Source organism: Mesorhizobium sp. WSM4816, assembly GCF_055811535.1.
Window position 1 is genome coordinate 1 of record NZ_JBVVQR010000002.1, and the last position, 112,921, is coordinate 112,921.

A 112,921-nucleotide genomic window follows, 5' to 3' on the forward strand; every position below is an offset into this window, starting at 1 on the left:
TCAAGGTGGATGTTGAATCACCGGAGAAGCTCGTCGTCACATCACAATCGATTCATCGATCACGGGACGTGCTCTAGGCATTCGGCTGCCAGCCGGGGAAGGACTGGATATGATGCACCGACTATCTGAAGAACGCACACGGACGGGTTTACCCGCGCGTCAGCAGAATCTCCCTGAGCACGACGGCATCGTTGTGGGTCTCGTCATGGGCCGCGTAGACCAGGGTGAGAGGACCTTTTCGCGCCAGGTCGCGCAATCGGTTGAACTCCTTCGCGATTTCGCGGATCTCCTCCGAATAGCGTTGGCGGAATTCTTCCCAGCGGGCGGGATCGTGTGCGAACCATTTTCGCAAATCTGTGCTCGGCGCGAGTTCTTTTGCCCAATGATCGATCGCAGCATCGGTCTTATTGAGACCGCGGGGCCAAAGCCGATCAACAAGCACCCGCGTGCCGTCGTCGGCCGTCGGACTCTCATAAGCCCGTTTCCTTTCACTCGTTCCTCAGAGATCTTTTCGGCCATCGATTCCGCTCCGGCGCTTCACTGACGTCAACGACATAGAGCGCGCTGCCATGACCGCGACACCTAATCGTTTTTGGAACCAACCTGACGGAACGGCATCCGATCATCAATGGACGTGGTTCTTTCGAGGAGAAGACAAATGAAGTTGTTTGTCGATACAGCCGATCTTTTGGAAATCCGAGAGCTGGTTACGGCGGGCATCCTCGACGGGGTGACGACCAACCCGTCGCATATCGCAAAGACCGGCCGACCGATCCGTGACGTCATTGGAGAGATTGCCAGGCAGTCGAAGGGCCAGTGTCTGCCGAAGTCATGGCGACCAACTTTGACGACATGATTGCCGAGGGAGAGCGGCTGGCCGAGATTGCTGCTAACGTGGCTGTCAAGGTGCCGTCCACATGGGATGGATTCAGAGCCTGCGGGACGCTCAGTCAGCGTGGTCGCAATGTCAATGTCACGCTGTGCTTCTCGGCCAACCAGGCGTTGCTCGCCGCGAAGGCGGGCGCGACCTATATTTCTCCCTTCGTCGGGAGGCTCGACGATCTCGGTTTGGACGGCATCGAGGTCATCCGCGAAATCCGGACGATCTATGACAACGACAAATCGATAAAAACCGAAATCCTCGCGTCCTCGATGCGCACGCCTCTCCACGTCAAGCTAGCAGCGATCGCGGGCGCCGATGTGGCAACGGCGCCGCCGGCAGTACTGAGAACTCTTGCCAGGCATCCGCTCACAGCCATGGGGCTCGAAGCTTTTCTCGCTGACTGGAAGAAGACGGGACAAGTGATCCTGCAAGCGTAGCGGATATATTGAGCTATCATAAAAGTTGCATGTATTTGCCGATTAAATTCGTTTGCGTGATGCCCGAAACGGTCGGACACTCGCTTAAACGCAGCCCCACCCGGCTCGAAGGACATAGCTTGGTACGCGGCAGACAAAGCCAAGGTGCCGACAGAGAGAAACCGAAGCTCGCGCTTCCAGGCGCCAAGGCCGGTTCTCGACGAGATCACCAAGGGAGATGGAAAATGGCTGAAGGCCAGAACGAACCGGATCTCGTTAAGGGCATCGCTCTAGTCGATCTCCCCGATGGGGGCAAACTCGTCGGTCATTGCGGCGACGAGCAGGTGCTGCTGGTGCGCCGTGGGAACGAGGTGTTTGCAGTCAGCGCGATCTGCACGCATTACGGCGGGCCGCTGGCCGATGGTTTGGTGGTCGACGACACCGTTCGTTGTCCATGGCATCACGCTTGCTTCGATTTGCGCACAGGCGAAGCTTTGCGTCCCCCCGCTTTTAGTCCGCTCGCGTGCTGGTCCGTGGAACAGCGGGATGGCAAGATTTTCGTAGGCGAGAAACGCAAACGGGTGACACCGAAGCCGCATGATGAAGACCCCACCAGGGCTCCCGATAAAATCGTTATCGTCGGCGGCGGCGCGGCCGGTTTTGCCGCGGCCGAGAAATTGCGCCGCGAACGATATCAGGGCAGCATCGTCATGCTCAGCGACGACAAGGCGCCGCCCGTCGATAGGCCCAATCTGTCCAAGGACTACCTCGCCGGCAAGGCGCCGGAGGACTGGATTTCGCTGCGCGGGCAAAGCTTCTATTCGAAGAACGAGATCGACCTGCGTCTCGAGACGAATGCAGCCGGCATCGACGCCGGTTCCGGCGAGGTCGTGCTCGCGGACGGAAGCAGGATTCCCTACAACAGGCTGCTGCTCGCAACGGGAGCCGAGCCGGTTCGCCTGACCATCCCGGGCGCCGACCAGCCGCATGTTCATACGCTGCGTTCACTCACCGATTGCCGAGCGATCATCGCCAGCGCCAAGACCGCGCGCCGCGCGGTCGTGCTGGGCGCCAGCTTCATCGGCCTCGAGGTCGCAGCGGCGCTTCGCGCCCGGGACCTCGAAGTTCACGTCGTTGCGCCGGACAAGCGGCCCATGGAACGGATACTTGGCCCGCAGATGGGCGATTTCATCCGCACCCTGCATGAGGAAAACGGCGTCGTCTTTCACTTGGAGAACAAGGCGAGCAGCATCGACGGCGAAACGGTGAGACTCGACGACGGCGGCGCATTGACCGCGGATTTCGTCGTCGCCGGCATCGGTGTGCGCCCGCGGACGGCGCTTGCCGAAACGGCGGCGTTGAGCCTTGACCGCGGGGTGACCGTGAACGCCTTTCTCGAAACGAGCGTGCCGGGGATCTTCGCGGCTGGCGACATCGCCCGGTGGCCCGATCCGCACACCGGCGAGAACATCCGAGTTGAGCATTGGGTGGTTGCGGAACGGCAGGGGCAGACTGCGGCGCTCAACATGCTTGGCCGGCGCGAGAAATATGCCGACGTGCCATTCTTCTGGAGCCAGCATTACGATGTTTCGATCAACTATGTCGGCCATGCCGAGCATTGGGACAAGGTCGAGATCGACGGCGACATTGCGGCCAGAGATTGCCTTCTCCGGTTCAAGCGCAATGGGCGAACACTGGCAGTCGCATCAATCTTCCGGGATATCGAAAGCCTGGAGGCCCGAGGTGGCCATGGAACACCAGAGGGCGGCGCAGGGAAGCGCTCTGGACAAGCAACTCGCATAGAAAGCGGAATCACGAATGTCGCGGTGATGGATAGGAATAGCCTCATGGCCACTATGCAGCAGGAACCGAACACCACCGGCGGTCTGCGCCAAGTTACGCCCGTGCAACGCTATTCGGCGATCGTCAAGTTCATCGACAAGGTCATGGACAGAGAGTCGAGCCCGACATCCGTGGAAATCTATGCGGTCGGTAACAACTGGTATTGCAATGTTCGCTGCGGCGACAAAAGGACCCGCCCCATGGGGCCTTATAGCAAACAGCAGGCGGAGCGGATGCAGGATATCCGCCGGAGGCTGATTGCAAAGAGCGGTACCGCTCGTCTGATGTTCGAGTAGAGCGGAAGAGACCTACAAGCCTCGCAGCCCATTGCAGTTGACTGCGTCACCAGCGATTGCCTTGGGGGAGATTCCCCAGCTAGGGAGCCTAGGCGCTCGCGCCCGCAACGTGCCGGCTTGTCCGCTCGACACATAGAGCCGATGGAGTCACGGGCCAGCCGTAGCGACAATCTTCCAATTGGGATTGCTTGATGGAACGCGGCGGGCAAATGTCCACAAATCCGTCACGGCCACAATTCTGGTGGGGTCACCGGCGATAACTGTATTATTGGCCGCGTGCGTTGCCGTGACCAGTTCGCTGACGAAGCGAACGGTGATTTCCGCCAGATCCGCCTCGAGCCAGGCGTCGGCAATGTCCAGTCCCCGAATGGCGACAAAACTGAGCGTGAGAACTTCGCCTTTCTCCCTGCGCTCGCCTATGGCGTCATGGAAAGCGGCAGCAACATCGGAGTCGAGAAGACCATTCAACGTCGATATATCTCCATTGGCATAGGCGTTCACGACGACTTCGTAGGCTTGTGATGCCCCGACAAGAAAAGTGCTTTCGTCGAAACATTCGTCCGCCGCGCGGATCCGTTCAAGCGATTCGCCCGGCTGCACTGCTTTGGTCGACGGACTCTGCTGGCCATTGTCGTCGGGACGGGGCGGAGCTATCTGCCAGCCGGTCGCTCGGGATGACAGTCCATCCGGAGCTACGGCCTTGTCGTCGCCGGCCTCTTCGCGCCTCTCCGACGGCGGAGGCGGCAGCCATAGCCGAAGCATGATCACGTAGTATGCGGCAATCAGGACGTAGGACATGTAGGTGTTAAGATCGATCGTTTCGTTCATGTCTGTGAACTCCTGTTCAGGCGCCTTCCCAATTCGCGACGCCGGTTACTGGATGCGAGGCAACGATTCGAACTGATGGAAAGGCGGAGGCGATGACAGCATCCATTCGAGCGTGGTCGCCCCTTCGCCCCATGGGTTGGGGCCTGCGATGCGCTTGCGGCCGAAGGCCTCGGCGACGGTGATGAGGAAGACGATGAGCCCGGCAGCAGAGATGTAGGCCCCTAAGGACGAGACGAAATTCCAGCCTGCGAAAGCATCCGGATAGTCGGCGTAACGGCGCGGCATGCCGGCCATGCCGAGGAAATGCTGCGGGAAGAAGACGAGGTTCACGCCGACGAACATCAGCCAGAAATGGAGCTTGCCCAGCGTTTCGCTGTACATGTAGCCGGTCATCTTCGGGAACCAATAGTAGAAGCCGGCGAAGATCGCGAAGGCGGCCCCCAGTGACAGCACGTAGTGGAAACGCGCGACGACGTAGTAGGTGTCGTGCAGCATCCGGTCGACCCCGGATTGGCGAGGACCACGCCGGTGACCCCGCCTATGGTGAAGAGTAAGACGAAACCGATCGCCCACAACATCGGCGTCTTGAACTCAATCGACCCGCCCCACATGGTCGCCAACCAGGAAAAGACTTTTACCCCGGTCGGCACGGCGATGACCATCGAGGCGAAGGCAAAATAGCGCTGCGTGTCCACCGACAGGCCGGTCGTGTACATGTGATGAGCCCACACCACGAAGCCGATCGCGCCGATCGCCACCATCGCATAGGCCATGCCGAGATATCCGAAGATCGGCTTCTTCGCGAAGGTCGAGATGACATGGCTGATGATGCCGAAGCCAGGCAGGATCATGATGTACACCTCGGGATGGCCAAAGAACCAGAACAGATGCTGATAGAGGATTGGATCGCCTCCTCCGGCGGGATTGAAAAATGTCGTTCCGAAATTGCGGTCGGTGAGCAGCATCGTGATGGCGCCTGCGAGCACGGGTAGCGACAGAAGCAGCATGAACGCAGTGACCAGCATCGACCAGGCGAACAGCGGCATCTTGTGCAGCGTCATGCCTGGCGCGCGCATGTTGAAGATTGTGGTTATAAAGTTGATGGCGCCGAGAATGGACGAGGCACCCGACAGGTGGATCGACAAGATAACGAGATCAACGGCGGGGCCGGGTTGCCCATCCGTTGAATAGGGCGGGTAAAGCGTCCATCCGCCGCTGTGACCGAAGGAGCCGGATGCTCCCGGCATGAACACGGACAGGATGAACAGGACGAGTGAGGCGGCTAGGAGCCAGAACGAGATGTTGTTCATCCGGGGGAACGCCATGTCAGGCGCGCCGATCATGATCGGCACGAACCAGTTGCCGAAACCGCCGATCAAAGCCGGCATGATGACAAAGAAGATCATCACCAACCCGTGCGAGCTGACGACGACATTGAAGAGATTGGGATCGGCAAAGACCTGCAGGCCCGGCTCCTGCAGTTCGGCACGCAACAGGACCGACAGTGCGGTGCCCAGGATCCCGGACAGAATGGACAGGACCAGATAGAGCGTCCCGATATCCTTGTGGTTGGTCGAGAACAGCCAGCGCTTCACGAACGGTGGGTTGTAATCCGTCGCGGTGCTGGTTGTGTCCGACATTGTGTCCCGCCTTTCTGTCGCGGCAGGCCCGGTGGTTGGAACGGGATGGCGTCTCAGGTGCCGCGGTCGTGTTGTGCCAGGCCTTGCCCGCGTCCCCGTCAGTCCGTGACGATCACATCCATCGCGATGTCGTGAGGCTGAGGGTAAATGGTCGGTATCCTGCTTTGGCGTAGCCCACTCCGATGATCAACGGCTTGCGCTGCATGATGGCCAGCGTCCGGTCGAAGAAGCCGCCGCCGTAGCCCAGGCGATAGTGCGCCTCGTCGAAACCGACGACCGGCGCGATTACGATGTCGGGTTGCACGGAGGGGCCCTGCGCCGGAACGAGAATGTTCCAGACGCCGCGTTCAAGCGGATCACCCGGCATCCATATCCGGTATTCGAGCGGCCAGCCTTCCTTGATGACGACGGGCAGGGCGATGTGTCCGCCTCGCTCGATGATCCTGGTTCCCCAGTTGCGGAGATCGGGTTCGCCGCGGAATGGCCAATAGGTGCCGACGATTCGCCCGCTGAACTTGCCGATCGTCAGGTCGAGCACGCTGGCGATACGGCCGGAACGGGCCCGCCGATCGTCAGGCGCCAGTGCAAGGCGCTCGGCGAAAAGCCGTTTCCGCTCGGCTTTCCGCCATCTGAGGACATCACTCCATGCGTCCGAGCGCACGTCCTGGACGCGGTATTCCGGCGAGAGTTCATGCATGAAGCACGGTGGAGATGCGTATTCAGTGGCGTCTGCTGGGATGTCGTCTTGCATGGCTGAGATCCGTTCTTTGGCAGCCTGCGCGTCGCGAGACTCGAAGGCAAACGGAATTAAATGCTTAATAAGCGCAAAAATTTTGCACTAAGCGGGCTGCCGATGTTGAACAGACGAGCTCGTGCATTCGGGCACGCGCCGAGGCGCATTATTCCGGGCTTTGTGTCTTGGTGGAAACTTAGAGGCCGAGGCAAACTGGAGCGCACTGCGCGGCTCAGGGCAGCTGTCCGTTGACGGCCGGAACGATGTCAGTCCTGGTTGTCCCCGACCAGCCGAGCCGCTAGCAGAGTGTTGATGACCAGTTCGCGGCCGCGCCGGCTGATGCCGATCCCATCGGGCCTTATGACGGCAAGGCCGAGACTCACCAACCGTGCGCCCATTTCCTCCGTGAGCCCGGGATAAGGTCCGCGATTCATCCGTTTCAGAGCCGTCTGTTCGGCTTCGGTGAGCTCATTCCATTCGACAGTGGGGGTTGCGGCCACAATCGCGTCATGTTCGGCGGCAGGCCGCTTCCGCAAACGAAGCCCACGAGACTTTGTCAATGAAGATCACCCTCTGGCTCGGTCTCGTATGTGTTCGATCACGGTCGGTGTTGCCTCCATGTGTTTAGGCAGACAGGATCTGGGCAGGAACCTTTTCTTGCAAGCGCCATCTAACATCGATGTGGATGGACACGCAGGAGACCACCATGCAGCGAGCCGAAGCGAAAACAGCTATATTCGATGCGCGAAGCAGCGACATGCATCTAGTGTCCCTTGCCATCTCGAGGGACCGCCGCGCGTTCCGCACCATCATGCAGAGGAACAACCAACGGCTATACCGCATCGCACGCGGCGTTGTCCGCGACGACTTCGAGGCCGAAGACGTGGTGCAGGAGGCTTATGTGCAGGCGTTCTCGCATCTGGAGGCGTTCAGGGGCGACTCCAGCCTCTCGACATGGCTGTCTCGGATCACAATCAACGAGGCCCTGGGCAGGCTTCGCAAAAAACGGCGCGCACAGGAAGCTAGTCTTGTGCCAGGTGGCACGACGGAAGCCGAGATCATCCGATTCCCTGGCAGTCCAGACGTCGAGGATCCTGAGCGGACGATGGCGCAACGCCAGATCCTGCGGCTGGTCGAGCAGGCGACGGATCGTCTCCCTCAGGGCTTCCGTAGTGTCTTTGTCGCCCGGGTGATCGAAGGCATGAGTGTCGAGGAGACGGCGGAACTGCTCGGGCTGCGTCCGCAGACCGTGAAGACGCGCCTTCATCGGGCGCGGGCCCTAGTGCGCAAGGAACTCCACGCAAAGATTGGGCCGATCCTGCTGGATGCTTTCCCGTTCGCCGGACGGCGCTGCGATCGGCTCACCTCGGCCGTGATGACGCGCCTCGGGTTCGTCTCGTGATTTTGCCGGGAACCCTTTCGCGCCAGTGACGTCCAATGGGCGTCGACTGAAGAGGCACCCCGCGTCTTTCGTCGCCGGAAAAGGAGATTCACATGTTTGGAAGATCACTCGCGGCGTTGGCCGCGCTTTGCCTCATCGGGGCTGCGCCCATTGCCCACGCGCAGGACAAGCCCACGGACCCGCAAATTGCTCACATCGCCTACACGGCAGGGGTCATCGACATCGAGGCGGCAAAACTCGCCGTCGAGAAGTCGAAGACAAAGGACGTCGTCGATTTCGCCAACGGCATGATCCGAGACCATGAGGCCGTGAACGTGCAGGCGCTGGACCTGGTCAAGAAGCTTAACGTCACGCCCGAGGACAACGCTACTAGCAAGGCCCTGACCGAAGCCGCGGCCAAGAAGCGCGGCGAACTCGCCGGCCTCGACGGTGCCGCCTTTGACAAGGCCTATGTCGACAATGAGGTGGCCTACCACGCCCAGGTGAACGAGGCGCTTGAGAAGTTGCTGATCCCCTCCGCTCAGAACGCGGAGCTGAAGGACTTGCTTGAGACCGGACTAAAGCTGTTCCAAGGTCATCAGGCACATGCCGAGCATGTGGCTGCCGGGTTGAAGAAATAGGGTGGCTCCCATGTTCATCGCGCGCTCCGCATGGCGCCTTGCCATCGCGTTGGTTCTGCCCCTGGGCGTTGCCCAGGGAAAGGCCGAGACAATTCAGGTGGTCATCGACAAGCTGGTATTCGCGCCAGCGACCATCACCGCCAAAGTCGGCGATACGATCGAATGGGTGAACAAGGATGCGATCGTCCATACCTCGACGGTGAAGGGCGCATGGGAGGTGATGATCCCCGCCAAGAAGATGGTGAGTCAGCGCCTCGACAACCCCGAGGCAGTGGACTTCTACTGCCGTTTCCATCCCAACATGAAGGGCAGCCTAACGGTTGAAGAGTAGCGGCGTGGCTGTCCGGCTCATGCGGCCGAGGTCTGAGCAGGCGGGCGGACCGAGCACGTCGGGACCAGCGAGGCGGCACAGGGACGATACGACACCAAGCGGAGCGGACCGCGCAGTCTGGCGTCGCGTGGGTTGGTGCTCGGCGCGGAAGCCAGATTCAGAAAATTGGGTTGAGGAGGCCGTCGATCTGGTCACGGAATAATCTCGCGAATTTAGAGATGAGACTCGGCTGCACCGCCTGATGTACTCAAGCTAAACGAGTGCTTATCCCCTCACTATCTTGCTGTGACCGGAAGAGCTGCGTGGGGCGAGCCGCAACGCTTGGTCCTCCGATCAACTCTCAATTCAGCCATCGCTGATTGTGCTGGGATCTGCTAGTTCGTTTTCCGAGCCGAAACGCATTCCAACCTGCTCTTCTTAGTCTAGCGCGTCGCGATTCCGAATTCCATGCGGTACAGCTGACAATCGAGTCAGGCAGGGTTATCGGCGCCGAAAGCCGCTCGCTCCGCGAAAAAGTTCCAGGCCAAGATGGAGGACCGCGCGAACGAGCAAAACCCCCCGCAGCCTGGCAACAGGCCCACGGCACTGCGCGGCGGGAAAGAAGGCGGAGCAGCAGGCGGACCGTGTTGAGAGGCAAAACCGCCATACACAGGGCTCGTTTGGACAACGATTGGGAGCGTTGACTAAGGCAGGTGCGCGATGGCACGACGTAGTGGCGCTGAGCCAAAATGGTCAAATCGCACGCCTCGCAGTCACGCCGATCTGTCCCAATCCCTTCGCAAACGGTTAGGATATTTGCAGCCAACCCCCAGCGAATCCTGCTTTGCGCAGACCATCGACAATGAGCGGGCATTTCTTCATCAATTCCCAAAGGAACCCCGTGTGGTGGTTCTCGATCATCAACACGATCGGTCCTTGATCGAGTCCGTAATAACCTTTTGAGATCCAACCCGGCTCGCTTTGATGTCCTGATTCAAAGGTTGGATTAAAGCTGCACTTGAAGCCGTACTCACTGGTCACTTTGGGGTATACTTCATTAAAGTGCCGCAGCGCTGGCAAGACGATCTCAGGGGCGAAAGGTAGCGATGCAATCGCGGCCCAGGGCGCGATGGTGCCATCGTCCGGACCATATGGGATGCCGCGCGCCGTGTAGTCGAAAAAGTGACGCTCAACGCCCTCGATCTTCACACAGGTTGGACCAGGACCATCACTCGCGGTAATGCCCCAGCAATGCTCGTTGTACCCTTTGTAGTCCAATGGATTACGGATCGCGTATTGCTGTTGCGCGTAAGTTGCACGGCGGCTGTTCTCGAAATAATCAATGCCCTTCTCACGCATGAACTCGTCCTGAATGCCGCGAAAGTCGATCCACATGTGTGAGAGCTGATGAATGAATAATGGGCCGGCATAGAGAAACTCCAGGCCATAAAGATTCTTCCAGCAGTAAGTCCGCGTTTGCGCCTTGTAGCTTTCGGCTGGAATCGGATGGGCTGGCGAAGCCAGTGCCAACACGTAAAGAATCAGGGCTTCGTTGTAGCCCTCCCACCGATACGGCAGAAACCCGCACTCCGGCTTCCAACCCATCGATACAGTTTCTCCACCGTCAAGCGCCCACTGCCAATCGGCCCGCGCGTAAAGTTCTTCAGCCAGAGAACGCAATTCGCGCTCTTCGGGCGCATCTCCATTAAAGTACGCAGCGGCGGCCAACATGCCAGCGAGCAGAAATGTCGAATCAATCGTCGACAACTCCGACTCCCAAGCGCGACGGCCGGTGTCCATGTATAGAAAGTGGTAATAGAAGCCTTTGTAACCCGTCGCGTCCGCGTCCTCGCTCTGCTCACTGTCTCTAAAGAATCGAAGTGTCGTGAGTGTGCGCTCGATAGCTTCGGCGCGTGGGATAAAGCCGCGCTCGACGCCGATGGTGTAGGCCGTCAATGCAAAACCTATCGCGGTAATGCTCGCATGCGACCCCGTGCGCGTGTTGTCGGGGACCATCCCATTGGCGCGATTGCTCTCTTTCAGGAAATATTCGAACGTGTCACGCTGGAGTCTATCCAACGTTTCCTCACTCTGATTCATGCGGCCTCCTGGGTCGCGGAATTTCAGTCTCGATATGGGACTTAGCGATCACGCTTGGTGAGGGGAGAGTATCGTATTTTCCCTTGGGCTTCGCGACCGTCTTGCAACGGCTTCGAGCGTGCGATGAACCGGACAATTTTCGGCAATTTCGGCAATCCTTCGCCCTAATGGTCGCTACGATGGCTCCGATCGTCGGCGCTTCGCAAATCGCGCTTTCCGCGGGGGATCATTCAGGACCGAAATCCTCGCGTCCTCATTCGCACGCGTTCCACCTCAAAACAGGGGGCGATGACAAGCGCCGTTTCTGCGACCGTGCCGCCAAGGGTACTCAGAATCTCGCCAAACACCTGCTCAGCGACAGAGGTTCGCATCCTTTCTCTGATTTTCCCGACAATCCGGCGATCTGGGCATAATTCGAACTATCGGAAGAGCGATGGCCCATGCGGTATTGTAAGATCACCTAAACGAAGTATGCAACTTTCTAAATTGAGCTAAATATGCTGGCAGAATAAAGTCCGTTCTGTCGCAGCGCATTGAGCAAGGCGACAAAGGCGTCGGCGGAGGGAGGAACCTCCATCCAAAGTCATTCAGCGGTGCGGGAGCAGCCTTCCGGACTGTTGCGAAGCTTTGGTTCGTCACCGGTCTAGGCGTGAAGTCGCTGGAGATCTGGACGCAGCCCACAGAATTTCTCGTCCTCATGCAGGGAACCTGAGACAATGAACCTCTCCTCTCTCCTCGCTGCCCGCGCCGCCAAGGGCAAGCAAGTTCGCGTCGGCCTTATCGGGGCCGGCAAGTTCGGTTCGATGGTGCTCGCCCAAGCGCAGCGCATTGCCGGCTATCACATGGTCGCCGTAGCGGACCTGAATGTTGCAAAGGCGCGCACCGCCTTTGAGATGCATCTTGCCACGCCGCATGTGAAGCGTTTTCAGGCGTCCATGAAGACGCTCGACGTCGATGAGACCATCGTCCGCTTTTTGAGCCTGGTAAGCGAGTAGGACGCCCGAGTGTTGGGAGGCACAGGGATGGGTAAAGCTCTGACAAGGGTGTGGTGTCGACGATCGAACCACTCTGGAAACCTGGCGAGGGTCTGTTCCTGATGCCTGGCTTCATCGACCTTCACTGCCATGGCGTTGGCGGAGCCGACGCCATGGAAGGGGGAGAAGCGGCCCATCAAACCCTTGCGCCGGAAGCCGACGCCGATGACGAGGTGGCGGCCTAGCTTCGTGCCAGAGGCATCCGCGTCCAAATCGGCCATACCTCGGTCGATTTCGACACAGCGGCCGATTGGATTCGACACAGGGTCGACAGCGTCACGCATACATGGGCGGCTTCCATCATCGGCAATCCGGCTGCATCGGTGCAGCACTCGCCTTCGCATCCCATGCCGAATTGATCAGCGACTTACACCACACCGACAAGGGCGCGCTGCTTGCAGCGCTGCGCGCAATCCCCCCCGTAACCGACGCCACCGGGGCTTCGGGTATGCCGGACGGCGAATACCGGCTCGGCCAGCATGCCGTATTTCGCTGCGGCGACACGGTCGGGGTCGCAGCTGGCGGGCTTGCTGGCTCCTGCCTCACCATGGATCAGGCGTTTCGCAACCCCATATTGGTTGGGCTTCCGCTCGAGGAGGCAGCGAAACTTACCTCCACGATCGCGCGCCCCGAAGGGTGCCGCTTAATTGCTTGATTTTCTTGAGAAAACTGAGGCGATTCGAACGCTCGACCCCAACCTTGGCAAGGGTCGATTTCCATCTACTCGTTCCTATCGACAAATGGGAAAATTGACCAAACGTGCCGTGGACACCCACACGCCCCGGATAAAGGCCAGGCGTTCCTGTGGGATGGCGAAATAAGAGGCCTTCTCGTCCGCGTTGTGGCTTCTGGCTTGAAGACGTTCGTCGTTCAGTACCGCAACGTTGAGGGCCGCACCCGACGTATGACTATCGGCCGCTACGGAGTGATGACGGTCGAGCAAGCCCGCGATCAGGCCAAAGTCAAGCTGGGTGCTGTAGCCGGTGGCGTGGACCCGGCCACGGCAAAAGCTAGTTCGAGCGACGCGATCACGGTCACGGAGGTGTGCGACTGGTATCTGGCAGAAGCTGAGGCATTTCTGGGGCGCCGTCATCGTCCCATCAAAACGTCCACGTTAGCGATGGATCGGAGCCGTATTGAAACTCACATCAAGCCGCTCCTCGGCCGCCGGCAAGTGCGCGCGCTCAAGCTCGGTGACATTGAGGCCATGCAGTTGGACATTGCGAGTGGAAGGACTGCGAAACCGCGCGGCGGTGGCCGGGGCGGCGCCACCACCGGCGGCGCCGGTGTCGCGGCACGAACCGGCTCGACCCTCCAGAGCCTCTTTGCGCATGCAGTGCGGCTCGACGTTATTACCTCCAACCCGGCAGTGGGCGTGCGCAAGCGTGCCGGAAAGAAGAAGCAACGCCGCCTGAGCGTCGCTGAGATCAAAAGGCTGGGCGAGGTGATGCGCGTCGCCGAAAGGAATGACGAGCACCCAGTCGCGCTGGCCGGAGTGCGACTAATGCAGCTGACGGGTTTTTCGAATATCGGAAGTTCAAGGAATGAAGCGCGACTGGTTGCACGCCGATCAGGGTTATGTCCATTTCCCTGATACCAAGAGCGATGGTCAGGTGCGCGCGATCGGACGGAGAGCCGCTGATCTCGCAGCCAGCCAGCAGGCGCGCAAGAACTGCCCTTACGTTTTTCTATCAGATGTCGCTATTGAAATTATTGGCGCGCCCGAAGAGATTCGAACTCCTGACCCCCAGATTCGTAGTTATTTTCGGCGCTTCTCTATCGTATCCGTGTTTTCGCTACGACCGTGAATTAATGTTGTTTCTTAGTTATTTGCGCGGTGCATCGGGATTTGGCGTAGACACACCACCTAATCCCATGCGGGTCTGGAACCGGCTGAATTTTCGGCCCTAGACCTCCAGACTTTTAGGAAATACGCCGTGGCCGACATCCGTATCCTCCTTAACGACAGAGCGATCAATGACCTTCAGCCACCCGCTTCCGGTCAGTACCGCGCCCGTGACACGAAGCTCAAAGGCTTCCATGTCGTTGTCGGACGGCGGTCGAAAGTCTTCGCTGTCCAAGGGGACCTACGAAAATAGCGTGTCTCTTCGATTTCGGTGCGCATCGGCGACACCGAGACCATGTCCACACGCGAGGCCCGCGCCACCGCCAAGACGTACCTCGCGCAAATCTCTAAAGGTGAACATCCCAGCCCGAAGCCTGAGCCAATCGCTCCAGCAGCAACCGATGCTCCTCCACCAGGCACCGAGGGCGAGGTGCCATCCGAACCGTTGCAGAACCCTATTCCAATGGGTGTTACGCTGCGGGTCGCGTGGAAGCGCTATCGCGACGCACACCTGATCCGGAAGGGGCGTAGCGAAGGCACCGTCGAAGGATATCGCGACCACGTCGAGCGTCTTTTCAAGAATTGGCTCGACACGCCACTGCAGGACCTGGCCGAGGATCCCGGGAAGGTGATCGCCCGGCATGAGAAGATCACCAAGGAGCATGGCCCCTATATAGCCAATGGCAGCATGCAATCACGCACGCAAGGCCCACCGCTATCTTCCTCCAGATAACACCGCAAGCGTCGTCGATTGGAACCCGGAAGAACGGCGCAAAACCGGGATGGGCCTCGACGATCTACCTCCTTGGTTCCGCCAAGTCGCGGCGCTTCCCAACCCAATCCGGCGCGAGTTCCATCTCTTCTCCCTGCTTTCCGGATGCCGGCCAACGGCACTCATGGAAGCGAAGCCCCAACACCTCGACCTCCGTCGCCGCGTCCTGCACATCCCGCGCCCAAAGGGCGGTGCCGACCGGGCCTTCGACATTCCGCTATCGCGCCAGATGATCCTTTGCCTGGTGCGCGTGATGCGCTTTGCCCGCTACTTCTATCCCCTGGACGCTCGCGAGTGGCTGTTCACCGCAGATAGCGACAGCGGGCACATGACCGAGCAGAAGGAAGATCGAGAGGTCCTCGCCAAGTGGGCAAACGATCTGCGCCAGACATACAGGACGCTGGCAACACCTGCGGGAGTGTCGCCGCTCGACGCGCACCTGCTCATGAACCACGCGGTCCCTGGAACCAACGCCGGTTACATCTTGAGGCACAAGCTGCTCGAAGACCTCTTGCGCGCCCAGCAGCAGGCGATCGCCAACCTCATGTTTGGCGCCTTGGGCGACCAGATCACGGAGGACCCTCCAATTCGTCGATGGCTCGGTCCGCGAGCAACTCAACAGGCGATAGAGGACGCCAAGCGAGAAGTCGGGGATGTCTTGCGCAATGCCGCGTAAGCCGCACTGGACACGGGTAGCTCGCAGACTGCCCCCTACTCGTACAGCCCCAGTTCCGGATTGTTGCGGCGATTTTCTGCCTCCGGTGGACTGACCTCAGAATGCCGAGGGGTGCCGTCCGAACCCGTCCAGTCGAAGCGAACGCGCCACCCAGTGCTGCTCTTGCCACTACTGCTCTTGTATCGGTGACCTGCTTGCGCACGGAAATTGCAGCCGGCGCCTCGCCCGGCTTCTCTCCGCGCCGCATAGGAAGATCGCCCTTCCTGTACGCGGGACCTTCACCCCGCACGGGCGAACGTCAATGCCGAAGACCGCCGTAGCAGCAGCACGTTCATACCGCTGTAGGACAGACCGTTATGACGTAACGGCCGCGTAACGCGGCCGATGGCATTGGCAGAATGCCATGGCTGCATCCAGGGCCGGACACCCTTCGCGAGCTCCGCGACGACGCGGTCGGTGATCCGCGCGTAGATGTCGATGCGCGGTCCTTTCCTTCTTTCCTGCTCATTTTATGAACCTCCGGTTCTGGAGGCCGCGCCGATCGCGGCCCCGTCACGGGGTCCGCCGCGGCGGAGCAGGAAGGCTGGCTGCGCACCCGAAGGGCCGCAGCGGGAGTGGAGGACGGCAACGCCGTTGCGCCGACCGCCTAGCTGCGCCAGGACCACGGGCAGGACGGGCGGCGAGCGGGCGCCAGAAAGGAAAAAGACGGCGCGGGGGTGCCGCCTGAGGGCAGACGGGGGAGGGTCGGTTAGTGAACCGACCAGCCGCCGCTATAGGGATCGTACTCGAAGAGGATCTCGACGTCGGCATCGTCGAGCTCGTCGGCCGGCAGAACGCCGAATTCGTTGTCGACCTGGAAGAGAACCACGGGGGCCATGAGGGTGCGGGCGAGGTGCCAGGCGGTTTTCTGGGCGAGAGTGAGATCGTGCGACATCTGAGGACTCCATCTTGGAGCGGGCCAATTCCCGCTCGACGGCTCCGTCAGTGTGCGGCGGCGGGCGCGATCACCGCGAAGGCTTGAGCCAAGCGGCCGCAGCTTGCTAGCGACCCCTTGCGGGTTGATCGTGGAAGATCCGCCGCCGCACCAGGAAAGCCATCACGAGAGAGCGGGATTGGAGCGCTGGCGCAGGAGCCAGATGCCACGGTGTCTGGTCGCCGATGCTGGCGTCATCCCCGGGCGAGTGCTATATGTCTGACTAGCTGACTAGGTGTGAGACGATGGGCAAGCAGATACAAGTGACGAAGAAGGCGCGGACGGCAACCCGTCCGGCGACAGGACGGTGGAAGCTCGAGGACGCGAAGGCGCGATTCAGCGAGGTGGTGCGCCATGCCCGCGAAGAGGGGCCGCAGCGTGTGAGCGTTCGCGGCCATGACGCAGTCGTGGTGATGAGCGTCGAAGAGTTCGATCGTCTCGTGCCGGAGAAACCCCGTCTGCCCTTTTTGCAGTTCATGGAGAGCCTGCATCTCGACGGCCTCAACCTCGAACGCGAGATGGATCGCGGCCGGGATGTGGAACTGTGAGGGGATGGCTGCTCGACACCAATGTCGTGGCAGCTCTGATCAATCCGCAGGGTGCGCCGTCGGTGAAACGTTGGGCCGAGCGGCAGGACGAGACGAGTTTCCATATCAGCGTTCTGACGCTGGCCGAATACGACAAGGGCATTCACAACCTGCCCGACGATCATCCGGATCGACCGCGCCACATGGCGGCGCGGGATGCGCTGGCGGAGCGGTTCGGTCATCGCGTGCTGTCGCTTGAGGACGAGGTCGTTCGGCGCTGGTGCCGGATTTCCGGGGCAGGCAAGCGCGTCAGTGGCCATGCGCCGCCGGTGATCGACACGCTGCTCGCGTCGACGGCGATCGAGCACGATCTCTATCTGGTGACGCGGAACGTCAAGGACACCAGGCCGTCAGGTGCGGTCGTGTTCGATCCATGGAATGACGATGTCGAGAAGTTTCCATTGAGCCCGCGCCGTTGACGGGCGAAATAGCGGCATAAATGGAGCCGGCCCCGGTAGGGCCTGAATCGCTGAGGTAAAGACAGGCGGGGCCGGAGCCCCGCCGCAGTCAGCGGCTCATCGGAGCGCCGCCATCTGGAGTTCTGCCGCCTTGCGATCGACGCTCTGCCCGGGGTTCTCCACCGGCCGTTCGAAGGGCTTCCAGACCTCGCCGACGACCTGTTCATAGGCATTGACCGCGAAGACCGCGAGGAGGCCTTCGACCTGCGCCGTCTCGCCGCCCGCCATGATGGCAAGCGTGCCTTCCCGCGCGCCCTTCTCGCCGCCTGACACCGGGGCGTCGATATAGTTGAGGCCACCTACGGTCACGCCCGTTCCGACTGCCCCCTGGCCGTTTCGACCGGGATCGAACTCATCACGACAGGCGTCGAGCCGCGTCGCATCGCACCGACAATACCCCCCTCGGAGAGCAACACCTCATCGCAGACAGGACCCGAGCTTAGCATGCAGATGACGGCATCAGCGTCGATGGCGGCGTCAGCGGCGCTCGCGGCAATCTCGACGCCGTCAGCTGCCAGTGCCACGGCCTTATCGAGCGTTCGATTCCAGGCCTTCACCCGGAACCCGGCCTTTGCCAGGCAGCGGGCCATCTGCCCGCCCATAATGCCGGTTCCGAGGAAGCCGATACTCGCGCCATGCCACCCTGGCTGACGACCACCGCCCATCGATGTAGACGTTGCCGACCGTGTCGCCAGACCTGGCCATTTCGGATTTCAAGCCAACCTTGCGCCAGACTTGGGATCGAAGAGCATTGCCCGGTCGAGATCGAGATCGATCCCCACCTGGGTGCCCTGAGACGCCACTCCTGCCGGAGTCCGGATTACCGCCGGCTGGCTCATGATGTTCAGCGTGACAATGTCTTCAGGCCCCGTCGGCTCGACCAGATCCACGATCGCAGTCGCCACAGGCTCGGAGGCTTGCGCGATCCGGATATTCTCCGGCCGCAATCCCATGACCGTCTCACCCGCTTCGCTTGGCTTCCAAGAATGCTCGGGGAGAGCGAATTCGGCTCTAGATCCTGAGCCCGTGACAGTGAAGCTCAGTCCAGCCGAACCGAGCTGAGCGCGTCCTTGCAGCAAGGTAATCGGTGGCGAGCCGATGAAGCGGGCGACGAAGAGGTTCACAGGATTGTAGTAGATTTCGTAGGGCGTGCCGACCTGCTGGACGTCGCCCCGGTTCATGATCACGATCTTGGTCGCCAGCGTCATGGCCTCGATCTGGTCGTGGGTGACGTAGACCATCGTACACTTGATGCGTTGGTGAAGACGCTTGATTTCCGCCCGGAGGTCACCGCGTAGCGCTGCGTCCAGGTTGGAAAGCGGCTCGTCGAAAAGGAACAGCTTCGGGTTCCGCACAAGCGCCCGCCCGATAGCGACGCGCTGTCGCTGCCCACCTGAGAGTTCCCGCGGACGCCGCTCCAGAAGCGGCTCGATCTTCAGGACCGCTGCCACCTTGTTGACGTTTTCCGCAATGGCAGCCTTGTCGAGGCCTCTCATCTTCAGAGGGAACCCGATGTTCTCCCGGACCGACATCGTCGGGTAAAGCGCGTAGGATTGAAACACCATCGCCACGTCACGGTCCCGGGCGGGCAAGGCGCTCACATCCCTGTCGCCGATCCGGATCTCGCCGGAGTCGATTTCGTGGAGGCCGGCGATCGCGTGCAGCAGCGTGGACTTGCCGCACCCCGAGGGGCCGAGGAGAACAACGAACGCGCCTTCTTCGACCTCGACCGAGACATCATTGAGGACGTTGACCGCTCCGTAGGACTTCGCAACGTTGCGAACAGACAGCTGCGCCATGTGTTTCTCCTTAACCCTTGACGCTGCCGAGGGTCATGCCCCGCACGATTTGTCCCTGAACGATGATGCCGAGAATGACCATCGGAAGCATGATGAGCGTCGCGGCGGCCGTTAGCGCACCCCACTGGATGCCCTGGAAAGTCAGGAAGGATGTGATGCTGACGGGGAGTGTCTGCGTGTCGCGTCCGGACAGCACCAGGGCGACGAAGAACTCGTTCCAGGTGAACAGGACGCAAAGGATGAGCGTCGCGGCTATGCCTCCGCGTGCGGCCGGCAGGTAGATTCGGGAAAAGATCGCGAACTCCCGGGCGCCGTCGACCCGAGCCGCATCCCGCAGCTCGCGCGGTATGTCGTCGAAGAAGGTGATGAGCAGTGAAATGGCGAACGGGATGTTGATGAACGCGTAGACGGCAATCAGCAGCCAATGCTGGTTGAGCGCCCCGATGCGCACCGCGAGGTAATAGACGGGAATGACGAAAATCAGGGCAGGGGCAATGCGCAAGCTCAGGATGAACTTCTCCTGGCTGCGCCTTTTGGCGGCCTCCTGTTGCGTCATGCCGTAAGCTGCCACGGCGCCTATCGAGACGGCGATAATGCTGGACGTCATGGAGACGAAGAAGCTGTTGGCGAAGGCACGCAGGAAGGTCGGGTTTGCCAGCACTCTCTTGAAATTGTCGAGCGTCGGCTCGAAGAGCCAGACCGGCGGGATAGCGAAGGCGTCCCTGGTCGTCTTGAAGGACGTGACGACGACCCAGTAGAGCGGGAACAGCACTGTCAGCAGCATGACCAGCAGGCCGAGATAGAAAAAGGTTCGCCGGATCATGGCCGTTCTCCCTTTCGGGGAAAGAGCACGCCATACATCGCCAACAGCGCCACATTCGTGAAGATTGTCAGGATCACGGCGATGGCGATGGAATATGAGATATCGAAATTCGTGAAGGCGACGATGTAGCCGTAGAAATTCAGCGTTTCGGTCGACAGCGCCGGTCCGCCTCTGGTCATGATGTAGAAGAGGTCAAACGCCTTGATGCTGTCGATGGTGCGGATGAGCGCCACGATCGCGATGGCACGGCGCAGCATTGGCAGCAGCACGTACCAGTTGACCTGCCATTCGCGCGCGCCGTCGACACGGGCGGCGTCCAGCGGGTCGGTCGGCGCCGAATCGAGGGCAGCCATCGACAGGAGGATGACGAATGGCGTCCATTGCCAGATATCGGCGATGAGGACGGAGAAGAGTGCCACCTGCGTACTCCCGAGCCAGTCCACGGCTCCGATCCCCAGCAAAGACAACACGTGGTTCGCCATGCCGGATGCGGGGTCGAAGATGAAGCGCCAGGTCAAGCCGACCACGACAGGCGTCATGATGATCGGGACGAGAAGAAGGGCGCGCACAACCCGCTTGATCGCAAAATTGCGGTCCAGGAAAAGTACGACGGCCAGTCCGAGAACAACCTCTATCCCGGTGGCCAGGACTGTGAACAGGACTGTCCGCCAAAGCGCCGACAGCCCCCGGGGATCGGAGAAAAACCGTGCGTAATTGTCGAGGCCGACAAACACGTCGCGTCCGGCTCGCATCAGCGACACGTCGCGAAAGGACATCCAGAGCACGTAGACCGTCAGAACGGCGGAGACGATGCTCAAGACAGCCAGGATCGGCTGGAAGAACATCCGTGAGGGGTCGGCAAGCCTGGCCATTGAAGCAGAACACTCGCTTGAGAAAGGTGGCCGTGCCGCGGCCCGGGAGGGTCTTCGCGGCAGGGCGAGCCAGCTGTTGCGTCAGCGCGCCAGTGCGGCGTTGTTCGCCTCGTCGGCTTCCTTGAGCGCGTCGGCCGAGCTTGCGGCTCCGGCCAGCCCCTTGGACACGGCGATGCCTGTGTTGTTGATGACTTCATTCGCCTGTTCGACCGTCGGCAGGTAATCCGGATTGCCCTGGTTGATCGCGGCGATCATGGCATCCTTGAACGCGCCATAGCGTGTGTTGAAGCTTTCGCTGTTCAGCGCGGTCAGCGACGTCACGCCCGAGTTAGGGTCGCTCTGCATCGACTTCACCTGCTGCTCCTTGGCGGTGGCCCAGGCGGCAAACAGGGCGGCAGCTTCCTGGTTCTTGGAATCGACCGTCACATAGAGGCTATGCACCGCAAGCGAGGAAGACCCGCCCTTGGGATTGGCGGCAGTCTGGGGCACAGGCACATAGCCGACCTTGCCGACCACGGTCGAAACGGCGGCATCTTCGTTGTAGGCGCCGTTGACCGTCGCATCCAGCGTGATGGCAGCCTTGCCCTGCTGGAACAGCAGGCGGTTCTCTTCCCATCCGAAGTTGGCGACACCCACCGGACCGTAATCCTTCAGGACCTTGGTGAATGCGTCCAGCGCGGTAATGCCTTCGGGCGTTGCGAGCGCGGACTTGCCGTCGGCGAGGAAGGAGCCGCCCATCCCCCAGAGATAGGCAGCCCAGACATAGACGCCCTCGATGCCTTGCCGGCCGCGCATGGTGATGCCGGCGATCTGCTTGTTGGTCTTTTCGGAGATCGTCTTGGCCGCATTCTCGATGTCGTCGAACGTCTTCGGCTCGGCCAGTCCGTACTGCTCGAACAGATCCTTGCGGAACATCACGAACGTGCTTTCGCCATAGACCGGCAGACCGTAGGTCTTTCCCTCCAAGACGTTTGTGTTGAAGTATCCGGGGACGAAATCCGCCTTGTCGAAGTGCTGCGAATACTTTGCCAGGTGATCGTCCAGGGGAACGATATAGCCGGACTTCACAAAGCCGGGGACGTAGATGATGTTGTTCTCGACAACGTCGTAGCGGCCGGATCCGGAAGACATCTCCAGGAGCATCTTCGCGGTGATGTCCTGTTCCGGCACGACTTCAAGGGCCACGTCGATGCCGGAAATCTCCTTGAATTCGGGCAGCATTTTTTGGATCGCATCCGTCGTGGGATGACCCTCCATCAGTACCGACAGTTGCACCCCGTCGAAGGGCTTGTCTTGCGCGTAGGTTGATCCTGACAAGCTGTATATCGAGATTGCGGCCACGGTTGCGGCCAGAATTTTACGTCTGCTGAACATTGCATTCTCCCATTGTTGCGGCTTCAGCCGTCGTTCAAAGCATCAGGCGAGGTGCACGACCTCACCGGTTTGCGCGGAGCGGATCATCGCGAGCGTCAATTCTAGAGAGCGGAGCGCTTCTTCACCGGAAGCGATCGGGTGATCGACACCATTCAGCCATTCGAGGACCCCATGCAGTTGCTGGCGGAGATCGCCGCCCACGGTGCCGCCGAGCGCTGGCCAATGCTGCGTATCGATCTCCTGGGATCGGGAATTGTCGGCGAAATAGAGCCCGCTGTCGCCGCACTGGATTTCGAAGAAACCATCGGTTCCGATCATCTCCATTCTCGCATCGATCATGTGCCGCGCGCCGGATGGCAGCGACCAGGCGCTTTCGAAGTTGACGACCGTCCCTCCGGAAAAGCGCACGATGGCGGCGATGCTGTCCTGGGTGCCGATTGATCCGAGCAGCAGGTCCGTCTGTTGCGCATAGACGGAGACGGGACGCTGGCAGCCCAGCATCCAAAGCACCAGATCGACGTCGTGAACCGTGACGTGGAGCGGCAGGGGAAGCTTGCCGGCGTAGCGCTTCGGTCCCTCGGTTCTCGCGCTGTTGCGGCGTGCATAGACATGGATCGGGTGGCCGACCTTGCCCTCGTTGATCATCTCCTTGGCGCGGGCGTAGCGAGGATCGAAGCGCAACAGATATCCGACGCCAAGCTTCACGCCGGCCGAGCGGACGGCGGCAATGATCGCCTTCGCGTCGTCGACATCCGAGGCGATCGGCTTTTCGATGAAGAGGTTGACGCCCTTCCTGGCGACGGCTTCGGCCGGAACCCGATGCAGATTGTCGGGCGTGCAGATGCTCACGAGGTCGAGGATTTCGTGCGTCAGCAACTCCTCGTGGCCCGGATAGACCTTGACGTCTCCGAGCCTTGACGCCAGCGCTTTGGCAAGCTCGACGTTCGGATCGACGATCGCGACAAGTTCGCAGTTGGGCGCGCGCGCGAAAATGGACGCGTGCATGGACCCCATGAACCCGGCACCGACAACAGCAACGCGGCGCGTCATGACGAATCCTTTCTATGAACCTGCGAGGCACTCGAAGCAATTCGTTGGATGAAATGCCGGGTGATAACGGTTGGCCGGGTTATGGCGCTTCCGGCGACGATGAAGCGGGCTCCGAGTTGCAGGCAGCGCAGAGCGTCGTCGGGCGACCAGATGCGGCCTTCCGCCACGAATGGTATGCCCGCGCGATTGAGGGCGCCCATCAGCGCGAAGTCCGGCCCGTCCTTTCCGCGCGTGTAGTCGGTATATCCAGCCATCGTGGTGCTCACGACATCTGCGCCGGCGGCCATTGCGAGTTCGGCTTCCTCGGCCGTGCTGATATCGGCCATGACCAAGCATCCACGACCCTTTATGGCCTCGATCAGGGTCGGGACTTCGACCGGCCGCGGTCGGCGCGTCGCATCGAAAGCGATGATTTGCGCACCCGCACTGGCTATCGCCTGCACATCCTCGACGGCAGCCGTGATGTAGACGTCGGTGCTTGCGCGCTGGGTCTTGACGAGACCGATCACCGGAACAGCGACCCGAGCGCTCACGGTGGTGATGTTCTTGACACCCTCAATCCGGACTGCACTGGCGCCACCCGCCACAACCGATGCCGCCAGAGCGCCGATGTGCTCGGGCGCATCCAGGGGCGTTCCGGCGTCCGCCTGACAGGACACGACAAGCGTTCCGTCCAATGACTGGAGGAGGTGAGATCGCAATTTCGGCCCCATTCGCTCTTGGCTGCCCCAGTGGCAGTGTCAGGGTATCTAAGCGAAGATGAAGTTATTTGTCAATATTTATGTTGTGATGAAAATTTTCGCCATGCAGATCAGCCACCCCTACGAGCCCCGCGTCCGGCCCGGCGGCAGCCGGCTTTATCTGACGTTGGAAAACAGCGGGCAACTCCGACACGTGTCGGCGGACACGGTCGAGGAAACCCGGAGCTAGGCCAACGCCGCCGCCCAGGGCGACGGCATCGAGATCGACGGCCCCGACGATGTCTGCGAGTGTTTCGGCGAGCGCCTCCGCTGCCTGGTCGAGGATGCGTTCGGCCAATTCATCGCCATTGGAGGCGTTCTCGAATACCCCAGGTGCCCCAACATCCTGACCCGAGTATTCGCGAAAGCGTCTGGCAATGGCAGTGCCGGACGCCAGCGTCTCCAGGCAACCTTTCCGGCCGCAGCCGCATAGAGAGTCGCTGCCGGCGACCGTCATATGGCCGACATGGCCCGCGAGGCCGGCGCTGCCGATTTCGAGGCGGCCGTCGAGCACAAGTCCGCCGCCAACGCCCGTTGAAACGGTGACGAACATGAAGTTGCGGCATCCTTGCCCAGCGCCGAATCTGTATTCGCCCCAGCCGGCGGCCTGCGCGTCGTTGACGATCAATGGCGTCACGCCGGTCAATTCCCGGATCCGGGCCGTCAGCGGAAAGCCGTGTTCGATCGGCAGCGTGCGGGGGTTTAGCGCCGAGAGGCATCCGTCGGACACAATCCCGGTTGTAGCGACAGCAATTCTCGACGGACTGCGTCGGCTGACCTCTTCGACAATCGCGCCCACAAGGTCTTCGCCTCGTCCGGTTCGAGGTGTTCGTATCTGATGGCGATTGCGCGGCTTGTTGTCCTCGATGTCGGCGAAGGCGATCTTCGTGCCGCCGATGTCTATGGCCAGAACGGTCCTAGAAGGATCGGTCACTCACGCTCTCCGCTGTTCGTTGGATCATCGCCAGTCGTTGCGGATCCTGCCTGGTCATTTCGGCGACCAGAGCATCGACGATGAGAAGCTGGCTTATCTTGGATGGAAAGGCGCCGCCAGTCAGGGGCGTTTCGGGCCAGGACGCGATCAGCGTCAGGTCGCATGCAGCAGCCAGGGGGCTCTTGGATCGATTACTGATCCCGATGACAAAAGCCCCGCGCGATTTTGCCAATTCGGCGATCCTGACGGAATCGATGGTCGAGCCCGAACTGGAGATGATCACATGCACCGATCCCTTGCCGGCGGTGCCCGCCGCCATCGTGGCGAGGTGCGCATCGCCAAGCGCGCGCGATATCTTGCCGATCCGGGACATCTTGTAGGCGAGATACTGAGCCGTAACGGCCGAGGCCGCGACTCCAAAGCACTCGACGGCCCGCGCGGCCAGCAATTCCTCGGCGGCCTTGGTGACATGCTGCCGGACGATGAGCTGCTCGGTCTCGCGCAACGCGATGACAGCTGTCTCGACGAGGCGCTGGATGTCGTCGGCCGGCTCTGCGCTCTCCCTGCCTCTTTCATCGTTGGCAAGTTCCTTGGCGAGCGCCAGCTTAAAGTCCTGGAAGCCCGAGAAGCCCTGGTCGCGGCAGAACCGCATGACACTCGCCTCGGACGATCCGGAAGACTCCGCGAGTTCGGTTATGCTCTGGTAGAGGGTCGTATCGGGGTGGCCGAGAACAAACTCTGCGACTTTGGCCAAGGCGGGCGTCATGTTTCCCGCGGTCGATCGGAGGCTTGCGATCAGTGCTTTTGTCATTGGCTTTCCCCGCGTGTGGCAACTGAACTCAGAAATGCTCGGCAACCCAGGGCAAGGGGCCAGCGAACACCAGGTCGCATAGTTGCACAGCGTCGGCCTCCCCGAACAGGACGCCTTGGCGCGCGAGTTTCGAAGCCGAACGAAAACCTGTGAAAAGGCTCGCAAAGGAAGGCCCATCGACACTTACGGTCGGCTGATCGTTGTTGTTTCCCTGCGTCACCCGCGCTTTGCCTGACGCGATCTCCAGGCGCAGGTCGCAAGGTTCCGCGCCGGGGCCGTCAATGCGAATGCCGAGTGTGGCCGAGTCGATGCGATAGCCGCGCTGCTCGAGCGCGCGTTGGGGGTCGAGAATGCGCGCCATCCACTCTTCCTGGTGTGCAAGACGCCAGCCCTTGTCCGGCATGGCTGTAACAAGGTCGTCATGCGGCCCACCATGCCAGCGGACCTTCGGGTAGACCGATCGGAAACGGCCGACAAGGCAGAGCAGAGCCGCCGCCATTGCTCCGCTTTCCGCATGCCAGTCCCTGATCTCCAGGACGGCTGAATTGCCGGCGTCCAGAATGGCATAGGCTTCTAAGTGCTCGCCTCCCGCCGCAAAGGCTGCGAGGCCGTCAGTCGGCGCCCTCAGCAGCTCCGCCCAATGCACGTCGGAACGGCGAAGCAGACCGGCTTCGCTCTTCACCTTGTCTGCATAGGCCTGCCTGATCCTGGAGTCCCCTGGCTGCAGCTGGAAGAAGTCAACATCGGTCCTGGCGGGCAGCGCGGCCGTCTCCGCCTCGTAGACGATTTCGCTGCCGGCCAGTTCAAACCCACATTTGCGGTAGACCGGGCGCGCCGAGCCGAACAGCGAAACCATAAGTGCGCCGTCACGGCGCGCCTCTTCGCAGAGCGATTCGACCATGGGTCTGGCAAGGCCTCGCCCCCTCGCTTCCGGAGCGATGGCGACATGCGCGATGCTGGTCGCTAGCACGTCCAATCCGCCAAACCCATGCGCCGTTTTCAGGAGCACCGCCGTCGCCGCGGCCAAGCCGGTATCCGTACGCAGGATGCGAAACGAGGGGAGGCCGACATGCACGACGTACTCCCGGGCGCGGTCTCTGCTGAAGCCGAATGCAAGCGCCAGCAGCAGGCAGATTGTGTCCGTGTCATCCGAAACGGCCCGTTCGAGCGCATGGCTGGGTATGAAGAAATTTTTCATGGACTAGATTCCTATGGCGATATACTTCATAAACGATACGGTCTGAACGTTCAAGGGAGTTCACATGGCTCAGGGTCGTATCCTTCGGGAAATCGAGCAGATCCCGCATGTTCTCGAGGTTTCCGCAGATAGGCACAGGATCGCGAGCATGGAGATTCGCAAGCGGTTTGGCGCACGAATACCGCGTCTTGTTGCCAAGAGGTCGCCGATCTCGTCTCCGAGGTCATAAAGAAACGCCTTAGTGTCCGGGCTGTGCCGTGGCTGGTTTTCCGCGCGCTAGCGCGCCCGGTCAAGCTGTTTTCCGAGCTTGGCTATGACCTGATACAGATGTTCCTGTTCTTCAAGAAGGGCGTCTATATCTCGAATATTTCGAAACAGGAGCACTTTTTTGGACCCGCCCCTACATCCCGAGATGCGATCACGCGATGGGCGAAAAGTCACCAGCTGATTTCGTGATGCATCGCGATGGCGGATCGGCCTGACAGTCCCGTCGTCGATTGCACAGCAATCCAAACGCCGTCATCGCATTGAAAGGGCGGCAACGATCAGCGACGTGTCAAGACAATGCATCAGTAGCGGTCGCCATCCCGCATCGACCGCACCAGATCGGCAGAACGCTCGGCCTGAGGCGGCATGGTCGCGGTCAAGGACTGCAGGAGGGTCGCGTCGATCCGCTGCCGCGGTCTCGCCACGGCGGTAAGCCGTGCGACCGGTTTACCCCGCCGGGTGATGTCGATCGTATCTCCTGCCTCGACCCGATCCACCAACTCGCTCAAATGGGCTTTGGCATCTGCCAGGTTGATCACACTCATGTCACGCTCCTGACTATGGAAATAGCTCCGCGCAGAAACAAATCATTGCAGTCGGCTGTTGTGGCGCAGCACCAGGCCGACTGCGCCGAGCAATGCATCGTTCTGCGTGTGCTTGCCAACGATTATCCGCGTGCGCAGGGCGGGCGCGACATCGCGGGACTTGATGAGCGTGTGGCGTTCATATGACGCGATCAGCGGTGCCAGGAGAATGTCGCCTGCCAACGCCATGCGGCCACCGATGATGATGAGCGGCGGATTGATCACCGAGCCGATCAGACCAAGACCGCGGCCGGCGAAGTCCGCGGTGTCCTCGATCATCCGCAGCGCCCCGACGTCGCCCTGTTCGGCCATCATGATCACCTCGTCCATCGTCACCGGCCGCCGCGCGATGCGCGAAATCTGCTGCAGCGGCCGGGCAAAACTCGCATAAAGCTCCAGGCATCCGCGATTGCCGCACCGGCAAAGATCGCCGCCGGGATCGATGCTGATATGCCCGAATTCGCCGGCGCCGCCGGCGATGCCCGTCACCAGCCGGCCATGCTGGACTATGGCCCCGCCGATGCCGAGATCGATCTTGAACAGGACGAAATCGTCTTGGCCGACGGCCGCGCCCCACATCAGCTCGGCAATGGCCGAGCAGTTGCTCTCGTTGTCGGCGAAAATCGGCTGTTCGAGAACCGGCCCGAACACATCGCGGATGTTGACCCCGGCCCAGGTCGGAACAATACTCGCACGCTGCACCACGCCTTCGCGGCTGACAGGGCCCGAGACGGAAACCCCAACCCCCAGGAGTCCCGCCATCGGCAGACCGTTCTCTACGTAGCATTGGGCAATTGCTGACTTGGCGAGCTCGGCCGCCTGTTGTGGCTGGTAGTCCAGGCCCATGGGAAGAGTTTGTTCGGCAATGACAGAATGCGAGACGTCGGCGATGAGGCACCGCATCTCATCGAGGCCTAGGTGGATCCCGACGCAGGTGCCCGTAGCGGGATTGAGCGTCAAGGTCGCGGCAGGCCTGCCAATGCCCCTGGTCCCGTCGTGGTGGGCCGAGGATTCGATCACCATTCCGGATTTTTTCAAGCCGTTGAGCGCCGTTGAGACCGTCGATCGCGCCAAGCCGGTGATATGCGCGATTTGCGAGGCAGAAAGCACGCCGCGCTCACGCAGGCAGCGCACGATCAGGCTCTCCGGTGATGCGGAGGGCCTGTCGATCAGCCAGTTTCTAAGCGAAGGTTTGTTCATGATGAGCACAAAGGACGTTGACTGATAGATCAAATATGTCATCTTGGAAAGAACGGAGATACTGCATCCCCGTCTGCGACGACCTCAAATTGTCTGCGACGAGCTCAAAACTGCGTCCACAAGCGGTCGATACGAACCGTGCATCACCTATGGGAGTGAAACGATGGAATATCTGAGGACGGCCGTTGCGGCCGCTACGGCGTACACCCTTGTTGCGGGAGCCGCGTTCGCTGAGCCCAAGACCAACCTGTTGCATCAATGGGCGTCCGGATCGGACGCCCAGGCTATTGCCAAGCTCGGTGAGATGTTTACCGCCAAGGGTGGCGCCTGGCAGCAGACCTCCATCGCCGGCCACACGGCCAACACGCTGGCGAAACTGCGCGCCGACGTGATCGCCGGCAATGCACCCCCCGCGGTGCAGCTCAAGGGACCCGAGATCGCCGAATGGAACGAGACCGGCATGACCGCCAATCTCGACGAACTGGCGACGGCGGAAAACTGGGAAAAGGTCGTCGCTCCCGAATTGCTGCCGGTGATGAAGCCGACCGGCAGCTGGGTGGCGGCGCCGATGAATATCCATCGCATCAACTGGCTGTGGGCATCGCCGAAGGTAATGCAGGAAGCAGGCGTCGCCGAGGTGCCAAAGACATGGGCAGACTTCAACGCCGCCTGCGACAAGGTCGTGGCATCGGGCAAAATCTGCATCTCGCACTCGACCGCCGACTGGACCGATTCGACGGTGTTCGAGGTCGTCGTCTACGGAATGGATCTCGATCTCTTCAAGAAGGCCTTCGTCAAGGGTGACGTCGAGGCGATGCGCAGCGACGGCATGGTCAAGGCCTTCGAACAGTTCCGCACCATGACGACCAAATATATGGACCCCGGCATGAACGGGCGCGACTGGGATAGCATGTCGCATCTGGTCGGCCGCGGCGAGGCCGCCTTCCACATCATGGGCGACTGGACGCTCGGCCTGCTCACGGCCGGCGGCTTCAAGGAGGGCACCGACTATATCTGCGCCCAGGCGCCGACTGATTGGGGCAAGCCGGGCTTCATCCTGAATTCCGACTCGGTCGTGTTCTTCCAGCAGAAGGATCCGGAATACGTTGAGGGGCAGAAACTGCTCGCCAGCACCATCCTGTCGCCCGAGTTCCAGACGGTTTTCAATCAGACCAAGGGCTCGATCCCGGCCCGTCTCGACGTCGATCTTTCGAACGGCTTCAATCCCTGCCAGCAGCTCTCCCAGAAGGATCTGCAGGCGTCGATCGATGGCGGCACGCTTGTCCGCTCGATGGCGCATAACATGACCATCCCGCAGAAGGTGCGCGGCGCGATCATGGATACCGTCACCGAATTCGTGGCGACGCCGGACATGACCGCTCAGGACGCAGCCAGCGCGATGGCCGATGCGGCCGAAGCGCAGATGTGAAGACGCTGCCGATGATGGCTTGTCGCGCGTCGCCCGGCCCCGACTTCGCCGGAGCAGAAGATGTCAACGCGTGACCTGACCGTACCGGTTGCGGCTACCGCAACCCCGTGGCGACAGCGCCTGGGCACGATGGTGCCCATTCTGGTGCTGGCGCCGTCGCTTGCGGCGAGTTTCGTCTACGTCTTCGTCTTCACGCTCTGGACGCTCTATCTCTCGCTCTCCAGTTCGTCGCTGATGCCGACCTATGGGTTCGTCGGTCTGGACAACTACGCTTCGCTCTGGGCGAACCGGCGCTGGAACATCGCCTATACCAACCTTTTTCTGTTCAGCGGCTTCTATATCGTCGGCTCGATGGCCATCGGACTGCTTCTGGCGATCCTGATCGACCAGCGCGTTCGCGGCGAGGCGGTCTGGCGCACCATCTTCCTCTATCCGCTGGCAGTCTCCTTCATCGTCACCGGCACGGTGTGGAGTTGGCTCTATAATCCCGTCGACGGCATCCAGGCCTTCGTGCGGGGGCTCGGCTGGACCGACTTCAGCTTCGCCCTGACGGCCAACCGCAACACCGCAATCTATGCGGTGATCATAACCGGTATCTGGCAGTCGTCCGGCTTCGCAATGGCGCTTTTCCTGGCTGGCCTGCGATCGGTCGATCCGGATCTCATTAAGGCAGCGCAGATCGACGGTGCGTCGGTTTCCCGAACCTATCGGAAGGTCATCCTGCCGACGATCGCCCCGATTTTTCTGGCGGTGGCCGTCATCCAGATCCAGTTCGCCATCAAGACCTTCGACCTGGTGGCGGCGTTGACGCGGGGTGGGCCAGGTGTGTCGACTACCTTCCCGGCGATCTATGTCTACGACCTGATGTTCCAGCGTGGGCAGATCGGCGAGGGTGCCGCCGCGGCGATGATGATGCTCGCGGCCCTCGCGGTTGTGCTGGTGCCCTATTCCTTGTGGATCGTTTGGCGCAGGCGGGCGGAGGGCCGCAATGGCTGAAATTGTCACCAACGCCCGGCATGATCCCGAAGCGGCCGCGGCTACGCGGCGATATTTCTGGGGTCGCTTCCTTGTCTATGCAGTGCTGACGCTTTTCGCCGTCATCTACCTTGCACCGCTGCTGGTCGTCGTCTTCAACTCGTTGCGGGAGCAGTCCGACATTGCCCGTAACGGCCTCATCTCGCTGCCGCGCAGCTTCCGCCTCGACGCGTGGGCGCAGGCTTGGGGCACTTATTGCGTCAGCGGCACCTGCGAAGGCATGAAGCGCAATTTCTTCAACTCGCTCTGGATGACGATCCCCGCAACGCTCATCTCCACGCTGCTCGGCGCCATGAACGGCTACGTGCTGTCGAAATGGCGCTTCAAGGGCTCGGAAATTCTGTTCAACCTGATGCTGCTCGGCGTCTTCATGCCCGGCCAGATCTCGCTGATGCCGTGGGCGTTCCTGCTCGGCAAGCTCGGCCTGACCAATTCGACCTACGGGCTGGTCTTGATTCATGTCGTCCAGGGCATCTCGTTCACCACCCTGTTCTGTCGCAACTTCTACGTCAGCATACCCGACGATCTTATCAATGCGGCACGCATCGACGGCGCCGGCTTCTGGCGGATTTTTCGCAAGATCATCCTGCCTCTGTCGCCGCCGATTTTGATTGTCACCGTCATCTGGCAATTCACCGGTATCTGGAACGAGTATCTGTTCGGCGTCGTCTTCACCTCGGGCCAGCAGCAGCCGATTACGGCGGCATTGGTCGCGCTCACTGCCGGCGGCACGACTGCCCGTGCTTACGATGTGATGAGCGCAGCCGTGCTGATCGGCGCGCTGCCGCCGCTGCTGATCTACCTGTTCGGTGGAAAATACTTCGTGCGCGGCCTGACACAGGGCGCCATCAAATGAGGCATCGGCCATGTCCGCGCTGATGATCCGCGACCTTCACAAGAGCTATGGCGGGCTCGAGATTCTGGCCGGCATCAATCTCGAGGCGCGAACCGGGGAGTTTGTCGCCCTCGTCGGCCCGTCGGGATGCGGCAAGTCAACCTTGCTCGCCATGATCGCTGGCCTGGAAACCGTCACCTCGGGCGAGATCTGGATCGGCGACCGGCTGGTGAACTCCGTGCAGCCCAAGGACCGCGACATAGCGATGGTATTCCAGTCCTATGCCCTCTATCCGACCATGACGGTGCGCCAGAACATCACCTTCGGCATGGAGAGCCGAGGCGTGCCCAAAGCGGAGCAGGCGGAAGCCGTAAAGCGGGTTGCCGCACTGCTGCAGATTGAGCAGTTGCTCAACCGCAAGCCCGGACAATTGTCGGGTGGGCAGCGGCAGCGCGTTGCAATGGGGCGCGCCCTGGTACGCGACCCAAAATTGTTTTTGTTCGACGAGCCGCTGTCCAATCTCGACGCCAAGCTGCGCGTCGACATGCGCACGGAAATCAAGAAGCTGCACCATCGCGTCGGCAAGACGACGGTGTACGTCACCCACGATCAGGTCGAGGCGATGACGCTTGCGTCCCGCATTGCGGTGATGAACCAGGGCTCGGTGCAGCAGTTCGACACGCCGAAGCGGATCTATGACCGGCCGACCAACATGTTCGTGGCCGGTTTCATGGGATCGCCGGCGATGAATTTCATCCCCGCCCGGCTTGCGGGATCGACCAGCATCGCGGTACGCGCCGCTGACGGCAGCGACGCCACTCTTGCCCTTGCCATGCCGCTGTCCGCCGGTGCGCCAAAGGACGTGGTGCTCGGTGTTCGGCCCGAACACATCTACCGCTTCACGACGGACCTGAAGTCGCGCAAACCTGCTGTGCAGCCCTTGCAGGCGCCGGTAGAACTGGTCGAACCGACCGGCGCCGAGACGCTTGCCGTCCTCAGGCTAGGCGACCTGGAGATCACCGGCCGTTTCGAGCCGGATGACGCTCCCGTCATGGGCGAGACGATAACGCTCGGCATCGACATGTCGCGCGCCTGTCTGTTCGATCCAGCAACCAGGGCGCTGCTGTGATCTGATGTCCGTGCAATTCGCGACTTACCCGAGCTTGACCGATCGCGTCGTGCTGATCTCCGGCGGCGCCTCCGGGATCGGCGCCGATATGGTTCGCGCTTTCGTGGCGAATGGCGCCCGCGTATGCTTCCTCGATGTGCAGGATGGACCCGCGGAGGCGCTGGTGCGCGAGCTCGGTGGCGTCGCCAAACAGGCACCCCTGTACCTCCATTGCGATGTGACCGACGTTGATGCGCTGCAGGCTTCGGTAGAAGACGTGCGCGCTAAGCTCGGTCCGGTCGCCGTTCTGGTGAACAACGCTGCCGATGATCAGCGCCAACCCGTTGACGCGGTGACGTCAGAATATTGGGACCGCAGCTTCGACGTCAATCTCCGGCATCACTTCTTCGCTGCGCAGGCGGTGCATCCGCATATGAAGGAACTCGGCTTCGGCTCGATCATAAACTTCTCTTCCATCGCCTGGCGTTTCGGCGCGGACCAAATGGTGGCCTATGCCACCGCCAAGGGGGCTGTGGTGGCGCTGACGCGCGCATTGGCGCGGTCGTTCGGATCCGACAACATCCGCGTCAATGCAGTCGAACCCGGCGCCGTCATCACCGAGCGGCAGCGCCAGCTGTGGTTCAAGACCCAGGACGCAATCGACCAGACGGTGCAGCGGCAACTGATCCGCCGCGTCCTGCTGGGCGAGGAGATCGCGCGGACCGTGCTCTTCCTTGCCGCCGATGACAGCCGCATGATCACGAAGCAGTCCATCGCCGTCGATGCCGGTCTGCGCTGATGCGATCGCTTCCAAATCCTTCAACGGAACTGCCAAGCTGATGTTTCGTCTCGGCCTCAACCCATACGGACTGACCTACACTCTCGGCCTACAGGGACGCGGCACGCCGCGGCATAATCCGGACGGGACGGGGCTGGGAGGCTTCATAGCGCTTGCGCAGGAACTGGGCGCACGCACGCTCGAGATCTACGAACCGTGGTTGACCGACTTGCCAGACCCCGAAATCGTCGACCTGCGCAGGCGTCTGGCCGCGCTCGACATCGTCCCGGTGGTCAGTGGCGGACTTCTGGTGGCCGGTCCGTTGGACAGCGCGTTTCGGGCGGCGCGCCTGCTCGAGGCGACAACGATCCGTATCGCACTGACCCCCGTCCTGTGCGGCGACCGCAACCTGTGGGGCCCGAAATGGAGCGAGTTCGACGCGACGATCCGCGCTGCCTTGACGGAATGGGGGCCGCGTGCGGCGGCTGAGGGCCGGGTGCTCGGCATCGAAAACCATCAGGACTTCGGCAGCGACGAACTGGTCGCGTTCTGCGAACTCGGTGGGCCGGGCGTCGGCATCACCTACGACACCGGCAACACCTTCCCTGTCGGCGAGGCGCCGCTTGCCTTCACGCGGCGCATCGCACCGCACGTCCGCCATGTCCACCTCAAGGACTATCGCGTGCAGTTCACCGATAAGGGCTATCGTCTGGTCCGCTGCGCGATCGGCGACGGCGCCGTGCCCTTCGCCGGACTGGCAGCCATCCTCGCCGAGCATCACGACACGCTGACCGCCGTGCTCGAGCCGGGCGCGCTGGAAACCCGCCACGTTCGCTGTCTCAGCGACGATTGGTGGAACGGGTATGCGCCGAAGACTGCGCGCGAGTTCGCCGCCTGCCTGAGTGCTGCGCGCGTAAACCGCCTTGCTGACGACGCCGACTACCGGACGCCGTGGGAGCGCGACGATGACGGCGCGCTGGTTTCGTATGAGCTCGACATGATCCGGCGCAGCGCCGCCAACATGAAGAAGTTCGATTTCATTGCAATGGAGAAATCAGCATGACTGCCCGAGAACTCAGCGGCCTGACTGCCTTCGTGACCGGCTCGGGACGCGGCCTCGGCCGCGTCATGGCCGCCCGCCTGGCCGAACTCGGCGCAAACGTCGCCATCCACGATCTCGACTGGACCCGGCCGTCGCAATATGGCGAATTCGCAGACCTCGGCGAATCCGCCAGGGGTCTGGAAAAGCATGGGACACGGGTAACCGCGGTTACGGGCAACATCGGTGACAGGCAAGCCGTTGCCGAAATGAAGAGGAAGATCGAAGCGGAGCTCGGCGATGTGCACGTTCTGGTCAACTGCGCCGGCGGCGACATCGGCGCCAAGGGGGTAAAGCCCAGTCCCAACAACGCGCTCGACATCGACTATGAAGACATCAAGGTGCTGACCGAGAACAATCTCATCGGCACGATGCTGGTCTGCCAGGCGTTCATTCCGCCTATGGTCAAGCGCGGCTCAGGCTCGGTGATCAACATTGCCTCAGCGGCAGCGCATATCGGATGCTCGCCGGAGGTGGTCTACTCCACGCTCAAGGCGGCCGTCGTCCATTATACGCGCTGCCTCGCCAAGGAACTGATCGACGATGGCGTGCGCATCAATGCGGTGAGCCCCGGCGCCACCAAGACGGCACGGTTCCAGGCGAGCCGCGTCGTCGATCCGGAGCGCATGGATTCGAAATCGCTGAACCGCTATGCCGAGCCTGAAGAGATCGCTGAGGCGGTGGCCTTCCTCGCCGGTCCGCGTGCGCGCTTCATCAACGGGCAGGTCATTCGCGTCGATGGCGGTTTCACCATCTTCCCAGGTTGAATCGCGACCGTTCACATGGCGAATTGTTGGGCTGAGCGCACCCCAATGAGCAGGGCCACGACTGCCCATTGCCGACCTTACTTCGTTGATGGGTTGCGACGTGCTCGCAGAGCCAGGAATCGACGGTGAAGTTCGGCTACACGTCAATTCTCTTGGCGACACGCTGACGTTACAGCCCGCCTGTATGCACCCACGCAATGGCTCAGATTTGTCTGGGTCGGTCTACTCGGCGCCCTGAGAAGGCGAAGATTCCGGATCGAGGCGCTTGGGCCACCGTGCGCCTGGGAGAAGCGAAACGGTCCAGTCTATAAGCTCAGAGGCGCAACATTAGAGGTTGGGGGAACAGATGAGGGAAGAGAACGACATTCAGAAGTTGGTGCGCACGCTGCGTGCTCGAGCACCTGACGACGCGGCTGAATTGCTTGCCCGAGAGTCTCCTGAGTTAATCCGCGACGCACTAAAGTTGTTACCGGATAGGCACGCCCATAAGGTGGCGGAGTATTTGCCATCGCAAAGGAGGCCCATCAAATATCATACCGACGGCAAGGATCTCGCGATCCCCGAGGCCATCGTCGAGCTGATGGACCCGATCCCCGCCAGCGTTGCTGTCGGGACCACGGTAGCCGCCGCGGTCGAGGCCGTTAGGCGCGCGCAGGTGCCGACCGAGTTGACTTACCTCTATATCACGGACGAGGGCGATAGACTGGTTGGCCTAGTGGTCTTGCGCGATCTGATGCTGAGCGAGGCCGACGCGACGGTGGATCAAATTATGCTGGCAAGTCCGTTCGCCCTTCACGTCGATATGCCTTTGAGCGAAGCCTGCAAGGCGGCGGTACGCCGTCACTACCCTGTCTATCCCGTGGTGGACGCGGAGAACCGGCTGCTCGGGCAGGTTCGCGGCTGGCGGCTGTTCGAGCAGCAAATCATCGAGATTTCTGCCCAGCCTGGCCAGATGGTGGGTGTCCAGAAGGAGGAGCGTTCTTTCACTCCGCTGTTTTCAGCCTTCTTGAAACGTCATCCGTGGCTGCAGCTCAACCTGCTGACGGCCTTCATAGCCGCTTTCGTGGTCGGCTCGTTCACAGGCACGATCGAGAAGATCGTCGCGTTGGCGGCGTTCCTCCCGGTGTTGGCCGGACAGAGCGGAAACACCGGCTGTCAGGCGCTGGCTATTACGCTGCGTGGCCTCGCCTTAGGGGATGTGGACAAACGACCGAAGCTGCACTTGGTGCTGAGGGAGGGAGCGCTCGGGATCGCCAACGGCTTGCTCGTCGGTCTGGTGGCGGCTGCGGCCATGTGGTTCTACGCTTCACGGCAGCCGGAGTCGGCATCCCAGGCCCCCATGCTGGCGCTTGTGATCCTGCTTGCCATGTCCGGATCGTGCCTCATGTCCGGGATCTCCGGCGTGCTGATCCCGTTGGGCCTGCGGCGGGTCGGCGCCGATCCGGCCGTGGCTTCCGCGATCTTCCTCACGACGGTGACCGATATTGTAGGCATGGGCCTGATGCTGGGACTGGCCACCATGCTCGTGCTGTAGGCGCGCTCGACGGACGTGATCGCGGACGAGGACGTTGTTGCCTATGAAGTGACCTCGTCGGCGTTCAACAAGATAACAAAGGCTAAGCCGCACATCGCGCAGGCCGTCCTGAGAAGCATCGCCCGCCAGCTCTCCGAGCGCTTGCGCAACGCGGCGGAAGACCTTCGGATGAGCTCCATGTGACGCTGATGCGTCGTGCGGCGACCAGATACGTGGAGAATCGCGCAAACAATATTGATCTTGTCGGCTGCGCAATCCACCGCTGAGTATGATTTGGATTAGTTGCCGTTTGTAGAGAATACTTGCTGGAAGCCAAGCAACGCTGAGAAGATGTTTGACAGACCAGCGTAGGCGAAATGCGAATCAACGCGATAGTTTGTTGCGCCGCTGCAACAGCTGCTGAAGACTCGGAGGTTTCCTGACAGTTCTGTCGCTTTTTTTCGTGCAGGCGTGCTAGATCCGCTGCACTAGTCGGGTTGGGGTGGGTTCTCGGCATGCATTCCTCGTTTTCAATGATCCTCGGCTTCGCCGCGGCGCTGCTTTGTACCGGCATATTGCCGGCCGGCGCACAAGGTCTCTATCCGGCCTATGACGATGCGTTTTCGGCCCGCATTGCCAATCCGACCGACAACGGAGCGCTAGCTCAATTCGTCACAGTTGCCGTCAACGCAGGGCAGTACGATCAGGCGATCTCGTCGATCGAGCAGTATCTCATCAAACATCCTCGCGATGCGCGCGCCCGGCTCTCGGCCAGCCGGTTGTATTATCATGTCGGCTCCTATGAATTGGCCCGGCGGCAGGCGCAGTACGGCCTCGAGGTCGGGGACCTGTCCGCGGATGAGCAGCAGGAAGCCGTTCGCCTGCTCGCCCGCATCGAGCGCGCGTTACGTGGCGTCACCTGGGAAATCGCTCTGACTGGCGGCATGTTCAGCGCATCCACCGTTTTTGAGCCGGGCGGGGCCGAAGACGACCGCACCTTGGTCTCGCCCTATGGGCGGGCGGAAGGTTTTGTCCGATGGGACCTCGGCTCGCCAAGTTCTGACGCGCTTGTCCTCTCGGGCTCGCTGGCAGCGACAGAGCGCTTTTTCACAGAAGACCTCTCGGTTCCCGGAGATGAGGAGACTTTTATCCACGGGAACGCCGCCATTACCTTGGACAAGGGACTGCCCAACAGCGGGATCGATTCGCTACGGCTGCTGCTTTCCGCGTTCGCTGTTACAGATCGCTTCGACAGCGATATCCACGAGACCGGCGTCGGTCTAAGTGGGCGCTTCCTCGTGCGCCCCACCGTCGAGACGACGCTTTTTGCAGGTGCAGGCTACATCGATCTAAGCGGCTCGAAAGGCATCTTCGCCGATAGCAGGGTCTTCTATGAGGCAGGCGGCAGCTACCGCTTCCGCAATGGCCAGGCGCTCGGACTGCGCCTGGTCGGCTCGACTGACTTCGCCTCCGGAGCTGGCGAAATCGGCCGCAGCTATATGGGAGAGGTCCGCTACGGCGGCGTGCTGATGGAAGTTCCGGACCTGTTCGTATGGTCTCATCAGGTCGCCGTCTCAGCCGGCCACAGCGACACTCCCGACTTGTCCTTCGGCATCGGCACGAACATAGAGAGCGACTTCTGGCGCATTGCCTCGGAAAGCGATTTTCAGCTCACTGAATGGCAGAAGGTCAGTGTCGACCTCGCCTATCGCGAAACCGACTTCGAGATCGCCAGCGGCGACCGAAATTCATTCGAATTGCTCGTGAGCTACACGTTGACGCTCAACTGAAAGAGGCCGCGATGAGGACCCTGTATCGTCAGATAGCCACTTGTATCGCCTGCCTTGCCTTTGCGGCACCATCTGGCGCTGAAACGGTTGGGTCCATGACGGCCTACCAGACCAACATTATCCGCAATCACGGCGAGGCGATGAACGTCGGCGCTGGCGTCGAACTCGGCGACCAGCTGCGCAGCAATATCACCGGTCTCGGAATGCTCGTGTTCCGGGACGAGTCGAGCGCCAAGATTGGTCCGAACACCAGCCTGACGATCGATGAATTCGTCTACAATCCGGGGTCCCGATCAGGAAAGATCGACATCAGGATGAACAGCGGCCTGGCCCGTTTCTACGGGGGCCAGGTTTCGAAAGGCGGCGACATGCAAGTTGCGACGCCACACATGGTGCTCGGAGCCAGAGGTGGCATCATTGAGGTGCTTGTGATTGCTGGTCAGACCGTCGGCATACTGCGCGCCGGCCGCATGACCTGCATGATGAATGGTCGCAAGCTCGTGATCACAAACCCGGGCCACGCCTGCACGTCGGACAATGACAAACTGCTGACCGGCTACGGCGGTATCGACGCGTTCCCGATTTTGGACAGCATCGATCGAATAGCCGGCACCGGCCTGCCAGGCGAACCGGGTCCGGGGCTGAACGTAAGCGCGATTTGTGCGTCAGCACTCGGCAATTCGCTCAAAGCCTGCAAGTCCACCGACGGCGCATTGCCCGGCGTGGCGATGGAGTTCCCTGACAGCCCAACGCCCCCTGTAGGCAGCGGGGTGGATGATGAGGATGATGACTGCTTTCCCGACTGCCGGTAAGGCTGGCCGAGCGGCATGAGCCCCTCGCTTGATTGGCGGCGGGCTGCCAGGCGGAAAATACCTGGTCTTGCGGTCGTACTCTTGCTGCTCGCTTGCCATTTTGCTTTCGACGGGCCGCTGTCGCGCCTGCGCGAGCGCACGTACGACCTCTACCAGTCCCTCGCCCCGCGCCAGGCGACGAGCAATCCTGTTGTCATTGTCTCGATAGACGACGCGAGCCTTAAGGCATATGGGCGATGGCCTTGGAACCGTGGCCTTTTGGCCGATCTGGTCGATGGTGTCGCCGAGTCCGGTGCCGCGGTGATCGGGCTTGCGCTGGTGCTGCCCGAGGCTGATATCTCTCCTGATGGCATCGCCGGAGACAAGCGCCTCGCCAGCGCACTGGCGAAAAATCGAACGGCGCTCGCCGTCAGCCTGGGCAACGAGGTGACGGTTTCAGACGCAGAGCCCAAAGCCGGCTGGTCGATCGTCGGGCAGGTACCCGAGACGCTTCCTGGCTTCACCGGTCTGACAGGCTCCCTTCCTGATTTCTCGAGCGCCGCTGCAGGCCTCGGCGTAATTCGCACTTTGCCCGATCCCGACGGCGTACTACGCCATGTGCCGCTGCTCTGGCTCCGAAATACGGCTCAAGGCGTGCAGCTCTGGCCGTCGTTCGCGCTCGAACTCCTGCGCCTCTACGCCGGAGAGAACGGCTACGTAGCCCGGATGAATGTCGCCGGGTTTGACGCGCTCAGGATGGCCGGGACCATTGTGCCACTTGAGCCGCAGGGCAGCATCCGCCTCTGGGAAACCGACACCAATACGCCGCGCATATCTGCCAGTAATATCCTTTCGGGTCGCGGCGATCCGCTGCTGCGGAACGCGATCGCCATTGTTGATCTGTCAGCCGTGGGATTGACGCAGTATCTGCCCACCCCGGCGCGTCCGGCGCGACCAGGCGTGGACATCCACGCTGATGCAATCGGCCAGATCCTTGCCGGGCGCTATCTTGTAGAGCCAACGCAAGCGCGTACGCTGGAGCGGCTGTGGTTGGTCCTCAGTGGCATCGTTTTCATCGGGCTTTCCGGAGTGCTCGCCCAGCGTGTCATGCTTGGCGCCCTCGCTCTGGCGCTCCTGGCTGCCACGCCCTTCGCGTTCGGCGCTCTCGAATACAGCCTGCAGGGTAAGCTCTATGACCCACTGCAGCCGGCGCTTGCGACGATCCTCGTAGCTGGCTTCGAAGGCTATGCCCTCTACAGGCGCAGCGAGCAGCGCCGGTCCACCCTGGCACGGCAGTTTTCCCAATATCTGTCGCCCTCCGTGGTGCAGCGCCTCGCAAATTCGGACACCGAAGCGATCCTGTCCCGCGAGAAGCGCGAGATCACAATCCTGCTGAGTGACATACGCGGCTTCACGACGATGAGCGAACAACTCGGTGCCCAGGAAATCGGAAAGGTGGTCAATCACTTTCTCGGCCTTGCGACCGATGAGATACTCAAGCGCGACGGGACCATCGACAAGTTCATGGGCGATGCCGTGCTAGCCTTCTGGAACGCGCCGCTTGATCAGCCAGATCATCGCGAGCGCGCGCTCGAGGCGGGGCTTGCCCTGATCGAACGGGTGAAGCGCGAAAATGCCGCATTCACCGCGCGCGGGCACCCCCCTATCGAAATCGGCGTCGCCATCGAGACTGGCATCTGCTCCGTAGGGAATTTCGGCTCCGAACGGCGCTTCGATTACACCGCGATAGGCTCGCCGGTGAACCGCACGGCACGGCTCGAGTCAACGACCAAAAAGCTGAGCATCCCCCTGGTGCTTGGTCCCGGATTTGCGCAAGGAGCATCGATGCCGGTTGTCCAGGCGGGTGCCTTCGAACTCCAAGGCTTCAAGGGTGAGGTGCCGGTTTTCACCGTTCCGGAGATACAGCCCTCGTCGCAATCTGCCGAGGCAGTCGTGTGATATTTGGCACCGGTTCAACTCGCCATCTCATTGGCAGCCGGCGAGCTAAGCGATGCCGAGCGCGAAAAGATGCTCTCGGAACCTAGCGAATCGTCTTCAACGACGTCGCCCTGATTCCGATGCGAGGTCCTCATCGTGGCTGCCTGCCCGAAACGACCTTCCGGTTCACGACACGGGCCGACCAGTATACGCTGGCAATGAAATGCCAAGACTGTCTGAGGAGGTGTAGACTTGACGAACATCACCACGGGGTCCGTTGCGGATCGCGGCCGCGCTACATACGATCTTGGCGCGACCGCCATCTTTGCTTCCAAATCGGACCCACGCTTCCATTATTGTCTGTATGTGCCGCCTGCGGTGCGGGAAGGCGCCAAAGTCGATCTGCTGGTGGCCGTGCATGGCACCGGCCGCACCTCGTTCCTGGGTTTTCGCGACGCGTTCGCCGAGTTCGGGCGCTGGAACGACTGTGCCATCTTGTGCCCGCTGTTCCCAATCGGCGTTCTCGGCGACGATGCCCGCAGCGGGTACAAATACATGATCGAGGGCGACATCCGCTACGATCAGGTGCTGCTCGCCATAGTCGAGGAAGTCGTTGCAAAATATCGTCAGGACTGGAGCCGCTTCGCCATGTTCGGATTTTCCGGCGGCGGGCATTTCACCCATCGCTTCGCTATCCTCCATCCCGACAGGCTATGGGCGGCGTCGATCGGCGCGCCGGGCTCGGTGACCTTGCTCGATCCCACGCGGGACTGGTGGGTGGGCATTCGCGACCTGCCGGAGAAGTTCGGCATTACCTTCGACGCCGCAGCGCTGGGAAAAGTGCCTGTCCAGATGATCGTCGGCGATGCCGATCTGGAGACCTGGGAAATCACGCACGTCCAAGGCAGCAGCCATTGGATGCCGGGCGCCAACGATGCCGGGCGAACGCGGCCGGAACGCCTCAGGACGTTGTGTCGATCGTTCGAGGAAGCGGGCGTGCGCGTGCGCTTCGATTTGCTGCCAGGCATAGCCCACGAACGCGACGCGGTTCTCGATGCGGTCAAGGATTTCCTGGCCCAGGCGCTTAAGGAGCGACGGAACGCATCAAGATGAATGCAATGGCGGGCCTGCACCGACAGGCCTGCACAAAGACAGGCTGCCTCAATCGTATTTGGCGACAAAGCGTCCGACGGCGCCGAGGCAATCGTCCTTCTCCTCGACATGCGGCATGTGGCTGGAATTCGGAAAGACAATGCCTTTCACGTCCGGGATGCGATCGAGAAAGGGCTGGACGCAGGCTTCGGTCGCTTCGTCGTAAAATCCGCGGAACGCCAGCGTCGGCGCCTCGATCAGATGCAGGCGCTCGACGATGGTCCAGTTCCGCATCGTGCCGATGACGTGGAATTCATTGGGTCCGTTCATGGTGTGATAAACCGTCGGATCCGCGTCGATTGCCGCGAATGTCCGGGCGACCTCCCGCGGCGTTGGAAGGACACGGCAGACGTGGCGGTCATAGAAGGCTTTGGTTGCCGCAACAAAATCCGGGTGATCGGTGGTCCCGGCTGCCTCGTGCCGGTCAAGCGCGAGTTGCACATCGGCCGGCAGCCCGGCCCGCAATTGCAGCGCGCCTTCCACCCATAGCGCCATTGAGGCCAGCGAATTGGCCAGGATCAATGCCTTGAGCCCGGCAGGGCGTCGCACGGCATGTTCGGCCGAAAGTATGCCGCCCCAGGACTGGCCGAGCAGGGCGTAACGCTCGGCAATGCCAATGTGAGCGAGCAGTGCATCGAGTTCGCCCAAAAAGAAATCGACGGTCCAGAAGTCGCCGCCCTTGTCGGGCAGATGGGTCGACTTGCCGTTGCCGATCTGATCGTAGTGGATGACGGCCCGCCCGGTATCGGCAAGCTCCCTGAATGAATCGACATAGTCGTGTGTGCAGCCCGGCCCGCCGTGAGCGACGACCAATGGCAGCTTGCCCGAGTTGAGATCTCCGATCACGCGATACCAGGTGCGGTAGCCCCTGTAGTCGCTGAATCCTTGGGTGGTCGCATGTGCCGTCACAATTCCAAGCTCCGCGTCATGGCGCGGCAGGAACCGAGTGACGGACCCTCCCAAGCCTTGTTTGCGGCCGACGGTACTAAGCCGCCCGGCGCATTGACAGCTAGCACTATTAATAGGTTTGCCCTGTCAGGGGCGGTGGCCTCAGGTGGAGAGCCTCAATGCTCCGGCTCGAGACGGTCGCCTGGTTGCCTGCCATCATCCAGGGGGCGGATAAGGCGCGGGATTCTTGCTCGGAGAGGTGGTTGCGTGTGGCAGCGAAGTCGAAGCCCCAACGGTCAAGAGTGCTCCCGTCCGCTCAATCGGGCGCGGCTGTGCCGAGCGCGGCGGCCACGACATTGGCGAGGCCACGGCCGGCGCTGCCGTCCTCGTCGAGGCGCGGATTGTAGATGGTGACCTCGATCCCGACCGCCTTGCCGCTCGCCAGGATGATGCGGAGCGCCGCCGACAGTTCGTCCCAAGACAGCCCGCCCGGTATGCGGAAATCGACCGCCGGCATGATCGCATCGTCGAGACAATCGGCGTCGAGATGGATGAAGAAGCCGTCGAGTTCCGCCCGCGTCAGGCGGCCAACGGCGGCCTGGGCGGCGGCTTCGACCCCAAGGCGGCGGATAGCGTGCAGATCGTAGGTCATGAACTCGGCTGGCAAAGGCTGGCTGCCGTATTCGGCCTGGTCCACGTGGTCGCGAAACGCGAAGGCGACAGCGTCCCCCGCGCGAACCAAAGGGCGGCGGCCCTCCAGGTCGGTCAGCAGCGCCGGTCCGTAGCCGGTGACGAAGGCCAGCTCCATCGAGGCGCCTTCGCTGTTGGGCTCGGCCTCGGGTTGGAAGAAGTCGGCGTGGCCGTCGATGAAGAACAGGCCGTAGCGACCGCGCCGGCGCAGCGCCAGCATCGGACCCAGCAAGATCGTACAGTCGCCGCCCAGCACCACCGGGAATTCGCGGGCGTGCAGCACCTCCTCCACGGCGTCGGCGAGCTTGGGTGACCACGCCGCGATCGCCTTGGCATTCAGCGTCAGGGTGGCAGGGTCGGGCTTCGGGTCTTTCGGCGGGACGGCCAGCCGCCCGGCGCGGCGCGCATGGATGCGTTCGGCGAGGCCCAGTTCCAGCAGCCGACCGGGCAAGGCTTCAACGCCGTCGGTCGCCAGACCCAGCGAGGACGGCGCTTCAAGGATGGCATAGGGGCGGCTCGGCATCGGATGCTCCAGCTATCGCGGGTGAAAGCCGGCGTAACGCCAGCGTAGCTTCAGTACGTGGGCGAGACCGAGGAAATTTCAAGCCGCCGCCCAGCCGATGCCGTCGGGCGCGGCAACCGCAGCATCTCCGCATTGCTGCTGCGAAAATTGCTGCCCACGGCCACTCGTACCTCGCCGATTTTGCCGGCAAGGCCTATCTTCTGGTGAGCGACCCGAACCACGAAGGAGATCGACGATGAATGCAAAAGCTGCAGCGGCCGAAGCGTTCGTGCGCGAGCCGGCGGCCGGCTCGACGCTCAACGTTTTGGGTATCACCCATATCTACAAAGCCACCGGTGCCGAGACCGCCGGGTCCTTCTCGCTCTGGGAGTCCATGGTTCCGCCGGGCGCGGCAACGCCACCGCACATCCATGCCCGAGAGGATGAAGGCTTCTATGTGCTGAGCGGCGAACTCGTCATCGAATTCGAGGGCGAGTCCGCGCCCCGTCGCGTTGCACCCGGCGGTTTCTTCTTCGGCGCACGCGGCCGGCGCCACGCCATCCGCAATGACGCCGACAAGCCAGCTCGCGTGCTCGTCTTCTGCGCGCCGAGTTGCGGCCTTGATCAGATGTTCGCGGAAATGGACGCCGCGACCGCCGCCGGCACGCCAGAGATGGCAAAGGTCGTGGCCATCGCCGCCAAATACGGCGTCACCATCGAGGCGCCGGCTGATCCGCCGCGCTGAGGTCAAACGGTCGACTGTCAGGCGGGAAACAGAAATGCGGCGGCGGGATCGAAAAAAATCTGTCTGCTCGAGGCGATGCCTTCCTTTGGTTGCGCCATGTCGGATGTCGGCCTGACGTCGATCTCCTGGCCGGCGGCCGTGCGCGCGATGACGCGCCGCCGCTCGCCGAAGAAGGCGGTGTCGATGAATTCGACCGCAAGCCCGGCAGTGGCCGGGCCGGGTCTCAGCCGAAAAGCTTCCGGCCGCACCATCAGCCGGGTTTTCTGGCCTTGGCTGAACGCCTGATCGATCCTCACGCCGGAGACGACCGAGCCATCGGCGAGGCGGATCGTGGCGGCGCCGTCGACGGTTTCAAGATGCTCGGCCGGCAGGAAATTGGAATTTCCGATAAAACTGGCTACAAATTCGCTCGCAGGTCTCAGATAGAGGTCCTCACCGGTGCCGATCTGCTCGATGCGCCCGTCCCGAAACAGGGCGATGCGATCCGAAAGATGCAGGGCCTCGTCCTGATCGTGGGTGACGTAAAGGATCGTTACGCCGGTTTCGCGGTGGATGCGCCGGATCTCGGCCTGGATCTCCTCGCGCAGCTTCTTGTCGAGCGCCGAAAGCGGCTCGTCCATCAGGAGGATCGGCGGATCATAGGCCAGCGCCCTGGCAAGCGCCACGCGCTGCTGCTGTCCGCCGGAAAGCGCGCCAGGATATCGGCCGCCGAAACTCTCGAGCCGTACCAGCGACAGCATCTCGGCGACTTTTCGGTTCACCTCTGCGTCCGGACGGCGGCGCACGCGCAACGGAAAGGCAACGTTCTCGGCGACGGTGAGATGCTGGAACAGCGTGTAGCGCTGGAACACCATGCCGATATTGCGCTTGTGCGACGGCACCGACAGCAGCGACCTGCCTTCGAGAAGAACGTCGCCGGATGTCGGGTGCTGAAAGCCGGCGATCGCATAAAGCGTCGTCGATTTGCCAGAACCGGAAGGGCCGAGAAAGGTCAGGAACTCGCCCTTGGGTATGTCGATGGTGACATCGTGTACGGCGACGAAGCTGCCGAACGCCTTGCGCAGGTCGCGAATGGAGAGGAACGGTTCGGTCATTTCGACAATTTCCGCCGAATGAGTGCGGTTACGATCATCAGGCTCAGCGTCAGAAGAACGAGAAGGCTGGAGGCCGCAGCGATGACCGGGCTGAGATCCTGGCGCAGGCTGCCCCAGATCTTGACCGGCAAGGTCTGCAAGGTGGGGCTTGCCATGAAGATTGCGACCACCACCTCGTCCCATGAGGCGAGGAAGGCAAAGATCGCCGCCGAAAAAATCCCGATCTTGATCGCCGGCAAGGTGACCCGGAGTTTTGCCTCGAAGGGGCTCGCGCCGCAGACGATCGCCGCATCCTCGATGGATTTGTCGAAACCTTCGAGTGCCGCAGTGATCGGAATGATGGCGAAGGGCAGTGCCAGGACCGTATGGGCGATGACGAAGCCTACCGAGGTGCCGCCGAGCCCGATCCGCAGGAAGAATGCATAGATGGCGATGGCGAAGACGACAACCGGCAGCACCATTGGCGTCAGCAGCAGGCCGCGAAGCGTATTGCGCCCGCGAAACTGTCCCCTGACCAGCGCGAAAGAAGCCAGCAGCCCGATGAGAACGGCAAGAATCGCGGCCATTGTGGCAATGCGCGCGCTGGTCAGCGCCGCTTCGAGCCAGGCCGGATCGGCGAAGAGCTCCTCATACCATTTCAGCGTCCAGCTTGGTGGCGGAAAAGCCAGCCACCGCGACGACCCGAACGACAAAAGCACGATGAAAACCACCGGCAGCAGCAGAAACGCGGCAACCAGGCTGGTGAAACCCAGAAGTGCTGCGCGCAGCCAGCCCAGCCGGTCGTAGTCGAGCAGCATCTCAGATGCCTCCTGTCATGCGCTTGGCGCCGACGAGGCGCAGCTGCAGCGCGTAGAGCGCCATGGTCACCAAAAGCAGGATGAAAGCCGCCGCGCTTCCGAGCCCCCAGTTGAGCAAGGACTGGATCATCTGGGCAATCATTGCGGCGAGCATCATGTTGGAGGTGCCGCCGAGCAGCGTCGGTGTCACGAAATAGCCGAGCGACATGACGAAAACCATCAGGCCGCCTGCAGCGATTCCGGGAAGCGACAAGGGCAGCAGAATGCGGCGGAAGGCGTCGAAGGGGCTCGCACCGCACAGAGCGGCGGCGCGCAGCGTCATCGGATCGATGGCGCGCAGCGTTCCGACCAGTGGCAGTATCATGAAGGGCAGCATGATGTAGACCATGCCGATGGTGACGCCGGTCAGGTTGTTGATCAGCGGCAGCGGCTCGCTGATCAGGCCGATATCCATCAGCGTCCGATTGATGACGCCGGTGCGTTGGAGCAGCACCATCCAGGCATAGGTGCGGGTGAGCAGATTGGTCCACATCGACAGGATGATGATGCCGAAGACGATCGAGCCGAGGGCAGGCGGCATGATCGCCAGCATCCAGGCGACTGGAAACGCCACGATCACGGTTACGGCGGTGACGACGGTGGCGACCAGAAAGGTGTTGAAGAAGACCCGCGCATAGGTGCCGTCGCCAAACAGGGTGGCGTAGTTCTGCAGGCCCGGCACGGGTTCGGTCACGCTGCGCAACAGCAGCGCAACAACCGGCACCACGAAGAACAGGGTGATGAGGGTCAGCGCCGGCAAGGCGCCGCCGATACCGTCGGGCGTTCGGAGGATTGGCTGTCGATGAAGCAAATTGCCCGACATGGCGATGATCCCGGCAGCTCAGGCGGGACGCCTAGCGACGCCCCGCCGGTTCATGGGTGAGGTCGGCGGCTATTTGGCCTGCCAGGCGTACCAGCGCTCGGCGATCTTATCGCGGTTTTCAGCCCAGTAGTTCATGTCGAGGTTGATCTGCCCGTCGACATAGGCGTCCGGCAGCGACTTGACGACATCGGCCGGCATTTCGGCCTTGGCTGCCGTGTTGATGGGGGCGTAGCCGCTTGCTTCGGCAAACATGGCCTGGCTTTTCGCGCTTATCGCTGTGGCCAGGAACTTCATCGCGCTCGCCTTGTTCTTCGAACCCTTGGGGATGACCAGCACGTCGGCGGCAGTCATGTTCTGTTTCCAGGATGCGCCGACATCGGCGCCGTCCTGCTCGAGGGCGAAGACCCGTCCATTCCAGAGCTGCCCGAAGGCTGCTTCACCGGAGGCGATCAGCTGCTGCGACTGCGCGCCGCTGTCCCACCAGACGATTTCCGATTTGATCGCGTCGAGTTTTTTGAACGCCCTGTCGAGGTCGAGCGGATAGAGCTTGTCCGCCGGCACGCCGTCGGCCAACAGCGCAATCTCGATGACGCCCGGTGCCGACCATTTGTAAAACGTGCGTTTGCCGGGAAATTTCGTCAGGTCGAACATGTCGGCCCAGCCGGTTGGCTCGGCCGACACCGCCCCTTTGTTCCAGGCAAGAACGAAGGAGTAGTAGAAGCTGCCGACCGCATGCTCGGTGGTGAAGCGAGGATCGAGATCGGCTTTCGGCACGACGTTGAAATCGATCGGCTCGAGCAGGCCGTCCTTGGCCGCTTTGATGGCGAAATCCATCTCGACATCGACGACATCCCAGGCGACGCTGCCGCCTTCCACCATGGCCTTCAGCTTGCCGTAGTCGGTCGGGCCGTCCTGCAGAACCTTGATGCCGGAACTGGCTTCGAACGGAGCAGCCCAGGATTTGGTCTGCGCCTCCTGGGTGGTTCCGCCCCAGCTGGTGAACACCATTTCATCGGCGTGTGCGGCAGTGGCTGCCAGGAGTGCGGCCAAAATGCCGGTCAAAATCAGTTTCATGTCATTCTCCTCTGTTGGTTGTCTGGTTCTTGTTTTTATGAATTGCGCGATTGCCTCATCGCATGACGAACGGGTCCGGGACCGGCTCGTCGGATATCCGTATCCAGACGGATTTCGGGCGCGTGTAGTCGCGGATGGCGTCGAGCCCGCCCTCGCGGCCGAACCCCGACTGACCATAGCCGCCGAACGGCACGAGCGGCGAAACGGCGCGGTATGTGTTGACCCAGACGATGCCGGCATGGATGTCGCGCGCCATGCGGTGCGCCTTGGCGAGATTGGTGGTGAACACGCCCGAAGCGAGGCCGAACGGCGTATCGTTGGCAAGCGCCAGGGCTTCGGCTTCCGTGTCGAAGGTGAGAACGCTAAGCACCGGACCGAACAATTCCTCGCGCACGCAGGGCAGCGCTGAATCCTCGGCATCGATGATGGTCGGTGCGTAGTAGAAGCCGTGCGGATGAATGTCGGGCCTTTTTCCGCCGGTGACCAGCGTCCCGCCATTGGCGAGGCTCTCGGCAACGATCTTCTCGATCCATTCCCGCTGACGTGGCGTTGCCAGCGGTCCCATTTCGGTGGCTGGATCCTGCGGATCACCAATTTTGATGGCCTCGGCCTTGTGCTTCAGCCTGTCCAGGAACTCGGCCTTTATCGAACGCTCGACAAGCAGCCGGGAGCCGGCGACGCAGCTTTGTCCAGACGCTGCGAAAATCCCGGCCACCACCGTGTTGGCCGCGCTGTCCAAGTCGGCGTCGGCGAAAACGACAACCGGACTTTTCCCGCCCAGCTCCAGCGTCGTATAGGCGAGATTTTCCGCCGTGTTGCGGACGATAGCGCGAGCGGTCGAAGGTCCGCCGGTGAAGGCGACGCGTGAAACCAGCGGATGACTTGTCAGGCGCCGGCCGCAATCGTGTCCGAACCCGGTCAGTATGTTGACGCTTCCGGCGGGAAATCCGGCCTCATGAACGAGTTCGGCGAAGGCCAGCAGCGGCGCTGGACCATCCTCCGAGGCTTTCAGGACGACCGTGCAGCCGGCGGCCAGCGCCGGGCCGAGCTTGACGGCCGAAAGGAAGAGCTGCGAATTCCACGGCACGACGGCAGCGACGACGCCGATCGGCTCGCGTCGGATGGTGACGTCCATATCGGCCTTGTCGATCGGCACATGCGAGCCTTCATGCTTGTCGGCAAGCCCGCCATAGTAGCGATAATAGTCGCCGACATAGGCGATCTGGGCGCGGGTCTCGCGGATGATCTTGCCGGTGTCGCGCGTTTCCAGTTCGGCCAGGCGGCCGGCATTGGCGACGACCAGGTCGCCGAGGCGCACCAGCAGCTTGCCGCGCGCCGTCGCCGTCAGCGAGGCCCACGCGACCGAGTGCAGCGTCCGGTGCGCCGCCTCGACGGCGCGGTCGACATCGGCCTCGGTTGCGGCGGGCATCGTCGCCCAGGGCGCTCCGGTTGATGGATCGGTGCTTTCGAAGGTGGCTGTCGGCGTATCGAACGCCCCATCTATGAAGTTGCTGAAGGCCACAAGGGTCATTGCGGCCTCCCATGCCCGAAGGCCGGCATCACCTTGTCCACGAACAGCTGCAGCGACTTCTTCTTGCGTTCGTGCGGCAGACCGCTGTCGATCCAGATCGAGTACTGGTCATAGCCGAGCGCCTCATATGCCTTAAGCCGGGTGATCACCTCTTTGGCTTCGCCGATGACCAGGTTCTGTCGGATTTTGTCCGGCCCATATTGCGGCATGGCTGCGATCTCGTCGTCGGAGAGCGCTTCCAATATGCCTTGGCGAACCGGCTTCTTGTTCTGGAACCACGCGCCGAACTGGCAGTAGAACAGCGACAGGTCCCTCGTCAGTTGCTCCGCATCGGCGGCATCTTCGGCAACGAATGTGTGCATCAGCAGCATGATCTCGGGGCGGGCCATGTCGGGATGCGCCGCGCACGCCGCGTTGAAGCGCTCCATCAGGCTGGTTACTTCGTCGTCACCGGAGGCGAGCGGCGTCACCTGGACGTTGCAGCCGTTGGAGACGGCGAAGTCGTGCGAGTTCGGATCGCGCGCCGCCACCCAGATCGGCGGGTGCGGCTTTTGCACCGGCTTGGGCGACGAGGTGGTCGAGGGAAACGACCAGAATTCGCCGGACATCTCGAAATCGCCTTCCCAGAGGCCCTTGATGGCCGGGATGATCTCGCGCATGCGCTGGCCCGCGCCCCAGGCGTCGAGCCCAGGGAACAGGCGTTGGTACTCGTAGCTGTAGGCGCCGCGGGCGATGCCGATGTCGAGCCGGCCGCCGGTGACGACATCGGTCATGGCTGCCTCGCCGGCGAGCTTGATCGGATGCCAGAACGGCGCGATGACGGTTCCTGTGCCGAGCCGGATGCGCTTCGTCCTGGCGCCGAGATAGGCAATGTTGATGAACGGGTTTGGCGAGATGGTGAACTCCATGCCGTGGTGTTCGCCGATCCAGGCCGTCTCGAAGCCTGCCGCCTCGGCCATCACGACCAGTTCCTCAAGCTCATCAATGAGGTCGGCATGCGGCTTTGCCGGGTCCGAGCGTTCCATATGGACGAAGAGCGAGAACTTCATATCTGTTGACCCGGACTGGAAGTGTTGATTGCTACCGGCTTGGCGAGCGGACGGACTTCCCCTTCGACTGCGTTGCCGACATAGACTCCAAACGCATCCTCCCGACATTCGCGAACATAGCGGGCGAGCATCGAGCGCACGGCAGCGTCGGCGATGTTCAGTCCGGCAATCCTGTCGATGTCGACGAGCCGGACCTGGCGATCGCTGGAGTGGGGCGCGGCTAGCGTGCCGCGGTAGTAGACGTGCGTTCGCGATGGGCTTGCGGCGTCGTCCCAGACCGCAAACAGGAATCCGAGATGAGCCTCGATGGCTTTCGCAGCGAGGCGTCCCCTAAGGCTTCGCGTGTCGCCGGGTGCCCCGAGCCCTCGGCCCGCCGGCAGTTCGAAAAAGCCGTCGGCGGTTTCGAGGAACAGCACGCGGCCTTCATCTTCGAGGATGGCGCCGACCTCCATGTCGGGCGGCGCGGCCGCCAGTGCTTCCTGGCTGAGGCCGGGCGAGACGTAGGCGCCACGGCAATAGCCGAGGGGCTGCGATGAATTGTGGGAGAATTCGCGAACGCGGCCGATGAGGATCGAATGGTCGCCGGCGTCGACCAACTGCTCCATGTCACAGTCGAACGTAGCCACCGATCCAGCGAGCAGCGGGCTGCCGGTCGGGCCGAAGCGCCACTCGACAGCCGAGAACTTGTCCTGCGATTTCGAAGCGAAGACGCCGGATGCGGCTCGCTGTTCCTCCGAGAGCACGTTGACGGCAAAGCACTTCGAGGTCGAAAACACCGGATGACCCAGCGCTTTCTTGGCGATGCAGACCAGCACAAGCGGCGGATCGAGCGAGACGGATGTAAACGAATTGGCGGTGAAGCCTCGAGGCTCTCCTTCCGGCCCGATTGCGGTGACGATTGTAACGCCGGTCAGGAAGGAACCGAGCGCCCGCCTGAATTCGCCCGCGTCGAAGGCTGTGTCCATTGCCGGTCGCGCCGATGGGCTTGCGCCGTCGTTGCTCTCGAGAAAATCGACAATGCGCCGTGTGACCACGTCAGGCGAGGCTACGGCCATCATATGTCGTTCGCCCTCCAGAACGACGCAGCGACCGCGCGGCGCGAGGCGTGCCATCGCCGCCGACATCGCAGGCGAGGAATTCCTGTCCTGCGAACCGGTCATGAACAGGGCCGGCATTGCGAGACCGGAAAGACGATCGCCATGCGCCGCATCGGCATGGGCGAAAAGTCGATAGGTGCGCGCATAGCCCTCGGAGTTGACGCTTTGCAGTGCCACGCGCGTCATCATTGCCGCCTCGGCCAGGCTGTCGGGGACCGGGTTGCCGAACCAGCGCGCGATCGTTGCGTCCGTCCCCGACGGGTTTTCCGCGCCATTCAGTTCGGCGGCGCGCTCGCGCACTGCCTGCGCAAGCTCCGCCGGGCGGCGAAAAACCGCATTGAGCGAGACGAGGCTACGAACCCGTTCGGGTGCATTGAGAGCGATTTCCTGCCCGACCAGCGCCCCCATTGAATGGCCAACGATCGAGACGGCATCCAGGCCAAGGTGATCGAGAAGCCGAATTGCCTGTCCGGCATAATCGGCAAGGCTGGCGTCCTCGGGCGGCAACGGCGACTGGCCGTGTCCCAGGATGTCGATTGCGATCACATCCCATCTGTTTTTCATCAGCTCGATCTGGGGTGCCCAGATCGCCGCGTTCATGCCGACACCGTGGATGAGAAGGACCGGCGCGCCGGATCCGGCACGGATGAAACCGGTGCCGTCAGGCGCCGTTCCGCGATGCCAGTCACGGTCCGTCAGCTCAGCCATGCAGGTCGCCGACCTCCTTGAGATCCTGGTAGCGGTCGCCGATGCGATGATGCGGTCGTCCGCCGATCGAGGCGCCAAGCGCCACCACCAACTCGTCCGGCGCCGGCGCGTCGCCGATCTGGAAGTGCACCGTCAGGTAGTGCGAACGTCGGCCTTCATCGTTCTTGTCCATGAGCGGGATCATGATCGGCGTGTTCGGCCCGCCGCGCAGGTTGGTGAAGGCAAGATAGGTCTTGGCGCCGACGGCACGCCGATAGTGGTTGCCGAAATGCAGCGTGTGGATGAGCGCCGAGGCATGCTCGATCTCGCCTGATGTGCCGCAGATTGCGGCCTTGCCGTAGCCTTCGATCGCTTCGCCGGATCCGGCAACTGCGAGGATTTCATGGGTCAGCATCTCCCCCAGAACCGGCGCATAGGCGCGGATCTCAGGCGAAAGGTCCTCGGTGAAACCGCGCCTGGCCCAGGGGTTGTCGAGCACCGCCGCCACGCCGATCAGGCGCAGCGGCCGGGGGGCCGCCTTGCCGCCTTCGATTAGCGTGTTCTCGACATGGGTGACGATCTTTCGAATGGCCGGCTTCATCGAATCCTCGGTGTGGGTCGGCTGAGGCATCCGGAAAAGTTCCGCTTTTGCCTAGCCGTCTTATGGTATACCATACTATTGAAGACCAAATCCCTTGTCAACGGATCGTCGAATCTGTTTCTTGCGGATGCCGGGAGTATATGAATTGGCCGACGACACACTGAGGATCGAACGATCCGCCAAGACGCTAAGAACGCTGGCGCTGGAGCGCATGCGCGACGCGATCATGGGGTTTCACTTCCAGCCTGGCGAACGGTTGGTCGAGCGGCCGCTTTGCGACCAACTCGGCGTCAGTCGCTCGGTGGTGCGCGAGGTCCTGCGGCAGTTGGAGACCGAGGGCCTCGTCCAGATGATACCTGGCCATGGACCCGCGGTGGCCAGGCCGGATCTCAGCCGCACCGACGAGATTTATGAACTGCGCGCTCTGATGGAGGGCATCGCGGCGCGCGCCTGCGCGCTGACGGCGACTGAGGGCCAGATCGCCGCGCTTGAGCGCGCGTTCGATGTGCTGCTCAAGGCGTGGGCATCAGCCAATCCGATCGAGGTGATGCGGGCGACCACAAAATTCTACGAGGTGCTTTTCGATGCCGCCGACAAGCGCATCGCCTGGGAGATCGTCCAGGGTCTGAACGTCCGCATCAACCAGCTGCGTTCCATGACCATCGCTTCGGAGAATCGCCGCGATGCCGCAATTGCCGAAATGACCGACATTATGAACGCGATCAAGTCGCGCAACGGCGATGCCGCCGAAGCCGCGGCCCGGCGGCATGTGGAGCAGGCCTGGCGAATTGCGCAACAGACCCTTCGCAACAGCTGAAGCAGAAATTTCACATTACGGAATCGTCCGTCGCCCTCGCAGAGGGCAGTGCTTTCGTCACAATTTCAGGGGCAATATTGTACGGCTTGGTCGTTCTGGGCGCTGTCATGGCGCTGCGCGAACGGCGGCTGCAATGAGAAGGGATACACGATGAGCAAAGGGGCGCCGACATCGGCGGATGATTTTCTGACCGGGCTGAACGGGCAGCGCGTGCTGGTGACGGCAGGCGCCGGCGGCATCGGCCTGGCCATTGCCGACACGCTGTCGCGGCTCGGCGCGCGCATCGTCGTTTGCGACGTCTCCGACGAGGCGCTGGCAGCCGCTCCGGACAAGATCGCCCTGGTCGCCGCGGTCAAGGCCGATGTCTCGCGCGAAGACGACGTCGACCTTCTGTTCGAGACGGTGAAGGAAAAGCTCGGCGGCCTCGACGCGCTGATCAACAATGCCGGCATCGCCGGGCCGACCGGCGGCGTCGACGAAATCGATCCGGCGGAGTGGCGCCGCTGCATCGACATCTGCCTGACCGGCCAGTTCCTCTGCGCCAGGCGTGCCGTGCCACTGATCAAGGCGGCGGGCGGCGGCTCGATCGTCTCGATGTCGTCCGCCGCCGGCCGCCATGGCTACGCTTTCCGCACCCCCTATTCGGCGGCCAAGTTCGGCGTCATCGGTTTCACGCAAAGCCTTGCCAAGGAACTCGGGCCGCACGGCATAAGGGTCAACGCCATCCTGCCCGGCATCATCGAGGGACCACGCATCGACAAGGTTATCGCCGACCGGGCCAGGCAGCTCGGTGTGTCGAACGAGGAGATGACGGAGCGCTATCTCCACAACATCTCGCTGCGCCGCATGACCAGCCCCTATGACGTCGCCGCGATGGTCGCTTTCCTGTTGTCCGATGCGGCGATCAACATCTCCGGCCAGTCGCTCGGCGTCGACGGTAATGTCGAAACCCTTTGAGGAGCCCGACCATGATGAAGGTAGCGATTGTCGGCAGCGGGTTCATCGGGCGGGCCTGGGCGATCAGTTTTGCCCGCGCCGGCCACGATGTGCGGATGTGGGACCAGTCGCCGGCCGCGACCGAAGGTGCGCACGATTACATCGCCGGCGTGCTCGGTGACCTCGCTGCGAACGATCTGCTGCGGGGGCAGGCAATCGACGTCGTGCTTGGTCGCATTGCCGTCGTTGCGGAGCTCGAAGAAGCGCTGGCCGATGCGGTCCATATCCAGGAGAACACGCCGGAAAACCTCGACGTGAAGCGCGAGGTGTTCTCGCAGATCGATGCAATGGCCGGTCCGCAAGCGGTGATCGCCAGTTCCACCTCAGCGTTGCTGCCGTCGAAATTCACCGACCATCTGCAAGGGCGGCACCGCTGCCTGGTCGTGCATCCGATCAATCCGCCCTACCTCATTCCGGCCGCGGAAGTCGTGCCGGCGCCATGGACGTCTTCCGAAACGGTCGAAAGGACCCGCGCCTTCCTCGTCGATGCGGGCCACGCGCCGCTGGTGATGAAGCACGAGCTCGACGGCTTCATCATGAACCGCCTGCAGGGCGCGCTGCTGGAGGAGGCTTTTCGACTTGTCGCCGACGGCTATGCCAGCGTCGAGGATGTCGATATCGGCATTCGCGACGGGCTGGCGCTGCGCTGGTCGTTCATGGGTCCGTTCGAAACGATCGACCTTAATGCGCCGGGCGGTGTACGCGACTATGTCGAGCGCTATCAATCGATCTATGCCAACATTTTTCCGCAGATGCTGCGCCGCGTCGACTGGGCCGGCGAAGTCATCGAGACGGTGGAGGCCGACCGCCGCAAACGGCTGCCGCGGGAAGAACTCGGCGAACGGCAGGTTTGGCGCGACCGCCGGTTGATGGCGCTGGCCACGCACAAGAAAAAATCGGATCAGGAGTTTGGAAGATGACGGAAACAAGCCGCAAGCCCGGTGCTACGCAGACCAGGGGCAAAATTATCATCACCTGTGCGGTGACAGGGGCGATCCATACACCGACCATGTCGCCCTATCTGCCGATCACGCCGGACCAGATCGCGTCCGAGGCGATCGCGGCGGCGGAGGCAGGTGCGGCGATCCTGCACCTGCATGCCCGCGACCCCGAGACCGGCAAGCCCGACCAGACGCCGGCGGCCTTCGCCCGCTTCCTGCCGCGCATCAAGCAGGCCACCAATGCCGCCATCAACATCACCACCGGCGGCAGTCCCTACATGAAGGTCGAGGAACGCGTGCGCCCGGCCGCCGAGTTCAAGCCAGAGGTCGCCTCGCTCAACATGGGCTCGATCAATTTCGGGCTCTATCACCTCGTCGACAAATACGAGACTTTCAAGTTCGACTGGGAAAAGCCGCATCTGGAAGCGACGCGTGACCTGGTCTTCCGCAACTCGTTCAAGGACATCGAATACATCCTTGCGACCTGCTACGACAACGGCACGCGCTTCGAGTTCGAGTGCTACGACATCGCCCATCTCTACAATCTCTCGCACTTCGCCGATCGCGGGCTGGTCAAGCCGCCGTTCTTCGTGCAGTCGGTGTTCGGTCTGCTTGGCGGCATCGGCACCCATCCCGAAGATGTCGCCCATATGAAGCGCACCGCCGACCGGCTGTTCGGCGACCAGTTCCGCTGGTCGGTGCTCGGTGCCGGCGCCAACCAGTTGCGCATCGCGGCGCAGTCGGCAGCCCTTGGCGGCAACATCCGCGTCGGGCTCGAAGACAGTCTGTGGGCCGGCAAGGGCAAGCTTGCCAAATCGAACACCGAGCAGGTGGTGCTTGCCCGCAAGATCATCGAGGGGCTCGGCATGGAAGTGGCGACGCCCGACGAGGCGCGCGAGATCCTGTCACTGAAGGGCGGCGACAAGGTCGCGTTCTGAGGCGGCTCGCCTATCGCCGCACGGTGCCAACAGAGGAGGACGGCATGAAGAGTCGTGGGGGTCGTTGCCGCGCCTCCCCGGCGATGGCGTCCTGCGCGGCAGCCTGTTCGCGATAACCGGCCTTGGCATCAAGGGCGTGGCGGAACCACGCTTCGCCGGATGACGGCAGCTGCAAAAGAGGATAGAGGCGAATAAGGAAAACGAGCGCGCGCTCGATTTCAGATATGGACCCGATGCTTTTCGGCGATCTCGTCCATCGATGGTGGCCACCTCGTTTCATCGCTGGGAGTTGTCCATGAATTTCGACATTCCTGCCCGCACCGAAGATTACCGCGTCCGCATTGCCGACTTCGTCGAGCGTGAGATCCTGCCGCTCGAGGCCGACAAGACGTCCTATGACGCACATGGAAATATCGCCTTGCCGCTGCTGGAGACGCTTCGCGCCAAGGCGCGTATGGCGGGCCTGTGGTGCCTGCAGCTCAAGCTGGAAAGCGGCGGCGCCGGTCTCGGCAAGATGGATATTGCGGTTTGCTACGAGGAGATGAACCGGTCGATCTTCGGGCCCGTGGTGTTCAATTCGGCAGCGCCCGACGATGGCAACATGATGGTTCTGGAGGCGCTCGGCACGCTGGCGCAGAAGGAAAAATGGCTGAAGCCGATCGTCGAGGGCCAGGTACGCTCGGCCTTTGCCATGACCGAACCGCATCCCGGCGGCGGCTCGGACCCTTCGATGATCATGACGCGTGCGGAGCGGCGCGGCGACAAATACGTAGTGACCGGCCGCAAATGGTTCATCACCGGCGCGGAGGAGGCCAGCCATTTCATCCTGATCGCGCGAACCTCGGACGACCCGCGCCACGGTCTGTCGGCCCTGATGTTCCACAAGGACCAGCCGGGCTGGCATATCATTCGCCGCATCGAGATCATGGGCCCGGAGGAGCATGGCGGGCATTGCGAGCTCGAATTCGAGGGGCTCGAAATCCCTGTCGAAGACATGCTGGTTGGCGAGGGCAGGGGCATGAAGGTGACGCAGGTGCGGCTCGGCCCGGCGCGGCTTACCCACTGCATGCGCTGGCTTGGATTGTCCAAGCGCTGCGTTGAGATCGCGCGCGCCTACGCTGCCGAGCGCCATGGTTTCGGCCAGCGCCTCGCCGACCGCGAAAGCGTCCAGCTGAAGCTCGGCGACCTCGCCATGCGCATCGAGATCGGCCGCATCCTGGTGATGAAGGCTGCGTGGGAGCTGGACCGCGGCGGCTTTGCCCGCAAGGAAGTATCGATGGCCAAGGTCCAGGTCGCCAATGTGCTGCATGACGCGGCCGATGTGGCGATCCAGATCAATGGCGCGCGAGGCTATTCGAAGGACACGGTGCTCGAATGGATCTACCGCTATGCGCGCCAGGCGCGGTTGGTCGACGGCGCCGATGAGGTCCACAAGATGGTGCTGAACCGTTTCCTCAACGACGAGGAGAGGGGCTTCTGGCGCTGGACCGTCGAAGGCGAGGCATAGCGGACGCGGGGTGGCATCTCAGGAGGAAAAGATGCCGTTGAATGCGGATTTCGATCCTGCTGCATTGAAGGGCTTTCTCGCGAACCGCTTCGGCGATGCCGCAATGACGCTCGAGCGGATCGGCGGCGGGCAGTCCAACCCCACCTACTTCGTCGACTATGGTGCGCATCGCATGGTGCTGCGCAAGAAGCCGGCCGGGCCGATCCTGCGCGGGGCGCATGCCGTCGACCGCGAGTTCCGCGTGCTTGAAGCGCTCGCAGCGACCAACGTGCCGGTGCCGCGGCCGGTGCTCTATAACGCCGGCGCCGAGCCGCTCGGCACGCCGTTCTACCTGATGGAGCGGCTGGATGGTCGCGTCTTCCACGACTGTTCGCTGCCTGGCCTCGTCCCCGCGGAGCGACGCGCCATCTATTTCGGCATGGCCGAAGCGATGGCCAAGCTGCATGCTGTCCGTCCCGACGCGGTCGGTCTCGGCGATTACGGCCGGCCCGGCAACTATTTCGAGCGCCAGATCGGCCGCTGGACCCGGCAGCTCAGGGAATCGCCGAGTGACAGAATTCCGGCACTCGAAGCGGTCGCCGACTGGTTGCCGCAGCATCTGCCCACGGATGATGGGCGCGTGTCGATCGCCCATGGCGACTTCCGCCTCGGAAATCTGCTGTTCCATCCCGGCAAGCCGGAGGTGATCGGCATTCTCGATTGGGAGCTGTCGACGGTCGGCCATCCGCTCGCCGATCTCGGCTTTTGCTCGATGACCTGGCATTCGACCCCGAACGAATATGGCGGCATCCTCGGCCTCGATCATGCCGCCCTCGGCATTCCCAGCCAGCGCGAATTCCTCGATCATTATTTCGCCCGTGCCGTACCCACTGCGCCCTTGCAACGCTTCCACCTGGTTTTTTCACTGTTCCGTTTCGCTGTGATCTTCGTCGGCATCGCCGACCGGGCGCGGGCAGGCAGCGCGGCGTCGGCCGATGCCGCCAGCAAGTCGCCGCTCGCCGGTCGCTTTGCCGAACGTGCTCAAGAGATCATCCAAGGAGCGAGACCGTGGAGTGGCTCCTCCTGAGGGGGGCGTTCGCGCCTGGTCCTTTCCCTACCCGGCGACGTCAGCAATCCAGTCCGAGAGGCTTTGCGAAAAACTTCGCGGCACGATGAATTCGCACGCGGTCTCGCCGGTGCGCAGGAACAGCACGGGCACATGGTGCAAGGATGTCAGCACGGCGCGGCCCGGGGCGGCCGCCGGCGCGCACCAGTCGACGGCGATACATCTGGAGAGCACTCCTGCGATGTCCGCCCCAGCCATCCTGAAACGCACGCGACCCTCGCCGAGAGAAACCGAACAGCCGAGATCCGGGTCGACGGCAAGCGAAGATGCTTGCGCGCCGTCGTCGAGAGCCAGCCACAAGCGGCGAGGCGCGACGCGGATGACGAGAAAACCTTTATGACGGACCGTCTCTCCGACCGAGGCGGGAAGTTTCGTGCCGAGCGACGCAGAGAGGCTCGATTCGAATTGCCCCAGCGTGCCGTCCCAGCCCTCGATCTGGATGAGTGGGCAATCGACCACGGACAGGCTGAAATCCGGGCTAGCCATGCAGTCGTTCCCCCTGCGGATCGAGGAATACCGGCGAGACGATTCGGGCACGGACCGTTTCGGCCTTCATCGGATAGACGGCCACGACCTCGCTTGCTTCGCTGGCGACATCGCCGGAAAGCAAGGCCAGCCCGACATAGTGGCCGCGTTCGGGGCTGAAGGTGACGGAGGTGACGCGGCCGCGCCCGTGGCCGTAAGGTTTCTCGCCCGGCAGGAACAGGATGGCGCCACCGCGAAGGCGTTTTCCCTCTTCGATGCATTCCAGTCCGACCAGGCGCTGGCGGTCGGGCGCCTGGAAGGCGGGGCGCCGTCGCTGCACGTCGCCGACGAAGCCGGTACGCTTGCCCGCCAAGCGGCCGAGGCCAAGATCGTCGAGCGTCGTGCGCCCATCGATTTCAGGTCCGGCGACATGGCCCTTTTCGACGCGCAGCGCGCCGAGCGCCTCGACGCCGTAAGGTTTCAAGTCGAGCGGCCTGCCTGCTTCGAGCAGGCGGCTCCAAAGCTGTTCACCGGCAGTTGCGCCGACATAGATTTCGTAGGCGCGCTCGCCGGAATAACTGAGACGCAGGATGCGGAGCGCACGGCCCTGCCATTCGCTCTCGAGCAATCCCATATGCGCAAGTGCCGCGTCGGAAACATCGAGAGCGGGAAATGCCGCAGCAAGAATTGCACGGCTTTTCGGTCCGGCAACCGACATCGCCGCCCATTCATCGCTCACCGAGGTCACGGCGACGCGCAAATCCGGCCAGGCCGTATCGAGCAGGAATTCAAGACGCGACAGCACGTCGGCGGCCTTGGCGGTCGAGGTGGTCATGAAGAACCGGCTCTCGGCCAGCCGCGTCGTGGTGCCGTCGTCGAAGACGATGCCGTCGTCGCGCAGCATGACGCCGTAGCGCGCACGGCCGACCGGCAGTTTGGCAAAGCCGTTGGCGTAGATGCGATCGAGGAAAATCGCGGCATCCGGGCCCTGGACGTCGATCTTGCCGAGGGTGGAGATGTCCATCAGGCCAGCGGCCTGGCGCACACTCCGCATTTCGGCGACATACGCTCCGTTCACGTCGAGCCCGGATTGCCTGTAGAAATAGGGCCGCATCCAGAGCCCGACCTCCAGCATCTCGGCGCCGTTCGCCATGTGCCAGTCGTGCATCGGCGTGCGGCGGATCGGCTTGAAATGATGGCCGATGGCGCGTCCGGCAAGCGCACCGATGGCGACCGGCGTATAGGGCGGTCGAAAGGTTGTGGCGCCGGTCTCGGGAATGGTTGCATTGCGTAAGGCCGCCATCGAGGCAAGCGCTGCAAAATTGCTGGTCTTGCCCTGGTCGGTGCCCATGCCGAGCGTGGTGTAGCGCTTCAGGTGCTCGACCGATTCGTAGCCCTCGCGATAGGCGAGTTCGATATCCGCGGTCGTCACGTCCATCTGGAAATCGACGAAGGCCTTTCCACGGCCGAGAGAAGGGATTTCGCGAAACGGGGCCGTGGCGGTCTCGCCAAGATCAAGTTTTGACGGAGCGGGCACCGGCGCCGACTTGCCGCAGAACGATGCCGCCTCGGTGCCGGCGCGATGACCGTCCTCGATGACATCGGCGGTCGAAAAAATTCCCATCATCGAGCCGGCGCCGAACCGGTCCGCCGGAAACGCGCCCGGCACGAAGCCGCCAATGTCGTCGCGATATTGAGGTTTGACGCCCAGGTGCGAGGTGAGATGCACGGTTGGCGACCAGCCGCCGGACACGCAGACCAGGTCGCATGCGGCCTCGGACTGGCCGTCCGCTCCGCTCAGCGTTGCACGCCTGACGGCATGGCCGCCATGCAGGTCGACGATGCGCGTTGCGGCCCGCACCACCACGCCGAGCCGTCCGGCTTCTGCGGCAAGCGCTGTGGACGGCGCTGCGCGAACATCGGCAACCGTCACCTCTGCGCCGGCACCGGAAAGGTCGAAGGCGGCGCGCCAGGCGCTGTCATTACCGGTGGCGACGATGATTTTCTTGCCGGGCAGGACGGCGAAGCGGTTGAGATAGGTCCGGGCGGCCGACGCAAGCATCACGCCGGGCCGGTCGTTGTTGGAGAACACCATTGGCCGCTCGATGGCGCCGGTGGCGAAAACGATCGAGCGGGCGCGAAGCATGGTCAATGTCTGCAACACTTCGCCGGCCGGCTGTGGATTGGTTGGGTCGCGTTGCCCGACCAGTCCGATGACATTGCCGTCATAGATGCCGAAAGCGGTCGTCCGCTTCATCAGGGCGACGGTTTTGAAGCCGTCCAGCTCGGCCTCGGCCTGTCTGAGCCATGCGGCCGCAGCGCTGTCGGAAGCTTCCGCCAGAAGCTGGCCGCCGAGCAGGAAATCCTGTTCGATCAGCGCCACCCGCGCGCCGGCCGCTGCGGCAGCACGCGCCGCCGACAATCCTGCAGGGCCGCCGCCGATGATGGCGACATCGGCAAAGGCATGACTGATGTCGTAGCGGTCTGAGTCGGGATCGGTGCCGGCTCTGCCAAGCCCGGCCCCCTTGCGAATGAAGTGCTCGTAGAACATCCAGGCGCGGCGCGTCGGGCCCATGAAGGTCTTGTAGTAGAAGCCGGCCGACAGGAACGGCGCCAACAGGCCGTTGACGCTTTGCACGTCAAAGGCAAGCGAAGGCCAGCGGTTCTGGCTCTCCGCGACTAGGCCGTCTTGGAGTTCCAGCGTCGTCGCCGGCAGGTTCGACTGGCGCCTGCCTGCGGTTGCAAGCGTGACCAGTGCATTCGGCTCCTCGGCCCCGGCGGAAAAAATGCCGCGCGGACGGTGATACTTGAAGCTGCGCCCGACCAGCGTGACGCCGTTGGCGAGCAGCGCGGAGGCAAGCGTGTCGCCGCGATATCCGATCAGGCTCCGGCCGTCGAAGGTAAACTCGACCGGCTGCTCGCGGTCGATACGGCCGCCCATCGACAACCGCTTGTGGTTCGAACTCATGCCGGTGATTTCCTGGCGGGTGATTTCCTGGCCGACAATTGCCTGGCGAGATCGACGGATGCGATGGCGTGGTTGCGCGTGTCGCGTTCGATCACCAGCCATTGGCGGCAGCCGGTCACGTGCTGCCAGAACTCGCGGTGCAGGCCAGCCGGATTTGTCCTGACATAGACGTAACGGTACCAAGCCTCGGGATCGGGATCGTCGTGCGCCGGACGCGTGACGGAAGCGTCGCCGCCGTAGCGGAACTCGTCATGGTCGCGCAGACCGCAGCAGGGGCATTCGATGCGCAGCATTGTCTTGCGCCTCCTATTGCAGCCAGGCTGAGGGGCCGGCGCCAGCCTCGTCGAGCGTGTGGCCGGTGCGGAAACGATCGAGCCCGTAGGCTGCGATCAACGGGTGCGGCTTGCCGGTGGCGATCGTGTGGGCGAAGCACCAGCCGGAAGCCGGCGTCGCCTTGAAGCCGCCATAGCACCAGCCGCCGTTGAGATAGAGCCCCTCGATCGGCGTCGGGCAGATGATCGGGCTCGCATCGGGCGTCATGTCCATGACGCCGCCCCAATGGCGCAGCAGTCGGATGCGCGAAATGCACGGCATTAGAGCGATCGCCGCCTCCGCCACTTCGCGCACGACGCCCAGATTGCCGCGCTGGGCGTAGGAATTGTAGCCGTCGAGATTGCCGCCGAAGACCAGCCCGCCCTTGTCCGACTGGCTGACGTAGAAATGATCGGCGCCATAGGCGACAACATGGTCCACCAACGGCTTCAGCGGTTCGGTGACAAAGGCCTGCAAGACGTGGCTTTCGATCGGCAGTTCCAGGCCGGCCTTGGCGCCGAGCACGGATGTATGACCGGCAACAGCGAGGCCGACCTTGCCGGCGCCGATCCGGCCTTTCGTCGTTTCGACGCCGACGATCCTGTCGCCGTCGCGGAGGAAGCCTGTCACCTCGCAGTTCTGGATAATGTCGACGCCATGGCCGTCGGCGGCGCGCGCATAGCCCCAGGCGACCGCGTCGTGGCGCGCCGTGCCCGCCCGGCCCTGGAAGATGGCGCCATGGATCGGAAAGCGGGCGGTGTCGGAAAAATCGAGATAGGGCACGAGACGGCGCACCGCGTCGCGGTCGAGGATGTCGGCATCGATGCCGTTCAGCCGCATGATGTTGGCGCGGTGGCTGAAGCCGTCGAGCTGGTCGGCGGAATGCGCGGTGACGAGCTGGCCGCGCTGCGAGAACATGACGTTGAAATTCAGCGCCCGCGACATGTTCTCCCAGAGTTTCATCGAGAATTCGTAGAACTGGGTGTTGCCGTCGAGCAGGTAGTTGGAGCGGATGACGGTGGTGTTGCGGCCGACATTGCCGCCGCCGACATAGCCCTTTTCGAGCACCGCGACGTTGCGGATGCCGTGGTTCTCGGCGAGGTAGAAGGCGGTAGCGAGGCCGTGTCCACCGCCGCCGATGACGATCACGTCGTAGGACGGTTTTGGCTCCGCTGCCCGCCAGGCGCGCTGCCAGTTCTTCTGGCCAGACAGCGCGTTGCGGAAAATCGAAAATGCCGAGTAGCGCGCCATCCCTGCGGCCTATCGAACGATCGGGCCGGCCGGCGTGCGGGTAAGCACTTCGGCGCCCGCATCGGTCAGAAGCACGGTGTTGGAGACGAAGTCATCGCCGCGACCGGTGCCCATCAGCCACGACAGGATGTGGAAGCTCATCCCGGTCTCGATTTCGAGATCGGAATCGTGCCTCAAGCCGGTCACCGAATTGCCGCCAGTCCATGATGGCGGCTGTCCGGCGCCGACAAGGTAGCCGCAGTGATGGCGGCGATAATGGGAAAGACCGGCCTCGTCGGCGACGGTCTGCCAGGCGGCGTAGACGTCGCGCGCCCTGGCGCCGGGCCTGAGTGCCTCGACGACGGCATCGAACGCCCTGGCGGTCACCTCCGCCATCGCGGCGTCTTCGTCGCTGATATGGCCGATGCGAACGAGCCGGCCGAGCGGCGCGTGATAACGCGAGATGCAGCCGGACAGTTCGACGAAGACCGGCTCGCCCTTGCGGTAGATCCCGTCGCCCCAGGTCGTATGCTCTTCGCCCAGGCGCGCGGCCGGGCGGATGAACGGGCCGAAGCCCGGAGCATGACCGCCGGCGCGGATCATCGCCGCAACGCACTGGGCCGCGACCTCCTGTTCGGAGGCACCGTCCGAGATCGCGGCGATCGCGGCGCCGGCGGCGGCGTCGGTCACTTGTGCCGCCTGACGCATCAGTGCCTGTTCCTCGGCGCTCTTCACTCGCCGCATCCTGTCGACCAGCCCGGAAACATCGCTCCATCTGGCATCGGCCTGCGTCTGCAGTGCGACGGCAAGCCCATGGCTGAGGCCGGCCGTCCAGTATTCGAGGCCGATCCGCTTGCCGGACAGGCTGAGCTCCGCAAGCACCCGCGCGGCAAGGTCGGCCGCCGTTTCGCTGTCGGAATGGCCGCGGAATTCCGCTGCCGTCACCTGTTTCTCGATCGTCACCCTTTCCATCGAGCGGGTGACCAGGACAGGTTTCCCTTCGAGCGGGACGATCAGCAGGTGAGGGGCAAAATATCCCCAGTGATCGAGCCCGGTGAGGTAGAAGACGTTCTCCGGCGAAGCAAAGACCGTCGCGTCGAGCTCGCGCTCGGCCAGCGCCGTGCGGACCCTGACAAGGCGGCCGGCGATTTCGGCTTCGGAAAACGGATTACGGTCCATCAGGCGTCCTCGTGCTGGTTACCGGTTTCGTTGCCGGCATGATCTTTCGTCAGTGACCGGCTTCCAGTCCCCATGCTCAGTCGATGACGATGAGTTCGCGCGCCACGTCGCAGAGGCGTTCGCCGCCGCGATCCGTGACGACGAAGGATTCCGAGATGGCGATGCCGAAATCGTCGAGCCAAACGCCGGCCATGAAATGGAAGCACATCCCGGACTGCATCCTGGTGGTGTCGCCGGGACGAAGACTTGCGGTGCGTTCGCCCCAATCGGGCGGGTAGGCGAGCCCGACCGGATAGCCGACGCGGCTCTCCTTCTTCAACCCGTTCTTCCTCAACACTGCCTGCCAGGCGGCTTCCACCTCTTCGGCGGTGTAGCCGGGGCGGGCCTTCTCAAGGCCGGCATCGACGCCCTCGACGATCGCCTTGGCCATGTCGACGAGGACTTGCGGCGGCTTGCCGAAATGCACGGTCCGCGTCAGCGCCGCATGATAGCGCCGCCGCACCCCGGCGATCTCCAGAATGGCGAGGCCGCTGTCCGGCAGCGGCGCGTCGGACCAGGTCAGATGCGGCGTGCTGGTGCCCTCGCCGACGGGCATCAGCGGACAGATCGCGGCATAGTCGCCGCCCGCTCCGGGCACGCCCGTGATCTGTGCGTGATAGATTTCCGCAATGACATGGTTCTGCGGCACGCCGGGCCGCATTTTTTCTATGGCGCGTTTCATGGCGTGTGTGCAGATCGCACCGGCCTCGCGGATCAGCGCCAGCTCGGCTTCGGATTTGACCAGCCGCGCCCAGTTGACGAGATCGTGGTTGTCGGCGAAGTGCGCGTCAGGCAGCCCGCTGACGAGATGGGCATGGCAGCGCGCGGTGTAATAATGCGCGTCCATCTCGACGCCGATGCGGGCGTTTCCCCAGCCACGCGACCGGATCCGCTGGGCGAGTTCGTCATAGGGGTGTTCGACGGGCTGCTGCACCAGCCGTTCCGAGAACGGCACGATGTTCTTCTCCGGCAGGCCGGTGGTCAGGCGTGCGCTCCTGGCGTCCTGCGCCCTGCCGAACCAGATCGGCCGGTCTTCCCTGAGATGGACGAGCACGCATTGCGGAACATAGAACGACCATCCGTCATAGCCGGTCAGCCAGCACATATTAGCTGGGTCCTGACAGATGATGAGGTCGAAGCCGGCCTTCTCCATGCGTGACTTCACGCCGGCCAGGCGCTGCGCATACTCCGCTTGCGTGAAAGTCCCGAAACCGCTCGCGCTCGCCACCGAAATCCCACCTGCCAGTACGCTGGTTTTTCCTCAAATTGTGCACAACTGGTAATAATGTGTGATCTGATTACGAATTATTACCAGATTTCTGTAGTTTTTATATCTTAGCTTGCACAATGTCTAGGGCAGTTGTATACGTCTTGGCAAGCAGGTGTCGACCTCGAAGAAGGCCGCGCCCTGGGAATCATCAGTCAGTTGTTCAATGGGAGAAAAGCATGTTCAAATCATCGATATCGCGCCGGATGGTCGTGAAAGCCGCCTGCCTGGCGCTTGCCGCGACATCACTCACGGCGCTGCCCGCTTACGCGGAAACCACCCTCGAACAGGCCAAGAAGGACGGCTACATCCGCGTCGGCTTTGCCAACGAGGCGCCGTTCGGTTACGCCACGCCTGACGGCAAGCTGACCGGCGAAGCGCCGGAAGTTGCCAAGGCGGTGCTCGCCAAGATGGGTATCGCGCAGGTTGACGGCGTGCTGACCGAGTTCGGCTCGCTTATCCCAGGTCTCAAGGCCGGCCGCTTCGATATCATCGCCGCCGGCATGTTCATCAATCCGAAGCGCTGCGCCGAGATCAATTTCTCCGAGCCGTCCTACGGCATCGGTCAGGCCATGCTGGTGGCAAAAGGCAATCCGAAGGGCGTGAAGGACTTTTCCAGCATCAAGGAAAACCCTGATCTCAAGCTCGCCGTGATGGCCGGCGCCGTCGAGGGCGGCTATGCCAAGGACGCTGGTGTCGCCGCCGGGCAGATCGTTGCCTTGCCCGACCAGTCCAGTCTGGTCGCCGCCGTCCAGTCGGGCCGTGCCGACGCTGCCGCGCTAACCGCTCTTTCGATCGCCGACATGGCCAAGAAGGCCGACGGCGTCGAATCGACCAAGCCGTTCGGCGAGGTTGCCGGCAAGTCGGTGAAAGGCCATGGCGGCTTCGGCTTCCGCAAGGAAGATACCGACCTGCAGGAGGCGTTCAACGCCGAGCTGAAGACGTTCCTCGGTTCGCCGGAGCACATCGCGCTGGTCGAGCCGCTCGGCTTCGGCAAGGACTACCTGCCCAACAAGACCACCGCGGAGCTTTGCGCGGGCAAATAGGTTCCCAACTGCTGGCGGCGCGAAAGCGCCGCCCCTTTTTCCTGGGGGAATCCGCATGGGAATCCGTACGCTCGTTGCCATGCTGGTCGTCGCGCTTGTCGTGATCGGTGCCTTGGCAACGCAGGAATCTTACAAAGTGTTTATGCCGGGGCTGCTGCAAGGCGCGGTCCTGACGATCGAGATCGCTATCCTCGGCAGCCTGCTGGCAATCGTCATGGGCGTGCTGGCGGCGTTGGCAAGGATGTATGGCCCGGCGCCGCTCAAATGGCTGGCCACGGTCTATGTCGAGATCTTCCGCGGCACCTCGGCGCTGGTGCAATTGTTTTGGCTGTTTTTCGTGCTGCCGCAATTCGGTGTCACGCTCAACGCATTTCTGGTTGCTGTCCTGGCGCTCGGCCTGAACGTTGGTGCTTACGGATCGGAAGTCGTGCGCGGCGCGATCCAGTCCGTCGCCCGCGGACAGTGGGAGGCGTCTACCGCATTGAACATGAGCCGCCCCCAGATGCTGCGCCGGATCATCCTGCCGCAGGCTTTCGTCGCCATGATCCCGCCTTGGGGCAATCTGTTCATCGAGCTTTTGAAATCGACAGCGCTGGTCTCGCTGATCACGCTCTCGGACCTCGCCTTCAAGGCGCAGCAAATGAACCAGAACACGTTCAAGACCATTCCGATCTTCACCCTCGTCCTGCTGATGTACCTGGCAATGTCGCTGGTCGTGACCATCGGCATGCGGCTTCTCGAAAGGCGGGCTTCGCTCGGATTGGCGCGGGGGAAGGCAGCATGATCTGGGACTGGGCATTTGCTTTTGAAATCCTGCCGGTGCTCGCCAGCGCTGCCATCGTTTCCATCGAGGCGACGCTGATCGGGTTTGCGCTTGCCGCCTCGCTTGGCCTGGTGCTGGCGGTGGTCCGAATCGCCGTGCCGTGGACCAGCTGGACGATTTCGGTGCTGGTCGAACTGATCCGGTCGACCCCGTTGCTGATCCAGATATTCTTTCTCTATTTCGTCTTTCCGAAATTCGGTGTCGTGCTCGACGCCTTCACCGCCGGGGTGCTTGCCATCGGTATCCACTACGCTGCCTATTGTTCCGAGGTCTATCGCGCCGGTTTCGACAACATCCATCGCGGCCAGTGGGAAGCCTCGGTCGCCCTCAATCTGTCAGCCTGGACGACGTTCCGCGACATCATCATTCCGCAGGCGATCCCGCCGATCGTTCCGGCGCTCGGCAACTATCTGGTTGCCTTGTTCAAGGAGACGCCATTGCTTTCCGCAATCGCCGTGCTGGAGCTGATGCAGACGGCCAAGATCATCGGCTCCGAAACCTTCCGCTACACTGAGCCGATGACGCTGGTCGGCCTGTTCTTCCTTGCCATGAGCCTGGTTTCCGCCGCGCTCATTCGCTCCCTCGAAGGCTTGCTCAACCGGAGGACCATGCGATGATGGAACAACCGATGGTCCACTTCGACAATGTTTCGAAACGCTACGGCGCGCTGACCGTTCTCGACGGGCTCAATCTGGACATAGCACGCGGCGAGAAGGTTTCCATCATCGGGCCGTCCGGCTCCGGCAAGACCACGGTGCTGCGCATGCTGATGACGCTGGAGACGATCAATGACGGCGTCATCTGGGTCGAAGGCGAGCCGCTCACCCACATGGAGAGGAACGGCAAGCTTGTTCCCGCCGATCTCGCGCACATCCGCAAGATCCGCGCCAAGATCGGCATGGTGTTCCAGTCGTTCAACCTGTTCCCGCACATGACTGCGATGCAGAACTGCATCGAGGCGCCGATAACCGTGCTCGGCATGAAGCGGGCCGATGCCGAGGCGCGTGCGGCCGAGCTGCTCGACATGGTCGGCCTGTCGGAGAAGAAGGACCACTATCCCTCGCAGCTTTCCGGCGGCCAGCAGCAGCGTGTCGCCATCGCCCGCGCTTGCGCCATGCGGCCCAAGATCATGCTGTTCGACGAGGTGACCTCGGCACTCGACCCCGAACTCGTCGGCGAGGTGCTTGAAGTCATCCGAAAACTCGGCAGGGAACATGACCTCACCATGCTGATGGTCACCCACCAGATGGGATTTGCCAAGGAATTCTCCGATCGCGTCTGCTTTTTCCATGCCGGCAAGATTTGCGAGCAGGGGCCGCCAAACGAGTTGTTCGGCGCCCCCAAGAACGAGCGGACGCGGCAGTTCCTGCACGCTGTCCTGGAGGCTGGATGACGCTTGAGACGGATGCCGCGCCCCTGGCCGCGACCGCCGCACCGCCGCGCCCGCTCTCGGCGCGGGAGCGGTTCGAGCGTATCTACCGGATATTGCGCGACCGCATCTGCCTGCTCGACTATGCGCCCGGCAGCCATCTCTCCGAGGAAGAGCTTGCCCAGGAATTCCAGATCAGCCGCACGCCGGTTCGCCGTGTCCTGGCGCGCCTCGAATCCGAGGGTCTGGTTCAATCCGTCCATGGCGTCGGCACGATCGTCACCGACGTCGACATCGAGGAATTGCAGCAGGTCTATCACTTGCGCCTGGAGCTGGCGCTCCTCGTCGGCAAGCTTTCGCCGATCCCGCGCACGGCGGACGACCTCGACCGGATAAGGGCACTCATCGCGCGCTGCGATTCCGATGTGCTCAATCCCGACCAGCGCGCTTTCCTGCGCCTCAACATGGATTTTTTCTACGAGCTCACCGCGATGACCGGCAACCAGCCGCTGCGCGAGATCAGCGAGCGCCTGTATTTTCAGGTCGCGCGCGTCGTCCTGAAGATGATGCCGCAGTTGGGCCTGGTCGAGGAGTTCACTGCGTTCCGCCGCGAAATGGAAGAGGTGCTTGCCGCCGCCGAGATCGGCGACTGGGAGTCGATCGGGCACATCAGGCGAGCCCATATCTCGATGAGCTTTCGCCGCATGATGCGTCATGCAGGCGAGGTCCACATGTCCGGTGGAACGCTGTAATTTCGCAGTGCGGAGCGGTCGCGCGCTCTATCTCCACTTATGAAGTGGATCGCCATTCCCCTACGGCTAGGTAGCGACGCTGGTGAACTAAGACTAAGCGGATGACAGATCGACAATCTCGAAATTCCGCCCATTGATGTTGCGCACACGCCAAGCTTTCCCTTGACTCTCCAATTGTTCGTTTAGCCATGCGACAGGCGGCAGAGCGAAGCCTGCTATCATTTCTGGACTGATGCCGTCATGGGAAAGCGTATAGAGTCGGGTCAAGTCCTGCACGAAAGCCACCCGTTGGGCGGTGAGATTGTCGCGTGAAGGCTCGGCCGGCGCAGCCTGGGTCGAACGGTGGGCGGCGATTTCTTCGTCGCGTCTGGCGAGACGGCTTTCCAGATTGGCAACGCGCTCACTCAGCCAATAGCGGCCAATCAGAAAACCGCCACCACCGAACAGCGCCGCAAACGTGACAAACACCCACGGTGCTTGCATCACGACAGCCCAATTCGTTTGCAGGAAGGTGACCAGATCCACGCGCGGTTCATATCACTGCGCCATTGCGTCGTCACTGGGTTTGGCACTTGCAAAATCGGCTGCCACAGCCATGTCTGGCCTGTGCTAGGTCGCGCGCCCGTTACCGTTTGATCTGGCGAACGCCGGATCACCGGCGGGCAGCGCCTCGTCGGCGGCCAACCAGCTTCAGCCAAGGCGCCGAATGGAAGGCGCTCATCAGCAAGTACATCATGACCATTCCGCTCAGCGGCGACGCATGTGCCGCCGAGCAGATCATCTCCGCATCACCGGTGACGGCCGTCAGCAGCGCCATCATTGCGAAGGTTGGCGCGGCTGCCAGCGATAGCCAGTCGGCCGCGCCGCGGGCGGCGACATTGTCGCTTGGGAAATCGGCAGATCCGCTGCCTGCGGGCGGCGCCTTCTGCGTGTGGTGCAGTGTCATCGAACGTCAGCCCTGGCCGTACTCGTCGTGGCGGCGCCACCAGACGCCCGTCTCGTTACGCCCTCGGGGCGCGCGGTCGAGCCACTGATACATGCCCCAGAGGCCGTCCAGTCCGCGCGCATAGGTGGAATAGGCGTGGTAGACGAGGCCGTCCTCTAGCACGAATGCGCTCATGCCTGGCCTCTCGCGCGTGTACGTGGCCATGTCCGTTCCGCTCATTGCAGCGAAGGTCTCGGAGCCGTCGGCAGTCGTACGCGAGGGTATCTTGGCGAGAGGCGCCTCGCGCACATAGTTGTATTCGATGCCTTGCTCGCGCTGCTGCTCCTCGGTGAACGAAACGTCGAAGTCGAAATTGAAGTCGCTGCCGTGTGAGGAGGCCCAGGGGAACGTCCATCCCATCCGCCGCTTGCACGCCTGCAGCTTCCCGAGCGGTGCCCGCGATACCGCCGAAAGCGTGACGTCGTGGTTGGCCAGGTGGACGACGAAGCCGTCGAATCCATCCGCGATCGCTGAGCAGGCCGGACAGCCCGCCGTATAATTGGGCCCGAACATGAAGTGGTAGACGAGGAGTTGCGAGCGTCCCCTGAAAAGGTCTGCCAGTGAAGCGCTGCCTTCGTCTGTCTCGAATCGGTAATCCTTGTCGATCCGAACCCAAGGCAATTCTTGCCGCCGCCGCGCCACCTCGTCGCTTTGTCGCGTGAGCTCCTTCTCTGCCTTGAGCAGATCAAGCCGCGCTGCCAGCCACTCCTCACGTGTTCCGGTCCTGTGTGTCGGCATCGTTCTTCTCCTCTATGTTCTGTCCTCTATGTTTTGTCCTCTATGTCCTGCCTCGTTCGCACCGCTTTCTTACGGCGCGCTGGTTGTTGGTGCTGAGATAGATTAGGACCGGACATCGAAAGGTGAGAGTGACAAGTGTGACGGGATTCCGATGGACTCGCTGATCACCGCTGCAGCGCGCGCCCTTGCGACGGGTGATCCCCTTGGCGCTTTGAAGCGGGTCGCCCTGCGTGAGGATGCGCCTGCGCTTGCGCTGCGCGGCATTGCAATGGCGCAGCTCGGCGATCTCGTTCGCGCAAAGGCTCTCCTCAAAAGTGCTGCGCGCGCCTTCGGTCCGAAAGAGGCAGTGGCCCGCGCGAGGTGCGTCGTCGCCGAAGCCGAGATCGCGCTCGTCTCGCGCGACCTCGGCTGGCCGGCGAAGGCACTCGACGGCGCGCGGTCGACGCTTGAAAAGCACGGCGACCACGTCAATGCCGCGCATGCGCGCAATCTCGAAGCGCGGCGCCTGCTCCTGATCGGACGCCTCGATGAGGCCGAGAGCAGGCTCGCCGGCTTCGACCCGACGACGCTCCCACCCGCGTCGAGGGCCGCCCACGAGCTGGTGATTGCGGGGGTCGCGCTACGCCGCCTCCGGACCAAGGCGGCGCGCGCTGCGCTCGGGCGGGCCGCGCACGCGGCGGGCCAGGCGGACATTCCAGCGCTGACGGCCGAGGTTGAAGGCGCATCCCTGGTGATGAACACGCCCGCGGCGCGCCTGATCGCGCGCGGGGTTGAGCGCCCGCTCCTGCTCGAGGAGGTCGAAGCGCTGCTGGCGTCGGGGGCACTCGTCGTCGACGCCTGCCGCAATATCGTGCGGGACGCCGGCATGATCGTCTCGCTGGCGACGCGCCCGGTCCTGTTCGCGCTTGCGCGTGCGCTGGGCGAAGCCTGGCCCGCAGACGTGCCGCGGAGCACGCTCGTCGCACGCGCCTTCGGCGGCAAGCACGCCGATGAATCCCATCGCGCCCGGTTGCGGGTCGAAGTCGGTCGGCTTCGGGTGGAGTTGCGGTCACTGGCGGATGTGAGCGCGACCAAGCGAGGCTTTGCGCTTAAGCCGCGCCGCCCGCGCGATGTCGTGGTGCTGGCGCCGCCCGCCGACGAGCCGCATGCAGCGGTGCTCGCCTTCCTCGCCGACGGCGAGTCGTGGTCGAGCTCGGCGCTCGCAATTGCGCTCGGAGCCAGCTCGCGCACCGTGCAGCGCTCGCTCGAGCAGCTTGCGGCAGCAGGCAAGGTGCAGTCCTTCGGCCGCGGGCGAGCGCGCCGTTGGATGACCCCGCCGGTGCCGGGATTCCCGACAATCTTGTTACTCCCCGGCTCACTGTCGGGTTACTAGTGTCATGGACAATTCAACAGATCTGAGCCTGGAGCAGAAGCATGAAACGATCTGCAGCTGAAGTCCTCCGCGAATATGGACCCTTTCCGGGTGTCGACCAGGTGGCTGGGGTTACATTCGACGGTCAGCAGGTCTGGTTTGCGTCAGGAGACAGGCTGAACGCCCTGGATCCTGCGAGCGGCAATGTGGTGCGCGCGATCGATGTCGCCGCGCACGCAGGAACGGCCTTCGACGGCCAGCACCTGTTCCAGATCGCCGAAGATCGCATTCAGAAGATCGATCCCAACACTGGCCGCGTGCTCGCCACGATTCCGGCGCCAGGTGGCGGCGGCGACTCCGGACTCGCCTGGGCCGAAGGCTCACTTTGGGTGGGGCAGAATCGCGGTCGCAAAATCCATCAGATCGACCCCCAGACAGGGGCAGTTCTTCGCACAATCGATTCCAACCGTATCGTCACAGGGGTCACCTGGATCGACGGCGAACTCTGGCACGGCACCTGGGAAGGTGACGAGAGCGACGTCAGGCGGATAGATCCTGAAACCGGAAAGGTCCTGGAGAAGCTTGAGATGCCGCCTGGAACAGGCGTGTCGGGGCTCGAGTCCGATGGTGGCGATCAGTTCTTCTGCGGCGGTGGAAACAGCGGCAAGGTGAGAGCCATCCGCCGACCCAGGCGAGGCTCCAAAATCCCGGTCGACCCGACGAGCGAGTAACCGAAGCGGCCCTCGCGGGCGCGCTTTCCGCTTTGACGAACCGTCCGCCGGGAGCGGTCATCAATGCGGCGGACCGGATCGCTGGAGCCCTTAAGCGCTGTTGGGCTTGGCGCGTCGCTCGACGATGTAGATGTGGTCGGCCACCAGGACCACATCGCCGTGCTGGTTGATCACCTCGCAGCGCTCGATGACGCGACCCGACTCCGGCCGCTTTGGGTCGTCTTGCTTGGCCGAGATGGTGGTGCGAGTCTTGATCGTATCGCCGATGAACACCGGCTTGATGAAGCGCAACCTGTCATAGCCATAGGAGAACGCGACCGGGTTGATGACGCTTGCCGTCAGTCCGACGCCGACCGAGAAGACCAGCGTGCCATGGGCGATGCGTTGGCCGAACGGCGTCGTCTTCATGAACTCGGCGTCCATGTGGTGAGGGAAGAAATCGCCGGTATGGCCGGCATGCACGACGAAGTCGGTTTCGGTGATAGTGCGCCCGCTGGTCATGCGCGACGAGCCGATCTGGTAGTCCTCGAAATAGACAGTCTGCTCCATGTCAGGGCCTCGCCGCCATCGGTGTTGCCGGCGCCGCGCTCGATTGGTACGCGGCCTCGACCAGCGCCATGGTGCTCCAGGCGTCCTCGACGGAACTGACAAGCTCGGCGTCTTCGCCTGATGCGTAGCGTTGGACATTGGCCATGCGGCCGACAAAGGCGTCCGGAAACCATTCGCCGACGAGCGGCACCGTGACCCAGTCTGAGCCGCCCTTGGGACAAATTTCAAGGACATCGGGCTCGCCGCGCGGATAGTCGAGGTTGAGCCCGAGCTTGAGATAGGCGGCGCCCTCGGTTCCGCAGATGCGGAACTCGCAGGCCTGGTGTTTTCGGCCAAATTTATGATCATGATTGATCGACAGCGCACAGCGAACTGTGTCGCCATAGTCGAGGATCGCGCTGGTGCGCGTTTGAGCAACCTTATGGCCGGGATGACCGAGCGTCTTGGCGTGAATCCCCCTGGGATCGCCGAGCAATTGCCGGATCAGGTCGAGATAATGAATCGAATGCATGGCGATCTCGACGCGCGGCGCCTTCAGCAGAAATTCCCACAGCTGCCAGGGTGTCGCCAGCGCCAGCCAGGCGTCGAAGTCGACGACGTCGCCCAGCCAGCCCTTGGCGATCGCACCCTTCAGCGCCAGCATCATCGGCGCGAAGCGGAGCTGGAAATTCACCGCCGCCTTCAGCTTCTTGGCGCGGCAGATTTCGAGGATCTCGGTGGCCTCGGTGAGATCGCTGCCCATCGGCTTCTGGATCAGCGCTACGGCGCCGTCGGGCAACGCCCTGAGCACGCCGGCATGATGAGCCGGCGGCGTCGCCAGGTCGAAGATGACGCCGTCGATTGACGCAGCCTCCTCGATCGACCGGTAAGCGGTGACGCCCCAGTTGGCCGCGAGTTTTTCCGCCTTGGCGTGGTCTGGATCGAAAAGCCCGGCGACCGGAAAGCCGGCTTTCCGATAGGCCGGGAAATGCGCGTCGCCGACGATCGAGCCGGCGCCGAAAATCACGATCGGCCGCGGCTTCGATGGCTTCGCCCAGGACTGGGAGAGCGAGGCTGGGTCGAAAACGCCATCAGTCATGATGGAAGACTTCGTCCATCGATGCCCACCATTCGCCCTCCTTGCGGGTCGGCAGCGGTTCCTGGCAAGGCATGCACAGCGCCCACCATTCCTGCGTCTTGGGATCGGCGGCCATCTTCGCCATGTCGGCGGCATAGTCGGTGCCGTGGTACTCGAAAGTGCTGAACAAGAGGTGCTCCGGCTCCTTGAGATAGATCGAATAGTTCCTGATGTTGCAGGCGGAAATCATCGCCAGCACTTCGGGCCAGACGGCTGCGTGAAGCCGCACATATTCGGTGACCTTTTCCGGCTTGAGGCCGAGCACCATTGCCATCCGCTGCATGTCCGGCTCCTGTTTCACTATCGTCGTTATGAATGCCGCGATGCGTTGCGTTGCACCGGCGGTGATCTGCCCACTATTTACATACAAACAAATAATTTACACAATCACCAAGCCGATGGTCCTTCGGATGCTGACCACGGGGAGTGACTATGGCGGAGGACGAGTACGATGACCGCTATCGCGCGCCGGCGCTCGACAAGGGGCTCGACATCCTTGAGCTTCTGGCCGGCGTCGATGGCGGCCTGACCCAGGCGGAAATCGCCAAGAAGCTCGACCGCAGCCCCAACGAGTTCTACCGCATGTTGGACCGGCTGGTGCGGCGCGGCTACGTCACGCGGCCGGATGGCGACCGTTACTCGCTGACGCTCAAGCTGTTTGGCCTGGCGCATCTGCACGCGCCGGTGCGGCGGCTGGTTTCCTATGCGACGCCGCTGATGCGCGAACTTGCCGGGACCTCGCAGCAGTCAAACCAGCTTGTCGTCTTCGACCGCGGTTCTGCCGTGGTGATCGCCCAGCAGGAGGCGCCGGACTATTGGGGCATCTCGATTCGCGTCGGCGCGCATGTCAGCCTGTTCGACACCGGCTCCGGACATGTGCTGCTGGCGTTCCGCTCGCCGGTAGAGCGGCGGATGATGATCTCGGAACATCTGCGCAGCGCCCACAAGCCGCCTCAATCGCCGGACTTCTTTGCCCGTCTCGACCAGATCCGACAACGCGGCTATGAAATGATGGCATCGATGCAGACCGCCGGTGTGTTCAACCTGTCGGCACCCGTGCTTGGCTCGGACGGTAGGGCGATCGCCGCGCTGTCGATCCCCTACATAACCCTGATCAACGCACCCAGGGCGCCCGACATTACGAGGACCATAGAACTGTTGCTGGCAGCGGCCGAAAAGCTGTCGCAACTGGCGGGAGCCGCTGCCAAGCAGGCGACTGATTGAACAATTTCTGCGTGAGATGATTTTGAAACGGCGAAGGAGGAGCGCGCAATCATGATCTTCGATACCCATCTGCATCTGATCGACCAGTCGGCGTTGCGCTACCCTTGGCTCTCCAACGTGCCGGCGCTGAACCGCGATTTCCCCTACGACGAATATGCAGTCCAGGCTCGCCGCGCCGGCATAGAGGGCGCGTTGCACATGGAGGTCGATGTCGATCCAGCCGATGTCGAGGCTGAGACCAGTCACGTAAAGGCGCTGTCACACCAGAAGGACAGCTTGCTGCGCGGGGCAATAGCCTCCTGCCGTCCGGAAGAGCCGGGCTTTGCCGCCTATCTCGAGCGCCAGCGCGCCGATCCTTTCGTCAGGGGTTTTCGCCGTGTGCTCCACGTCGTGCCGGACGAGCTTTCGGAAGGCGTGCTGTTTCGCGAAAACATCAAGCGGCTTGCCGGCACCAAACTGACCTTCGACCTCGTCGTCCTGCCGCATCAGATCCGCAAGGCGATTGCGCTTGCCGATCTCGCGCCGGACGTGCAGTTCGTGCTCGACCATTGCGGCGTGCCCGACATCAAGGGCAGCAGTGAGCATCCCTGGCGCGAGTATATGGCGGAGATCGCGCGGCGCCCGAACGTCGTCGGCAAAATTTCCGGTGTGGTCGCCTATGCGGACGCTGGATCCTGGACGGTCGAAACGCTGCGTTCCTATGTCGAGCACACCATCCAATGCTTTGGCTGGGACCGGGTCGTGTGGGGCAGCGACTGGCCGGTCTGCACGCTTGGCGGCGGACTAGCCACCTGGATTGCGGCGACGCATGCGCTGCTTGCCGGAGCAAGCGTCGATGAACGGCAAAAGCTGCTCTCCGCCAATGCGAAGCGGCTCTGGAATTTGTAGAGAAGTTAGCGAACTCTGCCTCATCTCAGCGCCGGGTGCCGGAGACTCTTCACAAACAGGCGATTGAGATCGGCGACGACGCGGCCGGCATCGTGCCTTTCGGTCAGGCCGAGTTTGATACGATCGGAGGCCGCCTGCTGGAAGGCCATGTAGCCATCCTGGCGTGGCCTGACCCAGGCGCTCTCGAGCGTGGCGCGGGTGTCCTTGTAGAAATTGCCGGTGGCTGCGTTGACGGCGGCATCGTCCCAGGCTGCGGCATGGCCGGGCTGGCCGCCGGCCGACGCATAGGGGCCGCGCTGCACCTCGCCGCTGGCGATCCAATAGGCAAAGTCGATGGCCTCTTGCGTGGCCTTCGAAAAGGCCGACACGGCAATGCCGGTTCCGCCGAGCGCCGACCCGACTACACCAGCGTCGCCGGCAGGCGGAATGTCGGCGAAGGCAAGGCGGCTGCTGCGGAATCCGGCGATGGCATAGGAAACGTAGCCGTAGATCAGCGGCGCGCAGGCGATCCGCGTGCCGGAACTGGCCATCTCCTCCAGGACGCCGATCGGGTCCATGCCAAGGCAGGTCGGATCGACGAGAGCCGCGATCTCGCGCATCATCTCGAAAACGCGGCCGCCGATGTCAGGGTTAATGTGGTCGCCAGGCTCTTCGACGGCGGGCCTGCCGAGATTGCCGGCAAGCGTGTAGAACACCATCAGCGAATGCGGCGGCCTGAGCGGCAGCAGCACGCGGCCTTGCCGCGCCAGGTCGAGCACCTCGGACCAGTTCGCCGGCGCGGCGGAAAGCATGTCCGGCCGCCACGCCTGCACCTGGCTGGCCGTGTCGATCGGAAACGCCCACTGCCGGCCTTGCCAGTTGTAGCTAGGATAGGACTGGCCGACGCTGCCTGCCGCCAGTGCCGCGCGTTCCTCTTCACGCCCCACAACGTCTAGCGGCGCCAGACAAGTCTCGGCGGTGATCTGGCCGACATGCGGATGATCGATGACGATCAAATCGTAGGCACGGGCCAGGTCCTCGACCGGAAACGATTCGAAATCCTGCAGCGAGCGCTTGTCCCATTCGATGGTGACGCCGGTCTGCTGCTTCCACAGTCCCGAACAGGCGACCATCGGGTCGTAGCCGCGCGGATGGCTCCAGGTCATGCCTTTGAGCGTCACGTCGCTCACAGCCCGAATTCTTCGCGGATCTTTGCGCTGTGCTCGCCGATGCGCGGCGCCGCCCGCTCGACCTTGGCGCGGACGCCATCGACCCTGAGCGGCGAACGCGTGGTGAGGATCGAGACGTCATCCTCGCGCGTCACTGTCTGCAGCATGTCGAGCACCTGAAAACCTTCGCTGGCCATCATTTCCGGCCAGGTCAGCACCCTGGCGCACCAGATGTCGGCCGGCTCGAGGATGGCAAGCCATTCGTCGACCGTCTTCGTCGCGATTTTCTTCGCAATGATCGCCTTGATCTCGTCGCGGGCGGTGAACCAGGTCGACGGCTGATCGCGATAGGGCGCAAGCTGTTCGAGTGCCAAAAGGTCGGCCAGCTTCGGGATCGGCGTCATGGCGATCGCCAGATAGCCGTCCTTGGCCGGATAGACGCCGTAAGGCGCCGACAGATAGGCATGGGCGCTGCGGAACGCCGATCGCCGTGGCAGGCGGCGTCCGTCATTGAGATGCGTGGTCAGCACCTCGAACTGGAAGTCGACCAGCGCTTCGAGCAGGCTGGTCTCGACATGACTGCCGGTGCCGGTCAGGCCGCGCCGCACCAGTGCGGCAAGGATGCCTTGCGCGGCGGCGGCGCCTGCCAGCATGTCGGCAATCGCCAGGCCGAAGGGCACCGGGCCCTGGTCCTCGTCGCCGTTCAGCCACATCACGCCGGAACGCGCCTGCGCCAGCAGATCCTGCCCGGGGCGCTTGACCCAGGGGCCTTCTTCGCCATAGCCGCTGATCGAGGCATAGACCAGGCGTGGATTGATCTTGCGCACCGCCTCGTAGTCAAGGCCAAGGCGCTCGATGACGCCGGGCCGGAAATTCTGGATCAGCACGTCGGCCTTGGCCAGCAGGCCGCGCAGCGCCGCCAGATCGGCCGCTTCCTTGAGGTCGATGGCAAAGCTTTCCTTGGCCCGGTTGATGGCGTGGAAGATGGTGGAATCGCCGCCGATCTCGGTGTCGCTGAGATAGAGTCGGCGCGACAGGTCACCCCCATCCGGGCGCTCGATCTTGATGACGCGGGCGCCAAGGTCGAGCAGCCGCAGCGAGCAGTAGGGCCCGGACAGGAACTGGCTCATGTCGACGACGACGAGTCCGGTCAGCGGCAATTCGGCGATGGCAGCCATCGCCTATGTCTCCGTCTTGCCGGCGAAATCGGCCGGATTCCGGCACTTCACCGTCTGCAGGAGCTGGCAATAAAGCACGAGCTCTCCTTCACTCTTGGACTTCATAGCTGGCGCGGATCAGCCCCATCTCCTTGTATTGGGTTTCGTGTCGAGATTGGATTGTACGATCGGTCCCCTTACCAATCTCCTTTGGTGAATAGTATTTTCACATATGGGATTGTGTTTCAAGCGTGAACAGGCGAAATTTTGCCGCGATCCGCTGCGGCTGGGCGTCGGCGGAACAAGGGGGGATTTCGATGCAGAACGCCTGTCTGGTCTTCGTCGGCAGCCTCAACCGCGAGGCGCCTTATTTTCAGGGCGCGCGCGGCGTTGGGCTCAGCGTCTACAGTTTCGACGAAGAGACGCTGGAGACGAGGAAACTGGCCGAGACGGGAGACGTCGACAATCCGACCTTCCTGTCTGTGACGCCGGACGGGTCACATGTCTATGCCAACTCCGAAGTGTTCACCTGGCGCGAAGGGGTGGTCTCGGCCTACCATTTCGACAGGCAAACCGCCGCGCTCTCCTACATCAACAAGCAGCCGACGCTTGGCAGCATCACGGCGCACAACACCGTCACGCGCGACGGGACGAAGCTCCTGGTCGCCAATTACGGCATGGGCGAAGGCGGCCCCGATCGCTCGCTCGTCGTCTACGGATTGCGCGACGATGGCGGCTTGACCGCGCCGTTGTCGAGCGTCGCCCATAGCGGAACTGGTCCCGACGCAGTTCGTCAGGAACGTCCCCATGCCCACAGCGTCACCGAGACGATTGCCGGTGGCGTGGCGATCGTCGCCGATCTCGGCATCGATCGGCTTGTCTCGTACCGCATCAGGCCCGACGGCGGCCTGACCAGACTGGCGGAGTCGGCGCTTGCGCCCGGCGCCGGGCCACGTCACGTGGCGCTGCATCCTGGCGGGCGCTTCGTATTCGTCATGAACGAACTGGATTCGACGGTCGTCTCGCTTGCACTGGACGAAGCGTCAGGCAGGCTCACCGAGATCGACACGAAGCCGGCCGTACCGGCCGCGGCGCGCGACGGCAATCATTGCGCCGACATCCAGATATCGCCCGACGGCCGCTTCCTCTATGGCTCCAACCGCGGCCATGACAGTGTCGTGGTGTTTTCCGTCGACCAGCAGACGGGCACGCTTGCGCTGGTCGACCATGCGCCGTGCGGGGGCGCTACGCCGCGCAATCTGGCACTGACGCCCTCAGGTCGCCATCTCTTCTCGGCCAACCAGAACGCCGACCGCATCTCGATTCTTGCACGCGACGCGGCCACGGGCCGGCTGGCCGACACCGAGCGGTTTATCGAAATCGGCACGCCGATGTGCGTGAAGATCGTGCGTTGAAAGCCTTGGTCTCCTTCCAGCAGCGAGGGCGTGCACGGTCCTGTGATTTCGGCTGAGCCATCAGCGTGGTAGCTTGCAGTCGTTCCGCTGCGGAGTCGCCATGCGTACCAAGCTCCTAGAAATCACCCTTGCTATGCTGCTGCTGGTCGGCGGCCTTCCAGCCGGCCATGCGCAAGTGGCCGAGCGGCCGTCGCCTTCGGGCGGCGTTCTGTCGCTGCTCCCGCCGCCCCAGGTCTCAGATCATTCGATCGTGATCGCGGGACGCACGCTCAACTATCAGGCAAGGGCCGGCACGCTGTCGTTGCTATCCGGCAAGGGCGACGTCACCGCGGAAATCTTTCATGTCGCCTACACGCTGCGTCCCGAGCCAAGCCGGGAACCTGATCCCCGGCGCCCGATCACTTTCGTATTCAACGGTGGTCCCGGAGCAGCCTCCGCCTATCTGCATCTTGGCGCGCTCGGTCCACGGGTGATGGCGACAGCGGCCGATGGAAGTTTTCTCCCACCGCCGCAGCGGCTTTTGGACAACTCGAACACCTGGCTCGACATGACCGACCTGGTCTTTGTCGATCCCGTCGGAACCGGTTACAGCCGCGAAGCATCCGGCACCGAGGCACGCAGCTTCTGGGGCGTCAATCAGGACGCCGCCGCGATGGGCGCCTTCATCCGGCTCTATCTGGCACAGGCGGGCCGCACAGCGTCGCCGGTGTTTCTTGCCGGCGAAAGCTATGGCGGGTTTCGGGCGGCACTGCTTGCCAAGACGCTCCAGGATGATATCGGCATCAGCCCTCGCGGCATCGTGCTCATCTCGCCGGCGCTCGAATTCACGCTCGTGCGGCCCGACGAGTTCCAGCCGCTTCACTGGGCGCTTGAGCTGCCGTCGCTGGCGGCGGTGCGCCTGCGCAGCCAAAGCGTCACCGGTTCCGAAATGCGGGAACGGTTGGCCGATGTCGAACGCTATGCGCTTGGCGACTATCTCGTCGCGCTTGCCAGCGGGCTCGAACAGGGCGGGCGTCTGGCGAGCCCGCGCGTTGCTGAAATCACCGGCCTGCCGCTCGAACTCGTGAAACGAAACTTTGCACGCATTCCCACCGCGCTCTTCGCCAAGGAGTTTGCGCGGGCAAGGGGCAATGTTCTCAGCCTCTATGACGGCACGATCGAAACGGCAGACGTTGCCCCGGAAAGTCCAAGGCCCAGCGGCCCTGATCCGGTGCTCGACCGAAGCGTGCCGGCGCTCACTTCCGCCTTTGTCAGCTATGTCAGGGAGGAACTGAAATTCCGTACCGATCTAAGCTATCGGCTTCTCAACCGTGAAATCAGCGGAAATTGGGATTACGGGACGAGCCCGACGCGTCAGGGCTATACCGGCGTGATGGATGACCTTCAGCAGGCGCGCGCGCTAAATCCCGGCCTCGGCGTTTTGATCGTCAACGGCTACACCGACCTGGTGACGCCCTATCTGGTGTCACGCTATCTTGTCGGCCAGGTTCCTTCGCTTCCCGGCGCAACGCCTATCCGCCTCGAACTGCTGGAAGGCGGCCACATGATGTATTTCAGGCCGGAGAGCCGGCGCGCGCTGAGAGAGGCCGCGTCCGAGCTTTACCAAGCGCCGAAATGAGCTCGTAAAAGAAACAAATCCGCCTCGTCGCATGAGAGGCGGATGACGCAACACGAACCGGCGAGGCGAACAAGTCGATGACATCTCAGCCTGCAGAACTGACCTGGCTCAACCCGCCACCGCATCATGCCTTCGGCGACAGCACCGTGCATGTTCGGACCGGCAAGGAAACCGATTTCTGGCGGGAGACTTTTTATGACTTCTGGCGTGACAATGGCCACTTCCTCTACCGGCAGGTCGAGGGCGATTTCAGCGCCGAGGTCACCGTCAAGGGGGACTACAAGGTGCTCTATGATCAGGCCGGTTTGATGGTCCGGCTGAGCGAGACGCATTGGGTCAAGGCCGGCATCGAGTTCACCGACGGGCTCGCCTATTTTTCCGTCGTCGTCACCAATGATGCTTCCGACTGGTCGTTGGTCAGCATCCCGGCCGGTCCGGACGGAGTCAGGATCCGGCTGACCCGCCATGCCGAGACAATCCGCGTTCAGTATCTCGATGCCTCCGACCATCGCTGGAAGCCGGTGCGGCTCGCCTACTTCCCGCCCTCGAAAACAGTCGATGTCGGCATGATGTGCTGTTCGCCGCAACGTGAAGGTTTCGAAGTCACATTCAGCGATTTTTCAGTCGGCCCGGCGATCTCGAGGGAACTCCACGACTGACGCGTCCTGTCAGCGGATCGGGGCGCCGCTTTCACAGCAGTATCGTTTCCGACAGCCGAATTGCGCGGTCGAAGAAGCTACCGGGCATTCGCCTCGTCCCGGTCGAACTTGAAATCGGCGGGAAGGCGGCCGCGGAAGGCGCGAAGCCGCTTCAGTAATTCCTCGCGCGCAGGTTTGCGCGCGACGCCGAGTCGTCGGGCATCGGCGACGTGGATCTCAATCTCATCGCCTTCCCGAGTTCGAGGATCTCGACCACAACCGCAGGAATACGGATAGCGAGGCTGTTGCCCCACCTGGCGACCTTCATCACACTCTCCTATGCATATGCGCCATGATAACGGAACTGCCCGGGCGGCCGACCTTCTGGCCGGCCGATCCAGAAGCATCCGTCAGCCCGGATGCTTGAAGGTTTCGCCAAACCAGTTTCGCCACTTGGGCTCGCCCTCGGCGGCGCGCTGTTCGGCGTCGTCGCCATAAAGATACAATGCCATGCTGGCGTTTGCGCTGCCATCGATATCATAGGTTCCGATCAGGGCAATGCCGGGAGCAGGTGCAGTCAGGCGCAGCGCGATGAAGCGCTGCTTGTCGTCCTGCCGCACGCGTTCGACTATGCCGGATAGTCTCTCCGGCTGCAGCGGTCCATTCCGCTGCTCGCCGACATTTGCGCCCGCCAGTCCGAGCGTCTCGGTAAGTTGCCTCCAGATCGAGAGCTGGTCGGCCTTCGTGCTGGCCATGACGCTGAAGCTGGCGGCGTTTTCGCCAGCGAAGTGCGAAAGGTAAATGCGCAACACCTCGAAAAAGCCGGGCCAGCCGCTCTCGAACCCTTCCAACTGATCATCCCAATCGTCGGTCGAGGCAAACAGCGAATGGACCATGCGGACGACGCAACGATCACCCGACCGGCTGGTCACGGTGATCTCCGTTGCGACAGGCGGCGCGCCTTCGCTCCAGTCGCGTTCGACATAGCCGAAACGGAACGGCGGCTCCCAAATCGTCACTTCGCCGGTGGACGCGCCATTGGGACCGAAGTCGAAATGAAGCCTGCCGCCGACATGCTCGTCGATCGTGGTTTTTGTGAACCAGGCAGTGTTGCCGGGACCCGTCGCAATGGCCCGCCACACCTGCTCGGGTGTGCCGGGCGTAATGAACTCCATCTCGACCCAACGCTTTCCGGTTTCATCTTTCTTGATCGGCATGGGAACTCCTTTCAGGGTTTGGCGTCCTCACAGTCGGGGCCGGGTGCGGTACGACGCCACTACGAGCCGATGCGGCCGCCAAAGCTCAAGCATACTCATTTTCGTATTGACAAAATATTTTGTCAAGACGCGCGCTGATGGCTGAAAGCGGCTATGGCGCGTCGTCGCCGTGTCGTGTGATCTGAGCGTTCGCAATCGAGCCGAATTCATGAAGAGAGGGCGAACCTGAGACCGCAGAACTTTTAATGCAATGACATTGCAGCGCCTGGCCGTGAGTGTGCCATGGAACAGCCGTTCGGACGTTATTTGCCTGCCGGCCGCCAAACGCAGCGCTGACTTTCCGCCATTGGCATCGAGATTGGATCGAGCGTTGCTTTGATCGCAACAACCTGCGTGTCACCGTAAAGGCCTGAACCAAGCCTGAGGCAGGAGGAGGTTGACCATGGCCAGGATTGTACCCGTGCTCGATCTCAGCCGTCTCGAACAGGGCGCGTCGGAGCGTCGGACCTTTCTGTTCGATCTGCGCACGGCGGCCCGCGATGTCGGCTTCTTCTATCTCAGCGGCCATGGAATTTCGGCTGTCGAAATCGACGAGGTGCTCGACGCCTCGCGCCGGTTCTTTGCCTTGCCGGAAGCCGACAAGCTGGCCATCGAAATGGTCAAGTCCCCGCAATTCCGCGGCTACACGCGCACCGGTGGCGAACTGACCAGGGGCAAGGCCGATTGGCGCGAACAGCTCGACATCGGCGTCGAGCGTCGACCCATACCAAAGGGGCCGGGCATTCCTGCCTGGACGCGGCTGCAAGGGCCGAACCAATGGCCTTCGGCCCTGCCGCAACTCAAGCCGGCACTGCTGGCATGGCAGACCAGGGCGACGGCGGTGGCAGTCCGCCTGCTGAAGGCCCTCGCGCTGTCGCTCGACCAGGCCGAGGATGCTTTCGATCCGATCTATAGCGGTGAGCCCAACCATCGCATGAAGATCGTGCGCTATCCCGGGCGCGACACAACCGGCGGCGACCAGGGCGTCGGCGCACACAAGGACGGCGGTTTCCTGACGCTCCTGCTTCAGGACGACAACAAGGGGCTGCAGGTCGAATATGACGGAAGCTGGGTGAATGTGGATCCGATCCCCGGAACGCTGGTGGTCAACATCGGCGAACTCCTCGAACTGGCATCGAACGGCTATCTCAGGGCAACGGTTCACCGTGTCGTGACGCCGCCGGCCGGTGTCGAGCGGATTTCCGTTCCATTTTTCTTCAGCGCCCGGCTCGACGCGACGATCCCATTGCTCACCCTGCCTGAAGAACTGGCTGCCGAGGCGCGCGGACCGGCGAGCGATCCGGACAACCCGCTGTTTCGCGACGTCGGAACCAACGTGCTGAAAAGTCGCCTGCGCTCGCATCCTGACGTGGCGCGCCGGCACTATGCCGATCTCCTTGAGACAAGGGCATCACCCGGCTGAAGACGTCAGAGCAAATAGAACAGGAATTTTCGCTATCCCGCCGGCTTTTGGAATTTTGTTCGTCGCCAACCCGCTCAAACAAGCTCAAACAGGTAACACCGTTCGGCGGTTTCCTCCCATTCCCCTGAACGGCGTTCCCCTCTGAAGGTTGTAACCTTCTTTTGACCGGGCCGTATTCGAGCCCGGCCATTTTTTTCCGCGCTCCCTTGGCGAAGGCGCCAGAGCCGATTCTTCAAAAAGCGCGTCATAAGGAATTCACGCGACGCGCTTTAAGTTCTTTGTTTTTATGCATGTCGTCATCCCAAAACCGCTGCGCACTTTTGGGCGAAATGCGTTAGCTTCCCGCCAACGACAATCCACGGGCGCGTTCGCACAGCAGGGCAAGCAATTCGCTGCGCCGCGCTTCCGGTGTGTCGACCGGCAACACGAAGCAAAGAGTCTTGTTGATGGCGCCGTAGCTATCGCGGATGGGCGCGGCCATGCACCACGTGAAGCGGTCGGCGAGGGCGACGGTCTCGCTGAAACCTTGCCGGCGGGCCAGGGCGACGTCGCTGAAGAATTCGGCTGGCGCAATGACGCGGCCGTCGGGCAGCTTGTAGTCGCCAGGCGGGATGAAGTCCTTCACTTCTTGCTCGCTCATATGGCCGAGCAGGAGCCGCCCGGACGCCGTCCACGGGATCGGCACCTCGACCCCGACATCGCTTGAAATCCGGAACGGGCCGGAAGAATCACGGCAATCGAGAACGATGTATTTGTTCCCGCGCAGGCCGCACAACTGCACGGTCTCGCCGGTCTCCGCCGCCATCTTGTCCAGCGTCTCGATAATGCGCCGGTAGTGGGCGTTGTGATGCGAGTAGGCCCAGCCGAACAGATGCATAGCCCGACCGAAATAGACGTAGCCTTCCGTCCCGACGTTTTCGAGCATTTCGGCTTCGAGCAGGCTGTTGACGATTTCGTAAGTGGTCGAACGCGGTGCGCCGATCATCTTGGCGATGTCGCCGACGCGCATCGGCGCGCGGTGCCGCAAAAGCGCTTCCAGCAGCATGATGACGCGGTCGATGCCGCGGCGGCGTTCGCCATTGCGCGGCTCGGCGCCGGCTTCCTTTTCGATCAGACCAGTAGCTCCATCGCTCATGTCGGCCGCATCCGCGTAAAAATCAATTCGGCCCTCGTCTCAAGACGCTTGAAAGATGTCAAGGCTCAGTCTAGCATCCCATTTGTCTGATATACAGACCTATTGTCTGAAATATCAGACAATAACGAGCCAGGCGCAGAACGTTCTGACGAGAAAAACAGGCGGTTTCCGGATGCGGCAACCGGCGGGTTTTCTCGTCCGGACCCCGCACGTCCAGGCATAACCTCAGAAGGGAACAATCATGACGAAATCATCGTTTTTCGCATCCGCCAGCGCCCTTTGCCTCGGTCTCCTACTAAGCCTCGGCGCCGGTTCGCAGGCCAATGCGGCCGCCAAATGCATCAAGGGCGACCGCAAGGCGCCGTACACGATCGGCTGGGCCAACATTTATTCAGTGCCGACCTGGATGAAGCAGACACAGGGCACGATCGAAGCCGAGGTCGAGACCCTGAAGAAGCAGGGGCTGGTCGACAAGCTTGTCGTAACCGACGCCCAGGGCGACGCCAACGTCCAGATCCAGCAGATCCAGTCGATGATCGATTCCGACGTTGACGCCATCATCCTGATCGCCGGCTCGTCGACCGCGCCGGCGCGTGTGCTGGCGGACGCCTGCGCCAAGGGCATCGCCATCATCAACTTCGACAGCCTCGTCGACACCGACCAGGTGACCGCCAAGGTCAACACCGATTCCGCCCAGTGGGGCGATCAGGCGGCCAAGTTCCTGATCGACGCGATCGGCGGCAAGGGCAAGATCCTCATCCTCAACGGCCCGGCCGGCGTTTCGGTCAGCGACGATCGGCGCAAAGGCGCTGACGCGGCGCTCAAGGCCCATCCTGACGTGACGGTCCTTGCCGAGACCAATACACCCTACAATGTCGCGCCTGCACAGGAAGCCGTCACCAGCCTGCTGTTCGCCAATCCCGAGATCGACGGGATACTGTCGCTCGGCGGCGCCTTGTCGGCGGGCGCGGTGCTCGCCCTCGACAAGCAGGGCCGCGAACAAGTGCCGATCACCGGCGAGAATGCCCGCCAATTCCTCGAACTCTGGAAGGAAAAGGGCCTCAAGAGCTGGGCAACCATGCAGCCGAACTGGCTCGGCGCTTTCGCCACCTACACCGCCGTCCAGGCGCTGGAAGGCAAGGATGTGCCGGCTTTTGTCAAGATCCCGTTGCCGGTGATCGACAATTCCAATATCGATCAGTACCTCGCACGGGCGGCCGACTTTCCGGCCGACGGCTATATCTATTCGCCCTACGACGAGGAGTTGTTCAAGAAACTTCTGGCTGAGCAATAAGCCTGAAAGGTCGCAGAAAGTGCTGGCCACGGCTCCGCTTCTTGCCGCGCGGGGGGTGTCGAAGTCCTTCTTCGGCAATCCCGTCCTGCGCGATGTTTCCATCGCTCTCCAGCCGGGCCGCGTGCATGCGCTGCTCGGCGAGAACGGCGCCGGGAAGTCGACGCTGATCAACCTTTTGTCCGGTGCCTTGCGCCCGGACGGCGGGGCGATCGAGATCGATGGGCACCCGGTGTCGCGCATGAGCCCTGCCTATGCGCAACAGGCAGGGATTGCCGTCGTCCAGCAGGAACTCAGCCTGACGGCCAGCCTCTCCATCGCCGAGAACATCGGCCTTGGCGCCTATCCGCGCCGGTTCGGTTTGCTCGACTATCCCGAACTCGCAGTGCGGGCCAGGGCAGCATGCGATCTTGTCGGACTTCACGAACCGCTCTCGATGCCGGTCGGACAATTGTCGCTTGGCCGCCGGCAGATGGTGGAGATCGCCAAGGCGCTTTACCGCCGGCCGCGCGTGCTCATTCTCGACGAACCCACTTCGTCGCTTTCGGCAACCGAAACGAAAGTCCTGACGGCCTGTTGGAGAGGCTGCGCGGCGAGGGCATCGCCATTCTCTACATTTCGCACCGGCTGAACGAAGTCATGGCGCTGTGCCAGCACGTCACCGTCCTGAAGGACGGCACCTGCACGGCGGACCGCACCCTGGAAGGAACCGACGCCAGAGGACTGGTACGGCTGATGGTCGGGCGCGACCCCGGCGACCTCTTTCCGCATTGGCAGCCTTCGGCATCGGCTGCCAACGCCATTTCGGTTCGTAATTTTTCGGCCGGCCTGATGCGCGACGTCGATCTCGACATCAGGACGGGTGAGGTGCTTGGCATCGGAGGCCTGGTCGGGCAAGGGCAGGAAGATTTGCTGCTCGGCCTCTACGGTGCCATTCCGGCCAGGACGGCATCCGCGATCGTTAAGGGGGCTTCGGGTTTGCCCAGCGGTGTGCCGAAAGCCAACGCGCTTGGCCTCGCCTATGTCCCGGCCGACCGCAAGCGCGAGGGCCTGCACCTGATCCATTCCATCATCACCAACATGATGCTGCCCGCTTTCGCAAGACTGCCGGCGCTGAAGCTGCGCAGCCGCCGCGCTGAGCGCGAGACGGCAAGAGGTCTCGCTGCCCAGCTTGGTATCAAGGGCGACCTCGACCGGCCGGCGCAGGCCCTCTCGGGCGGCAACCAGCAGAAGGTCGCGCTGGCGAAATGGATGCCGCACGACCCGCTTGTGCTTCTCCTCAATGACCCGACGCGCGGCGTCGATGTCGAGACCAAGCGCGAAATCTACATGATGCTTCGCAACTTCGCCGCCACCGGCAAGGCGGTCGTGCTGCTCAGTTCCGACACACCCGAACTGGTGCACCTTTGCGACCGCGTCGCGGTGGTCCGGGAGGGTCACATCGTTGCCATGCTCGAGCGCGGCGCGCTGAGCGAGGAAGCGATCGTTTCCGCCGCGATGGGCGCCGAACAGCGAAAGGTGGCGGCGTGAATACGGTGGCTCCCTCAGGGCAAGCCGGCGCTCTCTACTGGCCGGTTCAACTGCGCCGCAATGTCGGCGTGCGCAGCCTGTTCGCCGTGGTTATGGCGTTCCTCGTCGCCTATGGCTTCCTCTTTCCTGGCCTCTTGACCGCTTCCGGCTTCGCCAAATTCACCCAGAGCTGGTTTCCGCTGGCGCTGGTCGCCATGGCCCAGGCGATCCTCATGCTCACTGGTGGCATCAGCCTGGCGATCGGCGCAATGGTCAGCCTGGGCGCGGTGATCGCCGCGACGACGATGACCGGGCCGCTGGGCGTAACCGGCGGTGCCGCTGCGGTGGCGCTGACCGGTGTCGGCATCGGTGCCGCAACCGGGTTCATTGTCGTGAAACTTCGGTTGCCGGCGATCGTGGTGACGCTCGCCGGCTCCTTCATCATCGGCGGTGCTGCGCTGCTCATCCTGCCGAGACCCGGCGGCGCCATTCCGGAATGGCTGTCGGACCTGCTTGCCGGCAACACGCCCGCAGCCTTCGTGCTGCTGATGCTCATCGTACTTCTGTGGAAACTCTATCTCGCCACGCCGCTTGGTTTGAGCCTCTATGCTGCCGGCGAGAATCCCGTCGGCGCCTATCGCTCCGGCGTGCCGGTCGATGGCGCACGGATAGCGGCTTACGCGATCAGTGGCCTGCTTTGCACAGGCGCCGGTCTGTTCGTTGCCGCGCAAACGGGTTCGGGTGATCCGGTCATCGGCACGGCCTTCACGCTGAATTCCATCGCCGCCGCCGTGCTCGGCGGCATCGGCTTCCTCGGCGGTCAAGGCACGATGCGCGGCGCTCTTGCCGGCAGCCTGCTGCTCAGCCTGATGATCAGTGTGATGTTCTTCCTCGGCTTCACGCCGGTCGCCCAGTATGTCGCACAAGGCCTCATCATCATCGGGGCGGTCGCCACCCCGCAATTCCGCAAGGTGCAGCAATGACAGCATGGAAAGAGAGCGCAGGCGGCAGGCGCGCCCTGACAATCCTGCGCAGCCGGCCTTTTCTCACCGTTGCCATCGTTGCCGCGGTGTGGATCGTCGCGAGCTTCGTTTCGCGTGGCTTCGGCGCCTATGGCCATTTGCGCTATCTGGTCGAACTGGCCGCGGTAATTGGCCTGGTTGCGGCGGGCCAGACCTTCGTGGTGATTGCCGGTGGCATCGACCTTTCCGTCGCGGCTATCGTCACAGTGAGCGCCGTCAGCCTGCCGCTGCTGTCGTGGCAGGGGGATCCGACCGGGCTCACCGCCGTCCTTGCCGTCCTTGCGTTGACGACGACAATCGGTCTGGTGAACGGGCTGGGCGTGGCGCTGTTGCGCGTCCATCCGATGATCATGACCCTGGCCATGGCGACATTCCTGCAGGGTCTGCTGATCATCATCGCCGGCGGCAGCGCCGTGACCGCCGAAAACCCGCTGGTCCGCTGGCTCGGCAATGCGCGGCCGGCCAGTATTCCCGCAGGTGTGCTCTTGTGGGTGGCCGTCTCCGTGATCGTTCTGGCCGCAATGCATGCCACATCCTTTGGCGCACGGCTCTTCGCCATGGGCGCCAATCCGCTCGCCGCGGCACTGTCGGGGGTTCCAGTAACCTCGACGACGCTGGCGGTCTACGGCATCAGCGGCTTCAATTCAGGGCTTGCGGGCGTGCTGGTGCTCGGCATGAACGGGCAAGGCTATGTCGGGATCGGCGATCCCTATCTGCTCGCCTCGATTGCGGCCGTGGTGCTCGGCGGCACCTCGATCCTCGGCGGGCTCGGCACCTATGCCGGCACCATCCCCGGCGCCATCCTGCTGGTCACGATTACGGCTCTCATAACCGTCGTCAACGCATCGCCGGGCTGGCGCAGCATCCTGTTCGGTTCGCTGATCCTGGGGCTGCTGCTTCTCTCAGGCAGGGAGCAGGCCCGCCGATGACATATCGTCAAGCCGGTAGATGCGCCTTGCGTTGCCGAAGAACAGCGCCGTCTGCTCGTCTGCGGAAAGCTCCCCGGCAATGGCCTTGAAGCTGTCATATACTGCATCGAACGACGCGTGCAGACCGGCCACCGGGAAGTCACTGCCGAACATCGCGCGCCGCGTGCCGAAACAGTCGATGCAATGCATGACAACCGGCTTCAGGCTGGCGAGCGTCCAGTCATGATCGTAGGCGACCAGATCCGATATCTTGATGGCGACGTTGTCACACTGGGACAAACGCCGAACCCCTTCGCGCCACGCCCGCATTCCGTCGGCGTCGCGATCGATCGGGCTGCCGCAGTGGTTGAGAACGAACTGCTGGTTCGGATAGGCCGCTGCAAGGCGCGCTGCACCGGCGAGCTGGCGCGGAAACACCATCAGGTCGAAAACCAGCCGGTGGCCGGCAAGCAGCGCCAGGCCGGCGCGCCAGGCTGGGTCGTCCATGATGTCATCACGGGCAGCGAAACGGCGGGCGGGATCGGGATCCCAGCTCAGTATGTCGCGCACGCCGACGACACGGTCGAATGCCGCCTGCGCCTCGACCAGCGCCGGCGCTTGGCGGTTCGCCAGCGGGACGTGAACGACGTAGCGGGCGGCCACGCCCCGCGACTTGTCGAGCGTTTCAAGCCATCGCGTTTCGCCGACCCAGTCGTCCCCGGCCCAACCGGCCTCGACATGGACGGCGGCGACGACATTGTGCCGGCTGGCGTCGCGCAAATAATCCTCAGGAAGATAGTTTCGCCGCAAGGGGCCAAGCTCGCCCAGGCCGCCGCGTTCGCCAGCCGTTGTGGCGAGCCAGGGATGGCGGCCGAGGCCGAGATCCCAAAGATGATGGTGGGCATCGATGATCGGTCCGGAGTAAGGCTTTGGCACGCATCTCTCTCATGCTGTGGCCGGCATCGGAAATCGAACCGGACTTCATCCTGCGAAGGCGAAAGGACTAGCATCGGATGACCGAAAATTCACCCGTACTGTCGCTCGCGACCCCTGAAAATTTCCTGCTCGACGATCGCATCCGCGGCGTGCCGCCCGGCACCTTCGGGCTGGACAGCAGCCTTGTCGCATCTGAGCGCTGGCATCCGGCTGACGGGCGCATGTCGTTGCCGGTGTTGACCCTCGACGAGGAGGCCTTCATCGCCAATAGTGATCTGTTTCTGCGCTACGCGCGCGAACAGGGCGCGATGATCGCGCCGCATGCCAAAACCCCGATGGCGCCAGACCTTGCTCGATCGTTGGTAGAAGCCGGAGCATGGAGCACGACCGTCGCGGATATTAGGCAGGCCGCAGTGATGCTCAGGGCCGGCCTCACACGGCTGATCATCGCCAACGAGGTTGGTGGATCAGGCGGTGCGAACCGGCTCGCGGCGCTGGTTGGCGCCTGGCCAGGCGTCGAGCTCTTCCTCTTCGCCGACTCGATCGCCGCCGTGAATGCGCTTGCCGAAGCCTGGCGGGCCAATGCGACGCTGCCGCCGTTGCGCGTGATCGTCGACCTCGGTGCGGGGAGGGCAGGCGCGCGGACCACGACGCAAGCCGAGGCGATCGCCGATGCAGTTGATGCGGCCGGCGGACGGCTGCTGATCGCCGGCGTCGCAGCCTACGAAGGTGCCGCGGCGCAACCCGATCCTGGCCGCACTGATGCGGCGATCTCGGCTCTGCTGGCGACGACCGCCGACATGTTCCTGCGGCTGCGCGCCCGCGTCGGCGGCGACGTGCCGCTGGTCGTCACGGCCGGCGGCTCTGTGTTCTTCGACAAAGTGGTCGCAGCACTTTCGCCCACCGTTTCCAGGGACAGCAATGCGACGCTGGTGTTGCGCAGCGGCGCCATCTTCTTCCACGACCATGGCATCTATGACCGCTCGCTTGTTGCACTCGATGCCCGCAAGGGTTTTGCGGTCGGCGGCGTCGGTGCTTCCGCACGAAATTCGTTTCGTCCGGCTTTGCGCCTGTGGGCCGAGGTGCTGTCGCGGCCGGAGGCCGGCCTTGCGATATGCGGCATGGGCATGCGCGACGTGTCGTTCGATCAGGGCTTTCCGATGGTACTCGCGGTCTTCCCGGCCGGGAAGCCGCTGCCGATACCACGCGCCGAGGTCTTCAAGCTCAACGACCAGCACGCCTTCCTGACAATCGCGCCGGGCGACGACATTGCCGTTGGCGACGTCGTTGAATTCGGCATCTCCCATCCCTGCACCTGCCTCGATCGCTATCGCGTGATCTTTGGCGTCGACGCGGCCGGGCATGTCCGCCACGCCTTTCCCACCTATTTCGGCTGACCGGAGCTTGCGGCGGCCCCAAAGAAACCTCGAAAGGATCCGATATGATCAAGTATTTCCAGTCCGGCTCCCGCATGTCGCAGGCGGTCGTCTATGGCGGCCTCGTCCACATCGCAGGCCAGGTAGCCGACAATCGCAAGGCCGGCATCGAAGACCAGACCAGCGATGTGCTCTCAAAGATCGAGGCGCTTTTGGTCGAGGCCGGCAGCAGCAAGTCAAAGCTTGTGGCGGTCAATGTCTTCCTGCCGCAGATCGGCGACTTCGACGCCATGAACAGCGTCTACGATGCCTGGGTGGATCCTCAACGCCTGCCGGCGCGGGCCTGCGTCGAGGCGCGTCTCGCCGATCCCGACCTCCGCATCGAGGTCACCGCGATCGCCGCCGCCTGAGTTGCCGCCATGCACACCGGCCTCACCCATACGCTCGACTTCGACCGGGACGGCAAGAAATCAGGTTATCTCAGCATTCCGTTCTCGATAGACCGTTCGCCCTATTTCCAGGTCAAGGTCCCGATCTGCCTCATACGCAACGGTGAAGGCCCGTCGCTGCTTCTGATGGCCGGCAATCACGGTGACGAATATGAGGGCGAGCTGTCGCTGGCAAAGCTGATCCGCCGGCTCGATCCCAAGCGGCTCAAGGGCCGCGTCACCGTCCTGCCGATGGCGAACGCACCGGCGGTCATGGCCGCCAAACGCTGTTCGCCGCTCGATGGCGGCAATCTCAACCGCGCCTTTCCCGGCGATCCGTCGGGCGCGCCGACAAGCCGGCTTGCCAATTTCCTGGAGACGGAACTGTTTCCCCGCCACGACGTCATCTTCGATATTCATTCGGGCGGCACCTCGATGGAGCATCTTCCCACGGCGCTCATCGAGCGCAATACCGATCCCGACAGGCATGGGCGCGGGGTGGAGCTGATGCGGGCGCTCGGCATGCCGTACGGGTTCGTGGCCAACAATGGTCAGGCCTCGCCAACCTCGATGGGCGCAGCCCGCCGGGCCGGTGCCATCGGCGTCAGCGGCGAGTTCGGCGGCGGCGGCACTGCCACAGTCGATACGATGGCGATTACCGCTCGCGCGATCGACAGTCTGATGGTCGCCATCGGCGTGGTCGAGGCGCCGGTTCTCGCGCCGGAGTCGAAGCCTTCGGCGCCGACGCGATTGCTCTCGCTTTCCCGGCACAGTCAGGGCCTCTACGCCACCCGCCGCGGCTGGTTCGAACCCGCCGTCAGGCTCGGCGACGGCGTCAGCGCCGGACAATTGGCCGGCTGGTATCACGACCTCGAGCGGCTCGATCTGGCCGAGGAGGCCCTGCATTTCGCCGAAAGCGGTATCGTACTTTCGCGCCGGCTGCACACGATGTGCGAGGCAGGAGATTGCCTGTTGCAGATCGCCGAACCGGTGGAAGGCTGACTGGGAAACCAAGCGGCGTTTGCTCACGGCGCCATTGCAAAAAACTGAGGATATTTCATGCAGCTTTCGATGTGGACCTACCCCTGGGATGTCCAGGATCTGGGCTTGGAGACAGTCGAACGCGATCTCGTCGAGCGCGCCAGGCTCAACATGATCAGTCTCGCGACCTCCTATCATGCCGGTCGCTTCCTGCAGCCGCGCAGCCCACGCCGCAAAGCCTATTTCCCGGAGGACGGCACGATCTACTTTAAGCCAACCGCCGCCCGATGGGCCGATCTCGTGATCCAGCCGAAGGTGGCCGAAATGATCACGGAAGGTGGCGACGTTCTGGCCGAACTTATCCAACGGCGCGAGGCAGGCGGCCTCCAGGTGTCGTGCTGGACGGTCTGCCTGCACAATACGCGCCTCGGCATGCTTTATCCGCAGGCCGTCACCCGCAACGCCTTTGGCGATCCCAATTATTACAATCTGTGCCCGTCGCATCCGGATGCGCGCGCTTATGTCCGCGCGCTCGTCGCCGACGTTACGCACACTTATAAGCCGGACAGAATCGAACTTGAAAGCCCGTCCTTCATGGGCTTTGCCCATGAATACCATCATGAGAAGGATGGTGTCGGGCTGACGCCGGAAGACGACTTTCTTCTGTCGCTGTGCTTCTGTCCGTCCTGCCTCGCCCGCGCCGCTTGTGCCGGCATCGAAGGCCAGGCGGCGCGTGACCTCGTCAAGCAGTGGATTGCCGAGGCGTGCGAGCGCGCGGTGCCTGAACGGCGCTTTCCAGAATTTCCCGCAAGTGGCCTCGACACCTTTTTGCCCTGGCCGCATCTCCACGCCTATTTGTTGTGGCGGTTCGAGCCGGTGACCAGTCTTGTCGCCGAACTGCGCGAGGTTGCCGATCCGGGGACCCGTGTCCTCGTCATCGACCTGCGAGACGGCTGGCTCGGCGGCTGCGATCTGGCAGCGCTCGGCAAGGTTTGCGACGGGGCGATCCTTTGTGCCTACGACATGCAGGCCGGCGACGTGACGGGCCTTATGGCGGCTGGCCGCACCGCGCTCGGGGCAGAGAAATTCCTCGGCGCCGGCTACCGGCTCTTTTATCCGGAAATGGCAGGCCCTGAAATTCTCGCCGCCAAGGTGAAGCCGGCGCTGGCGCCGGACGTCGACGGCATCAATTTTTACAATTACGGCCTTGTCCCCGCCGCACGACTCGATTGGGTGCGTGCAGCACACCCTGGCTGAACAAAACGATCCGTGTGCCGCAGAGTGCAAAATATCCGGGCTAGCTGTCAGCCGGCTTTGCGCAAAACACGTCGTCAGCGCGTGTGCCGCACAAGATAGGGTTCGACCAAGGCGCGTATGTCCGCGGCGGGCGCCCCTTCGCCGGCGGCGCGCAGCGCCCGTTCGTAGCGTGCATAGTCGTCGACCGCGCCTTCGAAATCACCGCGCGACAGCCGCTCCCTGATCAGCGCCTTGCAGACGGGGCCGGCATCCGGATAGAGGTCCAACGCCCTCAAATAGATCGAGCGCGCTTCCTGGGCGTTGCCGGATGTCTCCAGCCGCTGGCCGACCCGCAATCCAAGATCGACCAGATCGCGACGCACTTTTTCAGCGGCGGCGAACGACCAGAAGCTGGCTCGCTCGTGCAGAAACAGCGGACCGGGGAATGCGAGGAAGAGCGCTTCCGCTTGCGGTCGCAGCCCGGCCGCCTCGCCATTGGCTGTCGTCACGGATTTGAGCCGTGCATCCCAGTCGGCGAGGTCGACCCAGACCTTGTCCGACGCGAGGCGAAGCTTGCCTTCGCGCTGAACAATGAGGTCGGTCCGCCCGAGCAGCTTGCGCAGCCGATGCAGCGCCTGCTCGCACGCCGCCCGCGCCTGGTCGCCGTCGAGGTCGGGCCACAGCCAGTCCTGAACGGTCTCCAGCGAGCACGTGTTGTCTTTCGAGATCGCCAGTACCCGCAGGATGTCGAGAGCTTTCGTCGGTGGCTTGGCGCCGAGATTAAGAGGATTTCCATCGAGTTCGAGCCTAAAGCCTCCGAGGACGTGGACCTTGAGCGGCCATGGCCAAGCTGTGGGCCGCCGTTGCGGCGCGTCCAATCGGCGTTCCCGGATAAGCGACCAGCAAAGCTTGGGCTCGATGCCGCGCTCAAGCGCATCGCCAAGCAGATCGGCGAGCAATTCCGGAACGTTGAGGAGTACCATTGGCCAACTGACGTCGCGCAGCGCCTCCATGAAGACCTTCAGCCGATCGCCGTAGCGTGGACCCTGGTCCCACAGGCTCTCCAGCGCGGCCGCTGCAAGAATGCATATTTCGGTTCGCTTGCGAGCGCCGCCATCCAGCCGCGGCAGCAGGTCGCTGAGAAGCGCAGCGGCTTCGCGCGGCTTCCTGTCGGCGAGCAGCACCTGGAACTTCGTGATGCAGTGCGCCCAGCGCTCGACCATCGGCTCGTTGGCGGCCTCGCTCACCGCCATGAAGCGCTCGCAATCCTCATGGGCGGCCGCGAAATCGGCTTGCCTAGCATGAAGCGCGGCATAGCAATTGGCGACGATGGCGACCTGTGTGCTGAAACGGCTGTCGGCGATCTCGGCCAGGCGCTCGACCACCTGGTCGAGCTCGGCAAAGTCGTTGCGGAACTTCATCTGCATCTGAAGATGATACAGGCCACCGAACTCCACACCCTTGAGCGACTCGCGCTCACCGATGGCGATCGCCTCCCGCAACGCCGCTTCGGCCGACGGGTAGGGAAAACCCCGTCTCTTATACGGGAAGTAACGGCCGTTCTTGGCGCCAAACTCGACCAGCCACATTCCGAGCACCCAAGGCAGCACCTCCTTGTCGGTCAAATCCTCGACAACGCTGTCGACGGCCTTGGTGAACAGATCGGCCCGCATGACCGATACGGAATGCTCGATCAGCGTTTCGCTGGCAAGCAGCCGTAAGCCGCTTGGGTCGTGCTCGGGATTCCGGGTCAGCCGCTCCAGCAGTTCGGTTTCCAGCGCTTGCCCGGCCGGGCTGTTGCGGTAGTAGTCGTCGCCGAAGTTCAGCGCCCGCACCATGCCGATGCGCACCAGCATCGCTTCCTCAGAAGGCAGTTCCGGCAGGCCGCGCTCGATGATCTCGAACGCCCGGCGGGTCCAGGCCGAAAGACCCTCATAGGTGCGCCAACTGTCCGTCTTGACCAGAACCGCGCGCGACACCGTAAGACAAAGCCCGCGCAGATCGTCGGCCTCACCAAATGCTTGCCATGCCTTCGACAGCCAGTGCTCTGCCGCGGCGTCGTTCGGCATGTGGGCCACGCCCAGCCAATAGAAATGCCAGCCGTTCATGAACGCTTCCGGCAACCGGCCGGCCCATTCGATGAAGGTCGTTCGATGTCCCTGCGCCAAAACGGTCTCCGCCCGGCTCAGCATGAGTCCGCTCGCTTGGTCCCAGTCCTCTGCCTGCAAGGCGAGGTGTATGGCTTCGTCATGACGACCAGCGTCGGCGAGCACCTTTGCCGCCCTTTGTTTGAGCGACTTCTGCTCTTCTGCCGTCACACGCTGCGCGAAGCGTCGGTCGAGGAAATCCCGCAAGAGGTCGTGCAGGTGGAAAACGTCGCGGCTGTTTTCCGTTCGCGTGACCAGCAATTGCCGCCGGTAGAGCCTGTCGAGCAGCTTGCCCGCTTCGCTCGATCCGATCATCACGTCCGCCAGTTCGGCGCTGATTTCGGGCAGCAGATTGAGTTTCAGCAGCATGTCCTGGTCGGCGGCGGGAAGGGAAAGGAAGAAATGGCGGCCGAGGACGTCCGACAGCGCATTCTGCCCGCCGGGTGCTGTCCCGGTCGTGTCGTCAGGGCCGACCGCCGAGCCGTGATCGGCGAGGAGAACCAGCCCGATCGCCCAGCCGCGCGCCGCTTCGACATCGACTGGAACGGTGCCGTTCCTCGACCGCAGCTTGACAAAATCGCGCGCTTCCGATGTCGAGAATTCGAGCGCCCACCGGTCGACGACGGCCACTTGGCCCTTGAGAACGAGGTCGCCCAGTTCGTTGTGGGGCAGCGTGCGCGAGACGCAGATGCAGCGGACCGTGTCAGGAAGTTCACGGAACATCACCGAAAGCACCGCCCGGAATTCGGGCGTGTCGGCGTCCTGCAAATCGTCGAGGACCAGAATGGTGCCGGGCTTCAACCGCGCGAAATAGGCTCTGAAGAAGCGCCTGGCGAACTCCTTCGGCTGCTCGGCATATTCGACGCCGAACACCGGCAGGTTTCCAACCGCGGGTGAGGCGAGCGACTGCGCCAGATATTGAAAGAAGCGCGCGATATCCTGGTCGCCCTCGTCGATGCGGAACCAAACATGCGGTGCCGCGACGCTTTCGAGGTAGTCGATGACCGCCGTCGTCTTGCCGTAGCCGGCCGGCGCGGCCACCCAGCATACGCTCGAACGCGATTTTTGACCGATCGCTTCGAGAACGCGGTTCCGCCTCAATATCCTGGCGCTGCGCGGCGCCGCCAGCTTGGCGATCCGGCCTGTGCCCGAGGGCGGGCGCCTCGCATCGGCGTCAATGGCGTCTAGGGCGGTCATCGGGGCTCCCGCTCGACCAAACATCGAGCGTCGGGTCGTGCCCTGATGACCGTCCCGCCGCCCAGATTGACCTTAGGGTAGCGCAATCGTGCGACAATTCGTAGGGGCTTCGCAGATGAAGCGGCAACGGCCTGTTGTAAGCGTCGACTGGATGCCTGCGCGACGTCAAAATCAGGCAGCAGACGCGGCCGCATTGCGAGCGGCAATGGGCGACCGGTGAATCCCGCACTCCATCTTCGACAGTCCGCTCCAGCGGCCCGCGCGCGGATTGTCCGCGCTGCCGCACGCGACCGTGCACGGCGCGCAGCCGATCGAGAGGTAGCCCTTTTCGAGGAGCGGATGCCGGGGAAGATTATAGCGATCGAGATAGGCCTCGATCTGTTGGCGGGTGAAGCGGGCAAGCGGATCGACCTTTAGGCGTCCGTCAGTTTCCTCGAGCGTCGGAACATCCGCGCGAAGCCCGCCATGATATCGTTTGCGACCGGAAATCCAGGCCTTGAAGCCGGTCAGCGTATTTTCGAGCGGCAGAACCTTGCGGATTTGGCAGCACCGGTCCGGATCGCGGCGGTGCAGCGATCCAGCGCCGTCGAGCTCCCGCAAGACATCCGTTTGAGGCGTGACGACGCGCAGATCGGTGAGGCCGAGCAGAGCCGTCAGCTGCGCGCGATAGGCGATCGTTTCCGAAAACAGCTTTCCGGTGTCGAGCGTGATGACGGGGAGCGAACGGTCGATCGAGGCGGCCATGTGCAGCAGCACCGCGGATTCCGCGCCAAACGACGACACAAGCGCTATGTTTCCGCAAAACATCTCGCTGACGAGCGGCGCCAACAGGTCGGGTCCGTCGAGATGGTTCAGCTCTGCGATGACGGCTTCATACATGGCGGTTCGGCCGATCAAAAATGGTGGTGGCGTGACGAAGCCGCATCATAGCTTCGCCACGAAATCGAGGAGCGCCTGGCGGTCGGTCTCGTCCAGGTCGAAGAAGCGGTCGCGCACGATCTGCGCCGTGCCGCCATGGGCGAAGACGGCATCGCGCAGCGTTGTCGCGCGGCCGTCGTGCAGGTAGCGATGGCGCAGGCGGATGCCGACGAGCGGTGCGGTCCGCCATTCGGCGCCAATGGCGTCGCCCTGGACGATCTTGTCGTCGAGCGCCGGCCCCATGTCGTGCAGCAAAAGGTCGGAGTACAGCTCAACTTCGCCGTTGCTGCCCTCCAGCGCCGGCACGTGGCATTTGGCGCAGCCTATCGAGGCGAAAAGCCGTCCGCCATGGCTGCCAAGCATCGCGCCTTGGCTCGATGAGGGTGATGCGGCCCGGAAGGTCGCCGAGAACGGGATCAGCGCACCATAGGCCAGGGCCGCCGACAGAGCCACCCCGACGAAACCGACGCCGATCAGGCGCCAGGCGCCGCCGGCCTCTCCGAGCCGTCCGACCCGGGTGGTGATGCCGAGCGCGATCATCACCATCAGGAACAGGAACTGGTCGACATCGAGGATGACACGGCGCAGTTGCGGATTGAGGGTTATCTCCGAATTGAGCATCACCACGCCGATGAACGCGACGATGAACCACGGGAACGGGATAGGTGCGGCCTCTCGCGCCTTGTGACGGCTACGAAACACCAGGCTGGCGGCCAGCAGAAGCGGGACGAGCATCAGGACTTTGCTGAGCTTGACCAGCGTTGCGGTGTTCAGCGCGTCGTCAGAAATGGCGAAGGAGGCGCCGTAGACCTGCGCCAGCTCGAAAATGCTCGCCCCGACGAACACGCCATAGAGGCGGTCATCGAGATGCTGCAGCCAACCGCCCAGGAACATGACCGGATAGGCGAGCAACGCCACGGTGCCGCTCAGCGTGATCAAGGCGATGGCGATGCCGGCGCTCTGGTCGCGCGCCCGCATCAGCGCGGCCATCGAGAGGATCGCCGCGGCGCCGCAGACGGCGCTGCCGACCGCAACCAGCAGCGCGATCTCGGCGTCGAGCCTGAACAGCTTGCGCGCAATGGCGTAGAGCAGCGTCAGCACCAGGATCAACTCGATGGCCGCCACTGCGAGCGGGATGAACCCCAGATCCAGGAACAGCCGCGTCGTGATACGGAAGCCGACCAGCACCACGGCGAGCCGCAGCAGATAGCGCTTGGTGAAGTCGAGCCCCGGGCGCAAGACGTCCGGACAGGCGAAGCTGCTGCCGATCAGCAGCCCGAAGAGCATGGCGACCAGGACCGGGTTGCGCGACAGCGGCTCGCCCAATCCGCCGGCGATCCAGCCGGCCGCAAGGGCGAGTGCCGCGGCAACGATGACGCCAGGCAGGACCGGGCGCATTTTTTCCGGCGCATGGGAGAGCGTCAGGGCGAGGCTCATGGCTTTTCCCCATCGGGCAGGCGCAGCGCTCGCAGATAGGAGACGACCGCGTCGATCTGTGCGGAACCCTGCTCGATCGGCTGCGTGCCCGCCTCGCGGCTGACAGTCGCGCTGGTGACGCCGAGTTCGTTTGCGAAAGCGTTCGCCACCATATCTTCGAGGGTGGCCATGTCAGCCTTCCAACCGTATCGGCCGACCCGCGATGCGCCTTGGGAGTCGACGACATGATGGGCGCGGCCTTTGATGCCGTCGCCCTTGCTGACCGCCTGCGCTTCGATGACGCTGTCGGGTATCGCGTCGATCCCGGCGATCCCGTAGAGAGCCAGCGGCATGCGCAGCGAGATCACATTGGCCTGGCGCGGCATCGCCGCCGGCATGGTCGCGTTGCCGGCGCCCCCGTCGAGTGTATAGCGCCTTGCGACCGGACTGTTGGGATGATCGATCGGAACCGTACGGCCAGAGCCCGGATCCATATGGGCTATTCTGCGCGCAAAGTGGCCTTCATCGACGCTCGCGCCGCCAGGGCCAGGATGGCAGGCCACGCAGGACGCTGCATTGAACAATGGGCCGAGGCCCATCCGCGGCGTGAAATCGGTCTGGAACGACTTTTTTCCGCGCGCCGCAAGATTGGCGTCGGCGGCAGCGCTCTGTGTCTCCTGCATCGCTGCCGCCGCGCCGTGCTCATCGAAGGTCCCAACCTCGACGAGCGCCCCTTCGTGGCCCGGAAATCCCGGAACCTCGCCGCCAATCGTTATCCAGATATGCCGTGCGTCCGCCGACGTCGCGATCGCGCGAAGGCGATCGGCTCCCAAAGGGCCGAGCCCTGGAACCTCGATCGTCGCGCGTGCGAGAAGCCGGCCGTCCTGGCTCACGCGCAGAAGTGAACCGTCGCCGCGGTTTGCGACAAACAGATCGGACCCGCCAGCGAGTGTCGTATGGCTCGAAAACTGCGGATTGGCGATCTCGGGGATGGCGGCGGCGACATCGATCGGACGGTCGAATTCCGGCAGCAAGATCGTGCGGGTCCTGGCGACGGTGAAATGCCGCCGGTCGTCCTCCAGGTCAAGCAGCACCAGCCGATCACGACCCGGATCGGCGATGTAGAGAGCGCGGTCCGGGTTCCACTTGAAGGCGAGGCCGATGACGCCGGGATCGTCGCTGATGCCCAGGCCGGTGCTTACCGTGCCCTGGCCGGTGCTGACCGTGCCCGGCCCGGCCAAGCCGTCGACACCATCCTGGACGTGGATTTGAACCACGCCGCCATCCGCGGTGACCGCGGCGAACACGGCAAAACCGCTGCCGTCGGGCGAGGGACCGAGAAACGCCGTTCCGAGCGCGCCCGTCTGCATTCCGCCCGATGTCAGCTGGCCGCTTGCCTGGTAATTCAGCAGCTTGCCAAGCCAGCCGCTGGGCTGTGCTTTCGGCGCCTGCTCGCGATCGGTATGCCGGCCGGCGAACACGCCGCCGGCCTCGCGGCTTGGCGCGTTGGCGAGCGGCGCACCGTCGGGGTCGACGACGGTGACACTGCCCTCGCCAGCCAATCCGTTCGGCGCGTTGGCGATCCAGGGTCTTCCGAAGGCGTTGTTGATCGAAATGTATCGCGGTCCGGATGCGGCTGCGAGGCGCGCGGTTCGAGCTCCGGCATTGTATCGCCGGTTGAGGAACCGTTCGCTCTGCGCCGTGTAGAGTTGCACCCTCGCATCTCCGCCGTTGCCGGTGAGCTCTTGCGGAACGATAATGATGCCATCGGACTTGCCGGCGCGCGGATCGATGGACACGATCGCCCCGACCTCAATCGCTGGATCGTCCGCTGGTGCGCCGAAATTGCTGCCCACGGCGACGAGAACCCTGAGCGGATCGAGCATCCGCCCTTCGCGCGTCGCCATAAGAAATTCCGGATTTCCCGGTATCGGCCCGCCGACATGAAAGCGCCCCACCTCGCGCACACCGGCCACGTCGGGCAACCCGACGGCAACGATTCGAGCGTTCAGGCGCCAATCGGGAGTCTGATCTCCCGCGAACGCCCAGCTCGGCAACAGGCTGAGAACTATCGCCGCGGCCTTCGACAGCGTCCGGCGGGCCTGATAAGTCCCGACGGAATCTGTTGGGGCAACTGCACGGCTTGCTCGCATCGCCAAGTCTCCAGCGGTCGCAAGCGCGTGCTGACGCCTGCCAAACCACAGTGCAACTTTAGAGCACGCGCACCTACGGATCGCTTACGGCATTCGGCGTGCTGGCTCGCCGAGCATGCTGCTATGATTTGAGGTCAGCTGCCGGCGCGAACGGCCGGTCGTTCAATCGGCCGGAACGCTTTCCACTCGCTCCGCCGGCCTAGCAACGAAGCTGCGCCAACCGCCATAGGCCGAAATGTCGATTGCCTCTGACAACCCGGCGGTTTCGACCAGGAAGCCCTTGGCCGATGTCCCGTCATTGAGCTCGATCGTGCCGATGCCGAGCGGCGGCGGGATCGCGGCCACGAAGCGTCCGAACGCGTCTGGTGAAAGCCGCCAAACCTCGACGTCGATCGACGTCCCGTTGCCATCGGCAACACGCACGAGCCCCGGCTTCGGCACGGATTGGCCGGCGAGTGCGTAGAGCTGATAGGAAGCAACCGTCCTGGCGGCTCTGCTCAATCGCGCGCCAAGCGCGCAGAGCTGGCCATTGAGCGGCATCCCCGACAAATGCGCGCCGACGACCACGAGCTCGATCATGCCGTCATCGAGGTCAGGGGTCTTGGCGACGCAGGCAGGCATTGCCCAACCAGTCGCGCCAAGGCCGAGACCGCTGGATCGATGGACATCACGGGCGAGCGCCGCCGTCAGGGCGTCCTTGCCGGCGGCAGCAAGCAAGGTAACGCTCATCGGCAGACCGTCGTCGCGCTTGCCCGTCGGCACGGCGATGCCGCACATGTCGAGCAGATTGACGAAGTTGGTGTAGGTGCCGAGCCGGCTGTTGGAGACGATCGGATCGGCCAAAACAGTCTCCAGCGAATAGTGCGTCGGCGCCGTCGGCACGCAGAAAAGGTCGACCGAGGCGATGACAGGCGCGAGCCTGGCCTTGTGGGCCTGCAGCGCATAGAGGCCTTTGAAAGCATCCGCCGCGGAGAGTTTTCGTGCGCCGCCGATGATTGTGCGCGTCACCGGGTGCATGGCTGCCTCGCTCACGTCCATGAAATCCGCGATCGCCGCATAGCGCTCGGCCACCCAGGCGCCTTCGTAGAGCAGGTTGGCGGTAGCGTAGAAATCGCCGAAGGGAATTTCGATCAGTCGGCAGCCGAGCTGTTCCAGCGTCCGCAGCGCCGTTTCGAATCCCGCCTGCATGGCCGCGTCGCCAAAAAATTCCCGGTCCGCTTTTGCGGGAACCCCGACGGTCAGCGCGGGTGGACGCGGACCAAGCGGCGGCGCCGCGATAGCGCGCGAATAAGGATCGGCGTCATCTTTGGCCGCCGCCGCCCTGAAGACGCTGTAGGCGTCATCGACGGTGAGCGCGAAGACGGAGACGCAGTCGAGCGTGCGGCAGGCCGGCACCACGCCGGTGGCCGACAGCGCGCCGACGGTCGGCTTCAGCCCGACGATGTTGTTGAGGCCGGCGGGAATACGGCCGGATCCTGCGGTATCGGTGCCGAGCGCGAAAGAAACAATGCCGTGCGCCGTCGCCACGGCCGAGCCGCACGAGGAACCGCCCGGCACCAGTTTCGGATCGATCGCGTTTCGGGGGACCGGATAAGGTGTGCGCACGCCGACGAGGCCGGTGGCGAATTGGTCGAGATTGGTTTTTCCAACGACCAGCGCCCCGGCCGCCCTCAGACGCGCGACGACGGTGGCGTCTTTCGCCGGCAAGTAGGCATATTCGGCGCAGCCGGCCGTGGTCGGCATTCCGGCAACATCGATGTTGTCCTTGACCGCGAACGGTACACCCCAGAGCGGCTTTGCCACGGGATCGAACCCGCCGAGTGCGTCGGCTTCGGCGAGCAGGTCCGCCTTGCTCGCCAGATGGATGAAGATGCCGGGATCGTCCGCTTTCGCTATGCGCTGAAACACGGTTTCAATAATGGTAGCGGCCGACATGCCGGCGGCATAGCTCGCGTGCAGGCTGCCGATATCGAAGCGGATGTCGCTCATTTCGTCTCGTCCAGAATGACCACCGGCAGATTCCACTGGATCAGCACGACGCAGCCGTCTTTCGTCCATACCGAATGCTCGGTCCCGACCGGGTTCAGGATCACGCTTCCCGGAAGATAGTCCCCAGTCTCGTCGCTCTGGGTGCCTTCCAGCACGACGATGGTTTCCAGCCCGACATGGCGATGGCGCGGCACGCCGGCGCCGGGCCGATAGTTCAGGATCGCGACGGAGGGTTCGGCCGGTCCGCCCTTGAGCAGCCAATGCACCGTGATGCCTTCGCGAAAATGCTCGAATGCCAGATCTCGCCAGCCCCCATGGATGAAAGCCGGGTATGCAATCTTAGGCATCGGCAATTCCCTTGAGCACCTGGTCCGTCGTCGCCGTCCAGCCGACGATCGCGCCCTGCGCCCTGATCATGGCCAGCGCGGCCGCCTTGAATTCCGGAAAATAACTCTCCGTCGCATCCTCGGCCAGCAGGCATTCGTAGCCGCGGTCGTTGGCCTCGCGCATCGTCGTCTGCACGCAGACTTCCGTCGTAACTCCGGCGAAGACGAGCTGCTGCACGCCGAGCCGCTTCAGGTCATCGCCGAAGCTGGTAGCGTAGAACGCGCCCTTGCCGGGTTTTTCGATGACGATTTCGCCAGGCAGCGGGGCCACCTCGTCGAGGATCGCCGTTCCCGGCTCGCCGACGACCAGCACGCGGCCCATCGGACCGACATCGCCGATTCGGATCGACGGATTGCCGCGATTGCGCTTGGCCGGCGGCAGGTCCGAAAGGTCTGACCTGTGGCACTCCATCGTGTGGATCACCGGCAGGCCGGCGGCGCGAAATCCGTGGATCAGCCTTTTGACCGTCGGCACGATCGCCACCACCCGGCCGACGTCATTGCCGAGGCTGGCGCCGAAGCCGCCCGGCTCGGCGAAATCGCGCTGCATGTCGATGACGACCAGCGCCATCGCCTCAGGCTTGAAGGCAAACGGAAACGGCAGCGCGTCGATCTCCGCCATCAGTGATGTCCGGCCATGTACTCGCCGATCGTCTGGACGCTCGCCTGGGCGATCGGCGTTTCGTAGACCAGCGCGCCGTCGGACATGACGAAGATGCGGTCGGAGAGCTCCAGCAATTCGTCGAGGTCCTCGGACATCAAGAGCACGGCGGCACCAGCGTTGCGTGCCCGCATGATACGGGCTCGGATTTCGGCGACAGCAGAGAAGTCGAGGCCGAAGCAGGGGTTCGACACGATGAGAAGATCGACCTCGCCGGTCAGCTCGCGGGCGAGCACAGCGCGCTGGACGTTGCCGCCGGAGAGCGACGAAATCGGCGAGGCGAGCGAGGCTGTCTTGACCTTGAACTGCTCGACCAGCCGCGTCGCATAGTCCCTGATGGCGCTCATCCGGATCCAGCTTATCGGCTTGCCGGCCTCGTTCAGGTCGAAGGTCCGGAATGCCATGTTTTCGGCAACCGTCATCCGCGGCGCGCAGGCATTGCGCAACGGTTCCTCCGGGATGAAGCGAACATTGAGCGTGCGGGCCTCGGCGCGACTGGCGCTGTAGGGCGATCCCTTCACCAGCACGTCGCCGGCATCACGCGTACGCTGCCCGGCAAGGACTTCTAGAAATTCCTTCTGGCCGTTGCCGGAAATGCCGGCGACACCGACGATCTCGCCGGACTTCACATCGAGCTCGCCGATATTGATGGTTTTCAGGCCGGTGCGGTCGGGCGCCTTCAGTGCCTTCACCGTCAGGATTTGCCTGGCGCCGACCGGCACTGGAGCGCGGCTGTCGAGCGCGGCGATCGGCTGGTCACCGATCATCATTGCCGCCATCTGCTTGTGAGACAGCTCCGATACTTTCCCCGTTCCTGTCAGTCTGCCCTTGCGCAGCACAGTGATGTCGTCGGCAAACGCCGTCACCTCGTGGAACTTGTGCGAGATCATCAGCACGGTGAGATCGCCCGCCTTGGTCATGCCGCGCACGAGGCCCAGCACTTCCTGCGCCTCGCCGGGGGTTAGCACCGACGTCGGCTCATCCAGCACCAGAAAACTGCGGCCGAGATAAAGCTGCTTGATGATTTCGAGCTTCTGTTTCTCGCCGGCGGCGAGTTCGGCCACTTTGACGTCGAGCGGCAGCTTGAACGGCATCCGCTCCATGAACTGGGCAAGTGCGGCGCGCTCCTTGCGCCAGTCGATAATCCCCGGCACCTTTTCGCGGGAAATGACCAGGTTCTCCGCACCTGTCAGCGACGGGACCAGGGTAAAATGCTGGTAGACCATGCCGAGGCCGAGCGCAGAGGCGTCCTTCGGACCGGCGATCCCGATCTCGCGGCCGTCGACCAGAATGTCGCCGGCGGTCGGGTGATAAAAGCCCATGATGCATTTGACCAGCGTCGACTTGCCCGCGCCGTTTTCGCCAAGCAGCGCATGAAACGATCCCGCCGGCACCTTGATGGAGACGTCGTCCAGCGCGGTGAAGGCGCCGAAACGCATGCTCATGCCGATCGTCTCGACGCCAACCGCTCTTTTGCCGCGATCACTCATGATCGAACCTCATGGCAACTGGGCGACGAAGGACGCCGAATTGGATACCGCGCCGAACACGCCGCCTTGCATCTTGATCATCTTGATCGCGGCGAGATGGTTGCCGTAGTCGGTCGCCCCGCAGCAATCCTCCAGCATCACGCATTCGAAGCCGCGGTCGTTGGCTTCTCGCATCGTCGTGTGCACGCAGACGTCGGTGGTGATGCCGGTCAGCACGATGTTTTCGATGCCGCGCTGGTTGAGGATCAGTTCCAGGTCGGTGGCGCAGAACGAGCCCTTTCCCGGCTTGTCGATGATCGGCTCGCCTTCGGCCGGATAGAGGTCGGGGATGATGTCCCAGCCCGGCTCGCCGCGCACCAGGATGCGCCCGCAGGGTCCGGGGTCGCCGATGCCGGCATTGATGCGGCGCGAGCGCCAGCGCTTGTTGGCCGGCAGGTCGGCGAGATCGGGCCGGTGGCCCTCTCGCGTATGAATGATGGTGTAGCCCTTCGCCCGCATGGCAGACAGCACCGATCTGATCGGTTCGATCGGCGCCCGCACCAGCGAGAGATCGTAGCCCATATGATCGACATAGCCGCCCGGCCCACAGAAATCGGTCTGCATGTCGATGATGATCAGCGCCGTGTTGTCGGGCCGAAGCTCGCCATTGTAGGGCCATGGATAGGGATCGGCATCGATGTAGCGCTGCGTGACCTCGGCTCTGGCGTTCATTGAGAAAAACTCCAGTCTGGAAACGTCATTTGGTGATCGACAGTTCGCCCGGCGCGCCGGCCAGCGAACGGCTCGGCGACGAGGTGGCGATCATGATAACGAGGGTGAGAATGTAGGGT

Annotated in this window: 108 protein-coding genes and 9 pseudogenes (1 of these 117 cut by a window edge); 57 read left to right on the forward strand and 60 right to left on the reverse strand. The window is 62.9% G+C overall.

The window, feature by feature from the left end; genetic code table 11:
• Positions 1-148: 148 nt before the first annotated feature.
• Entirely contained in the window at positions 149-442 is a 294-nt protein-coding gene (locus tag AC0L3H_RS02085; protein WP_473584321.1) for a DUF488 domain-containing protein, read from the reverse strand.
• Positions 443-658: 216 nt separating this feature from the next.
• Here AC0L3H_RS02085 and fsa point away from each other — a divergent pair.
• From fsa to AC0L3H_RS02100, 3 genes and pseudogenes are all read left to right on the forward strand, one after another.
• Positions 659-1,320, forward strand: a pseudogene (gene fsa, locus AC0L3H_RS02090) (fructose-6-phosphate aldolase).
• Between the two features lie 224 nt (positions 1,321-1,544).
• Positions 1,545-3,102, forward strand: a pseudogene (locus tag AC0L3H_RS02095) (FAD-dependent oxidoreductase).
• 44 nt (positions 3,103-3,146) lie between these two features.
• Positions 3,147-3,437, forward strand: coding sequence for a hypothetical protein (locus AC0L3H_RS02100; protein WP_473584322.1), 291 nt, complete (start codon positions 3,147-3,149; stop codon positions 3,435-3,437).
• A gap of 147 nt (positions 3,438-3,584) precedes the next feature.
• Here AC0L3H_RS02100 and AC0L3H_RS02105 read toward each other — a convergent pair whose 3' ends face one another.
• From AC0L3H_RS02105 to AC0L3H_RS02120, 4 genes and pseudogenes are all read right to left on the reverse strand, one after another.
• On the reverse strand, positions 3,585-4,265 hold the full coding sequence (locus tag AC0L3H_RS02105) for a Tim44/TimA family putative adaptor protein (protein WP_473584323.1): 681 nt from the start codon (positions 4,263-4,265) through the stop codon (positions 3,585-3,587).
• A gap of 45 nt (positions 4,266-4,310) precedes the next feature.
• A pseudogene (ctaD, locus tag AC0L3H_RS02110) lies at positions 4,311-5,905 on the reverse strand (cytochrome c oxidase subunit I).
• A gap of 98 nt (positions 5,906-6,003) precedes the next feature.
• Positions 6,004-6,656, reverse strand: a pseudogene (locus AC0L3H_RS02115) (5-formyltetrahydrofolate cyclo-ligase).
• A 248-nt stretch (positions 6,657-6,904) separates the two neighbouring features.
• On the reverse strand, positions 6,905-7,138 hold the full coding sequence (locus tag AC0L3H_RS02120) for a hypothetical protein (protein ID WP_473584324.1): 234 nt from the start codon (positions 7,136-7,138) through the stop codon (positions 6,905-6,907).
• A 206-nt stretch (positions 7,139-7,344) separates the two neighbouring features.
• Here AC0L3H_RS02120 and AC0L3H_RS02125 point away from each other — a divergent pair, with 206 nt between their 5' ends.
• The 3 genes from AC0L3H_RS02125 to AC0L3H_RS02135 all read left to right on the forward strand — a co-directional run bounded on the left by AC0L3H_RS02125 (position 7,345) and on the right by AC0L3H_RS02135 (position 8,991).
• Complete coding sequence (locus AC0L3H_RS02125; protein WP_473584325.1) at positions 7,345-8,040, forward strand: RNA polymerase sigma factor; 696 nt, start codon at positions 7,345-7,347, stop codon at positions 8,038-8,040.
• A gap of 92 nt (positions 8,041-8,132) precedes the next feature.
• Complete coding sequence (locus AC0L3H_RS02130) at positions 8,133-8,660, forward strand: DUF4142 domain-containing protein (RefSeq protein ID WP_473584326.1); 528 nt, start codon at positions 8,133-8,135, stop codon at positions 8,658-8,660.
• Positions 8,661-8,670: 10 nt separating this feature from the next.
• On the forward strand, positions 8,671-8,991 hold the full coding sequence (locus AC0L3H_RS02135; RefSeq protein ID WP_473584327.1) for a cupredoxin domain-containing protein: 321 nt from the start codon (positions 8,671-8,673) through the stop codon (positions 8,989-8,991).
• Positions 8,992-9,777: 786 nt separating this feature from the next.
• Here AC0L3H_RS02135 and AC0L3H_RS02140 read toward each other — a convergent pair.
• Complete coding sequence (locus tag AC0L3H_RS02140; protein WP_473493048.1) at positions 9,778-11,070, reverse strand: glucoamylase family protein; 1,293 nt, start codon at positions 11,068-11,070, stop codon at positions 9,778-9,780.
• A 179-nt stretch (positions 11,071-11,249) separates the two neighbouring features.
• On the opposite strand from AC0L3H_RS02140, the gene AC0L3H_RS02145 reads away from it, so the two are divergent.
• The 8 genes and pseudogenes from AC0L3H_RS02145 (at position 11,250) to AC0L3H_RS02180 (ending at position 15,398) form a co-directional block, all read left to right on the forward strand.
• Complete coding sequence (locus tag AC0L3H_RS02145; RefSeq protein ID WP_473584328.1) at positions 11,250-11,483, forward strand: hypothetical protein; 234 nt, start codon at positions 11,250-11,252, stop codon at positions 11,481-11,483.
• A 303-nt stretch (positions 11,484-11,786) separates the two neighbouring features.
• Positions 11,787-11,963: pseudogene (locus AC0L3H_RS02150) on the forward strand (flagellar biosynthesis protein FlgA); the annotation flags it as partial.
• Positions 11,964-12,118: 155 nt separating this feature from the next.
• Positions 12,119-12,289, forward strand: a complete 171-nt coding sequence (locus AC0L3H_RS02155) for a hypothetical protein (RefSeq protein ID WP_473584329.1) — start codon at positions 12,119-12,121, stop codon at positions 12,287-12,289.
• A 101-nt stretch (positions 12,290-12,390) separates the two neighbouring features.
• Positions 12,391-12,759: a hypothetical protein gene (locus AC0L3H_RS02160; protein ID WP_473584330.1), complete on the forward strand. Its 369-nt coding sequence runs from the start codon at positions 12,391-12,393 to the stop codon at positions 12,757-12,759.
• Between the two features lie 186 nt (positions 12,760-12,945).
• The gene (locus AC0L3H_RS02165) at positions 12,946-13,698 is read left to right on the forward strand and encodes an integrase arm-type DNA-binding domain-containing protein (protein WP_473584331.1); all 753 of its coding nucleotides are present in this window, start codon (positions 12,946-12,948) and stop codon (positions 13,696-13,698) included.
• Positions 13,649-13,912 (forward strand): hypothetical protein, encoded by a 264-nt coding sequence (locus AC0L3H_RS02170; protein ID WP_473584332.1) that lies wholly within the window; start codon positions 13,649-13,651, stop codon positions 13,910-13,912. Before AC0L3H_RS02165 ends, AC0L3H_RS02170 begins: the two co-directional genes overlap by 50 nt.
• Positions 13,913-14,245: 333 nt before the next feature.
• Positions 14,246-14,683, forward strand: a complete 438-nt coding sequence (locus AC0L3H_RS02175; RefSeq protein ID WP_473584333.1) for a hypothetical protein — start codon at positions 14,246-14,248, stop codon at positions 14,681-14,683.
• A gap of 49 nt (positions 14,684-14,732) precedes the next feature.
• A complete protein-coding gene (locus AC0L3H_RS02180; RefSeq protein WP_473584334.1) occupies positions 14,733-15,398 on the forward strand; it encodes a site-specific integrase in 666 nt (221 codons plus the stop codon).
• Positions 15,399-15,715: 317 nt separating this feature from the next.
• On the opposite strand, the pseudogene AC0L3H_RS02185 reads toward AC0L3H_RS02180, so the two are convergent.
• A pseudogene (locus tag AC0L3H_RS02185) lies at positions 15,716-15,906 on the reverse strand (ArdC-like ssDNA-binding domain-containing protein); the annotation flags it as partial.
• A gap of 240 nt (positions 15,907-16,146) precedes the next feature.
• Positions 16,147-16,332 carry a hypothetical protein gene (locus AC0L3H_RS02190; protein WP_473584335.1) on the reverse strand — a complete coding sequence of 62 codons (186 nt, stop codon included), beginning with the start codon at positions 16,330-16,332 and terminating at the stop codon, positions 16,147-16,149.
• 284 nt (positions 16,333-16,616) lie between these two features.
• Here AC0L3H_RS02190 and AC0L3H_RS02195 point away from each other — a divergent pair, with 284 nt between their 5' ends.
• Complete coding sequence (locus AC0L3H_RS02195) at positions 16,617-16,919, forward strand: type II toxin-antitoxin system Phd/YefM family antitoxin (RefSeq protein ID WP_473493056.1); 303 nt, start codon at positions 16,617-16,619, stop codon at positions 16,917-16,919.
• The gene (locus AC0L3H_RS02200; RefSeq protein WP_473584336.1) at positions 16,916-17,377 is read left to right on the forward strand and encodes a PIN domain-containing protein; all 462 of its coding nucleotides are present in this window, start codon (positions 16,916-16,918) and stop codon (positions 17,375-17,377) included. Before AC0L3H_RS02195 ends, AC0L3H_RS02200 begins: the two co-directional genes overlap by 4 nt.
• Before the next feature lie 267 nt (positions 17,378-17,644).
• Here the strand turns inward: AC0L3H_RS02200 and AC0L3H_RS02205 are convergent.
• The 13 genes and pseudogenes from AC0L3H_RS02205 to AC0L3H_RS02265 all read right to left on the reverse strand — a co-directional run.
• Positions 17,645-17,725, reverse strand: a pseudogene (locus tag AC0L3H_RS02205) (NAD(P)-binding domain-containing protein); the annotation flags it as partial.
• Positions 17,722-18,018, reverse strand: coding sequence for an NAD(P)-binding domain-containing protein (locus AC0L3H_RS02210; RefSeq protein WP_473584337.1), 297 nt, complete (start codon positions 18,016-18,018; stop codon positions 17,722-17,724). The gene AC0L3H_RS02210 and the pseudogene AC0L3H_RS02205, both read right to left, overlap by 4 nt.
• Positions 18,019-18,129: 111 nt before the next feature.
• Positions 18,130-19,215, reverse strand: a complete 1,086-nt coding sequence (locus AC0L3H_RS02215) for an ABC transporter ATP-binding protein (RefSeq protein WP_473493065.1) — start codon at positions 19,213-19,215, stop codon at positions 18,130-18,132.
• Positions 19,216-19,225: 10 nt separating this feature from the next.
• Positions 19,226-20,038 (reverse strand): carbohydrate ABC transporter permease, encoded by an 813-nt coding sequence (locus AC0L3H_RS02220; RefSeq protein ID WP_473584338.1) that lies wholly within the window; start codon positions 20,036-20,038, stop codon positions 19,226-19,228.
• Positions 20,035-20,910: a carbohydrate ABC transporter permease gene (locus tag AC0L3H_RS02225; protein ID WP_473584339.1), complete on the reverse strand. Its 876-nt coding sequence runs from the start codon at positions 20,908-20,910 to the stop codon at positions 20,035-20,037. The genes AC0L3H_RS02220 and AC0L3H_RS02225 overlap by 4 nt, the downstream gene beginning before the upstream one ends.
• An 81-nt stretch (positions 20,911-20,991) precedes the next feature.
• Entirely contained in the window at positions 20,992-22,284 is a 1,293-nt protein-coding gene (locus AC0L3H_RS02230) for an ABC transporter substrate-binding protein (RefSeq protein WP_473584340.1), read from the reverse strand.
• Between the two features lie 42 nt (positions 22,285-22,326).
• Positions 22,327-23,334, reverse strand: coding sequence for a Gfo/Idh/MocA family protein (locus AC0L3H_RS02235; protein WP_473584341.1), 1,008 nt, complete (start codon positions 23,332-23,334; stop codon positions 22,327-22,329).
• Positions 23,331-24,047, reverse strand: a complete 717-nt coding sequence (locus AC0L3H_RS02240) for an N-acetylmannosamine-6-phosphate 2-epimerase (protein WP_473584342.1) — start codon at positions 24,045-24,047, stop codon at positions 23,331-23,333. The genes AC0L3H_RS02235 and AC0L3H_RS02240 overlap by 4 nt, the downstream gene beginning before the upstream one ends.
• A 52-nt stretch (positions 24,048-24,099) precedes the next feature.
• Positions 24,100-25,008, reverse strand: coding sequence for an N-acetylmannosamine kinase (locus tag AC0L3H_RS02245; protein WP_473584343.1), 909 nt, complete (start codon positions 25,006-25,008; stop codon positions 24,100-24,102).
• Positions 24,992-25,819, reverse strand: coding sequence for a MurR/RpiR family transcriptional regulator (locus AC0L3H_RS02250; RefSeq protein ID WP_473584344.1), 828 nt, complete (start codon positions 25,817-25,819; stop codon positions 24,992-24,994). The genes AC0L3H_RS02245 and AC0L3H_RS02250 overlap by 17 nt, the downstream gene beginning before the upstream one ends.
• Before the next feature lie 28 nt (positions 25,820-25,847).
• Positions 25,848-27,017, reverse strand: a complete 1,170-nt coding sequence (locus AC0L3H_RS02255) for a GNAT family N-acetyltransferase (RefSeq protein ID WP_473584345.1) — start codon at positions 27,015-27,017, stop codon at positions 25,848-25,850.
• 569 nt (positions 27,018-27,586) lie between these two features.
• Entirely contained in the window at positions 27,587-27,829 is a 243-nt protein-coding gene (locus tag AC0L3H_RS02260) for a type II toxin-antitoxin system Phd/YefM family antitoxin (protein ID WP_473584346.1), read from the reverse strand.
• 42 nt (positions 27,830-27,871) lie between these two features.
• Positions 27,872-29,068, reverse strand: coding sequence for an ROK family transcriptional regulator (locus AC0L3H_RS02265; RefSeq protein ID WP_473584347.1), 1,197 nt, complete (start codon positions 29,066-29,068; stop codon positions 27,872-27,874).
• Positions 29,069-29,231: 163 nt separating this feature from the next.
• On the opposite strand from AC0L3H_RS02265, the gene AC0L3H_RS02270 reads away from it, so the two are divergent.
• The 13 genes from AC0L3H_RS02270 to AC0L3H_RS02330 all read left to right on the forward strand — a co-directional run bounded on the left by AC0L3H_RS02270 (position 29,232) and on the right by AC0L3H_RS02330 (position 43,264).
• Entirely contained in the window at positions 29,232-30,497 is a 1,266-nt protein-coding gene (locus tag AC0L3H_RS02270) for an ABC transporter substrate-binding protein (protein ID WP_473584348.1), read from the forward strand.
• Between the two features lie 60 nt (positions 30,498-30,557).
• Complete coding sequence (locus AC0L3H_RS02275; RefSeq protein ID WP_473584349.1) at positions 30,558-31,493, forward strand: carbohydrate ABC transporter permease; 936 nt, start codon at positions 30,558-30,560, stop codon at positions 31,491-31,493.
• Positions 31,486-32,388, forward strand: a complete 903-nt coding sequence (locus AC0L3H_RS02280) for a carbohydrate ABC transporter permease (RefSeq protein WP_473584350.1) — start codon at positions 31,486-31,488, stop codon at positions 32,386-32,388. The genes AC0L3H_RS02275 and AC0L3H_RS02280 overlap by 8 nt, the downstream gene beginning before the upstream one ends.
• A 10-nt stretch (positions 32,389-32,398) precedes the next feature.
• Positions 32,399-33,496 (forward strand): ABC transporter ATP-binding protein, encoded by a 1,098-nt coding sequence (locus AC0L3H_RS02285; protein ID WP_473584351.1) that lies wholly within the window; start codon positions 32,399-32,401, stop codon positions 33,494-33,496.
• Between the two features lie 49 nt (positions 33,497-33,545).
• Entirely contained in the window at positions 33,546-34,274 is a 729-nt protein-coding gene (locus AC0L3H_RS02290) for an SDR family NAD(P)-dependent oxidoreductase (protein WP_473584352.1), read from the forward strand.
• Between the two features lie 40 nt (positions 34,275-34,314).
• Positions 34,315-35,316, forward strand: a complete 1,002-nt coding sequence (locus AC0L3H_RS02295; RefSeq protein WP_473584353.1) for a sugar phosphate isomerase/epimerase family protein — start codon at positions 34,315-34,317, stop codon at positions 35,314-35,316.
• Positions 35,313-36,119: an SDR family NAD(P)-dependent oxidoreductase gene (locus AC0L3H_RS02300; RefSeq protein WP_473584354.1), complete on the forward strand. Its 807-nt coding sequence runs from the start codon at positions 35,313-35,315 to the stop codon at positions 36,117-36,119. The genes AC0L3H_RS02295 and AC0L3H_RS02300 overlap by 4 nt, the downstream gene beginning before the upstream one ends.
• 346 nt (positions 36,120-36,465) lie before the next feature.
• Positions 36,466-37,653, forward strand: coding sequence for a magnesium transporter (locus tag AC0L3H_RS02305; protein ID WP_473584355.1), 1,188 nt, complete (start codon positions 36,466-36,468; stop codon positions 37,651-37,653).
• 15 nt (positions 37,654-37,668) lie between these two features.
• A complete protein-coding gene (locus AC0L3H_RS02310; RefSeq protein WP_023800410.1) occupies positions 37,669-37,836 on the forward strand; it encodes a hypothetical protein in 168 nt (55 codons plus the stop codon).
• A 311-nt stretch (positions 37,837-38,147) separates the two neighbouring features.
• A complete protein-coding gene (locus tag AC0L3H_RS02315) occupies positions 38,148-39,422 on the forward strand; it encodes a tetratricopeptide repeat protein (RefSeq protein ID WP_473584356.1) in 1,275 nt (424 codons plus the stop codon).
• Between the two features lie 95 nt (positions 39,423-39,517).
• Positions 39,518-40,234 carry a FecR domain-containing protein gene (locus AC0L3H_RS02320; RefSeq protein WP_027152473.1) on the forward strand — a complete coding sequence of 239 codons (717 nt, stop codon included), beginning with the start codon at positions 39,518-39,520 and terminating at the stop codon, positions 40,232-40,234.
• 15 nt (positions 40,235-40,249) lie between these two features.
• Positions 40,250-42,172, forward strand: coding sequence for a CHASE2 domain-containing protein (locus AC0L3H_RS02325; protein ID WP_473584357.1), 1,923 nt, complete (start codon positions 40,250-40,252; stop codon positions 42,170-42,172).
• Positions 42,173-42,403: 231 nt separating this feature from the next.
• The gene (locus tag AC0L3H_RS02330) at positions 42,404-43,264 is read left to right on the forward strand and encodes an alpha/beta hydrolase (RefSeq protein WP_473584358.1); all 861 of its coding nucleotides are present in this window, start codon (positions 42,404-42,406) and stop codon (positions 43,262-43,264) included.
• A 48-nt stretch (positions 43,265-43,312) separates the two neighbouring features.
• Here the strand turns inward: AC0L3H_RS02330 and AC0L3H_RS02335 are convergent, their stop codons facing one another.
• A complete protein-coding gene (locus AC0L3H_RS02335; protein ID WP_473584359.1) occupies positions 43,313-44,212 on the reverse strand; it encodes a proline iminopeptidase-family hydrolase in 900 nt (299 codons plus the stop codon).
• A gap of 295 nt (positions 44,213-44,507) precedes the next feature.
• A complete protein-coding gene (locus AC0L3H_RS02340) occupies positions 44,508-45,404 on the reverse strand; it encodes an arginase family protein (protein WP_473584360.1) in 897 nt (298 codons plus the stop codon).
• A 235-nt stretch (positions 45,405-45,639) separates the two neighbouring features.
• Here AC0L3H_RS02340 and AC0L3H_RS02345 point away from each other — a divergent pair, with 235 nt between their 5' ends.
• Positions 45,640-46,128 carry a cupin domain-containing protein gene (locus tag AC0L3H_RS02345; protein WP_473584361.1) on the forward strand — a complete coding sequence of 163 codons (489 nt, stop codon included), beginning with the start codon at positions 45,640-45,642 and terminating at the stop codon, positions 46,126-46,128.
• A gap of 17 nt (positions 46,129-46,145) precedes the next feature.
• Here AC0L3H_RS02345 and AC0L3H_RS02350 read toward each other — a convergent pair whose 3' ends face one another.
• The 8 genes from AC0L3H_RS02350 to AC0L3H_RS02385 form a co-directional block, all read right to left on the reverse strand.
• Positions 46,146-47,222, reverse strand: a complete 1,077-nt coding sequence (locus tag AC0L3H_RS02350; RefSeq protein ID WP_473584362.1) for an ABC transporter ATP-binding protein — start codon at positions 47,220-47,222, stop codon at positions 46,146-46,148.
• Positions 47,219-48,019, reverse strand: a complete 801-nt coding sequence (locus AC0L3H_RS02355) for an ABC transporter permease (protein ID WP_473584363.1) — start codon at positions 48,017-48,019, stop codon at positions 47,219-47,221. The genes AC0L3H_RS02350 and AC0L3H_RS02355 overlap by 4 nt, the downstream gene beginning before the upstream one ends.
• A 1-nt stretch (position 48,020) precedes the next feature.
• Positions 48,021-48,881 (reverse strand): ABC transporter permease, encoded by an 861-nt coding sequence (locus AC0L3H_RS02360; RefSeq protein ID WP_473584364.1) that lies wholly within the window; start codon positions 48,879-48,881, stop codon positions 48,021-48,023.
• A 69-nt stretch (positions 48,882-48,950) separates the two neighbouring features.
• Complete coding sequence (locus AC0L3H_RS02365) at positions 48,951-49,955, reverse strand: ABC transporter substrate-binding protein (protein WP_473584365.1); 1,005 nt, start codon at positions 49,953-49,955, stop codon at positions 48,951-48,953.
• A 55-nt stretch (positions 49,956-50,010) separates the two neighbouring features.
• Positions 50,011-51,486, reverse strand: coding sequence for an aldehyde dehydrogenase (locus AC0L3H_RS02370; RefSeq protein ID WP_473584366.1), 1,476 nt, complete (start codon positions 51,484-51,486; stop codon positions 50,011-50,013).
• Positions 51,483-52,535, reverse strand: coding sequence for an LLM class flavin-dependent oxidoreductase (locus AC0L3H_RS02375; RefSeq protein WP_473584367.1), 1,053 nt, complete (start codon positions 52,533-52,535; stop codon positions 51,483-51,485). The genes AC0L3H_RS02370 and AC0L3H_RS02375 overlap by 4 nt, the downstream gene beginning before the upstream one ends.
• Entirely contained in the window at positions 52,532-54,340 is a 1,809-nt protein-coding gene (locus tag AC0L3H_RS02380; RefSeq protein ID WP_473584368.1) for an alpha/beta fold hydrolase, read from the reverse strand. The genes AC0L3H_RS02375 and AC0L3H_RS02380 overlap by 4 nt, the downstream gene beginning before the upstream one ends.
• Positions 54,333-54,920 carry an amino acid synthesis family protein gene (locus AC0L3H_RS02385; protein WP_473584606.1) on the reverse strand — a complete coding sequence of 196 codons (588 nt, stop codon included), beginning with the start codon at positions 54,918-54,920 and terminating at the stop codon, positions 54,333-54,335. Before AC0L3H_RS02385 ends, AC0L3H_RS02380 begins: the two co-directional genes overlap by 8 nt.
• Before the next feature lie 145 nt (positions 54,921-55,065).
• On the opposite strand from AC0L3H_RS02385, the gene AC0L3H_RS02390 reads away from it, so the two are divergent.
• From AC0L3H_RS02390 to AC0L3H_RS02415, 6 genes are all read left to right on the forward strand, one after another.
• Positions 55,066-55,737 (forward strand): GntR family transcriptional regulator, encoded by a 672-nt coding sequence (locus AC0L3H_RS02390; protein ID WP_091597522.1) that lies wholly within the window; start codon positions 55,066-55,068, stop codon positions 55,735-55,737.
• Positions 55,738-55,887: 150 nt separating this feature from the next.
• Positions 55,888-56,694 (forward strand): SDR family oxidoreductase, encoded by an 807-nt coding sequence (locus tag AC0L3H_RS02395; RefSeq protein WP_473584369.1) that lies wholly within the window; start codon positions 55,888-55,890, stop codon positions 56,692-56,694.
• Between the two features lie 11 nt (positions 56,695-56,705).
• Positions 56,706-57,653, forward strand: a complete 948-nt coding sequence (locus AC0L3H_RS02400) for a 3-hydroxyacyl-CoA dehydrogenase (RefSeq protein ID WP_473584370.1) — start codon at positions 56,706-56,708, stop codon at positions 57,651-57,653.
• Complete coding sequence (kce, locus tag AC0L3H_RS02405; protein WP_473584371.1) at positions 57,650-58,612, forward strand: 3,5-dioxohexanoate:acetyl-CoA acetone transferase; 963 nt, start codon at positions 57,650-57,652, stop codon at positions 58,610-58,612. The genes AC0L3H_RS02400 and kce overlap by 4 nt, the downstream gene beginning before the upstream one ends.
• A gap of 295 nt (positions 58,613-58,907) precedes the next feature.
• A complete protein-coding gene (locus AC0L3H_RS02410) occupies positions 58,908-60,119 on the forward strand; it encodes an acyl-CoA dehydrogenase family protein (protein WP_473584372.1) in 1,212 nt (403 codons plus the stop codon).
• A gap of 31 nt (positions 60,120-60,150) precedes the next feature.
• Positions 60,151-61,185, forward strand: coding sequence for a phosphotransferase family protein (locus tag AC0L3H_RS02415; RefSeq protein ID WP_473584373.1), 1,035 nt, complete (start codon positions 60,151-60,153; stop codon positions 61,183-61,185).
• Between the two features lie 27 nt (positions 61,186-61,212).
• Here the strand turns inward: AC0L3H_RS02415 and AC0L3H_RS02420 are convergent, their stop codons facing one another.
• The 6 genes from AC0L3H_RS02420 to AC0L3H_RS02445 all read right to left on the reverse strand — a co-directional run bounded on the left by AC0L3H_RS02420 (position 61,213) and on the right by AC0L3H_RS02445 (position 68,645).
• Entirely contained in the window at positions 61,213-61,710 is a 498-nt protein-coding gene (locus tag AC0L3H_RS02420; RefSeq protein ID WP_473584374.1) for a sarcosine oxidase subunit gamma, read from the reverse strand.
• Positions 61,703-64,657, reverse strand: coding sequence for a sarcosine oxidase subunit alpha family protein (locus AC0L3H_RS02425; protein ID WP_473584375.1), 2,955 nt, complete (start codon positions 64,655-64,657; stop codon positions 61,703-61,705). Before AC0L3H_RS02425 ends, AC0L3H_RS02420 begins: the two co-directional genes overlap by 8 nt.
• Entirely contained in the window at positions 64,654-64,950 is a 297-nt protein-coding gene (locus AC0L3H_RS02430) for a sarcosine oxidase subunit delta (protein WP_473584376.1), read from the reverse strand. The genes AC0L3H_RS02425 and AC0L3H_RS02430 overlap by 4 nt, the downstream gene beginning before the upstream one ends.
• Positions 64,951-64,963: 13 nt before the next feature.
• Entirely contained in the window at positions 64,964-66,220 is a 1,257-nt protein-coding gene (locus AC0L3H_RS02435; protein WP_473584377.1) for a sarcosine oxidase subunit beta family protein, read from the reverse strand.
• Positions 66,221-66,229: 9 nt separating this feature from the next.
• Entirely contained in the window at positions 66,230-67,378 is a 1,149-nt protein-coding gene (locus AC0L3H_RS02440) for a M24 family metallopeptidase (RefSeq protein ID WP_473521572.1), read from the reverse strand.
• Between the two features lie 76 nt (positions 67,379-67,454).
• The gene (locus AC0L3H_RS02445) at positions 67,455-68,645 is read right to left on the reverse strand and encodes a M24 family metallopeptidase (protein ID WP_473584378.1); all 1,191 of its coding nucleotides are present in this window, start codon (positions 68,643-68,645) and stop codon (positions 67,455-67,457) included.
• 218 nt (positions 68,646-68,863) lie between these two features.
• On the opposite strand from AC0L3H_RS02445, the gene ehuB reads away from it, so the two are divergent.
• From ehuB to AC0L3H_RS02470, 5 genes are read left to right on the forward strand one after another with little or no spacing between them, the layout of a single operon-like run.
• On the forward strand, positions 68,864-69,730 hold the full coding sequence (gene ehuB / locus AC0L3H_RS02450) for an ectoine/hydroxyectoine ABC transporter substrate-binding protein EhuB (RefSeq protein WP_473584379.1): 867 nt from the start codon (positions 68,864-68,866) through the stop codon (positions 69,728-69,730).
• 55 nt (positions 69,731-69,785) lie between these two features.
• Positions 69,786-70,514 carry an ectoine/hydroxyectoine ABC transporter permease subunit EhuC gene (gene ehuC / locus AC0L3H_RS02455; protein WP_091597301.1) on the forward strand — a complete coding sequence of 243 codons (729 nt, stop codon included), beginning with the start codon at positions 69,786-69,788 and terminating at the stop codon, positions 70,512-70,514.
• Positions 70,511-71,170, forward strand: a complete 660-nt coding sequence (gene ehuD, locus AC0L3H_RS02460) for an ectoine/hydroxyectoine ABC transporter permease subunit EhuD (protein ID WP_027152501.1) — start codon at positions 70,511-70,513, stop codon at positions 71,168-71,170. The genes ehuC and ehuD overlap by 4 nt, the downstream gene beginning before the upstream one ends.
• Positions 71,167-71,946: an ectoine/hydroxyectoine ABC transporter ATP-binding protein EhuA gene (gene ehuA / locus AC0L3H_RS02465; protein WP_473584380.1), complete on the forward strand. Its 780-nt coding sequence runs from the start codon at positions 71,167-71,169 to the stop codon at positions 71,944-71,946. The genes ehuD and ehuA overlap by 4 nt, the downstream gene beginning before the upstream one ends.
• Positions 71,943-72,674 carry a GntR family transcriptional regulator gene (locus tag AC0L3H_RS02470; RefSeq protein ID WP_473584381.1) on the forward strand — a complete coding sequence of 244 codons (732 nt, stop codon included), beginning with the start codon at positions 71,943-71,945 and terminating at the stop codon, positions 72,672-72,674. Before ehuA ends, AC0L3H_RS02470 begins: the two co-directional genes overlap by 4 nt.
• Before the next feature lie 93 nt (positions 72,675-72,767).
• Here AC0L3H_RS02470 and AC0L3H_RS02475 read toward each other — a convergent pair whose 3' ends face one another.
• The 3 genes from AC0L3H_RS02475 to AC0L3H_RS02485 all read right to left on the reverse strand — a co-directional run bounded on the left by AC0L3H_RS02475 (position 72,768) and on the right by AC0L3H_RS02485 (position 74,397).
• Entirely contained in the window at positions 72,768-73,199 is a 432-nt protein-coding gene (locus AC0L3H_RS02475) for a hypothetical protein (protein WP_473584382.1), read from the reverse strand.
• Positions 73,200-73,326: 127 nt separating this feature from the next.
• Positions 73,327-73,620 carry a hypothetical protein gene (locus tag AC0L3H_RS02480; RefSeq protein WP_292543104.1) on the reverse strand — a complete coding sequence of 98 codons (294 nt, stop codon included), beginning with the start codon at positions 73,618-73,620 and terminating at the stop codon, positions 73,327-73,329.
• Between the two features lie 6 nt (positions 73,621-73,626).
• Positions 73,627-74,397: a DUF899 domain-containing protein gene (locus tag AC0L3H_RS02485; protein ID WP_473584383.1), complete on the reverse strand. Its 771-nt coding sequence runs from the start codon at positions 74,395-74,397 to the stop codon at positions 73,627-73,629.
• A 151-nt stretch (positions 74,398-74,548) separates the two neighbouring features.
• On the opposite strand from AC0L3H_RS02485, the gene AC0L3H_RS02490 reads away from it, so the two are divergent.
• A complete protein-coding gene (locus AC0L3H_RS02490; protein ID WP_473584384.1) occupies positions 74,549-75,769 on the forward strand; it encodes a helix-turn-helix domain-containing protein in 1,221 nt (406 codons plus the stop codon).
• 41 nt (positions 75,770-75,810) lie between these two features.
• Complete coding sequence (locus AC0L3H_RS02495) at positions 75,811-76,479, forward strand: Vgb family protein (protein ID WP_473584385.1); 669 nt, start codon at positions 75,811-75,813, stop codon at positions 76,477-76,479.
• 90 nt (positions 76,480-76,569) lie between these two features.
• Here AC0L3H_RS02495 and AC0L3H_RS02500 read toward each other — a convergent pair whose 3' ends face one another.
• The 3 genes from AC0L3H_RS02500 to AC0L3H_RS02510 are packed head-to-tail and all read right to left on the reverse strand — an operon-like array spanning position 76,570 to position 78,428.
• Positions 76,570-77,028 (reverse strand): MaoC/PaaZ C-terminal domain-containing protein, encoded by a 459-nt coding sequence (locus AC0L3H_RS02500; protein ID WP_473584386.1) that lies wholly within the window; start codon positions 77,026-77,028, stop codon positions 76,570-76,572.
• Position 77,029: 1 nt separating this feature from the next.
• A complete protein-coding gene (locus AC0L3H_RS02505) occupies positions 77,030-78,106 on the reverse strand; it encodes a Gfo/Idh/MocA family protein (protein WP_473584387.1) in 1,077 nt (358 codons plus the stop codon).
• Positions 78,099-78,428, reverse strand: a complete 330-nt coding sequence (locus AC0L3H_RS02510) for an L-rhamnose mutarotase (protein ID WP_091597514.1) — start codon at positions 78,426-78,428, stop codon at positions 78,099-78,101. Before AC0L3H_RS02510 ends, AC0L3H_RS02505 begins: the two co-directional genes overlap by 8 nt.
• Before the next feature lie 149 nt (positions 78,429-78,577).
• Here AC0L3H_RS02510 and AC0L3H_RS02515 point away from each other — a divergent pair, with 149 nt between their 5' ends.
• Together AC0L3H_RS02515 and AC0L3H_RS02520 are read left to right on the forward strand one after the other, a co-directional pair.
• Complete coding sequence (locus AC0L3H_RS02515) at positions 78,578-79,369, forward strand: IclR family transcriptional regulator (RefSeq protein WP_473584388.1); 792 nt, start codon at positions 78,578-78,580, stop codon at positions 79,367-79,369.
• Between the two features lie 51 nt (positions 79,370-79,420).
• Positions 79,421-80,257, forward strand: coding sequence for an amidohydrolase family protein (locus AC0L3H_RS02520; RefSeq protein ID WP_473584389.1), 837 nt, complete (start codon positions 79,421-79,423; stop codon positions 80,255-80,257).
• Positions 80,258-80,277: 20 nt separating this feature from the next.
• Here AC0L3H_RS02520 and AC0L3H_RS02525 read toward each other — a convergent pair whose 3' ends face one another.
• From AC0L3H_RS02525 to AC0L3H_RS02535, 3 genes and pseudogenes are all read right to left on the reverse strand, one after another.
• Complete coding sequence (locus AC0L3H_RS02525; RefSeq protein WP_473584390.1) at positions 80,278-81,426, reverse strand: extracellular solute-binding protein; 1,149 nt, start codon at positions 81,424-81,426, stop codon at positions 80,278-80,280.
• Positions 81,423-82,583, reverse strand: coding sequence for a CaiB/BaiF CoA transferase family protein (locus AC0L3H_RS02530; RefSeq protein ID WP_473584391.1), 1,161 nt, complete (start codon positions 82,581-82,583; stop codon positions 81,423-81,425). Before AC0L3H_RS02530 ends, AC0L3H_RS02525 begins: the two co-directional genes overlap by 4 nt.
• 3 nt (positions 82,584-82,586) lie before the next feature.
• A pseudogene (locus AC0L3H_RS02535) lies at positions 82,587-82,788 on the reverse strand (amine oxidase); the annotation flags it as partial.
• A 91-nt stretch (positions 82,789-82,879) separates the two neighbouring features.
• Between AC0L3H_RS02535 and AC0L3H_RS02540 the strand changes: the two are divergent.
• From AC0L3H_RS02540 to AC0L3H_RS02550, 3 genes are all read left to right on the forward strand, one after another.
• On the forward strand, positions 82,880-83,977 hold the full coding sequence (locus AC0L3H_RS02540) for a lactonase family protein (protein WP_473584392.1): 1,098 nt from the start codon (positions 82,880-82,882) through the stop codon (positions 83,975-83,977).
• A gap of 100 nt (positions 83,978-84,077) precedes the next feature.
• On the forward strand, positions 84,078-85,595 hold the full coding sequence (locus AC0L3H_RS02545; RefSeq protein WP_473584393.1) for a S10 family peptidase: 1,518 nt from the start codon (positions 84,078-84,080) through the stop codon (positions 85,593-85,595).
• 77 nt (positions 85,596-85,672) lie between these two features.
• Positions 85,673-86,254: a DUF1349 domain-containing protein gene (locus AC0L3H_RS02550; protein WP_236370340.1), complete on the forward strand. Its 582-nt coding sequence runs from the start codon at positions 85,673-85,675 to the stop codon at positions 86,252-86,254.
• Positions 86,255-86,405: 151 nt separating this feature from the next.
• Here the strand turns inward: AC0L3H_RS02550 and AC0L3H_RS02555 are convergent, their stop codons facing one another.
• Together AC0L3H_RS02555 and AC0L3H_RS02560 are read right to left on the reverse strand one after the other, a co-directional pair.
• The gene (locus tag AC0L3H_RS02555) at positions 86,406-86,561 is read right to left on the reverse strand and encodes an AbrB/MazE/SpoVT family DNA-binding domain-containing protein (protein ID WP_473584394.1); all 156 of its coding nucleotides are present in this window, start codon (positions 86,559-86,561) and stop codon (positions 86,406-86,408) included.
• 82 nt (positions 86,562-86,643) lie between these two features.
• The gene (locus AC0L3H_RS02560) at positions 86,644-87,450 is read right to left on the reverse strand and encodes an SRPBCC family protein (RefSeq protein WP_287251955.1); all 807 of its coding nucleotides are present in this window, start codon (positions 87,448-87,450) and stop codon (positions 86,644-86,646) included.
• Positions 87,451-87,892: 442 nt separating this feature from the next.
• Between AC0L3H_RS02560 and AC0L3H_RS02565 the strand changes: the two genes are divergently transcribed.
• Complete coding sequence (locus AC0L3H_RS02565; RefSeq protein ID WP_473584395.1) at positions 87,893-88,912, forward strand: isopenicillin N synthase family dioxygenase; 1,020 nt, start codon at positions 87,893-87,895, stop codon at positions 88,910-88,912.
• A 334-nt stretch (positions 88,913-89,246) separates the two neighbouring features.
• On the opposite strand, the gene AC0L3H_RS02570 is transcribed toward AC0L3H_RS02565, so the two are convergent.
• Positions 89,247-90,047, reverse strand: a complete 801-nt coding sequence (locus AC0L3H_RS02570; protein ID WP_473584396.1) for an IclR family transcriptional regulator — start codon at positions 90,045-90,047, stop codon at positions 89,247-89,249.
• 241 nt (positions 90,048-90,288) lie between these two features.
• Between AC0L3H_RS02570 and AC0L3H_RS02575 the strand changes: the two genes are divergently transcribed.
• The 4 genes and pseudogenes from AC0L3H_RS02575 (at position 90,289) to AC0L3H_RS02590 (ending at position 94,798) form a co-directional block, all read left to right on the forward strand.
• Positions 90,289-91,341 (forward strand): ABC transporter substrate-binding protein, encoded by a 1,053-nt coding sequence (locus AC0L3H_RS02575; RefSeq protein WP_091597270.1) that lies wholly within the window; start codon positions 90,289-90,291, stop codon positions 91,339-91,341.
• Between the two features lie 19 nt (positions 91,342-91,360).
• Positions 91,361-92,868: pseudogene (locus AC0L3H_RS02580) on the forward strand (sugar ABC transporter ATP-binding protein).
• A gap of 5 nt (positions 92,869-92,873) precedes the next feature.
• On the forward strand, positions 92,874-93,830 hold the full coding sequence (locus AC0L3H_RS02585; protein WP_473584607.1) for an ABC transporter permease: 957 nt from the start codon (positions 92,874-92,876) through the stop codon (positions 93,828-93,830).
• On the forward strand, positions 93,827-94,798 hold the full coding sequence (locus AC0L3H_RS02590; RefSeq protein WP_473584397.1) for an ABC transporter permease: 972 nt from the start codon (positions 93,827-93,829) through the stop codon (positions 94,796-94,798). Before AC0L3H_RS02585 ends, AC0L3H_RS02590 begins: the two co-directional genes overlap by 4 nt.
• Here AC0L3H_RS02590 and AC0L3H_RS02595 read toward each other — a convergent pair.
• Complete coding sequence (locus AC0L3H_RS02595) at positions 94,772-95,713, reverse strand: amidohydrolase family protein (protein ID WP_473584398.1); 942 nt, start codon at positions 95,711-95,713, stop codon at positions 94,772-94,774. The two genes, AC0L3H_RS02590 and AC0L3H_RS02595, sit on opposite strands and share 27 nt — an antisense overlap.
• Positions 95,714-95,790: 77 nt before the next feature.
• Here AC0L3H_RS02595 and AC0L3H_RS02600 point away from each other — a divergent pair, with 77 nt between their 5' ends.
• Genes AC0L3H_RS02600 through AC0L3H_RS02615 form a run of 4 tightly spaced genes read left to right on the forward strand, consistent with a single transcriptional unit; the run spans position 95,791 to position 99,755 of the window.
• Positions 95,791-97,110, forward strand: coding sequence for an alanine racemase (locus AC0L3H_RS02600; protein WP_473584399.1), 1,320 nt, complete (start codon positions 95,791-95,793; stop codon positions 97,108-97,110).
• Between the two features lie 44 nt (positions 97,111-97,154).
• Positions 97,155-97,499: a RidA family protein gene (locus AC0L3H_RS02605; protein WP_473493134.1), complete on the forward strand. Its 345-nt coding sequence runs from the start codon at positions 97,155-97,157 to the stop codon at positions 97,497-97,499.
• A gap of 9 nt (positions 97,500-97,508) precedes the next feature.
• Positions 97,509-98,519, forward strand: coding sequence for a succinylglutamate desuccinylase/aspartoacylase family protein (locus AC0L3H_RS02610; RefSeq protein WP_473584400.1), 1,011 nt, complete (start codon positions 97,509-97,511; stop codon positions 98,517-98,519).
• Between the two features lie 57 nt (positions 98,520-98,576).
• Complete coding sequence (locus AC0L3H_RS02615; protein WP_473584401.1) at positions 98,577-99,755, forward strand: hypothetical protein; 1,179 nt, start codon at positions 98,577-98,579, stop codon at positions 99,753-99,755.
• A gap of 74 nt (positions 99,756-99,829) precedes the next feature.
• Here the strand turns inward: AC0L3H_RS02615 and AC0L3H_RS02620 are convergent, their stop codons facing one another.
• From AC0L3H_RS02620 to AC0L3H_RS02665, 10 genes are all read right to left on the reverse strand, one after another.
• A complete protein-coding gene (locus tag AC0L3H_RS02620) occupies positions 99,830-103,078 on the reverse strand; it encodes a winged helix-turn-helix domain-containing protein (RefSeq protein ID WP_473584402.1) in 3,249 nt (1,082 codons plus the stop codon).
• Between the two features lie 171 nt (positions 103,079-103,249).
• On the reverse strand, positions 103,250-103,957 hold the full coding sequence (locus AC0L3H_RS02625; protein ID WP_473584403.1) for a phosphoadenylyl-sulfate reductase: 708 nt from the start codon (positions 103,955-103,957) through the stop codon (positions 103,250-103,252).
• 45 nt (positions 103,958-104,002) lie between these two features.
• On the reverse strand, positions 104,003-105,433 hold the full coding sequence (locus AC0L3H_RS02630; protein ID WP_473584404.1) for a YeiH family protein: 1,431 nt from the start codon (positions 105,431-105,433) through the stop codon (positions 104,003-104,005).
• Positions 105,430-107,319, reverse strand: a complete 1,890-nt coding sequence (locus AC0L3H_RS02635) for a hypothetical protein (protein WP_473584405.1) — start codon at positions 107,317-107,319, stop codon at positions 105,430-105,432. The genes AC0L3H_RS02630 and AC0L3H_RS02635 overlap by 4 nt, the downstream gene beginning before the upstream one ends.
• A gap of 408 nt (positions 107,320-107,727) precedes the next feature.
• On the reverse strand, positions 107,728-109,554 hold the full coding sequence (gene atzF / locus AC0L3H_RS02640; protein ID WP_473584406.1) for an allophanate hydrolase: 1,827 nt from the start codon (positions 109,552-109,554) through the stop codon (positions 107,728-107,730).
• Positions 109,551-109,901, reverse strand: coding sequence for a cupin domain-containing protein (locus AC0L3H_RS02645; protein ID WP_473584407.1), 351 nt, complete (start codon positions 109,899-109,901; stop codon positions 109,551-109,553). Before AC0L3H_RS02645 ends, atzF begins: the two co-directional genes overlap by 4 nt.
• Positions 109,894-110,562, reverse strand: a complete 669-nt coding sequence (locus AC0L3H_RS02650) for a cysteine hydrolase family protein (RefSeq protein WP_473584408.1) — start codon at positions 110,560-110,562, stop codon at positions 109,894-109,896. The genes AC0L3H_RS02645 and AC0L3H_RS02650 overlap by 8 nt, the downstream gene beginning before the upstream one ends.
• Positions 110,562-112,091 carry an ABC transporter ATP-binding protein gene (locus AC0L3H_RS02655; RefSeq protein ID WP_473584409.1) on the reverse strand — a complete coding sequence of 510 codons (1,530 nt, stop codon included), beginning with the start codon at positions 112,089-112,091 and terminating at the stop codon, positions 110,562-110,564. Before AC0L3H_RS02655 ends, AC0L3H_RS02650 begins: the two co-directional genes overlap by 1 nt.
• Positions 112,092-112,100: 9 nt before the next feature.
• Positions 112,101-112,802 (reverse strand): biuret amidohydrolase, encoded by a 702-nt coding sequence (gene biuH, locus AC0L3H_RS02660; RefSeq protein ID WP_123146849.1) that lies wholly within the window; start codon positions 112,800-112,802, stop codon positions 112,101-112,103.
• A 25-nt stretch (positions 112,803-112,827) separates the two neighbouring features.
• Positions 112,828-112,921: the 3' portion of an ABC transporter permease gene (locus tag AC0L3H_RS02665; protein WP_473584410.1), read on the reverse strand. It continues 833 nt past the right edge of the window; the window shows 94 of its 927 coding nt (coding positions 834-927); its start codon lies off the right edge, out of view; the stop codon is at positions 112,828-112,830.

Coding starts and splice junctions, on each gene's coding strand:
- AC0L3H_RS02355 (WP_473584363.1), bottom strand. CDS start 48,019: ATGCTGCTCGACTACGACCGGCTGGGCTGGCTGCGCGCAGCACTTCTG.
- AC0L3H_RS02125 (WP_473584325.1), top strand. CDS start 7,345: ATGCAGCGAGCCGAAGCGAAAACAGCTATATTCGATGCGCGAAGCAGC.
- AC0L3H_RS02260 (WP_473584346.1), bottom strand. CDS start 27,829: ATGAGTGTGATCAACCTGGCAGATGCCAAAGCCCATTTGAGCGAGTTG.
- AC0L3H_RS02560 (WP_287251955.1), bottom strand. CDS start 87,450: ATGCCGATCAAGAAAGATGAAACCGGAAAGCGTTGGGTCGAGATGGAG.
- AC0L3H_RS02370 (WP_473584366.1), bottom strand. CDS start 51,486: ATGACCCTTGTGGCCTTCAGCAACTTCATAGATGGGGCGTTCGATACG.
- ehuC (WP_091597301.1), top strand. CDS start 69,786: ATGGGAATCCGTACGCTCGTTGCCATGCTGGTCGTCGCGCTTGTCGTG.
- AC0L3H_RS02490 (WP_473584384.1), top strand. CDS start 74,549: ATGGACTCGCTGATCACCGCTGCAGCGCGCGCCCTTGCGACGGGTGAT.
- AC0L3H_RS02285 (WP_473584351.1), top strand. CDS start 32,399: ATGTCCGCGCTGATGATCCGCGACCTTCACAAGAGCTATGGCGGGCTC.
- AC0L3H_RS02410 (WP_473584372.1), top strand. CDS start 58,908: ATGAATTTCGACATTCCTGCCCGCACCGAAGATTACCGCGTCCGCATT.
- AC0L3H_RS02530 (WP_473584391.1), bottom strand. CDS start 82,583: ATGGCTGCCATCGCCGAATTGCCGCTGACCGGACTCGTCGTCGTCGAC.
- atzF (WP_473584406.1), bottom strand. CDS start 109,554: ATGAGCGACATCCGCTTCGATATCGGCAGCCTGCACGCGAGCTATGCC.
- AC0L3H_RS02235 (WP_473584341.1), bottom strand. CDS start 23,334: ATGACGCGCCGCGTTGCTGTTGTCGGTGCCGGGTTCATGGGGTCCATG.
- kce (WP_473584371.1), top strand. CDS start 57,650: ATGACGGAAACAAGCCGCAAGCCCGGTGCTACGCAGACCAGGGGCAAA.
- AC0L3H_RS02225 (WP_473584339.1), bottom strand. CDS start 20,910: ATGGCCAGGCTTGCCGACCCCTCACGGATGTTCTTCCAGCCGATCCTG.
- AC0L3H_RS02230 (WP_473584340.1), bottom strand. CDS start 22,284: ATGTTCAGCAGACGTAAAATTCTGGCCGCAACCGTGGCCGCAATCTCG.
- AC0L3H_RS02145 (WP_473584328.1), top strand. CDS start 11,250: ATGGCTCCGATCGTCGGCGCTTCGCAAATCGCGCTTTCCGCGGGGGAT.
- AC0L3H_RS02105 (WP_473584323.1), bottom strand. CDS start 4,265: ATGAACGAAACGATCGATCTTAACACCTACATGTCCTACGTCCTGATT.
- AC0L3H_RS02655 (WP_473584409.1), bottom strand. CDS start 112,091: ATGAGTGATCGCGGCAAAAGAGCGGTTGGCGTCGAGACGATCGGCATG.
- AC0L3H_RS02100 (WP_473584322.1), top strand. CDS start 3,147: ATGGCCACTATGCAGCAGGAACCGAACACCACCGGCGGTCTGCGCCAA.
- ehuB (WP_473584379.1), top strand. CDS start 68,864: ATGTTCAAATCATCGATATCGCGCCGGATGGTCGTGAAAGCCGCCTGC.
- AC0L3H_RS02320 (WP_027152473.1), top strand. CDS start 39,518: ATGACGGCCTACCAGACCAACATTATCCGCAATCACGGCGAGGCGATG.
- AC0L3H_RS02630 (WP_473584404.1), bottom strand. CDS start 105,433: ATGAGCCTCGCCCTGACGCTCTCCCATGCGCCGGAAAAAATGCGCCCG.
- AC0L3H_RS02440 (WP_473521572.1), bottom strand. CDS start 67,378: ATGGACCGTAATCCGTTTTCCGAAGCCGAAATCGCCGGCCGCCTTGTC.
- AC0L3H_RS02350 (WP_473584362.1), bottom strand. CDS start 47,222: ATGACCGAACCGTTCCTCTCCATTCGCGACCTGCGCAAGGCGTTCGGC.
- AC0L3H_RS02485 (WP_473584383.1), bottom strand. CDS start 74,397: ATGCCGACACACAGGACCGGAACACGTGAGGAGTGGCTGGCAGCGCGG.
- AC0L3H_RS02420 (WP_473584374.1), bottom strand. CDS start 61,710: ATGGCTAGCCCGGATTTCAGCCTGTCCGTGGTCGATTGCCCACTCATC.
- AC0L3H_RS02570 (WP_473584396.1), bottom strand. CDS start 90,047: ATGAGCGATGGAGCTACTGGTCTGATCGAAAAGGAAGCCGGCGCCGAG.
- AC0L3H_RS02550 (WP_236370340.1), top strand. CDS start 85,673: ATGACATCTCAGCCTGCAGAACTGACCTGGCTCAACCCGCCACCGCAT.
- AC0L3H_RS02505 (WP_473584387.1), bottom strand. CDS start 78,106: ATGACTGATGGCGTTTTCGACCCAGCCTCGCTCTCCCAGTCCTGGGCG.
- AC0L3H_RS02170 (WP_473584332.1), top strand. CDS start 13,649: ATGAAGCGCGACTGGTTGCACGCCGATCAGGGTTATGTCCATTTCCCT.
- AC0L3H_RS02470 (WP_473584381.1), top strand. CDS start 71,943: ATGACGCTTGAGACGGATGCCGCGCCCCTGGCCGCGACCGCCGCACCG.
- AC0L3H_RS02540 (WP_473584392.1), top strand. CDS start 82,880: ATGCAGAACGCCTGTCTGGTCTTCGTCGGCAGCCTCAACCGCGAGGCG.
- AC0L3H_RS02600 (WP_473584399.1), top strand. CDS start 95,791: ATGACCGAAAATTCACCCGTACTGTCGCTCGCGACCCCTGAAAATTTC.
- AC0L3H_RS02615 (WP_473584401.1), top strand. CDS start 98,577: ATGCAGCTTTCGATGTGGACCTACCCCTGGGATGTCCAGGATCTGGGC.
- AC0L3H_RS02295 (WP_473584353.1), top strand. CDS start 34,315: ATGTTTCGTCTCGGCCTCAACCCATACGGACTGACCTACACTCTCGGC.
- AC0L3H_RS02635 (WP_473584405.1), bottom strand. CDS start 107,319: ATGGCGACGCGCGAAGGGCGGATGCTCGATCCGCTCAGGGTTCTCGTC.
- AC0L3H_RS02510 (WP_091597514.1), bottom strand. CDS start 78,428: ATGCAGCGGATGGCAATGGTGCTCGGCCTCAAGCCGGAAAAGGTCACC.
- AC0L3H_RS02345 (WP_473584361.1), top strand. CDS start 45,640: ATGAATGCAAAAGCTGCAGCGGCCGAAGCGTTCGTGCGCGAGCCGGCG.
- AC0L3H_RS02625 (WP_473584403.1), bottom strand. CDS start 103,957: ATGTATGAAGCCGTCATCGCAGAGCTGAACCATCTCGACGGACCCGAC.
- AC0L3H_RS02175 (WP_473584333.1), top strand. CDS start 14,246: ATGTCCACACGCGAGGCCCGCGCCACCGCCAAGACGTACCTCGCGCAA.
- AC0L3H_RS02265 (WP_473584347.1), bottom strand. CDS start 29,068: ATGAACAAACCTTCGCTTAGAAACTGGCTGATCGACAGGCCCTCCGCA.
- AC0L3H_RS02610 (WP_473584400.1), top strand. CDS start 97,509: ATGCACACCGGCCTCACCCATACGCTCGACTTCGACCGGGACGGCAAG.
- AC0L3H_RS02325 (WP_473584357.1), top strand. CDS start 40,250: ATGAGCCCCTCGCTTGATTGGCGGCGGGCTGCCAGGCGGAAAATACCT.
- AC0L3H_RS02130 (WP_473584326.1), top strand. CDS start 8,133: ATGTTTGGAAGATCACTCGCGGCGTTGGCCGCGCTTTGCCTCATCGGG.
- AC0L3H_RS02620 (WP_473584402.1), bottom strand. CDS start 103,078: ATGACCGCCCTAGACGCCATTGACGCCGATGCGAGGCGCCCGCCCTCG.
- AC0L3H_RS02645 (WP_473584407.1), bottom strand. CDS start 109,901: ATGCCTAAGATTGCATACCCGGCTTTCATCCATGGGGGCTGGCGAGAT.
- AC0L3H_RS02520 (WP_473584389.1), top strand. CDS start 79,421: ATGATCTTCGATACCCATCTGCATCTGATCGACCAGTCGGCGTTGCGC.
- AC0L3H_RS02180 (WP_473584334.1), top strand. CDS start 14,733: ATGGGCCTCGACGATCTACCTCCTTGGTTCCGCCAAGTCGCGGCGCTT.
- AC0L3H_RS02565 (WP_473584395.1), top strand. CDS start 87,893: ATGGCCAGGATTGTACCCGTGCTCGATCTCAGCCGTCTCGAACAGGGC.
- AC0L3H_RS02500 (WP_473584386.1), bottom strand. CDS start 77,028: ATGGAGCAGACTGTCTATTTCGAGGACTACCAGATCGGCTCGTCGCGC.
- AC0L3H_RS02480 (WP_292543104.1), bottom strand. CDS start 73,620: ATGACACTGCACCACACGCAGAAGGCGCCGCCCGCAGGCAGCGGATCT.
- AC0L3H_RS02365 (WP_473584365.1), bottom strand. CDS start 49,955: ATGAAACTGATTTTGACCGGCATTTTGGCCGCACTCCTGGCAGCCACT.
- AC0L3H_RS02305 (WP_473584355.1), top strand. CDS start 36,466: ATGAGGGAAGAGAACGACATTCAGAAGTTGGTGCGCACGCTGCGTGCT.
- AC0L3H_RS02400 (WP_473584370.1), top strand. CDS start 56,706: ATGATGAAGGTAGCGATTGTCGGCAGCGGGTTCATCGGGCGGGCCTGG.
- AC0L3H_RS02575 (WP_091597270.1), top strand. CDS start 90,289: ATGACGAAATCATCGTTTTTCGCATCCGCCAGCGCCCTTTGCCTCGGT.
- AC0L3H_RS02250 (WP_473584344.1), bottom strand. CDS start 25,819: ATGACAAAAGCACTGATCGCAAGCCTCCGATCGACCGCGGGAAACATG.
- AC0L3H_RS02430 (WP_473584376.1), bottom strand. CDS start 64,950: ATGCTGCGCATCGAATGCCCCTGCTGCGGTCTGCGCGACCATGACGAG.
- AC0L3H_RS02160 (WP_473584330.1), top strand. CDS start 12,391: ATGGGCGGCTTCCATCATCGGCAATCCGGCTGCATCGGTGCAGCACTC.
- AC0L3H_RS02415 (WP_473584373.1), top strand. CDS start 60,151: ATGCCGTTGAATGCGGATTTCGATCCTGCTGCATTGAAGGGCTTTCTC.
- AC0L3H_RS02140 (WP_473493048.1), bottom strand. CDS start 11,070: ATGAATCAGAGTGAGGAAACGTTGGATAGACTCCAGCGTGACACGTTC.
- biuH (WP_123146849.1), bottom strand. CDS start 112,802: ATGAACGCCAGAGCCGAGGTCACGCAGCGCTACATCGATGCCGATCCC.
- ehuD (WP_027152501.1), top strand. CDS start 70,511: ATGATCTGGGACTGGGCATTTGCTTTTGAAATCCTGCCGGTGCTCGCC.
- AC0L3H_RS02425 (WP_473584375.1), bottom strand. CDS start 64,657: ATGAGTTCGAACCACAAGCGGTTGTCGATGGGCGGCCGTATCGACCGC.
- AC0L3H_RS02210 (WP_473584337.1), bottom strand. CDS start 18,018: ATGGGCGGGCAGATGGCCCGCTGCCTGGCAAAGGCCGGGTTCCGGGTG.
- AC0L3H_RS02555 (WP_473584394.1), bottom strand. CDS start 86,561: ATGAAGGTCGCCAGGTGGGGCAACAGCCTCGCTATCCGTATTCCTGCG.
- ehuA (WP_473584380.1), top strand. CDS start 71,167: ATGATGGAACAACCGATGGTCCACTTCGACAATGTTTCGAAACGCTAC.
- AC0L3H_RS02270 (WP_473584348.1), top strand. CDS start 29,232: ATGGAATATCTGAGGACGGCCGTTGCGGCCGCTACGGCGTACACCCTT.
- AC0L3H_RS02300 (WP_473584354.1), top strand. CDS start 35,313: ATGACTGCCCGAGAACTCAGCGGCCTGACTGCCTTCGTGACCGGCTCG.
- AC0L3H_RS02360 (WP_473584364.1), bottom strand. CDS start 48,881: ATGTCGGGCAATTTGCTTCATCGACAGCCAATCCTCCGAACGCCCGAC.
- AC0L3H_RS02385 (WP_473584606.1), bottom strand. CDS start 54,920: ATGAAGCCGGCCATTCGAAAGATCGTCACCCATGTCGAGAACACGCTA.
- AC0L3H_RS02375 (WP_473584367.1), bottom strand. CDS start 52,535: ATGAAGTTCTCGCTCTTCGTCCATATGGAACGCTCGGACCCGGCAAAG.
- AC0L3H_RS02280 (WP_473584350.1), top strand. CDS start 31,486: ATGGCTGAAATTGTCACCAACGCCCGGCATGATCCCGAAGCGGCCGCG.
- AC0L3H_RS02220 (WP_473584338.1), bottom strand. CDS start 20,038: ATGATCCGGCGAACCTTTTTCTATCTCGGCCTGCTGGTCATGCTGCTG.
- AC0L3H_RS02315 (WP_473584356.1), top strand. CDS start 38,148: ATGCATTCCTCGTTTTCAATGATCCTCGGCTTCGCCGCGGCGCTGCTT.
- AC0L3H_RS02590 (WP_473584397.1), top strand. CDS start 93,827: ATGACAGCATGGAAAGAGAGCGCAGGCGGCAGGCGCGCCCTGACAATC.
- AC0L3H_RS02255 (WP_473584345.1), bottom strand. CDS start 27,017: ATGAAAAATTTCTTCATACCCAGCCATGCGCTCGAACGGGCCGTTTCG.
- AC0L3H_RS02135 (WP_473584327.1), top strand. CDS start 8,671: ATGTTCATCGCGCGCTCCGCATGGCGCCTTGCCATCGCGTTGGTTCTG.
- AC0L3H_RS02190 (WP_473584335.1), bottom strand. CDS start 16,332: ATGTCGCACGATCTCACTCTCGCCCAGAAAACCGCCTGGCACCTCGCC.
- AC0L3H_RS02495 (WP_473584385.1), top strand. CDS start 75,811: ATGAAACGATCTGCAGCTGAAGTCCTCCGCGAATATGGACCCTTTCCG.
- AC0L3H_RS02380 (WP_473584368.1), bottom strand. CDS start 54,340: ATGGCTGAGCTGACGGACCGTGACTGGCATCGCGGAACGGCGCCTGAC.
- AC0L3H_RS02340 (WP_473584360.1), bottom strand. CDS start 45,404: ATGCCGAGCCGCCCCTATGCCATCCTTGAAGCGCCGTCCTCGCTGGGT.
- AC0L3H_RS02545 (WP_473584393.1), top strand. CDS start 84,078: ATGCGTACCAAGCTCCTAGAAATCACCCTTGCTATGCTGCTGCTGGTC.
- AC0L3H_RS02650 (WP_473584408.1), bottom strand. CDS start 110,562: ATGGCGGAGATCGACGCGCTGCCGTTTCCGTTTGCCTTCAAGCCTGAG.
- AC0L3H_RS02195 (WP_473493056.1), top strand. CDS start 16,617: ATGGGCAAGCAGATACAAGTGACGAAGAAGGCGCGGACGGCAACCCGT.
- AC0L3H_RS02515 (WP_473584388.1), top strand. CDS start 78,578: ATGGCGGAGGACGAGTACGATGACCGCTATCGCGCGCCGGCGCTCGAC.
- AC0L3H_RS02605 (WP_473493134.1), top strand. CDS start 97,155: ATGATCAAGTATTTCCAGTCCGGCTCCCGCATGTCGCAGGCGGTCGTC.
- AC0L3H_RS02240 (WP_473584342.1), bottom strand. CDS start 24,047: ATGGGGCCGAAATTGCGATCTCACCTCCTCCAGTCATTGGACGGAACG.
- AC0L3H_RS02215 (WP_473493065.1), bottom strand. CDS start 19,215: ATGGCGCAGCTGTCTGTTCGCAACGTTGCGAAGTCCTACGGAGCGGTC.
- AC0L3H_RS02395 (WP_473584369.1), top strand. CDS start 55,888: ATGAGCAAAGGGGCGCCGACATCGGCGGATGATTTTCTGACCGGGCTG.
- AC0L3H_RS02275 (WP_473584349.1), top strand. CDS start 30,558: ATGTCAACGCGTGACCTGACCGTACCGGTTGCGGCTACCGCAACCCCG.
- AC0L3H_RS02435 (WP_473584377.1), bottom strand. CDS start 66,220: ATGGCGCGCTACTCGGCATTTTCGATTTTCCGCAACGCGCTGTCTGGC.